The organism is Clostridium pascui (genome assembly GCF_016908015.1).
In the GTDB taxonomy this organism is placed as follows: domain Bacteria; phylum Bacillota; class Clostridia; order Clostridiales; family Clostridiaceae; genus Clostridium_AK; species Clostridium_AK pascui.
This window is the reverse complement of record NZ_JAFBDB010000004.1, coordinates 115344-230686: the sequence shown is the minus strand read 5'-3', so window position 1 is coordinate 230686 and position 115343 is coordinate 115344. Positions and strand designations below refer to the sequence as shown.

General features: G+C 31.7%; 101 protein-coding genes, 1 tRNA gene, 1 pseudogene, 2 riboswitches and 2 other annotated features (2 of these 107 cut by a window edge). Of the genes and pseudogenes, 81 read left to right on the top strand and 22 right to left on the bottom strand.

All coding sequences use genetic code 11. The annotated features are described in order from the left end of the window. The 7 genes from purC to JOC70_RS11700 form a co-directional block, all read left to right on the top strand. On the top strand, positions 1 to 388 hold the 3' portion of the coding sequence (gene purC / locus JOC70_RS11730) for a phosphoribosylaminoimidazolesuccinocarboxamide synthase (RefSeq protein WP_204599073.1). 323 nt of this gene lie to the left of the window's left edge; 388 of the gene's 711 nt are visible here — the last part of the coding sequence; the start codon falls outside the window, past its left edge; it ends in the stop codon at positions 386 to 388. 7 nt (positions 389 to 395) lie between these two features. Further along, entirely contained in the window at positions 396 to 1802 is a 1407-nt protein-coding gene (purF, locus tag JOC70_RS11725) for an amidophosphoribosyltransferase (protein ID WP_204599226.1), read from the top strand. A gap of 20 nt (positions 1803 to 1822) precedes the next feature. Continuing rightward, on the top strand, positions 1823 to 2821 hold the full coding sequence (gene purM, locus JOC70_RS11720; RefSeq protein WP_204599072.1) for a phosphoribosylformylglycinamidine cyclo-ligase: 999 nt from the start codon (positions 1823 to 1825) through the stop codon (positions 2819 to 2821). After that, positions 2809 to 3417, top strand: a complete 609-nt coding sequence (gene purN, locus JOC70_RS11715; protein WP_204599071.1) for a phosphoribosylglycinamide formyltransferase — start codon at positions 2809 to 2811, stop codon at positions 3415 to 3417. Before purM ends, purN begins: the two co-directional genes overlap by 13 nt. Positions 3418 to 3438: 21 nt before the next feature. Continuing rightward, the gene (purH, locus tag JOC70_RS11710; RefSeq protein WP_204599070.1) at positions 3439 to 4941 is read left to right on the top strand and encodes a bifunctional phosphoribosylaminoimidazolecarboxamide formyltransferase/IMP cyclohydrolase; all 1503 of its coding nucleotides are present in this window, start codon (positions 3439 to 3441) and stop codon (positions 4939 to 4941) included. A 127-nt stretch (positions 4942 to 5068) separates the two neighbouring features. Further along, positions 5069 to 6316, top strand: coding sequence for a phosphoribosylamine--glycine ligase (gene purD / locus JOC70_RS11705; RefSeq protein ID WP_204599069.1), 1248 nt, complete (start codon positions 5069 to 5071; stop codon positions 6314 to 6316). A gap of 167 nt (positions 6317 to 6483) precedes the next feature. Continuing rightward, positions 6484 to 7005 carry a hypothetical protein gene (locus JOC70_RS11700; RefSeq protein ID WP_204599068.1) on the top strand — a complete coding sequence of 174 codons (522 nt, stop codon included), beginning with the start codon at positions 6484 to 6486 and terminating at the stop codon, positions 7003 to 7005. A 111-nt stretch (positions 7006 to 7116) separates the two neighbouring features. On the opposite strand, the gene JOC70_RS11695 is transcribed toward JOC70_RS11700, so the two are convergent. Beyond that, on the bottom strand, positions 7117 to 7935 hold the full coding sequence (locus JOC70_RS11695; protein ID WP_204599067.1) for an EFR1 family ferrodoxin: 819 nt from the start codon (positions 7933 to 7935) through the stop codon (positions 7117 to 7119). Between the two features lie 278 nt (positions 7936 to 8213). Here JOC70_RS11695 and JOC70_RS11690 point away from each other — a divergent pair, with 278 nt between their 5' ends. The 9 genes from JOC70_RS11690 to mnmA all read left to right on the top strand — a co-directional run bounded on the left by JOC70_RS11690 (position 8214) and on the right by mnmA (position 17792). After that, positions 8214 to 9539: a DUF5667 domain-containing protein gene (locus JOC70_RS11690; RefSeq protein ID WP_204599066.1), complete on the top strand. Its 1326-nt coding sequence runs from the start codon at positions 8214 to 8216 to the stop codon at positions 9537 to 9539. Positions 9540 to 9674: 135 nt separating this feature from the next. Further along, positions 9675 to 10805, top strand: coding sequence for an NAD(P)/FAD-dependent oxidoreductase (locus JOC70_RS11685; RefSeq protein WP_204599065.1), 1131 nt, complete (start codon positions 9675 to 9677; stop codon positions 10803 to 10805). 138 nt (positions 10806 to 10943) lie between these two features. After that, positions 10944 to 11087 carry a hypothetical protein gene (locus JOC70_RS11680; protein WP_186429202.1) on the top strand — a complete coding sequence of 48 codons (144 nt, stop codon included), beginning with the start codon at positions 10944 to 10946 and terminating at the stop codon, positions 11085 to 11087. Between the two features lie 215 nt (positions 11088 to 11302). Then, on the top strand, positions 11303 to 12205 hold the full coding sequence (locus JOC70_RS11675) for a D-alanine--D-alanine ligase (RefSeq protein ID WP_204599064.1): 903 nt from the start codon (positions 11303 to 11305) through the stop codon (positions 12203 to 12205). A 38-nt stretch (positions 12206 to 12243) separates the two neighbouring features. After that, the gene (pdxR, locus tag JOC70_RS11670; RefSeq protein ID WP_204599063.1) at positions 12244 to 13710 is read left to right on the top strand and encodes a MocR-like pyridoxine biosynthesis transcription factor PdxR; all 1467 of its coding nucleotides are present in this window, start codon (positions 12244 to 12246) and stop codon (positions 13708 to 13710) included. A gap of 50 nt (positions 13711 to 13760) precedes the next feature. Beyond that, the gene (locus JOC70_RS11665; protein ID WP_204599062.1) at positions 13761 to 14198 is read left to right on the top strand and encodes an Rrf2 family transcriptional regulator; all 438 of its coding nucleotides are present in this window, start codon (positions 13761 to 13763) and stop codon (positions 14196 to 14198) included. Between the two features lie 183 nt (positions 14199 to 14381). Then, positions 14382 to 15311: a cysteine synthase A gene (cysK, locus tag JOC70_RS11660; RefSeq protein ID WP_204599061.1), complete on the top strand. Its 930-nt coding sequence runs from the start codon at positions 14382 to 14384 to the stop codon at positions 15309 to 15311. A 194-nt stretch (positions 15312 to 15505) separates the two neighbouring features. Beyond that, positions 15506 to 16648, top strand: a complete 1143-nt coding sequence (gene nifS, locus JOC70_RS11655) for a cysteine desulfurase NifS (protein WP_204599060.1) — start codon at positions 15506 to 15508, stop codon at positions 16646 to 16648. A 73-nt stretch (positions 16649 to 16721) separates the two neighbouring features. After that, complete coding sequence (mnmA, locus tag JOC70_RS11650) at positions 16722 to 17792, top strand: tRNA 2-thiouridine(34) synthase MnmA (protein WP_204599059.1); 1071 nt, start codon at positions 16722 to 16724, stop codon at positions 17790 to 17792. Positions 17793 to 17860: 68 nt separating this feature from the next. Here the strand turns inward: mnmA and JOC70_RS11645 are convergent, their stop codons facing one another. Continuing rightward, positions 17861 to 18112, bottom strand: coding sequence for a CPF_0552 family protein (locus tag JOC70_RS11645; protein ID WP_204599058.1), 252 nt, complete (start codon positions 18110 to 18112; stop codon positions 17861 to 17863). A gap of 474 nt (positions 18113 to 18586) precedes the next feature. Continuing rightward, positions 18587 to 18824, top strand: a binding site (T-box leader). 61 nt (positions 18825 to 18885) lie between these two features. Here JOC70_RS11645 and JOC70_RS11640 point away from each other — a divergent pair. Beyond that, the gene (locus tag JOC70_RS11640) at positions 18886 to 20082 is read left to right on the top strand and encodes a hypothetical protein (protein ID WP_204599057.1); all 1197 of its coding nucleotides are present in this window, start codon (positions 18886 to 18888) and stop codon (positions 20080 to 20082) included. A 113-nt stretch (positions 20083 to 20195) separates the two neighbouring features. Beyond that, positions 20196 to 21371, top strand: coding sequence for a M20 metallopeptidase family protein (locus tag JOC70_RS11635; protein ID WP_204599056.1), 1176 nt, complete (start codon positions 20196 to 20198; stop codon positions 21369 to 21371). A 124-nt stretch (positions 21372 to 21495) separates the two neighbouring features. On the opposite strand, the gene polC is transcribed toward JOC70_RS11635, so the two are convergent. The 6 genes from polC to JOC70_RS11605 form a co-directional block, all read right to left on the bottom strand. Continuing rightward, positions 21496 to 25845 (bottom strand): DNA polymerase III subunit alpha, encoded by a 4350-nt coding sequence (gene polC, locus JOC70_RS11630; protein ID WP_204599055.1) that lies wholly within the window; start codon positions 25843 to 25845, stop codon positions 21496 to 21498. Positions 25846 to 25961: 116 nt separating this feature from the next. Continuing rightward, complete coding sequence (locus JOC70_RS11625) at positions 25962 to 26702, bottom strand: MFS transporter (RefSeq protein WP_204599054.1); 741 nt, start codon at positions 26700 to 26702, stop codon at positions 25962 to 25964. A gap of 18 nt (positions 26703 to 26720) precedes the next feature. Next, complete coding sequence (locus JOC70_RS11620) at positions 26721 to 26915, bottom strand: hypothetical protein (protein ID WP_204599053.1); 195 nt, start codon at positions 26913 to 26915, stop codon at positions 26721 to 26723. 11 nt (positions 26916 to 26926) lie between these two features. Beyond that, entirely contained in the window at positions 26927 to 27619 is a 693-nt protein-coding gene (locus JOC70_RS11615) for an ABC transporter permease (RefSeq protein WP_204599052.1), read from the bottom strand. Continuing rightward, positions 27616 to 28362: an ABC transporter ATP-binding protein gene (locus JOC70_RS11610; protein WP_204599051.1), complete on the bottom strand. Its 747-nt coding sequence runs from the start codon at positions 28360 to 28362 to the stop codon at positions 27616 to 27618. The genes JOC70_RS11615 and JOC70_RS11610 overlap by 4 nt, the downstream gene beginning before the upstream one ends. 105 nt (positions 28363 to 28467) lie before the next feature. After that, positions 28468 to 29109, bottom strand: a complete 642-nt coding sequence (locus JOC70_RS11605) for a TetR/AcrR family transcriptional regulator (protein ID WP_204599050.1) — start codon at positions 29107 to 29109, stop codon at positions 28468 to 28470. A 280-nt stretch (positions 29110 to 29389) separates the two neighbouring features. Here JOC70_RS11605 and addA point away from each other — a divergent pair, with 280 nt between their 5' ends. Next, positions 29390 to 33160 (top strand): helicase-exonuclease AddAB subunit AddA, encoded by a 3771-nt coding sequence (gene addA, locus JOC70_RS11600; protein WP_204599049.1) that lies wholly within the window; start codon positions 29390 to 29392, stop codon positions 33158 to 33160. A gap of 80 nt (positions 33161 to 33240) precedes the next feature. Continuing rightward, positions 33241 to 34191: an L-lactate dehydrogenase gene (locus tag JOC70_RS11595; protein WP_204599048.1), complete on the top strand. Its 951-nt coding sequence runs from the start codon at positions 33241 to 33243 to the stop codon at positions 34189 to 34191. 201 nt (positions 34192 to 34392) lie between these two features. Here the strand turns inward: JOC70_RS11595 and JOC70_RS11590 are convergent, their stop codons facing one another. Beyond that, positions 34393 to 35283: a patatin-like phospholipase family protein gene (locus tag JOC70_RS11590; RefSeq protein ID WP_204599047.1), complete on the bottom strand. Its 891-nt coding sequence runs from the start codon at positions 35281 to 35283 to the stop codon at positions 34393 to 34395. 177 nt (positions 35284 to 35460) lie between these two features. Here JOC70_RS11590 and pepT point away from each other — a divergent pair, with 177 nt between their 5' ends. The 4 genes from pepT (at position 35461) to JOC70_RS11570 (ending at position 43459) form a co-directional block, all read left to right on the top strand. Then, entirely contained in the window at positions 35461 to 36687 is a 1227-nt protein-coding gene (gene pepT, locus JOC70_RS11585) for a peptidase T (RefSeq protein ID WP_204599046.1), read from the top strand. A gap of 192 nt (positions 36688 to 36879) precedes the next feature. Further along, positions 36880 to 37878, top strand: a complete 999-nt coding sequence (locus tag JOC70_RS11580) for a sensor histidine kinase (protein ID WP_204599045.1) — start codon at positions 36880 to 36882, stop codon at positions 37876 to 37878. A gap of 840 nt (positions 37879 to 38718) precedes the next feature. After that, positions 38719 to 39933: an exonuclease SbcCD subunit D gene (locus JOC70_RS11575; protein WP_204599044.1), complete on the top strand. Its 1215-nt coding sequence runs from the start codon at positions 38719 to 38721 to the stop codon at positions 39931 to 39933. Further along, positions 39923 to 43459 (top strand): AAA family ATPase, encoded by a 3537-nt coding sequence (locus JOC70_RS11570; RefSeq protein ID WP_204599043.1) that lies wholly within the window; start codon positions 39923 to 39925, stop codon positions 43457 to 43459. The genes JOC70_RS11575 and JOC70_RS11570 overlap by 11 nt, the downstream gene beginning before the upstream one ends. 155 nt (positions 43460 to 43614) lie before the next feature. Here the strand turns inward: JOC70_RS11570 and JOC70_RS11565 are convergent, their stop codons facing one another. Together JOC70_RS11565 and JOC70_RS11560 are read right to left on the bottom strand one after the other, a co-directional pair. Continuing rightward, positions 43615 to 44415, bottom strand: a complete 801-nt coding sequence (locus tag JOC70_RS11565; RefSeq protein WP_204599042.1) for a putative ABC transporter permease — start codon at positions 44413 to 44415, stop codon at positions 43615 to 43617. 18 nt (positions 44416 to 44433) lie between these two features. Beyond that, positions 44434 to 45774, bottom strand: coding sequence for a PAS domain-containing sensor histidine kinase (locus JOC70_RS11560; protein ID WP_204599041.1), 1341 nt, complete (start codon positions 45772 to 45774; stop codon positions 44434 to 44436). A gap of 211 nt (positions 45775 to 45985) precedes the next feature. On the opposite strand from JOC70_RS11560, the gene cobC reads away from it, so the two are divergent. The 3 genes from cobC to cobS are packed head-to-tail and all read left to right on the top strand — an operon-like array spanning position 45986 to position 47989. After that, a complete protein-coding gene (cobC, locus tag JOC70_RS11555; protein WP_204599040.1) occupies positions 45986 to 46579 on the top strand; it encodes an alpha-ribazole phosphatase in 594 nt (197 codons plus the stop codon). Positions 46580 to 46598: 19 nt separating this feature from the next. After that, a complete protein-coding gene (gene cobU, locus JOC70_RS11550) occupies positions 46599 to 47180 on the top strand; it encodes a bifunctional adenosylcobinamide kinase/adenosylcobinamide-phosphate guanylyltransferase (protein ID WP_204599039.1) in 582 nt (193 codons plus the stop codon). A gap of 50 nt (positions 47181 to 47230) precedes the next feature. Continuing rightward, complete coding sequence (cobS, locus tag JOC70_RS11545) at positions 47231 to 47989, top strand: adenosylcobinamide-GDP ribazoletransferase (RefSeq protein ID WP_204599038.1); 759 nt, start codon at positions 47231 to 47233, stop codon at positions 47987 to 47989. 49 nt (positions 47990 to 48038) lie between these two features. Here cobS and JOC70_RS11540 read toward each other — a convergent pair whose 3' ends face one another. Beyond that, complete coding sequence (locus JOC70_RS11540; RefSeq protein WP_204599037.1) at positions 48039 to 49004, bottom strand: polyprenyl synthetase family protein; 966 nt, start codon at positions 49002 to 49004, stop codon at positions 48039 to 48041. Between the two features lie 116 nt (positions 49005 to 49120). After that, complete coding sequence (locus JOC70_RS11535) at positions 49121 to 50986, bottom strand: FAD-dependent oxidoreductase (RefSeq protein WP_204599036.1); 1866 nt, start codon at positions 50984 to 50986, stop codon at positions 49121 to 49123. A 333-nt stretch (positions 50987 to 51319) separates the two neighbouring features. Here JOC70_RS11535 and JOC70_RS11530 point away from each other — a divergent pair, with 333 nt between their 5' ends. From JOC70_RS11530 to JOC70_RS11395, 28 genes and pseudogenes are all read left to right on the top strand, one after another. Next, on the top strand, positions 51320 to 52195 hold the full coding sequence (locus tag JOC70_RS11530) for an FMN-binding protein (protein ID WP_204599035.1): 876 nt from the start codon (positions 51320 to 51322) through the stop codon (positions 52193 to 52195). Between the two features lie 90 nt (positions 52196 to 52285). Further along, entirely contained in the window at positions 52286 to 53329 is a 1044-nt protein-coding gene (locus JOC70_RS11525) for an FAD:protein FMN transferase (protein WP_204599034.1), read from the top strand. Between the two features lie 15 nt (positions 53330 to 53344). Continuing rightward, complete coding sequence (gene menA, locus JOC70_RS11520; protein ID WP_204599033.1) at positions 53345 to 54298, top strand: 1,4-dihydroxy-2-naphthoate polyprenyltransferase; 954 nt, start codon at positions 53345 to 53347, stop codon at positions 54296 to 54298. Between the two features lie 50 nt (positions 54299 to 54348). Continuing rightward, positions 54349 to 54531: riboswitch (cobalamin riboswitch) on the top strand. 268 nt (positions 54532 to 54799) lie between these two features. Beyond that, entirely contained in the window at positions 54800 to 56272 is a 1473-nt protein-coding gene (locus JOC70_RS11515) for a cobyric acid synthase (protein WP_204599032.1), read from the top strand. Positions 56273 to 56282: 10 nt separating this feature from the next. Then, complete coding sequence (gene cbiB / locus JOC70_RS11510; RefSeq protein WP_204599031.1) at positions 56283 to 57233, top strand: adenosylcobinamide-phosphate synthase CbiB; 951 nt, start codon at positions 56283 to 56285, stop codon at positions 57231 to 57233. 5 nt (positions 57234 to 57238) lie between these two features. Continuing rightward, a complete protein-coding gene (locus tag JOC70_RS11505) occupies positions 57239 to 58342 on the top strand; it encodes a pyridoxal phosphate-dependent aminotransferase (protein WP_204599030.1) in 1104 nt (367 codons plus the stop codon). 31 nt (positions 58343 to 58373) lie between these two features. Then, positions 58374 to 59081 carry an energy-coupling factor ABC transporter permease gene (locus JOC70_RS11500; protein WP_243429125.1) on the top strand — a complete coding sequence of 236 codons (708 nt, stop codon included), beginning with the start codon at positions 58374 to 58376 and terminating at the stop codon, positions 59079 to 59081. Beyond that, complete coding sequence (locus JOC70_RS11495; RefSeq protein ID WP_204599029.1) at positions 59081 to 59380, top strand: energy-coupling factor ABC transporter substrate-binding protein; 300 nt, start codon at positions 59081 to 59083, stop codon at positions 59378 to 59380. The genes JOC70_RS11500 and JOC70_RS11495 overlap by 1 nt, the downstream gene beginning before the upstream one ends. After that, positions 59343 to 60044, top strand: coding sequence for a cobalt ECF transporter T component CbiQ (cbiQ, locus tag JOC70_RS11490; protein WP_243429114.1), 702 nt, complete (start codon positions 59343 to 59345; stop codon positions 60042 to 60044). The genes JOC70_RS11495 and cbiQ overlap by 38 nt, the downstream gene beginning before the upstream one ends. Positions 60045 to 60065: 21 nt before the next feature. After that, positions 60066 to 61262, top strand: coding sequence for a glutamyl-tRNA reductase (hemA, locus tag JOC70_RS11485; RefSeq protein WP_204599028.1), 1197 nt, complete (start codon positions 60066 to 60068; stop codon positions 61260 to 61262). Next, positions 61220 to 61888 carry an NAD(P)-dependent oxidoreductase gene (locus JOC70_RS11480; RefSeq protein WP_204599027.1) on the top strand — a complete coding sequence of 223 codons (669 nt, stop codon included), beginning with the start codon at positions 61220 to 61222 and terminating at the stop codon, positions 61886 to 61888. Before hemA ends, JOC70_RS11480 begins: the two co-directional genes overlap by 43 nt. Beyond that, entirely contained in the window at positions 61866 to 62735 is an 870-nt protein-coding gene (hemC, locus tag JOC70_RS11475; RefSeq protein WP_204599026.1) for a hydroxymethylbilane synthase, read from the top strand. The genes JOC70_RS11480 and hemC overlap by 23 nt, the downstream gene beginning before the upstream one ends. A gap of 15 nt (positions 62736 to 62750) precedes the next feature. Then, positions 62751 to 64211, top strand: coding sequence for a uroporphyrinogen-III C-methyltransferase (gene cobA / locus JOC70_RS11470; RefSeq protein ID WP_204599025.1), 1461 nt, complete (start codon positions 62751 to 62753; stop codon positions 64209 to 64211). A gap of 61 nt (positions 64212 to 64272) precedes the next feature. After that, positions 64273 to 65241: a porphobilinogen synthase gene (gene hemB / locus JOC70_RS11465; protein WP_204599024.1), complete on the top strand. Its 969-nt coding sequence runs from the start codon at positions 64273 to 64275 to the stop codon at positions 65239 to 65241. Between the two features lie 104 nt (positions 65242 to 65345). Then, the gene (hemL, locus tag JOC70_RS11460; RefSeq protein ID WP_204599023.1) at positions 65346 to 66614 is read left to right on the top strand and encodes a glutamate-1-semialdehyde 2,1-aminomutase; all 1269 of its coding nucleotides are present in this window, start codon (positions 65346 to 65348) and stop codon (positions 66612 to 66614) included. A gap of 12 nt (positions 66615 to 66626) precedes the next feature. Beyond that, on the top strand, positions 66627 to 67946 hold the full coding sequence (locus tag JOC70_RS11455; RefSeq protein WP_204599022.1) for a cobyrinic acid a,c-diamide synthase CobB: 1320 nt from the start codon (positions 66627 to 66629) through the stop codon (positions 67944 to 67946). An 18-nt stretch (positions 67947 to 67964) separates the two neighbouring features. Further along, on the top strand, positions 67965 to 68588 hold the full coding sequence (locus JOC70_RS11450; RefSeq protein ID WP_204599021.1) for a precorrin-8X methylmutase: 624 nt from the start codon (positions 67965 to 67967) through the stop codon (positions 68586 to 68588). A 16-nt stretch (positions 68589 to 68604) separates the two neighbouring features. After that, positions 68605 to 69699, top strand: coding sequence for a cobalt-precorrin-5B (C(1))-methyltransferase CbiD (cbiD, locus tag JOC70_RS11445; RefSeq protein ID WP_204599020.1), 1095 nt, complete (start codon positions 68605 to 68607; stop codon positions 69697 to 69699). A 30-nt stretch (positions 69700 to 69729) separates the two neighbouring features. Continuing rightward, a pseudogene (cbiE, locus tag JOC70_RS11440) lies at positions 69730 to 70326 on the top strand (precorrin-6y C5,15-methyltransferase (decarboxylating) subunit CbiE); the annotation flags it as partial. After that, positions 70312 to 70914, top strand: coding sequence for a precorrin-6Y C5,15-methyltransferase (decarboxylating) subunit CbiT (gene cbiT / locus JOC70_RS11435; protein ID WP_204599223.1), 603 nt, complete (start codon positions 70312 to 70314; stop codon positions 70912 to 70914). The pseudogene cbiE and the gene cbiT, both read left to right, overlap by 15 nt. Then, complete coding sequence (locus JOC70_RS11430; RefSeq protein WP_204599019.1) at positions 70914 to 71582, top strand: cobalt-factor II C(20)-methyltransferase; 669 nt, start codon at positions 70914 to 70916, stop codon at positions 71580 to 71582. The genes cbiT and JOC70_RS11430 overlap by 1 nt, the downstream gene beginning before the upstream one ends. 13 nt (positions 71583 to 71595) lie before the next feature. Continuing rightward, the gene (gene cobM / locus JOC70_RS11425; RefSeq protein ID WP_204599018.1) at positions 71596 to 72366 is read left to right on the top strand and encodes a precorrin-4 C(11)-methyltransferase; all 771 of its coding nucleotides are present in this window, start codon (positions 71596 to 71598) and stop codon (positions 72364 to 72366) included. Between the two features lie 40 nt (positions 72367 to 72406). Beyond that, the gene (gene cbiG / locus JOC70_RS11420; RefSeq protein WP_204599017.1) at positions 72407 to 73399 is read left to right on the top strand and encodes a cobalt-precorrin 5A hydrolase; all 993 of its coding nucleotides are present in this window, start codon (positions 72407 to 72409) and stop codon (positions 73397 to 73399) included. 2 nt (positions 73400 to 73401) lie between these two features. Continuing rightward, complete coding sequence (gene cobJ, locus JOC70_RS11415) at positions 73402 to 74121, top strand: precorrin-3B C(17)-methyltransferase (RefSeq protein WP_204599016.1); 720 nt, start codon at positions 73402 to 73404, stop codon at positions 74119 to 74121. A 188-nt stretch (positions 74122 to 74309) separates the two neighbouring features. Continuing rightward, the gene (locus JOC70_RS11410; protein ID WP_204599015.1) at positions 74310 to 75074 is read left to right on the top strand and encodes a cobalt-precorrin-6A reductase; all 765 of its coding nucleotides are present in this window, start codon (positions 74310 to 74312) and stop codon (positions 75072 to 75074) included. A gap of 53 nt (positions 75075 to 75127) precedes the next feature. Next, positions 75128 to 75634, top strand: a complete 507-nt coding sequence (locus JOC70_RS11405; RefSeq protein WP_204599014.1) for an ECF transporter S component — start codon at positions 75128 to 75130, stop codon at positions 75632 to 75634. Continuing rightward, positions 75621 to 76364, top strand: a complete 744-nt coding sequence (locus JOC70_RS11400; protein WP_204599013.1) for an AIR synthase related protein — start codon at positions 75621 to 75623, stop codon at positions 76362 to 76364. Before JOC70_RS11405 ends, JOC70_RS11400 begins: the two co-directional genes overlap by 14 nt. 26 nt (positions 76365 to 76390) lie before the next feature. Then, positions 76391 to 77170, top strand: coding sequence for a sirohydrochlorin cobaltochelatase (locus JOC70_RS11395; protein WP_204599012.1), 780 nt, complete (start codon positions 76391 to 76393; stop codon positions 77168 to 77170). A 148-nt stretch (positions 77171 to 77318) separates the two neighbouring features. Here the strand turns inward: JOC70_RS11395 and JOC70_RS11390 are convergent, their stop codons facing one another. From JOC70_RS11390 to JOC70_RS11380, 3 genes are all read right to left on the bottom strand, one after another. Then, the gene (locus JOC70_RS11390) at positions 77319 to 78725 is read right to left on the bottom strand and encodes an MATE family efflux transporter (RefSeq protein ID WP_204599011.1); all 1407 of its coding nucleotides are present in this window, start codon (positions 78723 to 78725) and stop codon (positions 77319 to 77321) included. Then, complete coding sequence (locus JOC70_RS11385; RefSeq protein ID WP_204599010.1) at positions 78709 to 79227, bottom strand: MarR family winged helix-turn-helix transcriptional regulator; 519 nt, start codon at positions 79225 to 79227, stop codon at positions 78709 to 78711. Before JOC70_RS11385 ends, JOC70_RS11390 begins: the two co-directional genes overlap by 17 nt. Before the next feature lie 129 nt (positions 79228 to 79356). Continuing rightward, entirely contained in the window at positions 79357 to 80535 is a 1179-nt protein-coding gene (locus JOC70_RS11380; RefSeq protein ID WP_204599009.1) for an AI-2E family transporter, read from the bottom strand. 233 nt (positions 80536 to 80768) lie between these two features. Here JOC70_RS11380 and cobO point away from each other — a divergent pair, with 233 nt between their 5' ends. The 6 genes from cobO to JOC70_RS11350 all read left to right on the top strand — a co-directional run bounded on the left by cobO (position 80769) and on the right by JOC70_RS11350 (position 89512). Next, a complete protein-coding gene (gene cobO / locus JOC70_RS11375; protein WP_341534894.1) occupies positions 80769 to 81335 on the top strand; it encodes a cob(I)yrinic acid a,c-diamide adenosyltransferase in 567 nt (188 codons plus the stop codon). Between the two features lie 219 nt (positions 81336 to 81554). After that, a complete protein-coding gene (locus JOC70_RS11370; RefSeq protein ID WP_204599008.1) occupies positions 81555 to 81833 on the top strand; it encodes a hypothetical protein in 279 nt (92 codons plus the stop codon). Positions 81834 to 81961: 128 nt separating this feature from the next. Next, positions 81962 to 83686, top strand: coding sequence for a phospho-sugar mutase (locus tag JOC70_RS11365; protein WP_204599007.1), 1725 nt, complete (start codon positions 81962 to 81964; stop codon positions 83684 to 83686). Positions 83687 to 84085: 399 nt separating this feature from the next. Further along, positions 84086 to 85432 carry an NADP-specific glutamate dehydrogenase gene (gdhA, locus tag JOC70_RS11360; protein ID WP_204599006.1) on the top strand — a complete coding sequence of 449 codons (1347 nt, stop codon included), beginning with the start codon at positions 84086 to 84088 and terminating at the stop codon, positions 85430 to 85432. A gap of 76 nt (positions 85433 to 85508) precedes the next feature. Further along, positions 85509 to 85763 (top strand) — a binding site (T-box leader). A gap of 133 nt (positions 85764 to 85896) precedes the next feature. After that, the gene (gene asnA / locus JOC70_RS11355) at positions 85897 to 86919 is read left to right on the top strand and encodes an aspartate--ammonia ligase (protein ID WP_204599005.1); all 1023 of its coding nucleotides are present in this window, start codon (positions 85897 to 85899) and stop codon (positions 86917 to 86919) included. Between the two features lie 868 nt (positions 86920 to 87787). Beyond that, entirely contained in the window at positions 87788 to 89512 is a 1725-nt protein-coding gene (locus JOC70_RS11350) for a flavin monoamine oxidase family protein (protein ID WP_204599004.1), read from the top strand. Between the two features lie 38 nt (positions 89513 to 89550). On the opposite strand, the gene JOC70_RS11345 is transcribed toward JOC70_RS11350, so the two are convergent. From JOC70_RS11345 to JOC70_RS11335, 3 genes are read right to left on the bottom strand one after another with little or no spacing between them, the layout of a single operon-like run. Continuing rightward, positions 89551 to 90372: an ABC transporter ATP-binding protein gene (locus JOC70_RS11345; protein WP_204599003.1), complete on the bottom strand. Its 822-nt coding sequence runs from the start codon at positions 90370 to 90372 to the stop codon at positions 89551 to 89553. Then, positions 90372 to 91424, bottom strand: coding sequence for a FecCD family ABC transporter permease (locus JOC70_RS11340; protein ID WP_204599002.1), 1053 nt, complete (start codon positions 91422 to 91424; stop codon positions 90372 to 90374). The genes JOC70_RS11345 and JOC70_RS11340 overlap by 1 nt, the downstream gene beginning before the upstream one ends. 28 nt (positions 91425 to 91452) lie before the next feature. Beyond that, positions 91453 to 92409 carry an ABC transporter substrate-binding protein gene (locus tag JOC70_RS11335; RefSeq protein ID WP_204599001.1) on the bottom strand — a complete coding sequence of 319 codons (957 nt, stop codon included), beginning with the start codon at positions 92407 to 92409 and terminating at the stop codon, positions 91453 to 91455. Between the two features lie 105 nt (positions 92410 to 92514). After that, positions 92515 to 92685: riboswitch (cobalamin riboswitch) on the bottom strand. A 313-nt stretch (positions 92686 to 92998) separates the two neighbouring features. Between JOC70_RS11335 and JOC70_RS11330 the strand changes: the two genes are divergently transcribed. From JOC70_RS11330 to trmB, 8 genes are all read left to right on the top strand, one after another. After that, entirely contained in the window at positions 92999 to 93826 is an 828-nt protein-coding gene (locus JOC70_RS11330) for a GHMP family kinase ATP-binding protein (RefSeq protein ID WP_204599000.1), read from the top strand. 310 nt (positions 93827 to 94136) lie between these two features. Then, entirely contained in the window at positions 94137 to 95459 is a 1323-nt protein-coding gene (gene brnQ, locus JOC70_RS11325) for a branched-chain amino acid transport system II carrier protein (RefSeq protein ID WP_207755293.1), read from the top strand. A gap of 43 nt (positions 95460 to 95502) precedes the next feature. Further along, positions 95503 to 95577, top strand: a tRNA-Glu gene (locus JOC70_RS11320). 109 nt (positions 95578 to 95686) lie between these two features. Beyond that, entirely contained in the window at positions 95687 to 97063 is a 1377-nt protein-coding gene (locus JOC70_RS11315; protein ID WP_204598999.1) for a PhoH family protein, read from the top strand. Positions 97064 to 97272: 209 nt separating this feature from the next. Next, positions 97273 to 98280 (top strand): phosphodiester glycosidase family protein, encoded by a 1008-nt coding sequence (locus JOC70_RS11310; protein WP_204598998.1) that lies wholly within the window; start codon positions 97273 to 97275, stop codon positions 98278 to 98280. Between the two features lie 13 nt (positions 98281 to 98293). After that, entirely contained in the window at positions 98294 to 99322 is a 1029-nt protein-coding gene (locus JOC70_RS11305; RefSeq protein ID WP_204598997.1) for a hypothetical protein, read from the top strand. 210 nt (positions 99323 to 99532) lie between these two features. Further along, the gene (locus tag JOC70_RS11300; protein ID WP_243429112.1) at positions 99533 to 100156 is read left to right on the top strand and encodes a site-2 protease family protein; all 624 of its coding nucleotides are present in this window, start codon (positions 99533 to 99535) and stop codon (positions 100154 to 100156) included. Positions 100157 to 100196: 40 nt separating this feature from the next. Continuing rightward, positions 100197 to 100829, top strand: coding sequence for a tRNA (guanosine(46)-N7)-methyltransferase TrmB (gene trmB / locus JOC70_RS11295; RefSeq protein ID WP_204598995.1), 633 nt, complete (start codon positions 100197 to 100199; stop codon positions 100827 to 100829). A gap of 57 nt (positions 100830 to 100886) precedes the next feature. Here the strand turns inward: trmB and JOC70_RS19530 are convergent, their stop codons facing one another. Next, positions 100887 to 101636, bottom strand: a complete 750-nt coding sequence (locus JOC70_RS19530) for a hypothetical protein (RefSeq protein ID WP_204598994.1) — start codon at positions 101634 to 101636, stop codon at positions 100887 to 100889. A gap of 301 nt (positions 101637 to 101937) precedes the next feature. Here JOC70_RS19530 and JOC70_RS11285 point away from each other — a divergent pair, with 301 nt between their 5' ends. Then, a complete protein-coding gene (locus tag JOC70_RS11285; protein ID WP_204598993.1) occupies positions 101938 to 102186 on the top strand; it encodes a DUF3892 domain-containing protein in 249 nt (82 codons plus the stop codon). Between the two features lie 395 nt (positions 102187 to 102581). Here the strand turns inward: JOC70_RS11285 and tpx are convergent, their stop codons facing one another. Then, positions 102582 to 103076 carry a thiol peroxidase gene (gene tpx / locus JOC70_RS11280; RefSeq protein ID WP_204598992.1) on the bottom strand — a complete coding sequence of 165 codons (495 nt, stop codon included), beginning with the start codon at positions 103074 to 103076 and terminating at the stop codon, positions 102582 to 102584. Between the two features lie 348 nt (positions 103077 to 103424). Between tpx and ymfI the strand changes: the two genes are divergently transcribed. The 11 genes from ymfI (at position 103425) to JOC70_RS11225 (ending at position 114480) form a co-directional block, all read left to right on the top strand. Further along, positions 103425 to 104171: an elongation factor P 5-aminopentanone reductase gene (gene ymfI, locus JOC70_RS11275; protein ID WP_341534888.1), complete on the top strand. Its 747-nt coding sequence runs from the start codon at positions 103425 to 103427 to the stop codon at positions 104169 to 104171. 364 nt (positions 104172 to 104535) lie between these two features. Beyond that, entirely contained in the window at positions 104536 to 104949 is a 414-nt protein-coding gene (locus JOC70_RS11270; RefSeq protein WP_204598990.1) for an RbsD/FucU family protein, read from the top strand. Between the two features lie 30 nt (positions 104950 to 104979). Beyond that, complete coding sequence (locus JOC70_RS11265; protein ID WP_341534887.1) at positions 104980 to 105993, top strand: LacI family DNA-binding transcriptional regulator; 1014 nt, start codon at positions 104980 to 104982, stop codon at positions 105991 to 105993. A gap of 84 nt (positions 105994 to 106077) precedes the next feature. Further along, positions 106078 to 107583: a sugar ABC transporter ATP-binding protein gene (locus JOC70_RS11260; RefSeq protein WP_204598988.1), complete on the top strand. Its 1506-nt coding sequence runs from the start codon at positions 106078 to 106080 to the stop codon at positions 107581 to 107583. A 15-nt stretch (positions 107584 to 107598) separates the two neighbouring features. Continuing rightward, positions 107599 to 108570, top strand: coding sequence for an ABC transporter permease (locus JOC70_RS11255; RefSeq protein WP_204598987.1), 972 nt, complete (start codon positions 107599 to 107601; stop codon positions 108568 to 108570). 49 nt (positions 108571 to 108619) lie between these two features. Beyond that, positions 108620 to 109600 (top strand): ABC transporter substrate-binding protein, encoded by a 981-nt coding sequence (locus JOC70_RS11250; RefSeq protein WP_204598986.1) that lies wholly within the window; start codon positions 108620 to 108622, stop codon positions 109598 to 109600. A 78-nt stretch (positions 109601 to 109678) separates the two neighbouring features. Beyond that, a complete protein-coding gene (locus JOC70_RS11245; RefSeq protein WP_204598985.1) occupies positions 109679 to 110302 on the top strand; it encodes a KpsF/GutQ family sugar-phosphate isomerase in 624 nt (207 codons plus the stop codon). Position 110303: 1 nt separating this feature from the next. After that, complete coding sequence (rbsK, locus tag JOC70_RS11240; protein ID WP_341534886.1) at positions 110304 to 111239, top strand: ribokinase; 936 nt, start codon at positions 110304 to 110306, stop codon at positions 111237 to 111239. Between the two features lie 131 nt (positions 111240 to 111370). After that, a complete protein-coding gene (locus tag JOC70_RS11235; RefSeq protein ID WP_204598984.1) occupies positions 111371 to 112876 on the top strand; it encodes a phosphohexomutase domain-containing protein in 1506 nt (501 codons plus the stop codon). 62 nt (positions 112877 to 112938) lie between these two features. Beyond that, the gene (locus JOC70_RS11230; protein ID WP_204598983.1) at positions 112939 to 113967 is read left to right on the top strand and encodes a Gfo/Idh/MocA family protein; all 1029 of its coding nucleotides are present in this window, start codon (positions 112939 to 112941) and stop codon (positions 113965 to 113967) included. Positions 113968 to 113997: 30 nt separating this feature from the next. After that, positions 113998 to 114480 (top strand): heme-degrading domain-containing protein, encoded by a 483-nt coding sequence (locus tag JOC70_RS11225; RefSeq protein WP_204598982.1) that lies wholly within the window; start codon positions 113998 to 114000, stop codon positions 114478 to 114480. A 98-nt stretch (positions 114481 to 114578) separates the two neighbouring features. On the opposite strand, the gene JOC70_RS11220 is transcribed toward JOC70_RS11225, so the two are convergent. Beyond that, positions 114579 to 115343, bottom strand: the 3' portion of a protein-coding gene (locus JOC70_RS11220; protein ID WP_204598981.1) for an iron-containing alcohol dehydrogenase. The gene runs 399 nt beyond the window's last position; 765 of the gene's 1164 nt are visible here — the last part of the coding sequence; the start codon falls outside the window, past its right edge — the gene reads right to left on this strand; the stop codon is at positions 114579 to 114581.

Below are 115343 nucleotides of genomic sequence, written 5' to 3'. Positions count from 1 at the left end.
AGAAGGATTTAAGTTAAATACTACAGTTTTTGAACTTAGCTATAAAAATGATGATTTAGGAGATCCATTAATAAATGATTATCATGCAGTGGCAATTGGGGCTACAACATTCGAAGAGCTTCAAGCTATATATGTAATGACCTCAAATATTAATAATATATTAAAAGATTTCTTTATAAAGCAAAATGTTAAGCTTATAGATTTTAAGCTTGAATTCGGGAAGACTAAAGATGGAGAAATAGTTCTTGCAGATGAAATCTCTCCAGATACTTGCAGATTCTGGGATGCAGAAACAAATGAAAAGCTTGATAAGGATAGATTTAGAAGAGATTTAGGAAATGTAAAAGAAGCTTATACTGAAATGTTAAAAAGAATATGTGGAGAGTAGGGATATGATGATATTCGAAGATGATGATAAGTTTAAAGAGGAATGTGGAGTATTTGGAATTTTTGCAAATGAAGACCTTGATGTATCCTCTATAACTTACTATGGACTTTACGCTCTTCAACATAGAGGACAAGAAAGTGCAGGTATAGCAGTATCAGACAATAAAAAAATAAAATGCCACAAGGACATGGGACTTGTGGCAGATATATTCAATCAAGATAATCTTAGAGATATGAAAGGTTCTATTGCAATAGGTCATGTTAGATATTCAACTACAGGATCAAGTAATGTAAATAATGCACAACCTATAGTAAGTAAATATAAGCTTGGAACAATTGCTATAGCTCATAACGGAAATCTAGTTAATGCAGATGTTATAAGAGAATTATTAGAAGATGGAGGATGTATATTCCAAACATCTATAGACTCTGAAGTTATTTTAAGTCTTATAGCAAGGGGAGCAAAAAGAGGAATAGAAAGAGCTGTAGTAGATGCAATTCAAGCAGTTAAGGGTTCCTATGCTATAGTTCTTTTAACAGAAGATAAACTAATCGGGGTAAGAGATCCCGCTGGTATAAGACCTCTTTGTATAGGGAAAATCAATGAAAGTTATATACTTTGCTCTGAGAGTTGTGCACTGGATGCGGTAGGAGCAGAATTTGTTAGAGATGTAGACCCTGGCGAAATAGTTATTATTGATAAGGAAGGCTTAAGATCTATAAGCTTTGGAGAAAGAATAAAGCCGGAGACCTGTGCTTTTGAGTATATATACTTTGCAAGACCTGACAGTGTTATAGATGGGATAAACGTGTATACTTCAAGAATAGAAGCAGGAAAGCAGCTTTTTAAAGAGCACCCTGTAGAAGCTGATATAGTTATAGGAGTTCCTGACTCAGGATTACAAGCTGCTATAGGCTACGCTAAAGCATCAGGAATACCTTATGATACAGGATTTATAAAAAATAAGTATGTAGGAAGAACTTTTATTTCTCCTTCTCAAGAACTTAGGGAAAGAGCTGTTGCTGTAAAATTAAATCCTTTAAAGGTTAATGTGGCAGGAAAGAGAGTAGTACTTATTGATGACTCTATAGTTAGAGGAACCACCAGTAGAAAACTTGTAGATTCACTAAGAAAAGCAGGAGCTACGGAGGTACATTTTATATCAGCTTCACCTGTAGTGAAGTATCCTTGCTATTTTGGAATAGATACACCATATAGAAATGGATTAATTGGTGCTTGTAAAGAAATTGATAGCATAAGGGAAGAAATTGGTGCAGATAGCCTAGGATATTTAAGTATAGAAGGACTGCTTAAAGCATTGGGAGGAAAAAATAAGTTCTGTTTAGGATGCTTTAATGGAGTTTATCCAGTTGCAGCTCCAATGGAATCAGCTAAAGATCGTTTAGAAAAATAAATAGTCTTGGAGGATAGTAAATGATAACTTACAAGGATTCAGGAGTAAATATTGAAGAAGGTTACAAATCAGTAAGTCTTATAAAGGAACATGCTAAAAAAACCTTTATTCCAGGAGTTATAAACAATATAGGAAGTTTTGCAGGAATGTTTGAAATAGGAAGTGGATACAAGAATCCTGTACTAGTTTCAGGAACAGATGGAGTTGGCACAAAGCTTGAGATAGCCTTTAAGACAAAAAAATATGATACTGTAGGTATAGATTGCGTTGCCATGTCTGTTAATGATATTTTATGTCATGGAGCAAAACCACTCTTCTTTTTAGATTATTTAGCTTGTGGAAAGCTTGAAGCAGAAGTTGCTGAGCAGTTTGTTAAAGGTGTTTCAGAAGGCTGCATAGAAGCAGGATGTGCATTGATTGGTGGAGAAACAGCAGAAATGCCTGGCTTCTATAGAGATGGAGAATATGATATTGCAGGCTTTGGAGTAGGAATAGTTGATAAAGATAAAATTGTTGATGGAAGCAATATTAAAGCAGGAGATGCTCTTATAGGTATAGCGTCCTCAGGAATACACAGTAATGGTTATTCTTTAGTTAGAAAACTAATAACAGATTTAAATGAGGACTTTAATGGAAAGAGTATGGGAGAAGTACTTTTAACTCCAACAAAAATATATGTAAAGCCAATTTTAAAACTCTTAGAAAGCTTTGAAATAAAAGGCATGGCTCATATTACTGGAGGAGGATTCTTTGAAAATATTCCTAGAATGTTTAAGGAAGATTTAACTGCAGTAATTGATAAAAATAGCTTTGAAGTTCCAGATATATTTAAACATTTAATGTCATTAGGGGTTAAAGAAGAGCATATGTTTAACACATTTAATATGGGACTTGGTCTAATTCTTTGTGTTAAGGAAGAAGATAAGGATAATATATTAAAGGCGTTAGAAGAACTAGGCGAAAGGGCATACCACATTGGACATGTGGAGGCTGGAGGTGCAGGAGTTTGCTTAAAATAGCAGTACTAGTATCAGGAAGCGGAAGCAATCTTCAATCCATAATTGACAGTATTGAAGCTCAAGAATTAAAATGTAGTATAGAAATGGTTATAAGTGATAAAGAGGGAGTTTTTGGAATTGAAAGAGCGAAACAAAAGGGAATAAAGACTTATGTTTTAGATAAGAAGATATATGGAAAAGAAATTTCAAAAGAAGTTCTTAGATTAACTGAAAATAAAGTAGATCTAATTGTTTTAGCAGGATTCTTATCAATTTTAGATAGCGAATTAATAACTAGCTTTAAAAATAAAATTATTAATATTCATCCTTCTCTTATCCCTTCCTTTTGTGGACCTAGTATGTATGGAATTAAAGTTCATGAAAAAGCAATAGATTATGGAGTTAAATTTTCAGGATGTACAGTACATTTTGTAGATGAAGGTACAGATACAGGTGCTATTATTTGCCAAAAGGTAGTGCCTGTTCATCCAGAAGATACTGCAGAGAGCCTTCAAAAGAGAGTTCTTGTGGAAGAACATAAAGCTCTTCCTGAGGTTATCAAGCTAATATCCGAAGGAAGAGTTAAGGTGGATGGCAGAAAGATAACCATAATTTAAATTTTTAGGAGGCATATATTTATGTTAAAAAGAGCATTAATAAGCGTTTACGATAAAACTAATTTATTGCCACTAGCAGAGTTTTTAATAAATAAGGATGTAGAGATATTATCTACTGGAGGAACTTATAAATTTTTGAAAGAAAATGGAATAGCAGTTACAGAGGTTTCAGAGGTAACAGGCTTTGAGGAAATCCTTGATGGAAGAGTTAAAACTCTTCATCCAATTATACATGGTGGAATACTGGCTATAAGAAATAACAGTGAACATATGGAAACTATAAATAGAAAGGGAATAACTCCTATTGATATGGTAGTAGTTAACCTGTATCCTTTCTTTGATAAAGTTGAAGAGAACATATCCTTTGATGAAAAGGTTGAATTTATAGATATTGGTGGTCCTACAATGATAAGGGCAGCAGCTAAAAACTTCAGAGATGTAATTGTTCTTACAAATACATCAGATTATGAAGCAGTTACAAGTGAGCTTCGAGAAAATAATGAAGTTAGCTTTGAAACTAGAAAAAAATTAGCTGGAAAAGTATTTAATCTCATGTCAGCTTACGATGCAGCTATTAGCAATTTCTTATTAGAAGAAGAGAATTACCCAGAATACTTAACTATTTCCTATAAGAAAGAAATAAATCTAAGATATGGAGAAAATCCACATCAAAGTGCATCCTACTATACTCAAACTACAGGTAAAGGTGCTATGAAAAACTTTGTACAGTTAAATGGAAAAGAACTTTCTTACAACAATTTAAAAGATATGGATGTTGCTTGGAAGATTGTATGTGACTTTGAAGAAACTGTATGTTGTGCATTGAAACACAATACTCCTTGTGGAGTAGCATTAGGTACTAATGTTAAGGAAGCTTATGTAAAAGCATATAATTGTGATGATATGTCCATATTTGGAGGTATAGTAGCTTTTAATAAAAAAGTAGATAAGTGTGCAGCAGAAGAACTTGTGAAGATATTCCTTGAAATAGTTATAGCACCAGAGTTTGATGAAGAAGCTTTAGAAATTCTTAAAACAAAGAAAAATTTAAGAGTTATAAAGGGCGAAAGTAAGCCGCAAAATAAATTTGAACTTGTTTCCGTTGATGGCGGAATGCTTGTACAAGAAAGAGATAATAAACTTATAGAAGATATAAACTATATAACAGAAAACAAACCAACAGAAGAGCAAATGACAGATTTAATATTTGCTATGAAGGTTTGTAAGTATGTTAAATCCAATGCTATTGTAGTAGTTAAAAATGGTATGGCAAAGGGAATTGCTGGAGGTCAAACTAATAGAATTTGGGCAGCTGTACAGGCACTGGACAGAGCAAAGGATGGAGTAGTGATGGCGTCAGATGCTTACTTCCCATTTGGTGATGTAGTAGAGGAAGCAGCAAAGTATAATATAAAAGCAATAATTCAACCAGGTGGTTCAATAAGAGATAATGAATCTATTGAGGCATGCAACAAATATGGAATTTCAATGATATTTACGGGAATAAGACATTTTAAGCACTAGAAAACGGTAGCCAGTAACCAGTAGATAGTAGCCAGTAATCAGTGAAAAATGGTTTTGCTTTGCAAAACCTCCATAACTGGTTACTGGTCACTGGTTACTGGTTACTAACAAATTGGAGGTTGATTAAATGAAGGTATTAGTAATAGGAAATGGTGGACGTGAGCATGCTATAGCTTGGAAGATTGCTCAAAGTCCTTTGGTACATAAAATATATTGTGCTCCAGGAAATGGAGGAACTGCTTTAGAAAAGAAATGTATAAATTTAAATATAAATAAAAATGAAGAAATCTTAAAATTTGCTAAAGAAAATGATATAAATATTACTATAGTAGGTCCAGAAGTGCCATTAGTTGATGGAATAGTAGATATGTTTAAAGAAGCTTCACTTAAGATTTTTGGACCTTCAAAAGAAGCTGCAGCTCTTGAAGGAAGCAAGGCTTATGCAAAGAATTTTATGAAAAAGTATGGAATCAAAACAGCAGCATATGAAGTTTTTGAAAATGCTTCTGGTTCCATTGAGTACTTAAAAAGTTGTTCCTATCCAATAGTTATAAAAGCAGATGGACTTGCAGCAGGAAAAGGGGTTGCCATTTGCCAAAGCTTTGAGGAAGCAAAGACGTGTATTGAAAGCTTTATGATTGAAGATGTATTTGAGGGAGCAGGAAGCAAAGTTGTTATAGAAGAGTTTTTAGAAGGGGTTGAAGCTTCTATACTTGCAATAACAGATGGAGAGACCATGATTCCGTTTTTATCAGCAAAAGATCATAAGACTATTTATGAAGATAACAAAGGTCCTAATACAGGTGGTATGGGAGTAATCAGCCCTAATCCTTATTGTACAAATGAAGTTTTAGAAAGCTTTATAGAGAATATAATGAATCCAACTTTAAAAGGGTTCTCAGAGGAAAACATGGATTACATTGGGATTGTGTTCTTTGGTATTATGATAACTAAAAAGGGAGTATATCTTCTAGAATACAATGTGAGAATGGGAGATCCAGAAACAGAAGCTGTACTTCCATTAATGGAAAGTGATTTTATGGAATTGATTATGTGCGCTTTAAATAAAAGCCTTAACAATTATAAAATAACATGGAAAGATAAACATTCTTGCTGCGTAGTTGCAGCTTCAGGAGGATATCCAGCTAAATATGAAACAGGTTTTGAAATAAATGGAGTTAACGATACAGAAGGTAAGGTATTTATTGCTGGAGCAAAATTTGAAGAAAATGCTCTTTTAACCTCTGGGGGCAGAGTATTATGTGTCACTGCTTCGGGGGATACCTTAGAAGAAGCTAGAAGCAATGCCTATAATGAAATTAAAAAAGTTAATTTTGAAGGAATGTACTATAGAAAAGATATAGGAAAAGTTTAGAGTGCCACCCACATGGCAAGTGGCAAGTTTAAATGAATGATATATTATATAAAGCCCAACTAGATAACATCTAGTTGGGCTTTATTTTCGATTATTTTAAAATAAATGGAATTAATATGAAACTTTTTCCATAAATAAATCGTAATAATAATCAGGAGGGAGATAGTATGAAAAAAATAACGGCTATATGTACTGCTTTACTATTAAGCTTATCTATGATAGGATGCACAGCTAAGCAGCAGGTTGGATTGAGTTCAGACGTATCTAAAGAGACATCAGACATATCTCAAAAAACAAAATTAGCTGAAAAGGAAGAAAAAAACACTGTTAATGAGTATACAAAATTAATTGGTTTAACTAGGGATGAAATTATTAAGAAACTGGATGAAAAGCCAAAGCTTGTTGATGAAGGTGGATTAGAGTTTCCAAGTGTCGGCATCAGAGTTTGGTTTGGAGAAGATGCAAAAATCGTAAATCAAGTTTTTATGAACAGCAAGGATATTGATTTTAACGGAACAAGGGTTGGAGAAAATGTAGAGAAGTTTAAAAGTATCTTTGGGAAACCAGTATTAGAGGATAAGGAATCGGCATACATTAACTTTGATTATAAAGGGCTAGTTTTACATGTACCATATGATTCTAAAACACAGAAAGTTATTGCTGTATATTTAATGAAAGAATGGAAGTAGATGTATAAATTTAATTAAGAAAAAGGTGCTAATCTTTAAAGGATGAAGCACTTTTTCTTTTAAAGGTATAAACCTGGAGCTATAACTACGGACTTATACTCACATTAATGCTTATAAGAATAACTCGGGTTCCTTTCTGTAAGCATAATCAATTTCTAATTCCTCTTTGTGTCTTAGATAATCTTTATCATCATAGTATTTTGCATTAGTAGGACACTTTTTAATACAAGCACCACATTTAATGCAAATTCCATTTAATTTAGATACATCGTTATTATCAATAGAACCCATAGGGCATATGCTAACACAAAGTTTACAATTAATACAATTACTATTTGTTTTTGGAGTAACCTTCCTAATATCCACAGGTATGCCTTCTTTATTTTCAGGCATGTAATATTTTTTATAGGGGTTATTTCCATTAACATCTACAGATTCGAATTTATCTTCAGTTATTATTTTTGTATATATTTTATTGGCGAAGTCTTTTAATATGTTTATATCTTTTTCATCCGGTCTATCCTTGGCAAGGATTTTAGAAAATGAATGCTCTCCTATGAATGCAGCAGCACCAATAATCTTAAAATCATTCAACTCAAGGATATCTCTTAACTCTATCAAAGCATCATCGTAATTTCTATTTCCATAAACAACCACAGCAACTGCTAACGCGCCATTGCCTTTAGCAGAATTTAAATATTTTAGCAATACATTAGGAACTCTTCCGGCATATACTGGAACCCCTACAATTATAACATCATCCTCTGTAAAAGCTACTGATTTGTCTCTAGCTGACGGTAATGTAAAGTCGATAGTATTTACAGTCAATGTCTCATTAGTATTATCTAAAAGTTTACTTGCTATTCCGCATACTATTTTCTTAGTTGTACCAGTAGCACTAAAATACATTGTATTAATTTTTTTATTCATAATGCATCCCCCCATAATATCCTCATTAGGCTAATTATAGCATAAAAGTGCCACCCACATGACAAGTGGCAAGTTTGATAATATAAAAAATATCAGAGAAAATTTAGGTAGAATTTACCTAGTAAAGAAATAAATATGTTTAACGATTATATAAAACAAGGTGAGTTTAATTATATATATAATAACATTAAAAAAATACCAATATTTTCAAAGCACCCCCTTAAATAAAAAGGAAAATACGTATAAATATGTATAATATGGATTAGGAGGTACAATTTATGAAAACAAAAATTATTGCAATGACATTGGCGGCGTATTTAACAGGGATATCAGGTACTGTATATGCAAGCGGAGATGGGGTTATAGGTACAAAACAGGTAACAACTGAAACAGCAAGTGAAACTATGAATGAAGGAACAGTTAAAACAACAACAGAAGTAATATCTGCAACTCCTACAACAGGAGAGGAAAATGAAGAGAAAACCCAAGATGAAGTAAAAATAGATGAAGAGGAAGTTGAGGATTCAGCAGGTGTTTTACCTAATTCACTTTTTTATAGCATTGAACGAGGAATAGAACAGCTTCAAATTGCAATTACACAAAGCGAAGAGAAGTTAGCTGAACTTAAGGCGAAATTTGCTGAGGAAAGAGTTGCAGAAGCAGCTATCATGACAAGCAAAGGAGAAGAAGCGCTTGCTAGTAAGGTAACAGATGAATATATTAATATGCTAGCTTCAGCTACAGAACATATAAATAAGGCAATTGAAGCCAAGGATGAAGCGGTGGAAAATCTTGCAGTTCTTAATGAATATTATCAGAAGAGCCAAGAAATATTAAAGACTATGCTTGAAAAGCTTCCAGAGGATACTAGATTAGCTATTGAAAATGAGTTAAATGAACAGGATAAGACAATAATTGCGGTTAATAGTTTCTATGCAGCAAAAAAAGCGTTTTTTACAGCTAAGGAAGAATTTAAAAAGGCAAAGGCAGAACTTGAAGTTGCAAAGCAGAGCGGTGACGCAGAGGCAATCAAAATTGCTGAAGAAAAGGTAAAGGCAGCAGAAGCTTTAAAGGATGAACTTGAAGGATTAAAAGATGCTGCTGAGGCATCAAAGGAAGAAATAAAAGAGCTTGCTGAACAAACAGAAAATGCAATAAACGCAGGAATTAAAAAAACAGAAAAAGCAAATGAGAAGATGACAAGGGTGGAAGAAAAAGCCTTAGATGCTGAAAAAACAGTTCAGGAGAAAGCAGATAAAACAGAACAGAAAGCTATAGAAAAAGCTAAAAAGCAAGAAGCAAAGATACAGGTATCAGAGAATAAGATTCAAGAGAAAACTGAAGAAAAAGCTAAGAAGGCAGAAGAAAAACTAAGTGAATCACAAAAGAAAGCGGCTGAAAAAGCTAAAGAAGAAGCTAAAAAGGCAGAAGAAAAGCTAAAAGAAGCAGAAGAGAGAGCTAAGGAAGCTGCTAAAAAAGCAGAACAGAAATTAAAAGAATCACAAGAGAAAGAAGCTGAAAAAGCAGAAAAAAAATTAAAAGAAGAAACTAAAAAATCAGTAGAAAAAGTAAAGGAAACAGAGAATATTCAAAAAAATAAATAATAAAAATAGGATGCTACTAGGCATCCTATTTTTATTAGAATATAGAATATATAAGTTCAATAATAAATTACTATTTTAATTTTAAATAATGTATAAAAAAATTGTTAAGATATACATTATATAGGAGGTGATTAAATGAAAGTAGCTATTATGGGAGCTGGAATAGCTGGGCTTTCTTGTGCTATAACTTTAGAGAAGCAAGGAATTACGCCAACTATTTTTGAAAAAAGAAATAAAGTGGGGGATAGATTTATTAATGCAGAATCTATGTTTAGTATTCTCGACAGACCTATTAAAGACAATTTATCTTACATATCAGAGAACTATAATATAAATTTAAAACCTATAGATGAAATTAATAAGTTATCAATACACTCTAAAAATGAGATTGGAAATATTGAAGAGAAAATTGGATATACAAATATAAGAGGCAGACATGAGAATTCCTATGAAAATCAATTAGCAAAGCAGATAAAATGTAATATTAATTTTAACTCAAACTACGAATATGAAGAACTATGTAAAAATTTCGATTATGTAGTATTAGCTACCGGAGATGGAGAATATGCATCTCATTTAGGTAATTATAGGTGTGATCTAACTTGTACTATAAGAGGAGTAACTGTCGAAGGGGAGTTTATAACAAGTAACCCTCATATATGGTTTAATTATGATATAATACCAAAGGGGTATGCGTGGTTGATACCTTTTTCTGAAAAAGAAGCAAACTTATCTATTGCTTATCCTGATTATCCTGACAATATAAAGTTAAATATAAATGATATGTGGGACAGATTTTATAGTTTAGCTTGCAAGGATTCTGACCAAAATTTTAAAATAACTGATAAATTTGAGATTACAAGATATATGATGGGAATATGCGATAAGCCAAAATTTGATAATACATATTTCGTTGGAAATTGTTTTGGTACCATTTCCCCAGGTCTTGGATTTGGGCAATTTTCATCAATTTTAACAGGAGTATATGCAGCATATGATATTTGCAAAATGGGATGTTATCAAGAACTTACTAAACCTTTATTTGAAAACTATAATAACTCTCTTGTGTTAAGGAAATTTTTAGAAAACTTAACAAATGATCAGCTAGATTTTCATATTAAAAATTTAGATAGAAAAGTTATAAGTAAATTAGTTGATAAATTATGTGAAACTAATAATAGCAGTATTGATATACTTAAGTTATCAACTCCTGTTATGAAGCTTTGGAATGAATACAAGGAATTTAAAGGACAAAAAATACAATGAGATTTTTCTTAATAACATGTTTTCGCAATATAATATAAAAATAGAAGTTTATTAGCATTTTAGAAATTAAGTAACTTTTATCATAGAATAAATTACTCTTACCCTGGGGAAAATTTTAGTGAAGGGAGAGTGATTTAAATGGGAAAAAGCAAAAATATTAAAGCACAAAATCAGAGTATGATAGATAATAGTAATGACAGTAGAAATGCAAATAATGGATATATGCAAAATGGGAATGCTAGCAAGTATGCTGCACAACAGGGAACAAGAAACAAGAACTAGATAAAAAAAGAGGATGGAACTAAATGGAACCTATTTCAAGGACATTTTTAAGTTTCATCCTCTTTCTTATTATCGTAGTACCACTAATAATAAAAAATACTTATTAAGTGGAGCTTTCTATAAAAATTAAATTATATATAATATAAGTAAGGATGTTTAAATATATAGATAATAATTACCAAATGGTGTTATTAATTCTTCGGAGGAGAAAAATTATGCATGTAGGCGTTATAATGGGTGGAGTTTCTGATGAAAGAGAAATATCAATACTCACAGGAAATGAAATAATAGAAAATCTTGATAAAGAAAAGTATGAGGTGCTTCCTGTACCTATAAATACAGAATACGAACTTATAGACAGAGCAAAATCTTTAGAGTTTGCATTTATTGCTCTCCATGGGAAGTTTGGGGAGGATGGTAAAATTCAAGCAATTCTTGAAAGTCTTAAAGTACCATATTCAGGATGTGGAGTTCTAGAAAGTGCATTGTGCATGGATAAAAATATATGTAAAAAAATATTTTTAGGAGAAAATATACCTACACCTAAGTGGATTATGGTAAAACATGAAGATGATATAAATTATGAGAAAGTAGATGAAATGAAATATCCCATAGTGGTTAAACCAAACAGTGGTGGATCAAGTATAGGAATATTTATAGTTAAAAATAAAGAAAACTTAAAAGAAGCTGTAAAAGAAGCCCTAAAGCATGATAAAGAAGTAATGATTGAAGAATATATAAAGGGCGAAGAGATAACTTGTTGTATGCTTGATGGACAAATATTACCTATACTATCTATAAAGCCTAAGAGAGATGAGTTTTTCGATTACAAATCGAAATATGAGGACGAGGGTGCAGAAGAAATTGTGGTAAATTTACCTGATCATATTGATAAGAAAGTTAAAGATATTTGTAAAAAATGCTGGAAAGGTTTAAACTTAAGAGTATATGCACGTATCGATATAATGATAAAAGGGGAAGAAGTATATGTACTTGAGGTAAACACTCTATCTGGTATGACTAAAAATAGCTTATTTCCTAAAAGTGCTAAGGCAGCAGGTATGAGCTTTAAAAGCCTTTTGGATAAAATAATAGAGTTATCAGGAAAACAATTTTAGCGGATTCATATAATTAAGTTGGTATATAAGGAGCTAATATGTTTAGAAATATAAATTTTAATAAAAAAGAGCCTATATATGAACAGCTTTATAATTATATAAAAAATATGTTAGAGGATGGAATGCTTTCATCCTCTAGTAAACTTCCTTCTACAAGAGAAATAAGCGAAAACCTAAATATAAGTAGAAATACAGTGGTAAGAGCATATGAAATTTTAGAGGCTGAAGGATACATATATACTATAAAAGGTAAGGGAAGTTTTGTAAGTGAAATAAAAAAGATAACGATTAACGATTGGAATGTAGACTGGGAAGAAACTGTGAATTCTTTTGCTAAAAGGGCAGAGAAGTTAGATGTTATGAAAAATGAGGCTGTTTTTAAAAAAGGTATGATATCTTTTAAAAGTATTGCTCCAGATGAAAGTTTGTTTGACATAGAAGAATTTAAAAAAGCTTTTTTAGATAGAATGGCGATAGAGGGAGAAAAACTTTTAAATTACGGATATGCTCAGGGATACAAGCCTTTAATAAACTATCTTATGGACTATATGAATAAAAAAGGAGTTAGTACAAGAGATAATGATATACTTATAACTAATGGCTTTACCGAGGGATTTGATATAATCTTAAGCACATTAACTAACAAGGGAGACAGTATACTTTGTGAAGATCCTACTCATAATACAGCTATAAAAATAATGAAACTTCAAGGAATTGATATTCACGGAATAGCTGTAAACAAGGAAGGGATTGACGAAGATAAGCTTAGAGAAGAACTTAATACCCATAAGTTTAAGTTTGCTTTTTTCATACCATCATATCATAATCCTACAGGTATGGTTATGTCTTATAAAAAAAGAGAAAATGTATATAATATACTTAGGCAATATAACGTTCCTATAATAGAGGATGGATTTAATGAAGAATTACAGCATTCAGGATCTCATATTGCACCTATAGCTAGTATAGGCGGCGATGGAAATGGAGTAATTTATATAGGAAGTCTATCAAAAATACTTTTTCCAGGTCTCAGAATTGGATGGATATTTGGAGATAGAAGACTTATAGATATACTTCAAAGTGTTAAAAGAAGCAGAAATATACACACTTCATTTTTAGATCAAGCACTTTTGTATCAATATATGAACAATGGAAGCTTTGAAAAATATTTAAAAAAGGCTAGGAATATATATAAATCAAAATATAATTTTACAAAAGAACTTATTAAGAAATACATCCCTCATGAATATATATTAGGGGATGGAGGCTTATATGTATATATAAAGCTTAAAGGTATAAGTTCAAGAGAACTCTTAAAAAACTGCTCTAATAGAGGCGTAATATTCACTCCAGGAGATATGTTTTATGTAAACAAAGGAGGATATAATGAATTACGACTTAGTTTTTCCAGGATTTCATTTGACAATATAGAAAAAGGCATAAAAATAATTGGAGAAGAGGTCAAAAAACTTAAAAATAATGTTGACAAATTAAGTGGAAATTAATATAATTAATATAACATATAAAACTTATTTGTTTAGTAGGAGTTGTTGAAGTGAAGATATCTACAAAAGGAATATATGGATTAAAAGCAATACTAGATTTAGCTACAAATTCATTTAATGATGTGGTTACGTTAAAAAGTATATCGGAAAGACAAAATATATCTGAAGGGTACTTAGAACAAATTTTTTCTCTCTTAAGAAAAAGAGAACTGGTAAAGGGAAGAAAAGGCTCTCAAGGAGGATATACTTTAGTAAAGGAACCTAAAGATATTACAGTAGGAGAAATACTAAGGGCCTTAGAAGGAGAACTTTTTCAAGTAGATGTTCCTGAAGAAGAAAAAAACTCTAAGATAGAAAGATGTATAGAAGATAGAGTTTGGGGGAATTTAAGAGAAAATATAAACCAAGTTGTAGATTCTATAACTTTAGAACAACTTGTAGAAGATTATAAGAAATATAATAATGATGTAACTATGTATTATATATAAAAATTAGAAATTATTTATAAAGTGCAATTTATATTTCAGTTACAGATAATTGATAAAACAAATATTATTTAGTTGGGATGCGCGGTTTATAGGAATATTAAGAGTTCTGTAAAAATATATCCCAACTAAAATTTTAAATAAAATCATAGTAAACAAATATGTATAATAGAGGAGAGATGTTATATGAAAAAGGTATATAATAATTTAACAGAATTAATAGGAAACACACCACTTGTAAAAGTTGATAAATTTAAGGAAAGATACAATTTAAAGGGGAATATAATTGCAAAGGTAGAATATTTTAACCCAGCAGGAAGTGTAAAGGATAGAATTGCATTTGCAATGCTTGAAGAAGCTGAAAAACAGGGACTTTTAAATAAGGATTCTATAATTATAGAGCCAACTAGTGGAAATACTGGCGTGGGACTTGCTTTTGCAGCTACAGTAAAAGGATATAAATTAATACTAACTATGCCTGATACCATGAGTGTTGAAAGAAGAAATTTACTAAAGGCTTATGGAGCAGAGCTTGTATTAACACCTGGAGCAGAAGGTATGAAAGGTGCAATTAAAAAAGCAGAAGAAATAGCAGCTGAAAATAATAATTCTTTTATACCTCAGCAGTTTGAGAATAAAGCAAATCCTAAAATTCATAAACTAACTACAGCAAAAGAAATATGGGAAGATACTGAAGGCCAGGTAGATATATTTATAGCAGGGGTAGGAACTGGAGGAACTATAACTGGAGTTTCCGAATACCTAAAAGAAAAAAATCCAAATGTTAAAATAGTGGCAGTGGAACCAGAAGCTTCAGCTGTACTTTCAGGGGAAAAACCAGGCCCTCATAAAATTCAGGGGATAGGTGCAGGATTTATTCCAAGTATATTAAACACAGAAGTAATTGATGAAATAGTAAGAGTTACAAATGAAGATGCACTTAAAACTACAAAAGAAGCAGCTCATCTAGAAGGAATGCTTGTTGGAATATCTTCTGGAGCGGCACTATATGCAGCAAAGATAATAGCGGAAAGAGAAGAAAACAAAGATAAAAATATAGTTGTACTTCTTCCTGATACAGGATCAAGATATTTATCTATGGGAATATTTGATTAGTAACCAGTAGTCAGTAACCAGTAGCCAGTAAAATGTGGTTTTGCTTTGCAAAACATCCATAACTGGTTACTGGTTACTTTTTTACTGCTTACTAGTCTTGGATAGTTCACAAAAAAGGTGTAAAATTTAATAAATCCTTATACTAGAACTTAGTGCTTTGTGTTATACTATATTGTTGTACGGAGGTGAATAATTTGGATAAAATATATATGGATTATAGCGCTACTACTTATGTAAAACCAGAAGTAGTAGAAGCAATGGAACCTTACATAAAAGAATATTTTGCAAATCCTTCTTCTGCATATTCTCTTTCCAATAGGGCAAAAATGATTATAGATGAAAGCAGAGAAGCGTTAGCAAATTTAATAAATGCTAAGAGTAGTGAAATATATTTTACTTCAGGGGGAACTGAAAGTGACAACTGGGCAATAAAAGGAGTGGCCTTTGCAAATATGAATAAGGGACGCCATATAATCACTTCTTCCATTGAACATCATGCAGTTCTAAATGCCTGTGAGTATTTAAAGAAGTTTGATTTTGAAATAACTTATCTTCCTGTGGATGAATATGGGCTTATACATCTACAAGAATTAAAAAATAGCATAAGAAAAGATACTATTTTAGTTTCAATAATGATTGCAAATAATGAAATAGGAACTATAGAGCCTATAAGTGAAATAGGAAAGGTTTGTAAGGAAAGAAATATAGTTTTTCACACAGATGCAGTGCAGGCAGTGGGGAATATACATTTAGATGTAGAAAATATGAATATAGATTTATTAAGCTTTGCTTCTCATAAAATATATGGACCAAAGGGAATTGGTGCACTATATATAAGAAAAGGTACTAAAATAGATAATTTAATTCATGGAGGAGAGCAGGAAAAAGGAAAACGAGGAGGTACAGAAAACTTAGCCTCTATTGTTGGATTTGGAAAGGCTTCTGAAATTGCTTTAAATAATCTAAATGAGCATAGAGAAAGATTAATCTATTTGAGAGATATACTTATAAATGAACTTTTACAAATACCTGGGACTAAGCTAAATGGTGCTAAAGGTGAGAAAAGACTTCCTGGAAGTGTAAACATAACATTTAATGATGCCCAAGCAGAATTAATGCTTATGATGATGGATAGGGAAGGTATTTTTGTATCCTCAGGTAGTGCATGTCAAGCTGGGGCTGTAGAGCCTTCGCATGTACTTAAAGCTATAGGGCTTTCAAATAAAGAAGCCAAGGAAGCTATAAGATTTAGTTTAGGAGATAAAACTACAAAGGAACATGTAGATAAGGTTATTAATGTGGTTAGGGATTGTGTACAAAAGTTAAGAGGTTATTAGTCATTAATATCGAGCTCATAAAAATGCATGAAGCTATTAGGTGTTAGGATTAAGTTTAATAGGAGGTATTAAGTTGAAGAAGAAAGTTTTACTTGGTATGAGCGGAGGAGTGGATAGCTCTGTTGCAGCTTATCTTTTAAAAGAGCAGGGGTATGATGTAATTGGAGTCACAATGCAAATATGGCAGGATGATGATAATTTTGAGGAAAGGGATGGAGGATGCTGCTCACTAAGTGCTGTAGCAGATGCTAGAAGAGTTGCACAAGCACTAGATATTCCTTTTCATGTAATGAATTTTAAAGAAGACTTTAAAGAAAAGGTAATAGATTATTTTGTGGATGAATATCTTGTAGGTCGAACTCCAAACCCATGTATAGCATGTAATAAGCACATAAAGTTTGACTTGTTTCTAAAAAAAGCAATGGCAATGGGCATAGATTATGTAGCTACAGGTCATTATGCAATAATAGGTCAAAATGGCTATAGATATACACTTAGAAAATCTGATGACTCAAGAAAAGATCAAACTTATGCACTTTATAATCTTACTCAATTTCAATTAAGCAGAACCCTTATGCCTTGCGGAGAATATACAAAGGATCAAATAAGGGAAATAGCAAAAAAAATAGGTCTTAGAGTACACAATAAAAAGGATAGTGAGGAAATATGTTTTGTATATGATAATGATCATGGCGGATATATAAATAGAAACTATCCTGGAAAAGTAAAAGAAGGAAATTTTATAGATAAAAATGGAAATATACTTGGAAAGCATAAGGGAATTGTATACTATACAATAGGACAAAGAAAAGGACTTGGAATAGCTTTGGGTAAACCTGTATATGTTACAGACATAAGACCAAAGACTAATGAGGTTGTACTTGGAGATGAAGAAGATATATTTACAAGAGTACTTGTAGCAAAGGATATAAACTTAATTTCCATGGATATTTTAGAGGCACCAATGGAAGTTGAAGCTAAAATAAGATATTCGGCACACCCCCAAAAAGCATTAATAGAGCCAATTGATGGTGGACATAAAATAAAGGTTACTTTTAAGGAAAAACAAAGAGCTATAACTAAGGGTCAATCCGTAGTATTTTATGATGGAGACATGGTTCTTGGTGGAGGAGTTATTGAATAATTAATGTTTGATGTTAAATGATTAATAATTAATTTAAAATAAAAAAGCTTGCAATAATGCAAGCTTTTTTAAATATCCATTTTGTTTACATGAACTCCTTCAACAGAGATTAGTTCATTTTCGAGTGCTTCTACATCAGGCTTTTCAGCAAATATTTGAAGAAGTATAAGTCCCTTTGGAGAACAAGAATCTTCTTCAGTTTCATGTAAGCCTATTCGTGTTTTTATTATACAGCCATGCTCAGTTAAAATTTGTTGTACCCTTGGAGCATGTTCATCTCTTCCGTCGATGGTAACAGCCATTATGATAGTTTTTTTCATAAGTGGAAAACTCCTTCCTTGTAAATTTAGATTTAGTTTGTGATTTTTCATTACACATACAATAGCATACAAATATTATCTTATCCAAATTTAGGGAAATTATATACTAAACTATAATATTTTTCTAAATAAATTAAAAACAATACAAAATAAGAAATTATAGTCGAATAAAATATGAGAATTTTATCTTGCATAGTATTAAAATTATGAAGCGATAATGTAGCTGTTAATAAAATAAGTAGTAGGAAATAGTACTTTGAGTTTTTATAATTTTATAGTGTTTAGTATAAGTGAATTAATATATTTCAGTAGTCGTTTTCAAAAAAGGTGCTTGTTTTGCAAGTAATTATTCATAGAAAAGTAATTGTAAAACATTCAAACTTTTTACAAAAATGCCGTTGACACCCCTTTTTATAGATGATAAGATAAATAACAATAATCCCAAATAACATTTGGGTAAAAAGTAAATACATGGAAATAGTTATGATGGGAAAAAGCTATATAAATTTAGTTACAGAGAGCCAATGGCTGCTGAGAATTGGTGCTAATGATATAGGCAATACTCAACCCTGAACATAAAAACTGAAACCTAAGTAAGTTTTTACGGTAGCATCCGTTATAATGTAAGAGTTTTATAGAAACTGTCAAAGGCCATAAATACATTTAGTTTGTGGTGAAGTAGAGTGGTACAGCGTTAGTATACGCCTCTATATATCTGAAGGATATATAGAGGTTTTTTATATACTAATATAAATTAAAGGGGGAAAAAAATTATGGATGGACTTCTTGCATTTTCGGTTTTACTTCTAATCTTTGGTGTTGGTGACTTTGTATCATCAAAGACAAAGGCTATTTGTTCTACTATGTTTGTATCTTCAGTAATTCTAATGGTTGGTTTTTGGGTGGGGCTTCCCAAAACTATATTCAAGGATTCATCCTTACTTGCTATGGGAAGTATATTAATAGCAGTACTAATTACCCATATGGGAACACTCATGAGTATAAAGGATTTAGTACAACAGTGGAAAACTGTTGTAATAGCACTAGCTGCTATTATAGGAATCGGTGTTTTTGTATATTTTGCAGGTACTCCAATTTTAGGAAAAGATTACGCTGTAGCTGCAGCACCACCAATAGCTGGAGGAGTTGTAGCAGGTATTATGATGGGTGAGGTTGCCAAGGCAAAAGGACTCGAAACAATTATGGTTTTTGCAACATTACTTGTAGTAGTTCAAGGCTTTTTTGGATATCCAATAGCTTCAATTTGTCTTAGAAAAGAAGCAAAAAGATTATCAAAGGAATTAAAAGAAGGCAAGTTAAATATAAATGATAAGAGGGATGCTACAGAAATGGCTGCCACATCAGAAAATATAGATAAACCAAAAAAATATTTAATACCAGCTCTTCCAAAAGAACTTCAAACATCTTCAATACTTTTAGCAAAGCTTGGACTCGCAGCAGTGCTAAGCTATAAAATATCTGCACTTACAGGAAATGTAGTAAATAAGTATGTTGTATGTTTAATTATCGGAGTAGCGTTAAAGGAACTAGGATTTTTGGAAACTGATAGCATGACTAAAGCAAATTCTTTTGGATTAGCAATGGGTGCACTTATGGTTGTAATATTCTCAAATCTAGTAAGCGCAACTCCTCAAATGGTATTAACATTATTATGGCCTTTAGTTGTAAGTTTAACATTAGGGGTTATAGGTATTGTCATTACCAGCATACCCGTAGGTAAGGTTTTGGGCTATAGTTGGCAGATGTCTTTATCAATAGGTATTACTGCGTTATTTGGTTTTCCAGGAACATTTATAATTTCTCAAGAAGTTGCAAATGCAGAAGGAAAAACTGAGGAGGAGAAGAAGGCAATATTAGATGAAGTTCTTCCTAAGATGCTTATATCAGGATTTGTAACTGTAACCATAGCTTCTGTAGTACTTGCAGGGTTTATGGTAAAAATGATGTAAGTTAGGAGTTAGGCCAAGGATTCTAAGATCAAGAAAATGAATCAATAATTACAAGCTGGTACTAGTTACTGATTACTAGCAACTGGGCACTAAATATACGGGGAGGTTTGGATATGAAAACTTTAGATTTTGCGAAAGAAAATTATGAATGGATGGTAAATTTAAGAAGGGATTTTCACAGGCATCCAGAGGCATCCTTCGAGGAATTTAGAACTACAGATAAAATCGAAGAAGAATTAAAGAAAATGGGAATAGAAACTCTAAGGGTAACAAAAACAGGTGTTGTAGGGCTATTAAAAGGAGGGAAAGAAGGAAAGGTTATAGCTTTACGTGCTGACATAGATGCACTATCTGTAAATGAGCAAACTGGGCTTTCATTCAGCTCAGAAACACCTGGATTAATGCACGCTTGTGGACATGACTGCCATGCTGCAACATTACTTGGAGCAGCAAAAATTTTATCAGGAATGAAAGAAGAACTACAAGGAACAGTAAAATTTATATTTCAGCCTGCAGAAGAAGTAGCGGGTGGGGCAAAGGCTATGATAGAAGGTGGAGTACTAGAGAATCCTAAAGTAGATATGATATTTGGAATGCATATTTGGTCAGATGTGCCTACAGGACAAGTAGGCCTCCAGCCGGGACCTGTAATGGCATCAGCAGATTGTTTTGATTTAACTATAATAGGAAAGTCCGCACATGGTTCTTCACCATGGCAAGGGGTTGATGCATTAACTTGTGCAACAGCAGTAGTTCAAGGACTTCATACTATTGCAACAAAAGTAAATGATGCAAGACAACCTATAGTTATAAATGTAGGGACCTTTCATTCTGGAGAAAGATTTAACGTAGTACCTGGAAAAGCAACCATACAAGGGATGAATAGAGCATTTACTGAATACTCTAGAAAAATGCTTCCTGAATGGATTGAAAAAATGGTTAAAAATACTTGTGAAGCTCATGGTTGCCAGTATGAATATAAGTATGAATTTATGTGCAGCCCTACTATAAATGAAGAAAAATCCACAAAGTTTGCTCGGGAATCTGTAGCAAAAGTAGTAGGACAGGAAAATATAATTGCTATAGATAAGGCGATGGGATCAGAGGATTTCTCAGAATACGCACAAAGGGTACCAGGAGCATTTATGTTCCTAGGGGGAAGAAATGAAGAAAAGGGATGTAAGTATTCCCATCATTCAAATTTCTTCAATGTAGATGAAGATGCACTTCCACTTGGGGCTGCAAGCTATGCACAAGTGGCAATAGATTTCTTAAATAAAAATAAATAATAACAAAAAACCTCAAGAATAAAGAAGTATTCTTGAGGCTTTTTTTCTATAAATAAAGATGGTGGTAGTGTATATAGATAAATCTTTATAACTTTTAGTTCGTATTAGTAATGATTTTTACTGGCTAAATCACATCAAAAAAGCTAAGCTGATCACTTTCTGGAAGACCTATTAAGCAGCCAAATTTTCTGAGTGAATCTATAGCAGAATTTCCAATCTTAGCACGTTTCTTTAGATCTTCTACAGAGCTAATGGGCTGTTCTTCTTGGATTGCATTATATATTCCTTCTGCAGCTACCGTTCCCATACCGGATATGCTGTTTATAGGAGGTCTTAAACCATCCTCTTCGACTAGAAATTTAGAGGCATGGGATTTATATAAATCAATAGGAAGGAATTTAATGTCCCTTTCATACATTTCTAAAACTATTTCTAAGTCATCATACATATCCTTATCCTTAGGAGCTGCTTGATTACCCATCATATCAATTTCCTTCATCTTTTCTTTAACTTTTTCTTTTCCAAATATCATAAATTCTGCATCAAAGGCCTTTGCTCTAATGCTGAAGTATGCTGCATAATAGGCCTTGGGTATATGAACTTTAAACCAAGCTATTCTGAAGGCCATCATAACATAAGCTGCAGCATGGGCCTTAGGGAACATATATTTTATTTTCCTGCAGGAATCTATATACCATTCTGGTACATCATGTTCTCTCATCATTGCTTCATATTCAGCCCATTTTTCAGGGTCCTTTAATGCCTTTCCTTTACGAACTAGCTCCATTATTTTAAAGGCAGTGTTAGGTGGTAAACCTTTTTTGATTAGATAAACCATGATATCATCTCTGGTACACACAGCTTCACTTATGCTGGTAACTATTTTTGAATCAATTAAATCCTTAGCATTTCCTAGCCACACATCAGTACCATGAGAAAGTCCTGATATACATATTAAGTCCATAAAGGTTTTTGGCATTGTATCTAAAAGCATTCCTCTTACGAATTTAGTACCAAACTCAGGAACTCCAAATGTTCCTACCTTAGAATTTATCTGCTGGGGAGTTACTCCCAGAGCTTGTGTGGATGAGAATATAGACATGGTCTCCTTATCATCCATAGGTATCGTCTTAGGGTCTACTCCTGTAATATCCTGCAGCATTCTTATAACTGTTGGATCATCATGGCCTAGTATATCAAGCTTCAATAAATTCTGATCAATGGAGTGATAATCAAAATGTGTTGTAATAATATCTGAGCTGGAATCATCTGCAGGATGCTGTACTGGGCAAAATTCAAATATTTCTCTTCCCTTGGGAACAACTATTATACCCCCAGGATGCTGTCCTGAGGTTCTTTTTATACCTGTACATCCTCTTGAGATCCTAAGAATTTCTGCCTTATTTACTGATATACCTTTTTCATCAAAATACTTTTTTACATATCCAAAAGCTGTTTTTTCTGCTATGGTACCTATAGTTCCTGCTTTAAAGGTTGTTCCTTTCCCAAAGATAACCTCTGTATATCTGTGAGCCTTTCCCTGATACTCTCCTGAAAAGTTTAAGTCTATATCCGGTTCTTTATCTCCATTGAAACCTAAGAAGGTTTCAAAAGGGATATCTATGCCATCCTTAACTAAAGCTTCTCCGCAAACAGGGCAAATCTTATCTGGTAAGTCAAAACCGATTTTATAGCCATAGTCAGTAAAGTCCGAATGCTTACAGCTAGGGCATCTGTAATGAGGCGGCAGGGCATTTACTTCAGTTATACCAGTCATATATGCTACAACAGAGGAACCAACAGATCCTCTAGAACCTACCAAATAGCCATCTTCATTTGATTTCCATACAAGCTTTTGAGCAATTATATACATTACGGAGAATCCGTTTTTTATAATTGAATCCAGCTCTCTATCGAGCCTTTGTTGAATAATTTCAGGAAGAGGGTCTCCATAAAGTTCATGAGCCTTACCATAGGTAATATCTTTAATGGTTTGCTCACATCCATCTATATGTGGTGTAGCTTTTTGTGGCGAAATAGGGCTAATCTGTTCACACATATCAGATATCGTATTGGTGTTTGCCACTACCACCTCATAGGCCTTTTTGCTTCCTAGATAGGAAAACTCTTCAAGCATTTCCTCAGTTGTTTTTAAATATAAAGGAGCCTGATTATCTGCGTCTTTAAATCCCTGTCCTGCTTCTAATATACGCCTGTATATCTCATCCTCAGGGTCCATAAAGTGAACATCTCCTGTTGCCACTACAGGTTTATTTAATTTTTCACCCAGAGCAACAATTCTTCGATTGATTTCTTTTAGATATTCTCTATTAGGTACCTGCTCTGTTCTTACTAAATAATCATTATTCCTTAGGGGTTGAATTTCTAAATAATCATATTCCTCTGCAATGGTTTCAATTTCCTCATCTGATTTTCCAAGCAAAATCGACTGGTAAAGTTCTCCTTCACTACAGGCACTACCAAGGATTAAACCTTCAGAGTATTTTTTATAAAGGCTTTTTAATATACGAGGTTTCTTATAAAAATAATCCAAATGGGAATAGGATACCAGCTTATATAAATTCTTTAATCCTACATAATCCTTTGCTAGTATTATTGCATGATAGGTTTTAAGCTTTTTATATTCCTCCCTCTTAGCTTCTTCATCGGAGCCGTATATATCTATATCCTGAAGAGTTTCTGCGCCTCTCTTCTTTAGCTTTTCAAGCATTATATTAAAGACCTTAACGGTGGTAGCCACGTCATCTAAGGCTCTATGAGCAACCTCAACCTTTATGCCAAGATTCTTAGCGATTCTTCCTAATTTATAGGTTTTAAAATCAGGAAAGAGCTCTTTTGCTAAGGATAAGGTATCCAAGTATGTAAAATCGAAGTCATACCCTAAGACTTTAGCGTTATGCTTTAAGAAGCCTACATCGAATTCAGCATTATGGGCAACCAAAACGCTTCCCTGTATAAACTGTAACATTTTAGGGAGCACATTTTCTATGGTTTCTGCATCTTTTACCATATCATCGGTTATATTGGTAACTTCAATAACCCTTGCAGGAATAGGTTTTTCGGGATTTACAAAGCAGCTAAATTCCTCTATTACCTTTCCGTCTTTAAGTTTCATAATTCCTATCTCAGTAATTTTTTCTGTTACTGGTGAAAAGCCTGTGGTTTCCAAATCCAGTACACAATAGGTGGTATCAATGCTCTGGCCCTTAAGATTTGTTACAGAAGGTTTTTTATCCGGTGCTAAATAGGCCTCTACTCCATATATGACCTTCATATCAGGATTATCTCTTCCCAAAAGCTTATGGGCCTCAGGAAAGGATTGAACAACTCCATGATCGGTTATAGCAATAGATTTCATGCCCCAGCTCATGGCTCTTTTAATCAAATCAGTAGCGCTGCTCATAGCATCCATCTGACTCATTTGTGTATGCATATGCAGTTCTACTCTTTTTACCTGCGATCTATCCTGTCTCTTAACTTTTCTCATACCTTCTATTTCTATTATAGTATTGGCAATAAGTTCAACTTCTCCGGAAAACTTACTATAGCCCGCATTTCCAGAAAGCCTAACTCCTTTAGCCTTTTTAAGTCTAGATAATATCTCACCGTCTTCACCAGGCTTAATAAAGGATTTACAAGTCATAGAGCTTGAGCCATCATATAAGTCAAAAGAAATTAATGTTTTTCCACTTTTTAATTCCTTTGCTTCTATATTGGATATTTCCCCCTGTATAGCTATCTTTCCCTCATCTGGTGTAATATCAGTAATTTTTATTATAGTATCCTTAATTTTAGAGCTTCTGCCTAGTATCAAGAAAGGATCACCTTTTTTTACATCAGTTTCGGATTTTAATTCTTGTTTTTTTTCTGAAGATTCCTTAGGTAAGTTAGGGATAACATTATTTAAAGTTGCCTCAACTTGCTTTTGAATAAACAGCATTTCCTTTTCACGTATATCCTCTTGCTCCCTTATCAAATCTTCGCTGCTTACTTTATCGATAAAATTTATTTTATATGCTGTGCCATATAGGTTTTTGATGGCATTATGGATTTTTTTATCATAATCCATGGATTTTAGAAAGCCTGACACTGCAATTTTAAAATTAAAGTTTATTGTATCATTATCCACTTCATAGTCACTATTATTTATCACTGCCTTTAATGCAGGGTATTTATCTGCCAGTGAAAGTACGATACTTTCCAATTCATCTTTTATAGGCTTTTTTTCTGTTCCATCAACATATGTTACAGTGATTTTAGAATCGTTCAATGTAAATCTTTCTCTTATAAACTTATTTAGGAATTCAAATTCTCTTATCTCAATATATTTATCTGAGCTGATTTTCATCTCTAAGGTTTTAGTATTTTTCTTTAGGACTACTGCTTCTACAAGTGCAGTATTTATGTTACCCCCTGATTCATAATCACTAAAAATTTCATTTATTCTTCTCATGTTAATTCCTAACCTTCTCCCACAAATTTTTAGTATGTTACTATTATATAGGATAGACTTATGATTTGTCATGTAGGAAAGATAGGTATAGGGATACTCCTCTGTAAAAAGTATATCTATACCTGTTTTATATTCATTTTATGTAGATGAAGATACTTTTCCACTTGGAGTTTAGAACTATGCACAAGTAGCATTGGATTTTTTAATAAGTTGAAAATAAACTGCATACTAACAAGAAAGTCGTATTTTATGATATGTAGAATACTTTCTTTATTGTTTCTTCTGGTAAAGTTCAAACTAATAAAGCATTCAAATAATGCAGTGAGAAAGAAACTTACAATACTCACAAACATGATAGGCTTCAATCCGAACAGGGGATACAGGATGCTGCTAAGGATTGGAGAAATCAAATTTGCAATAGCCGCAATTTGATTCACAACAGCGTTGGCCCGGATGATATTATCGCCCGTGTGTATCTGAGGAACGCAGGCTTGAACGGTAGGTGATTCAAATGCTCCAAGAATAGAAAGGGCAATCAGTATAAATGTAGTCGTTAGAATGGAATTTTGTTCAGAGAAGAAAAACGCTGCAACAAGTATGATTGCCCCCGAAATGAAGTCCAGGGCAATCATAATATTTCTACGATTTGCCCGGTCAGCAAGAATCCCACCAAATGGGGAGAGTAAAATTGTTGGTATCATCGCAATTGCCAAAATCGAAGCAAAAATTGTTGCGGAACCTGTAAGCTCCAAGATAAACATTGATAAAGCAAACTTCAAGATATAATTTCCAAATAATGATGAGTTTTGTCCTAAAACTAAGAGAATAAAATTCTTTGTAAATAAATTTTGGCTCATTATAGCAATCCTTTGGCATTATAGTAATTGTATTATTTTTGATATAATTGTGACTGCTCCAAGGAATACCAAGAAAATCCACCATGATTTTTCTTTCTTCTTAAAATAAAAGCCTAATACAATTAATATGATACTTAAGAAAATGCTCATAATTGTGCCTACAAATATAACCTGAGGTAGAATATTATTTATTTGATTTATAATGTTTTTCATATTAGTTCCTCCTAAAGTACGATATCTTCTTTTAATATCTTTTTAATTGATATATACGCAGTTAAAATACCCGAAAGACCAAGTAGAATTGAAATCGGTAATATGTTAATCATTCTCGTCCCATCACTTAAACCAGAGCTTACAGTTATGCTTACAATTGCAATAGAACTAACTACGGTAGCAACCGTTGATTTATTTAACATTCCAATATACAAAGGTGCCATTCCCATTGCGATGGCAGTAATTGTAGTCATGCTAATTTGTAAAATCTCTAAAGCAGAAATTTGGTATTTGATAAATGGAATCAGTTGGCTTAACCACCAAAACAAACCATTTTGCAGTATTTGAGAAAAAATCATAGCACTCGAGATAAGTGCAAAAATCAAAAGCAATTTACTTAATAGAATCATTTGGCGCTTTATAGGATAGCTAAATAAAACAAGCACCGTTTTACTTCTAAATTCTTCTACAATCAAAATTGCAATAAGTACAGATTGCCATACTGTAAAGACTGATTTTACTAAAGTATCAATAACAGAAACTGTCATGATTTGAGGTATCATTTGCCCATCTGAAAAGGAAACAGTAAGTGTCGTCATAAGTACCACGAGTACAATTCCAAAGTTTGCAAGCAGTACTCGCTTAAAGAAATTTCTTGGCCCTATTTTTTTAATTTCGATTTGTATCAGTTGTTTATAATTCATTTTTTAGGTCTCCTTTCAAAACTATTTTTCAGCAAAACTTCAACAAAGTAGTTTTCTAAGTTAAAGTCCGTGTGCTGGAATTCTTCTTTTGATATTTCAGCAATAAATTGTCCTTCTTGCATAATTCCAACCACATCTGCGATTTTTTCAATTTCGTTTATGATATGACTACTAATCAAAATCGTGATATTCCTTTCTTGATTTAGTTTAAACAAAAGGTTTCTGATTTCAATGATCCCCTTAGGATCAACCCCATTGATTGGTTCATCTAATATCAGTAATTCTGGTTCACATAATAATGACCTGCCGATTGCCAAACGCTGCTTCATGCCTAATGAAAGTTCTTTGATGTTTCTTTTTTCAATGCCAGGGACGCCAACTAAATCCAAGGTTTCAGAAATCTTTTCTTTATAATTTTTATTTAAATAACTGCAATGCACAGATAAATTTTCTTCTACAGTTAAATTAGAATAGAATACGGGAGTCTCAATAAGACTACCTATTTTCGATAAGTATTCTTTGTTCTCACTAGATATATCAACTCCTAATACTTGTATTTCTCCAGCAGTAGGCTTTAATAATCCAATCAAGACTTTCATTAAAGTTGTTTTACCTGCTCCATTAGCCCCTAATAATCCGTAAATTTTTCCATAGGGAATAGTCATAGAACAATTTTTAATTACTTCTTGGTGATTAAATGTTTTTACTAAGTTTTTTACAAGAACTGCATTTGCACAATTCATACAAAATACCTCCTTTTATACATTGAATCTTATTTTGATGCAATTTAAATACATTCCAAAGGTATGTATATGTTTAAAAATAAAATTGCCACTTATAAGGCAATTTTATTTTATGAAGTCTACTGCTGCTGTTTTGCAGAGCGACAATAACTCGTCATCAAAAACCGGTATACCAATTCCGTCAAAAACGGTTCTGACAATGTTTATTTTTTCTAAGATTTCTTCTTGTGTGGCGGGAAAAATCGAGGGTGTTAACCAAAAATTTGTCAGTAAAACAAACATCTCGGATAGAGACTTTGAATACTTTGCCTTTATAGAACCATCTTGTATTCCCTCGTCAAATAACTCTTTTAAAAGAGGCGCTACAATATTGATTTGGTTATCTAACAAATTGGCTAAAAACCTTGGATTCTTTACTAATGGAATTGTAGCAGTATCAACCATATGTTTTTCTGTATCTGTAACTGATAGCTTTAATACTGTGCGAAGTTTCTCTAATCCATTCATTGTTTGGTGATTTCTTACTTTTTCAAACGGATTATTGTTGTTAAAGATATTTTTTCCTAACGCAGTAATAATATCTTCTTTGGATTTAAAATGATGATATATAGCACCTTTTGTTAGTCCTCCCAATTCATCCACAATATCTTGAATTGTTGTTTGCTCATAGCCTTTTTCTAAAAATAGCTTTAACGCAACATCCAATATCTTGCTTACGGTTACTTCTGGATACTTGTTACGAGCCATTTTATTTCATCCTTTCTGTTAACATTCTCTTGGTATGTATTCATATTAACATGGGGAGAGATTTAAGTCAATATACATTCTTAAAGTATGAATTATGTTTTTATGGAAATTGCAATTAATGACTAATGTATTGTATTTGGATAAAACTATTGATATGTACAAAGTTATATATATCCCATTTTGTGTTAAAATATAAACATAACAAAATACAATAATCACTAACCATTAAGTGGTAAGTTTTAAATATTAAATATTAGCTATAAAACGAGGAGGATACAAAGTGGGGGAAACTAAGTGGACGAAAGAACAGGAAAGTGCCATATACACTAAGGGTTGTAATCTTTTGGTTGCAGCAGCGGCGGGTTCTGGTAAAACCGCGGTGCTAGTAGAAAGAATAATAAAAAAAATAACGGATAAAGAAAATCCCATGGATATAGATAAACTTTTAGTTGTTACATTTACAAATGCAGCAGCGGCGGAAATGAAGGAAAGAATAGGGGAGGCCATTACAAAGGAACTGGATAAAGATCCAGATTCTAAGGTGCTTCAAAGACAGTTAACGCTTTTAAGTAAGGCTAATATAACTACAATACATTCCTTTTGTTTAAATGTAATAAGAAATAACTTTCATATTTTAGATATAGACCCATCCTTTAGAGTTGCAGATGAAACAGAAACAATTTTACTAAAACAGGAAGCATTAGATGAAATATTTGATGAAAGTTACGAAGAAGATAAGGTAACTTCTGAATTTTTAAGTCTTGTGGAATCTTATGGTGGAAGAGACGATAAAAAGGTTATGGAAATGGTAGAGAATCTTTATCATTTTTCTCAAAGTATGCCTTGGCCTGAAAGCTGGCTTGAAGAGGCAGTTGAAGTTTTTAATGTAGAAGAAGATTTCAAGCTTGAAAACACTACTTGGGCAGATATCTTAGTAGAAAATATAAAAATAGAGCTTGAGGGACTTAAAAACAGGTTAAAAAAGGCAGTTAATATGCTAGAAGAAGATAAATCCTTAAATCCTTACAAAGAAATTATTAACGAAGATTTAAATTTTGTAGAAGATCTTATAAAGGAAGAAAGTTTTGGAGGTATGTCCGAAAAGATATTTTTATATTCACATTCAATGCTGCCTCGTAAAAAGCTAGATGAATATTTAAAAGAAATAAAAGAAAAGGCTGTTAAAGTAAGAAATGATGTAAAAGACAAGCTAAAGGGTATAAGAGAGAGTTATTTCCTGGGACATGAGGATATAAAAAGTCAACTTCAAGGTTTGTACCCAAGAATGAAGGTTTTGAAAAAATTAGTAATAAACTTTAGTATGAGATATGCTGAAAAAAAGATAGAAAAAAATATAATAGATTTTAATGATATAGAACATTTTTGCCTTTATATACTTACACAATTTACGGGAAATAATGGGATTATTCCCTCATCTATAGCCGTTGAGTATAGAAGGAAATTTGAAGAAGTACTAGTTGATGAATACCAAGATAGTAACTTGGTTCAAGAGGTTATATTAAATTCAGTATCACGGCAGCCTAATATGGAATTACAAGAGTCTAAATTAACTGTGCCAAATTTATTTATGGTAGGCGATGTAAAACAAAGTATCTACCGTTTTAGACAAGCAAAACCAGAGCTTTTTCTAGAAAAGTATAATACCTATAACGAAGGTGAAGGAGAAAATAGAAAGATAAAGTTATTTAAAAACTTTAGAAGTAGGGAAAATGTCATATATGGAGTAAATTTCATATTTAAGCAAATAATGTCCGAAAATCTAGGGGAGCTTGACTATACTGATGAGGAAGCTTTAAATCCAGGAGCATATTATCCAGAGCCTGAGGAAGATATGAATTACGCAGGAGCGGTAGAACTTCATCTTATGGAAAAAAACTCTCCTAAAAATCAAAGTACACTAGAAGGAGAAGATGTAGAAGAAGAAACAGAAGAGGATGCTCCAGATAATATTAAGCTTGAAGCAAATATGGTATGCAAAATAATAAAAAATCTTATGAGCTCAAGTGAAAATCCGTATATGGTATGGGATAAAAATATAAATAGTTATAGAAGACTTCAATATAGAGATATAGTAATACTTATGAGAGCTACTAAAAGCTATGCTCCAACATTTACAGAAGAAATGAATAATACAGGGATACCAGTGTTTGCAGATTCGACTTCAGGTTATTTTGAAACATCAGAGGTAAAAACAATACTTGCTCTTCTCCAAGTTATAGATAACCCAAGGCAGGATATTCCTTTACTAGCAGTTTTGAGAAGTCCTATATTTTCTTTTTCAGCAGAAGAGATAATAGACGTAAGGCTTATAAATAAGGAATTAAGTTTTTATGAAATAATAAACAACATAGTTAGCGTTGATGATATAGAGGCAATAGAGGAAAAAGATAACATTAGAGCTTTAAACAAAGAACTTATTAAAAAGATAGAATATTTTCATAAAAAACTTGAAAAATGGAGAGATAGAGTTGTAAATTATCCTTTAGATCAATTTATATGGTCCCTATACACAGAAACTGGTTACTATGGTTATGTCGGAGCAATGCCTGGAGGAATTCAAAGACAAGCAAATTTAAGAGTATTATTTGAAAGAGCAAAGCAATATGAGAGCACAAGTTACAGAGGATTATTTAATTTTATAAGTTTCATGAATAAACTTCGCTACAGCAGTGGGGATATGGGAAGTGCAAAAATAATTGGAGAAAATGAAGATGTAGTAAGGATTATGAGTATTCATAAGAGTAAGGGATTGGAATTTCCTGTGGTAATACTGGCGGGTTCTGGTAAGCAATTTAATCTCCAAGATACTAAAAAAAGTATGCTTTTTCATCATCAGCTTGGATTTGGACCAGAATATGTGGATTTAGAAAAAAGAGTATCCTATGATACTATAATGAAGGAAGTCATAAAAAAGAAAATTAATTTAGAAACACTTTCTGAAGAATTAAGAATTTTATATGTTGCATTTACAAGGGCTAAGGAGAAATTAATCATCACTGGAATGGTTAAGGACTTAGATAAAACTCTTGTGAAATGGTTTGATAAAGCCCAAGATGAAGGAGAAAAAATACCTACTTATGCAGTAATGGAGGGCAAAAGTTATTTGGATTGGATAGTGCCACCATTAACTCGTCATGGTGATTGCAGGTGTTTATTAGAAAGAATAGGACTTGATATTTCTTCAAGTCATTGGTTTACGGATAATTCTCATTGGAAAATAAATATATGGAGCAAGGAAGATTTTAAAGAAGAAATAATAGAAAGAGAAGAAAGAGACATATTAAAAGAACTTGAGATTTTTTCAGGAACTGAAGAAATAAGTAAGTTCAAAGCTGAAATAGAACGAAGACTCCAGTTTTTGTATCCTTATAAAGAGGCTTCCATTATACCTGCAAAATTTTCAGTATCAGAAATTAAAAGAAGATTTTCGCCTTTAGATGAGGAAAATTCTCAGGATATGTTTAAATCAGTTATACTTAAAAAGCCACTATTTCTAGAAAAGATAAAAAAATTTACAGGAGCAGAAAAAGGAACTTTTATGCACCTTGTAATGCAACATCTAGATATAGCTAATACTGAAGGTATAGAAGATATAAGAAGGCAAATAAATTTAATGTTAATGGAGGAGTTTTTAACCGAGGAGCAGGCAGAATCCATAAATATTTATAAAATACTTGAATTTTTAAAAAGTGATTTAGGACAGAGAATGAAGAAGTCTACTAAAGTAAAAAGAGAACTTCCTTTTTATATAGAAATACCAAGCAGTGAGCTTTATAAAGAACTTCCTTCTGATATATATAAGGATGAGAAGATACTTATACAAGGAGTGATAGATGCATTCTTTGAGGAAGAAGATGAATTAGTACTTTTGGATTATAAGACGGATTATGTAGAAGAAGTAGAAGAATTTAAGAAAAAATATTCCCTTCAGTTAAAATATTATAAAAGAGCTTTGGAAAAAATAACAGAAAAGAAAGTTAAAGAAGTTTATATTTATTCATTTCACAGGGAAGAAAATTATAAAATGTAACAAATGTTACTGGATAATAATTATTAACATGTTATAATATACCTAATTTAGAGAGAAAATATAAACTAGAGGTGAATATTATGAAAAAAAATACTATAAAAGTTTCTATAATAGGTGCAGGTTTCGTTGGTTCTACTACTGCATATGCATTGATGATGGAAGGATTAGCTTCAGAAATAGTAATTGTTGATATAAATAAAGAAAAGGCCGTAGGGGAAGTTATGGACTTAGCTCACGGAATTCCCTTTGTAAAACCTGTGGATATACTTGCAGGAGACTATAAGGATACAAAGGACTCAGATATTGTAATTATAACAGCAGGAGCAGGACCAAAGCCAGGAGAAACAAGACTTGATTTAATAGATAAGAATTATAAAATATTTAAATCAATGGTACCTGAAATAGTAAAATATAGTCCTAACTCAATATTACTTGTGGTTTCAAACCCTGTGGATATTTTAACATATGTAACCTATAAGCTTTCAGGATTTCCACCTGAAAGAGTAATTGGTTCAGGCACTGTACTTGATAGTTCAAGATTTAGATATCTCTTAAGTAAGCATTTCAATGTAGATGTAAGAAATGTTCATTCTTATATATTAGGAGAACATGGTGATTCTGAAATAGCTGCTTGGAGTTTGACTAACATAGCAGGGATAGATGTAGATAACTATTGCAAATGCATATGCAAAAATTGTGACGGAAACTTTAAGATGGGTATTCTTGATCAAGTAAGAAATGCAGCATATGAAATACTAGATAGAAAAGGATATACTTCTTATGCAGTAGCGTTAGCGGTTGTAAGAATAGTGGAAGCAATACTTAGAGATGAAAACTCAATACTTACAGTATCCACCTTGCTAAAGGGGCAATATGGTATTGAAGATGTATATATGGGAGTGCCTACAGTAGTGGGAGATACTGGTGCAAAAAGGATACTTGAAGTAAACTTAAATGAAGAAGAAAAAGGAAACTTAAAAGAATCTTCAGCAGTATTAAAGGAAAGTCTTAGCGAAATAAAATTTCAGTAAAGTAAAGGTGCTAGGTACTAGGGCTGACTGGACAGTAAGCTAGTAACCAGTTACCAGCAGTTATAAGGTAGGTGCTAGGTACTAGGAGAGGTTGAAATTTTACTGCAGTAAAATTCTATTAAACATATTGATATTGAAATATCAATAAAATATAATCCCCTAGTCCCTAGTCCCTAGTCCCTAGTCCCTAGTCCCTAGTCCCTAAGAATTTCTCATTTCGAGAAATTCTTGAGCACTTCTATAGCCTGACCGATAAAGGTTTAGGCTTTTTTCTTTGGTAATATCAAATTCTTTAGAGTCTACATCCTCTATAGGAATTAAAATGGAACGTTTAAGATTTTCCTCCTTTACCCAGTCATCTTCTATGTTTTGACTTCTGATGGTGTCAGCCATATCGAATAAAAGAGAAAGAGGGTCAGTTTTACCTAGAGCCGTATAACTTACCTTAGATATTTTGAATTTAAATCCTAATGTGGAAATGGAAGTATTCATACTATCGAATATAGTTATTGGGTAATTACAGCAAAGTGAGCCATCTACTATGAAACTTACTCCATCTTTATGGTTCAGTTCAACAGGTTTAAAATAAAAAGGTATGCTGCAGCTCATTCTAACAGCCTTAGCAATAGGAAAACTGTCGGGATCTATGCCGTATTGAGGCAAATCATCAGGTAAAATTATCAGCCTTTTTTTAGTTATATCAGAAGCTATTATTTTTAAGATACATCCATTCTTACTTTTTAAATCCCCAAATGTAGTTATACCTTTTTCTTTAAGTAACTTATCCATCCATTCTTCTAAATAATCTCCTGAATATATACCCTTATCTTTAAAAAAGCTTATAGCTTTAGTGACCATAGTTTTTTTTATAAGCGTGTCACTATCTATAAATTTAAGAAAGTTTACATTTATAAGTAAATCTTTTAATTCTTTAGAAGTATAACCTGAGCAAACTAAAGAGGCTATTAAAGAACCTGCAGAGGTACCAGCAGCATTTTCCCATATATGTCCCTGTTTTTCTAAACATGACAGAGCACCGACAAAGGCAATAGCTCGAAGTCCTCCTCCTTCAAAAACAGCGTTAAACTTCATTTCATCACTTCCTCTTAAATATGCTATCAATATATTTATATGCTTATTAAATTGTTAAGTTTCAATTATAAATTATTAATCTGTAAATTTATTTTAGGATTCTTTGATTTTATTTGGCTAAATTGGTAAAATAGGTTTATGTTAACTAGAAATTATAAATAAGGAGCGTGAATATAAATGAAAGAAGTAGTAGAAAGATTTTTAAAATATGTGAAGTTTGATACAAAATCAGATGAAGAATCGGGAGTTACTCCAAGTTCAGAAGGCCAAAAGATTTTTGCAAAGGAACTTGGCAGAGAGCTTGAAAGTTTAGGATTTACAAATGTAACAGTGGATGAAAATTTTTATGTAATGGCTGAAATTCCTTCAAATATAGATAAACAGGTTCCAGTAGTAGGATTTATAGCGCACATGGATACAAGTCCGGATATGAGTGGAAAAGATGTAAACCCTAAGTTTGTAGAAAACTATGATGGGGGGGATATAGTTTTAAATAAGGAAAACAATATAGTGCTAATGCCAAGTGAATTTCCAGATCTTAAAAACTATATAGGTAAAACATTAATTACAACTGATGGAACAACACTTTTAGGCGCAGATGATAAGGCAGGAATTGCGGAAATAGTTACTGCCATGAGGTATTTAATAGATAATCCTCAGATTCCACATGGTACTATAAAAGTGGCTTTTACTCCAGATGAGGAAATTGGAGAGGGTGCAAATCATTTTGATGTGGAAAAATTCAATGCACATTTTGCATACACTGTGGATGGAGGAGCTATAGGGGAGTTAGAGTATGAAAACTTTAACGCTGCTTCAGCAAAGGTAACTATCAAAGGAAGAAATGTTCATCCAGGCACTGCTAAAAATGCTATGGTAAATTCTGCCCTTATAGCTGCAGAATTTATGAGAGGTCTTCCTCAAAATGAAGTTCCAGAAAACACAGAAGGATATGAAGGATTTTATCACTTAACTTCTATAAAGGGAGATGTAGAATCTACTGAACTTAGCTATATAATAAGAGATTTTGATAAAGAAAGTTTTGAAAAAAGAAAAAATTTCATACAACAAATAGCAAATAAGATAAATGAAAAGTATGGAAAAGAGCTTGTATCTTTAAAAGTAAGAGATCAGTATTATAATATGAAGGAAAAAGTTGAGCCTTCTAAATATATAGTAGACATTGCTCATGAAGCCATGATAGAGGCAGGAGTAATTCCAAAGGTAACTCCTATAAGGGGAGGAACAGATGGCGCTAGATTATCCTTTATGGGATTACCTACGCCAAACTTTTTTACAGGCGGACATAACTTTCATGGAAAATATGAATTTATACCTGTAGAATCTATGGAAAAGGCAGTAGAAGTAATACTTAAGGTAGTAGAAAAAACAACTAAACTCTAGCCTATAATATTTTAATAAAATTATATTTCTAGAAAAACATTAATCATAGAAGGGTTAATGTTTTTCTTTTTTTTATTATTTGTATTAAGTGTAAAAAATAACAATTATTTTGAAAAAATATGTTGTAATTTGTTGAAAAAGTAAAAAAACAATGTTAATATTAAACTATGAAAGCAAAAGGGAGTTGAAATCATGGAAACTTTAGAAGGTTGGCTTGCCAAGCAGGATATTTATACGGTTTTAATGTTTATAATTTTTATTTTTGCAATAATTATGCTTATAATTAATATATATAAAAGAAAAAAAGCTGAAAAAATGCTTATAAAAACTCAACAGCTTTTAGATGAAGTTAGAGTACAGGATGAGATTACAACGGAGTTTTTCACCAATGTATCACATGAACTTAGAACTCCCTTAAATGTAATGCTTAGCAGTGTACAACTCATAGAACTTTACATACAAAAGGGAATGATAAAAGAAGAAGGCGTAAGTTTGCATAAAAAAATAGATGTAATTAAGCAAAATTCATTAAGACTTTTAAAACTTATAAATAACTTAATAGATATGACGAAAATGAATTCGGGTTTTTATGAATTACAACTTAAAAATTGTAATATAGTATCTGTAGTAGAAGAAAGTGTATTGTCCATGATAGAATATGTGGAAAGTAGAAATATAGAGTGCATTTTCGATACAGAAGTAGAGGAAATGTATATGAATTGTGACCCTGAAAAAATTGAGAGGGTAATGCTTAATTTATTGTCTAATGCAGCTAAGTTTACTCCTAAGCATGGAAAAATATATGTAAATGTTTATCAAGGAAAAGATAAAGTTGAAATTAGTGTTAAAGATACGGGGATAGGTATCGCAAAGGATAAACAAAAAATAATATTTGATAGATTTAAGCAAATAGAAGGAGCGGCAAGAGATAGTAAAGATAAAGGCAGCGGTTTAGGACTTTATTTAGTGAAATCAATGGTAGAACTTCATAATGGAAATATTAAACTAAAAAGTGAACTAGGAAAAGGAAGCGAATTTATAATAACGTTTCCTATAGAGAATATTAATGAAATTCATAATGAAATTGATAGAGAACCTGGTAAAGACGTGGAGCCCGAGTGGGCAAATTATGAAAAAAATGAATTATCAGGGCTCGAACTTTCAGATTTACTTAGTGGAAATGTCAAATAAGAAAGAACAGGTAACCCCTGTTCTTTCTTATTTGACAATATTTTTAGATATTCTTAATATTTACAAAATGTTTTGTAATGAACTGTAATACGAAATATCTTGCAATATAATATAAACGTGATATACTAATACATATACTAAAACAGGTTAACATAATATTAGAGAGAGGTGACATTGAATGAAAGACGAAAAGATATTTAACTTAACACAAGACGTTATAGACGAATGTTTAGAAGAAAGCATGGAAAAGCCAGAAGAAGAAAACTCTGCTTATAAAAGAAGCGCCTAATAAAATTTTTAGGAAGGGGTAAAAGCCATAGGAGGTTAATCTCCCATGGTTAAATATATGATAAAATATAGTTTATCAAAAAATAAATAAAAAACTTCCAAGCTTAATTACTGTATGGAAGTTTTTTATTTATTTTTTGAGGTTAAAAAAGGGATGCCGTGAAGGGCATCCCTGAAAAATCTATGCAAGTATTTATTATCATATTAAATATATTAAGTTAACACCATGAAAAACAACTAAATAGGCATCTTAATATTGCAAAAATTATCGCAATAATTATAATCCACCATATAAAGCACCATATCCACCAGCAGCACCACATAAATTTCACCTCCTCTTTAAAAGACCGAGGCTATTATCCAAGGTTATTATATTATATGAAGATACATGCAGCTTTGATACTACAATAGTTCGCTAGAAAAAGAAATATAAGTTTAGTATAATTAGGATAAATAATAGTTTGAGAATTCAATGTGAATATAGATATGAATTAGAATCATAAAAGTAGAAATAAAGAGATGTTCAAATACTTAAGATTGGAAGGGATAAGATTGCGAATACTTCATACATCAGATTGGCATCTGGGAAAAAGTTTAGAAGGATATAGCCGTTTAGAAGAGCAGGAGTTGTTTTTAGAGGACTTTATAGAAGTTGTAGAAAAAAATGAAGTAGATTTGGTAATAATTGCAGGAGATATATATGATAATTCAAATCCTCCCGCTAGGGCAGAAAATTTATTTTATAGAGCACTTAATAGAATTTCTCAAGGGGGGAAAAGAGGAATACTTGTAATTTCAGGTAATCATGATAATCCGGAAAGGCTTGTTGCTGCAAATCCTTTAGCTAAGGAACAGGGAATTATAATGGTTGGACTTCCTAAAAGTGTAGTACCTGTGGGAACTTACGGTGAAATGGAAGTGATAGACTCCTGCGAGGGATGTATAGAGATTAAGATAAAGGATGAAAAAGCAGTTATTATAACTCTTCCTTACCCTAGTGAAAAAAGATTAAATGAGATTATCTCTGATAATCAAGAAGATGAACTTAGAAGAAGGGATTACTCAGAAAAGGTAGGGCAAATCTTAGAAGACTTATCCTGTAAGTTCAGAGACGATACTATAAATATAATAGTTTCTCATCTATTTATAAGGGGAGGAGAAGGAAGTGACTCTGAAAGGCCTATTGAGCTTGGTGGAACTTTAGCAGTAGATATAAATAAGTTTCCTAAAAATGCTCAATATGCAGCATTAGGACATCTTCATAAGCCTCAAAGAGTTAAAGGAGTAGATTATCCTGTATATTACTCAGGTTCTCCTCTTCAATATAGCAAAAGTGAGATAAACTATGCTAAATGTCTTTATATAGTGGATGTAAAGCCTAAAAAAGAAGCAAAGATAGAAACTATTATGATAAATACATACAAGCCAATTGAAATATGGAAGTGCAGCGGAATAGAAGAAGCTATAAAGAAATGTGAGGAAAATTCATTAAGAGAAGTCTGGGTATACTTGGAAATAACTATGGATACTTTTTTATCCCAAGAAGATATAAAAACTCTTAGAGAGTTAAAAAGGGATATTGTAGAAATAAAACCTAAAATAAAAAGTGAAGTTGAAGATGAAATTGCATTTGAAAGCTTAAAGGAAAAATCCATGGATGAAATATTTAAGGAGTTTTATATAAACCAAAGAGGGGTAGAGCCTGATAGTGAAGTTATGGATTTGTTTTTAAGTATAATACAGGGAGATGAAGAAGATGAAGCCTAAAAGACTTAAGATAAAGGGATTAAATAGCTTTATAGAAGAGCAGGATATCTATTTTGATCAGCTTGTGGAAAGAGGGCTTTTTGGAATATTTGGACCCACAGGAAGTGGTAAATCCACAATATTAGATGCTATAACCTTATCTTTGTATGGTTCGATTGCTAGAGGAAGCAATGAGTATATAAACAGCTTTTCAGAAGATATGTATGTATATTATGAGTTTCAGGTGCTGAATGAAGGCGAAAGAAAAACCTACAGCGTGGAGAGAATTATAAAAAGAGAGAAAAAGGATAGAAATAAATATAAAACTTCATCCTCAAGATTGGTATATATTAAAGATGATGAAAGGGAGATAGTAGCAGAAGGGGTTAGGAGTGTAGAAGAAAGTATAAAATCCATAATAGGCCTTACATTAGATGATTTTACTCGTTCTGTGGTTCTTCCCCAGGGTAAGTTTAGTGAATTTTTAAAGCTTACTGGAAGAGAAAGACGTGATATGCTTGAGAGAATATTCCTTCTTGAAAGTTACGGGAAAAATCTTTCTGAAAAGATAAAAAAGGTTAGGGTAAAGACATATACAAAGCTTCAACAGCTTGAGGGTCAACTTAAAAGTTTTGAAGGAATATCAAAGGAAAGATATCATTATTTAAAAGAAAAAATGGATTTGCTTCATGTGGAAGAAAAAAGGTTAAGCTTGGATAAATCAGCTGCTGAAAATCATTATGAAAAATATAAGAAAATTTGGGAGCTTCAAAAGGAGCTTAATGGGTATTTAGAAAAGCTTCAAATTGTTAAAGAAAAAGAGAAAGAAATAAATTTAAAAAAATATAAATGGGATAGGGGCATAAGGGCTTCTAAAGTAAAGCCATTTCTTGAAAGTGTAATAGATACAGAAGAAAAGCTGGAAAAGAATAAAGTTAATATAGAAGGCTTAAGTACACAACTTAATTTAAAGGAAGTAATGCTAAGGAAATTAGAAGATAAATATAATTATGCACTAGATGAAAAAAATTGTAAACTTCCGATTTTAATTAAAAAGGAATCAGATCTTTTAATAGCTAAAGATAGGCGGGAGAAGTTAAATATTATAATAAAAGATAGGGATGCGCTGCAAATAGAATGGAAAAAACGAGGAGCTGAGAAAAGTTTAAATGAAGATGAACTAAAAAAGACAAATAAAGATACAGAGCTTATAAAATTAAACATTGAAAGTTTGGAAAAGGATATAAGCAGCTTAAAAGTTCAAGGTGAGTTTAAGGAAAATGTACAAGAAGGAGCTTTAAAGGAGAGAGAACTAAAGGAATTATCTAAAAGATTCCAAGATGTAAAGGATAAGTTAAATTTAAAAAAAGATGAGCTTAAAAAGCTTACTAAGCATTATGATGTTTCAAAGAAGAAGGAAGAAGAATTATTTCAAGCATTAAGGTTATTTCAAAAGGAAATGCAGGAACTTGAAAATTTAAATCCTGGAGATGAAAGTGCTTTATTATCTTTAAAGGAAAAAAGATATTTAAAAAACCAAAAACTTGAGGAAACGCTAAAACAACAAGGAAAGAAATGTGAGCTGGAAGGTAGATTGAAGCCTTTTATAGAACAGAGAGCTTTACTAGAAAGTAAATTGGAAAAGCTTATGGCAAGTCTTAATATAAAGGAGAATGAACTTAAAAAAAATAAAAATGATATAGAAAAATATAAAAAGAAAAACATGGCGTCTATTTTAGCTGAAGAAATTGAAGAGGGAGAGGCCTGCCCAGTATGCGGCTCTATTCACCATCCATCTTTAGCAGGAAGCACTTCCTTGGATAAATTAGAATATTTAGCTAATACTGAGGAGGAGCTTAAAGAAATAGTTAGTCTTTTGCAAAATGACAAAATAAAGCTTGAAGGAGAATTGTTTCAGGTTAAGCTTAATGAAGACAATATAAATGAGCAGTTAAGAGAATGTATAAGTAATTTAAAGGATATAAAAATTGAAGAAATTCAGCAGGAATTAAATAAGCTTAATGATGAAGCTCAAGGTTTAGATAAATCTATTAAGGAATATAAAACTAAAAAGGAAATAATAGAAAATAAAATAAATGGACTAAAAGAAGAAAAGTTAACTAGTGAAAAATCCATAATCACATTGGAGGAAAAGATTAACTCATCAAAACTTTCTATAGATGAAATTAACTCTGAAATTATTGGATTGCAGGAAAAGCATATAAAGCTAAAAGAGCAGTGGAGCAATATTATAAAGGAATTAAATGTAGAAAGCTTAATAAAGGAATTAGAACACATAAATAAAAAAGATAAAGAAAGAGAAAGTAAAGAAGTTTTACTTAAAGAAGAAAGAAATAAATTAGAAAATTTTCAAGCTAAAAGGACTGAGTTAGAAGTTAAGTTAAATGAAATTAAAAATGCAATGGGAGTTATAACCCAAAGTGGAGTGGAAAAAACAAACTTTATAAAGGCTGAAGAGACAGAAATAAATAGGTTTTCTGAGGGAAGAAATATTGAGGAATATATAAAAGAAGTAAAAAGCAAAATAGAGCTTATAAATAAAGCTGAAAAGGAGCTTAGGAAGTCCCTTGAAAAAGAAAAGACTGAAAAACAGTTTATTCAAGAAAGAAAATGGGGAGAAGAGCAGTTAGGAGAAAGCCTTAATGGATCTTTAAAAAGCTATCAGTTAAAATTAAATGAATCTCTTATAGAAAATGAATTTGTAACCATAGGAGATGCTAGAGATTCTTTGGTGGAAGTTAAGGAAATGGAAAGGCTAAAGAATGCTGTTGAATCATTTGAGGAGGAGTTTAAAAATACCATAAATAACATAGAGAGAGTTAATGAAAGGCTAAATGGAGAAAGTATTGAAGAAGAAAAATGGCTTCAAATTATACAGAATAAAGAGGAAAAATCGAAACTTTTAACCTCAAAGATAAAGGAAATAGCTGCTTTGGAAAAAGAACTTCAAGACATGGAAAAAGCGCTAAAAAGTGTTGATGATTTATTAGAAGTTCAAAAGAAAATAAAGCATAAATTAAGTATTATTCAGGACATAGAAAAGCTAGTGGAAGGGAATAAATTTGTGGAGTTTGCAGCAACGCATCATCTAAAGTATATAGCCTTGGAATCCTCTAAGAGACTTAAGGAAATAACAGGAGATAGATATGCACTTCAGCTTGACCCGAATAGCAATTTTGTTATAAGGGATGATAATAATGGTGGGAGCATAAGAAGCACAGCTACACTTTCAGGGGGAGAAACATTCGTTACCTCGCTTGCCCTTGCGCTTGCATTATCTTCTCAGATTCAGTTAAAGGGAAGTACGCCGCTTGAGTTTTTCTTCTTAGATGAAGGATTTGGAACTTTGGATAATACACTTTTAGAAGTGGTTATGACATCTCTTGAAAGATTAAGAAGCAGTAGATTAAGTGTAGGAATAATAAGCCATGTGGAAGAGCTTAAAAATAGAGTGCCTGTAAAACTTATAGTAGAGCCTCCAGTATCGGGAACCGGTGGAAGTAAGGTAAGAATTGAGTACAGCTAAATTCTTAATGTAGAATTTGGAGTATGGGATTTACATATAGGAAGACAGTTTACTGTTTTTTACGATGTAAATTCCATACTATATCCAACATTAAAAAATGTGCAACTTTTATAGAGATTAGTGATTCGAACGTAGAGGCTAGGATTTAGAAGGAATTATTTTTTTCCATGAATTTTCTCCACTATATCCTTCAGCACTCCATTAAATCTCTTAGATTTAAATTCAGGGAAGGCATTGCGGATTCTTGAAGATCTCTTAATGGCTTTAGATATTATATATTCATATCGAGTTTTTAATTCAGCTATTAAATCCTCTGAGTCAGTATCAATTTGTTTGTTCCTTCTTAGTGATTTTATATGAAAGTTTAAGTTTTCTAGCCTCTCTTTTATTTCTAAGTTTATATTATGAAGCTCTTTAAATAATGAATGCATATGAATTACTTCTATTAAACTAGCTGTAAAATCTGAAATAAAATATGCAAGTAATGCAGAAAAAATCCAAGTTCCAATTGGGAAAGGAATCCACTTTATAATGAAGTCTACAGTTGGATGAATTATTTTTAATATAAAAACTGAAAGTAATCCCCAATATATTGAGAATTCCAAGCAAATTCTACCTTTTATATTATATTTTCTATTGTTATAATCCCACCAACTACTATGAAATAAGGTTTCTAAAATATACCCGGTAAAGTATTCTAAAAGTGAAGTAAGTATAATAGAGAATATAAATAGCGCAAATACATTATTAATAAAAGGTTTTAGAAATATTATCAAAAATATAGTTCCAAAGCCATAAATAGGACAAAAGGGCCCCTTTAAGAACCCCCTGTTTATAAAACAGTCATTTTTAATAGTAGCATATATGGTTTCTAGAACCCAACCTAAAAAAGCATATACAGTGAAGTATAAAAATAGATAATAAATATTGTGGTTTATTAAATTTAGCTCACTCATAAATAGCTCCTTGTAGGATTATTTATATATATCTGAAAATTCTATGCTTATTCTTTCAACTAAGTTATCACTTAAATTATTTTCATACATGTTAACTTTTTCACTTGTTAGTATTGCAGGAAGTGTGATTATAAATTCGCAACCTTCACCAAATGTGCTTTTAACATCTATCTCCCCACCATGAAGCTCGACTAAAGATTTTACTAGGGAAAGACCTATGCCACTGCCGTCTTTATTTCTTTCTAAAGTTCTATCAACTTGAGAAAATCTTTCAAATATGAGCTCTAATTTATCTTCGGGAATTCCAACTCCAGTATCTTTAACATATAACTTAACTTTATCTCCTAAATCCTTTAAGGTTACCATAATGCAGCCACCAGGATTAGTAAATTTTAATGCATTGGATATTAAGTTTAATACTATTCTCTCAATTTTTTCAGGATCACAAGATATTATCTTTTCTTCTACATCAGTATCGAATATAAGGTTAATGGATTTATCCTCCACATAACTAGCTATGGATAGTGTTATATTTTCAACTACACTTACGATATTATAATTGGAGCAAGATAGCTTATAATAACCAGCTTCCAATTTAGTTATATCTATTAAATTATTTATTATTTTAATAAGCCTAAATGAATTTTGTTTTATGCTATTATAATAAGTTTCTTTTTTATCATGATGCATTGAAAGTTGTCCGTACAAATCCATAGTTAAAAGTTGTGTAGCACTTAATATTACATTAATAGGAGTTCTAAGTTCGTGAGATATATTTGCAAAAAATTCCGTTTCCATTTTATCTATTTCTTGAAGCTTTTTAAGGAGTTTATCTTCTTTCTCTATTTTTTCAGATAGTTCCTTTAAAAGTTCTTTATCTGTTACATCTTTCACAAGTATCAAAGTCCAATGTTCATTTTTTTTCTGAGATGGACAAAATTCTATTTCAACCTTTCTAAGGCTACCTTGATTATTTATAAATTTATGGCAAAAAGAGCATAGAGGAGTGGAATCATAAGATTCAGAAGGTAAATATTTATTGATAGTTTTATCTTGAATAAAGCATTCAATATCTGGAATTTTCTCCAAAAAAGGAAAAACATTAAAAAGGGATGAGTTTACTACATCTCTTCTATGCATTCCTGTAATTTTACTCATGGTATTGTTCCAAATAACTATATTAAAATTTTCATCTATGACAGTAATGCCCACATTTGTATGTGTTAAAAGTGATTCTAAAAGAGATGCATTAAATTTATCCATTAAAAAGTTGGATGATACTACTTCTATAATATCATCATTGGAAGGCATACTTGAATTTAAATGTGTCTTATTTTTAGAAATTTGTACCTTCAACATGAATAATTGACTCCCTTCATAAATCGAAATCCGCTAAATATACTTAAGTATTCTATAAAAGTGCAAAAAATCCTTCATCTAAACATATATAATATTAAAAAACTATGTATTTTTATAAGACATTATTTGCAATGCACTACAATAAGTGCTATATTTTTATTAGTTTCATAATATTAAATTGTATTTATAAGTAATATTAGAGGTGAAAGTGTTGAATATATATCTTTTAAGGCATGGAGAAACAGAACAAAATTCAAAAAGATTTTACTATGGTAACTTAGATGTTGATATTACGGATAAGGGAATAAAACAAATAGAGTATATAAATAATGAAATTAGAAATATAGACTTTGATAAAATATATGTAAGTAATATGAAAAGAGCAATATCTACTGCAAGTATTGTATCAAAAGATAAGAACATACTGTGTATAAAAGATAAAAGATTAAATGAAATGAATCTAGGAGTATTTGAAGGAAAGAGCTATGAGCATATACAAAAGGAATATCCGATAGAATTTCAAAAGTGGTCAGACGATTGGAAGTATTATGCACCTCCAGATGGCGAAACCTATGTAGAGTTTTATGAAAGAGTAAAAGAATTTTTTCAAGAAATACTGAAACTTGAAGATAAAAATATACTTCTAGTAACCCATGGCGGGGTAATCAGATCTATACTTACTTATGTTATGGGAGAAAATTTAGATGTATTTTGGAAATTTGGTTCAAAAAATGGTGATCTAACATTAGTGAAATATGAGTATGAAAATTTATACATAGATTCTATTATTCATGCAGATATATAAAGTTTAGGAGGAAGTTAGTATGGAACAGGGAAAAATAATATTAGTTACAGGTGGAGCAAGAAGTGGAAAAAGCACCTTTGCAGAAAACTTATTAAAAGATAAGGATGACGTGTTATACATTGCAACATCAGTTATAACGGATGAAGAAATGCAGGATAGAGTTATAAAGCATAAGGAAAGAAGAAATCCTAAGTGGGGCACTTTAGAGGGATATAAAAATCTTGCAGAGAAAATTGAAGATTTTGATAATAAATACATGCTTTTAGATTGTGTGACAGTAATGACTACAAATACATTATTTGATCAGGAACAGGGGCTGCTTTCCATAGGACTTGATAATAACTTTGATTTTATATCTATGGAGGATGTGGATAAAATAACCGCACGTTTAAAGGAAGAATTTAAAAAATTAATAGAAAAATCACGAGAGTTGAATAGAACTTTAGTGTTAGTTACAAATGAAGTTGGATGGAGCTTAGTTCCAGAATATAAGCTTGGGAGAATATTTAGAGATACTGCAGGTTTTATAAATCAATACATAGGAAGCTTAAGTGATGAGGTTTATCTTGTATGCTGTGGGCAGCCATTAAAAATTAAGTAATAGATAATAGTGAATAAATATTAATTAAATTTATATTGCAGGTGAATAGGATGAAAGAGTATATATATGATTTTTTATTGATGGTTCAGTTTTTAACAAGGCTTCCTGTAAAAAGAAGTCTTCCTTGTGAGGCTAAAAATTTTAGAGATGGAGCAGCTATGTTGCCTTTAGTAGGATTATTAGTTGGAGGAATACAGTGGATAGTATACTATGGATGTATAAGGCTATTTACTGTAGAGGTAACTACTGTTTTAACTTTAGCAGTAGGGGTGCTTATAATGGGATGCCTTCATCAGGATGGGTTTGGAGACATATTTGATGGTTTCTTTTCATTTAAAGGTGATAAAGATAAAATAATAGAAATAATGAAGGATAGCCGTATAGGAACCTTTGCCTCCGTAGCACTTATGTTTGACATTTTATCAAGATATGCAGCACTAAATTTTATAATACTTAAGGGGTGGCATTTTGTAATAATAATTGCGCCAGTTATCAGTAGATGTACATTAGTATTTTTATTTTTAATAGGTAAAAATGCTAAGAAAAATGGGACAGGTAATTTGTTTATAGGTAATGTAAGTATATGGCATTTTATAATAAGCTTCATTGTTACTATAGCACTTTCAATAGTATTTATAGGAGTTAAAAGTACTATTATAGTAATACCTGTAGCCTTTATAGTCACCTTGCTATTTTTAAAACTTTGTAATAATAAAATAGGAGGAATTACTGGAGATTGCTTAGGGGCAAATAATGAATTTGTGGAGATTGCAATTTTAATAGCCTTTACCGCTATTTTAAAAGTATAAAAAAAGGACAATATTCAATAAGGATATTGTCCTTTTGGTTAAGTGCTTATTAATATTCTCTTGTAAGAAGTTTTTCGGCAAGTTCTTTTAAAACTATCTTATAAGGATTTTCTGGAAGGCTATTTATTAATTTAAAGGCCTTTTTTGTATATTTATCAGCAAGTTCTATTGATTTATTTACGCCGTCATATTTATTTACCAACATAAATATATCCCTTATATCTTGATCTGAAAAGAAATCTTTTTTAAAATAGGGATCAAAGTCCTCTTTATTATTTAATGCAGCATAAATAAGTGGTAATGTAAATATTCCTTGTTTTATATCATTTGCTGCAGATTTTTTTATTGATTCATCTGTTCCGACATAGTCTAAAGTATCATCTATAATTTGGAATGACATTCCAATATTATGTCCTATCTTCCACAATTTCCTAGAAAGAGCATCGCTACAACCACTTTCAGCAGCTCCGATATATAATGATAGTGAAAATAGTTCAGCGGTTTTACCAGAAACTCTGCTTAAGTAGCTTTTTACGGAAAGCTCAGTATCAAATCTTGAACTCAATTGATCTATTTCGCCCAAGCAAATTCTTGACATGGAATTACTATCTACTTTTATATTTTTAAGAGATGACATTGAGGCTAAAATCTTAAAGCAAACGCAAAATAAAAAGTCACCTATATAAACTGCATAATCCTTACCATACTTTGATTGAATTGTTGGTTGACCTCGTCTGATTTTAGAATCATCTACAATATCATCATGAACTAAAGTAGCCATGTGCATCATTTCCATTACAGCAGCTAAGGATGTAGCTTTATTAGAATCATAGTTACCAAAATGTGAAGAAATAAGCACAAATGCTGGACGCAGCATTTTTCCACCAGAGTGAATTAAATCTCTTATGGAAGTTTCTATTTTTTTATTTTTGCATTTAGTGTTTTTCTCCATAATTGAAATTACAGAAGCTAATTCGGTTTTTATCTCTTCATATTCATTCCAGATTTTATCCATATAATCAGTCCTCTACATTAAATATCAACTTATAACTTATAAATAGTTAGAAGGTAGAGTGAAACTCACTCTACCTATTGTTAGCTTTAATTATTTATTTTATATATTATTTCACATTATTTTTGTTTGTAAACAGGTACTCTTTTTCCAAGCCACCAGTTACCCACTACTTTATTTATCCATGGAATTACCCAGTAATCTAAGCCGAAAGTCCTACCAGCTCCACCCATTAGTGCAATAGCACCAAAGAAGTACCAAAGTATATCCCAGCCAGCCATTGCTGAAAGGATAAAATTAACAACCATGAATGCTGATGCAGCACTTGCTAAGAATGTAAATAATCCAGCAAGTAAAGCAAGTCCAACACCTACTTCAATAAGAACAACCATTCTCTGAAACCAAACAGCCATCTCAGGATTTGGGATCATAACCTTCATAACTGCAGCATAAAAGCTTGGCATACTGCTTAATATTGGTGTTGGCATAGCGGCAGCACTACCTTCGGCAGTTGCTGAAGCTCCAGAATTAGCTGATGTGTATAACCATTCAAAAGGCATTTTTATATTCCCTGACATAATCCAGCTGTCTGTATTTGGTCCATACATTAATGATTTAAATCCTTCTTTTGCCCAAGTATCTTCACCGATGAATTTCTTTAAGCCCTCAAGTAACCAAATACAACCCATAAACAATCTTAGTGGAACAAGCCATAATCTATTTGCCTTTGAGGATAAATGTCCTCTCATTATACTTCTCTTATCTTCCATGGAGAAGAATTCATGAATTAAATAATGATAGCAAGCATTAATATTATTTACCCCCCATAGATAGTGAAGGTTAACTAGATGTTTCATTACCATTGCAAAGAATCCGGCTAATTTCATACCTGAAAGATTGGCAACGCAGTATCTTCCACCAATTGAAACCATAAAACCATGATATTTTCCATTGTATTTTGTCATTTCTTTCTTTTCTATTGATGCTACTATATTATTAACTACTGTACCACCAGTTTGAAGTGCTGCTTCAACTATTTGAGGGTTTACACCACAGGAACCCCCTTCATTATAAGCAATATCACCAACTACAAATACATTTTCTTTGTTAGCTGCTTGCAAATATTCGTTGGAAACTAGTCTGCCAGCACGGCCACTTTCTAATCCATATTCTTTTGATTCTTGATTAGCTTGTATACCGCAAGTCCAAATAAGAGTTTGAGTTGGAATTTCCTTTCCATTTTTTAGTCTTATACTATTTGAACCTACTTCAACTATTGGAGAGTTCTTTAAAAGTTCGATTCCATGTTTAGTCATATACTTTTCAGCTTTATCTGCTTGCTGTCTATCAAGCATGTTTAAAATAGTAGACATTGCTTCTACAACTAAGAGTTTAACTTCCTTTTCATCAACATTATATTCTTCAGCTAGTTTAGTTTTCCATTCAAGAAGTTCTCCAGCCATTTCAATTCCAGTAAATCCAGAACCAGCTACTACAAAAGTAAGCATTTCATGCCTTTTCTTTTCATTTCTTTCTTTTGAAGCTTTTTCAAACATTGATTGGATATGGCTTCTTATTTTTATCGCGTCTTCAAATGACCAAAGTGTAAATCCATTTTCCTTTACTCCTGGTACTCCAAAGAATGCAGGTTCTGAACCAGTACCTATTACAAGATAATCATACTCATATTTGCTATAAGTAGTAGTTACAACTTTTTTATCAGTATTTACATTTTCTATATAATCTGTAACCACATTAACCTTTGTCCTACTAAAAATCTTACTAAGTTCAATTTGGACTGATTCAGGATGAACTCTTCCTCCTGCAACTTCATGAAGTTCTGTCATTAAAGTATGAAAAGGATTTTTATCAATTAATGTTATTTCTACAGAATTATCTTTTTTATACTTTTTAGCTAGTTTTTTTGCTACATGTACGCCACTATATCCAGCGCCTAAAATTAGTATTTTTGTATTGGTCGACATTTAATCACCTCTTTAATATATTCATAATTAATTACCCTTATAAATAAATTTTATATCTAAATTAAGAATATGTCTACATCCTTAACTACATATATATGATACAATAATGTGTTATGTAATATCAAGAGTAAATATATGTTCATATGTGAATTTATGGATGTGTAAATTAGGTTTAACAGTAAATATAAATAGAAATAGCCATAATATTGAAAATTATACTAGCAAAAACTTATATATTTGTGTATAATTTCATTGTAAAGGTTTTAATGGTAGGTTTGTTATTTGACAAACTTCATGAAGGTATTAACTTAATTATTAAGGGGGAAGAATTGAATGAAGAGAAGATGGTTATCAGGAGTACTTGCTTTAAGTATCGTATGTACAAGTTTATTTGTAGGATGTCAAAAGAGAGAGGAAACAAAACCTGCTTCATCAAATGAAAAAACTCAAGCGGCTTTAAAGGATGGAAAATATAAGGCAGAAGCTTCAGATTTTGATGAAAGAGGGTGGAAGCCATTTGTTGAAGTAGAAGTAAAGGATGGAAAAATTTCTGTAGCTAAATTTGACTATGCTAATAAAGATGGAAAATTAAAGAGTGAAGATGCAGAATATAACAAGAACATGGAAGCTAAGGTTAAAACAGGTCCAGCTAAATACACTAAAGAGTTAGCTGCTGCATTAATTGAGAAACAAGATCCTGCTAAAGTTGATACTATAGCTGGTGCAACTCATTCCGTAGAAAACTTTAAGAAACTTTCTACAGGATTACTTGAAAACGCTAAAAAAGGTGATACTTCAGTATTAAAGGTTACTTTCGAGGCTGAACAAAAAGCAGTTACTTTAAAGGATGGAAAATATAAGGCAGAAGCTTCAGATTTTGATGATAAGGGATGGAAGCCATTTGTTGAAATGGAAGTAAAAGACGGAAAGATTTCTGTAGCAAAATTTGACTATACTAACAAAGATGGAAAGCTAAAGAGTGAAGATGCAGAATATAACAAGAATATGGAAGCAAAAGTTAAAATAGGTCCAGCTAAGTATACTAAAGATTTAGCTGCTGCGCTAGTTGAAAAACAAGACCCTGCTAAAGTTGACACTGTGGCTGGTGCAACTCACTCTGTAGAAAATTTTAAAAAGCTTTCTACAGAATTACTTGAAAATGCAAAAAAAGGTGATACAGCAGTATTAAAAGTTAATTTTGCTAAATAATAAAATGTATGAAATAATTATATATAAAGACCTTAGGTTAATAAACCTAGGGTCTTTTATTTAGAAAATATATAAGGAGGATATTATAAAATGTTTAATATAAAAAAGTTATATTTGACATTAATATCGATTATAGTTACTATATCTACCGCGGCATGCAGTAGCGGAAGCTTCACTAAATACAGTTCACCTATAAGTAAAACTGATTTTTTCATGGGTACAGTAGTAAAAATTTCGTTATACGATAAAAAAGATGAAAGTATAATTACTAGGGCATTTGACAGAATAAAAGAAATTGAGAATGAGGTAAGTATAAATAAACAAGGTACAGAACTTGAAAGGTTAAATAGTTTTGCTGGAAAATCTCCTCTAAAAGTCAAAGATGATACATATTTAATAATAAAAAAGGGGTTGGAATACTCTAAGTTGTCACAGGGAAGCTTTGACATAACCATAGGCCCAATTGTAAAACTTTGGAGTATTGGGCTCCCAGAAGCTAAGGTGCCAACTGAATCAGAAATAAGTGATAAATTAAAACTTGTAGGGTATAAAGATGTTAAAATAAATGAAGATAAGTCTATTTTTTTAGAAAAGCCAGGAATGAATATCGATTTAGGTGGCATTGCAAAGGGATATACTGCAGACGAAGTTGTAGAGATACTCAAACAAAATGAAGTAAAGAGCGCGGTTATAGATTTGGGAGGAAATGTATTTGCGTTGGGCAGTAAGATCGACGGACAGCCATGGAAAATAGGAATTCAAAATCCATTTGAAGTAAGAGGGAAAATTATTGGTACCATTGATGTTCAAAATAAATCTATTGTTACATCGGGTATATATGAAAGATTTATAGAAAAAGATGGGAGAAGGTATCATCATATTTTGAGCCCATTTAATGGGTATCCATATAATAATGAAATTGCAGGGGTAACCATAGTAAGTGATAAATCCATAGATGGAGATGCACTTTCCACTACTGTATTTTCAAAAGGATTAAATGGCGGAATGAAGTTTGTTAGGGAAACTAAAGGAATAGAAGCTATTTTTGTAACTAAAAACAAAGAGGTATATATAACTGATGGATTAAAGAATAACTTTAAACTTACAAATACTGAATTTAAGATGATGAACTAGCTAGGAGGAAGAGAAATGTCACTAAGTGGGTTTTTAAAATTTGTTGAAATTCAAACAAAGGTTGCAAGTGTTATACCATTTATACTTGGAACACTTTATTCATTATATAGATATGAAACTTTTAATTTTGAAAATTTTATAACTATGTTTATATCATTAATAACATTTGATATGGCTACCACAGCCATTAATAATTACTGTGACTATAAAAAAGCACATACAAATGAGGGATATGATTATAAAGTAAAAAATGCAATTGAAAAATACAATATAAGACAATCTACAGCAGTATTTATAATATTTACTTTATTAATAATTGCAACTGCAGCTGGAATAACATTGACCCTTAACACAAATGTTGTTGTTTTATTTATAGGTATTGTTTCCTTTATAGCAGGCATTTTATATACATTTGGTCCTATTCCGATTTCTCGAATGCCTTTAGGAGAAGTTTTTTCAGGAATATTTATGGGATTTTTAATTACATTTTTGTCTATATATATTCATATATATAATGAAAATATTGTAACGATAATGTATCAAAGCAATATATTAAAGATTAACACAAATATATTCGAAGTGTTTTATATATTTTTAGTTTGTATACCATCTATAAATGGAATTGCAAACATAATGCTTGCTAATAATATTTGTGACGTTGAAGAAGATGTTATAAACAAAAGATTTACACTTCCATATTATATAGGGAAAAAATCTGCATTGAAATTATTCAAAGTTTTATATTATATCAGCTATTTAGATATAATAATATTAGTAATACTAAGTATTTTGCCAGTAACGTCTTTATTGACCCTCTTTACTTTAATTCCAATAAATAAAAATATAAAATTATTTTATAGCCAGCCAGTTAAAAGCAAGACATTTGTTTTAGCAGTTAAAAATTTTGCATTAATAAACTTAACTTATATTACTTCAATATTAATAATGACTGTAGTTAATTATTTATAGGTTTATTATCTTGACATATAGTATGTATAGTAGTAAGATTATATTGTCAATTGAATATTATGTATTCAGGTGCCTATTTAAAAGTAGGTGAAAAGGGAATGCGGTTAAATTCCGCGGCAGCCCCCGCTACTGTAAGTGATGACGAGCCTTTCATATCCACTCTTTAATAAAGGGGAAGGGAAAGGTAAGAGTGATTCATAAGCCAGGAAACCTGCCTGTGATATTTTTTAAGAGCTTTCGGCGGGAAAGATCACAAATGTGTTTGATAAAATCCGGCTTTGTCCGGTTTTTTTATTTGTTGATAACAGTAGGCGAAAGTCTGCTGTTTTTTACTATTTATAAGGACTCCTAGAAATTTAAAATAAATCTCCTATCAAACTATCAATGGTTAGTTTGTCCATAAATCTAACCATTGATAATTTTAAATTAATAATTGAAATTTTAATATACATAATAGATAATATATAATGGATAATACATATATAGAAAGGAAGTGGCTTTATGCCAAAGATAATGTTACAGGGGACAGGCTCTACTGTCGGAAAAAGTATACTAGTAACAGCATTATGTAGAATATTTAAGCAAGATGGATATAGTGTATGTCCTTACAAATCACAAAATATGGCGTTGAATTCATATATAACTCATGATGGTAAGGAAATGGGAAGAGCTCAGGTACTTCAGGCTTATGCAGCGGGATTGGAACCAGAAGTGTACATGAATCCTATACTTTTAAAACCATCCAGCGATAAAAAGTGTCAAATTGTATTCAATGGTAAGGTATATGGAAATAGCACTGCTATGGAATACCATAATATGAAACTTCAATTTGCAGAAAAGTTAAAGGAAGAATTTGAAAAAATAGAAAAACAATTTGATATAATAGTAATTGAAGGAGCAGGAAGCCCAGCTGAAATAAATTTAAGAGAAAGAGATATAGTAAACATGGGTCTTGCAGAGATGGTAGATGCACCAGTGCTTCTGGTAGGAGATATAGATAAGGGTGGTGTGTTTGCATCACTGGCAGGAACACTTCTTTTACTAAGTGATGATGAGAAGAATAGAGTCAAGGGAACTATAATAAACAAGTTCCGCGGAGACATAGATATATTAAAACCAGGTATCAATATGCTTGAAGATATAATACATAAACCTTGTATTGGAACTGTACCATACTTTACATTAGATTTAGAGGATGAAGATGGTGCAACAACATTTAACAAGGAAAAAACTAATGACATAGATATAGCAATTATAAAACTTCCTCATATTTCAAATTTTACAGATTTTGATGCGTTAAAGCTTGAAGAAGATGTTTCAGTGAGATACATAACTTCCAAAGAAGAGTTTGGAAATCCGGACCTCTTAATAATTCCAGGAACAAAAAACACTATAGAAGATTTGCTTAAATTAAGAAAAACAGGTCTTGAAGAAATGATAAAAAACTATTCTAAACAAGGAATGGTTATGGGTATCTGTGGAGGATACCAAATGCTTGGAAATATATTAAAAGATCCTTATGGAGTAGAATCTAATTGTGAAGAAACAAAGGGTATGGGACTTTTAGATGTAGATACAGTATTTGAAAAGGAAAAGGTCACTACAAGAGTTAAGGCTAAAGGACATGAATGTGACATATATGGTTATGAAATTCACATGGGAATTTGTACTTATGGGGAAAATGCAAAGCCAATGTTTAGTATATATGATTGCAATGGGGAAGCTCAGGAAAGATTAGATGGAGCAGTAAGTAAAGAAGAAAATGTACTTGGAACTTATATACATGGCATATTTGATGGGGTGGAGTTTAGAGAAAAGCTTATAAATAAATTAAGAGCTAAAAAAGGAATTGAACTTAAAAAATCTAAGGACTATGAAAATATAAGAGAAAAGAACTTAGATATGCTGGCAGACATAGTAAGAAGAAGTCTTGATATGGATAAGATATATGAAATAATGGGACTTAAGAAGTAGGAGTTTCTAAATGATACATTTAATAGATTTAACTTTGGCAGTAATAATTGATTGGATAATAGGAGACCCATATTGGTTTCCTCATCCAGTTATATATATAGGGAAACTTATAAGGGCTTTGGAGAGCAAAGGAAGAAAGATATGCAAGACCGATAAAGCGTTGAAGACCTTTGGAGGAATTATCGTTTTAATTGTAGTTTGCACTAGTTTTATAATTCCATTTTTGATGCTTTACATAGTTAGAGATAATTTTTGGATTTATCACATTTTAAATATATTTATATTATGGACTACACTTGCTTGTAAGTCCTTAGGTAATGAAGCAAAAAAGGTGTATGATTCATTGAAGATGGATGATATAAAGGATGCTAGGCTAAAACTCTCCTACATAGTTGGCAGAGATACCAATGATTTAAGTGAAGAAGAAATAATCAGAGCAGATGTAGAAACTGTGGCGGAAAATGCCTCTGATGGAATAATTGCCCCTCTTTTTTATGCAATGATAGGCGGCGCACCATTAGCTATGATGTATAAGGGAATAAATACTATGGATTCAATGCTTGGATATATGAATGAAAAGTTTTTACATATAGGATTTTTTCCAGCTAAGGTAGATGATTTATTTAACTTGATACCTGCAAGAATTTCAGGAATACTAATGTGTCTTGCAGCACCAGTGGTTAATGGAAATATAATAAATAGCTTTAAAATAATGATTAGAGATAGAAGAAACCATAAAAGTCCTAATTGTGCCTATCCTGAAGCAGCTACAGCAGGAGCTTTAAGAATACAAATCGGGGGAATTAATAGGTATTTTGGCGAGATAGTATATAAGCCTACTATTGGAGATAAGATAAATGAGTTAAGTTATACTCATATATTTGGAAGTATAAAGCTTATGTATGCATCAGAAATTTTAATGATTATATTATATGCATTTATAATGCTTAATTTGAGGTGATGGAATTGCAGCATGGCGGAGATATATATACAGAAGGGCTTCTTAAAGGAAGGGAGCTTATAGATTTTAGTTCTAATATAAACCCTTTGGGAATACCAGAAAGTTTTACAAACCGTATTGATGAAGCGGTAAAAAATTTGGGCAGATATCCAGATGCTAAATATAGAGAGCTTAGATATAACTTAAAGGAATATATAAATAAAAGTCCCATTCTCTTTAATGATAAAAAAGAGCAGGATTTTGTAAATGAAGAGTACATAGTAGTTGGGAATGGAGCAGCGGAAGTAATTGATTTAGTAATAAGCCAATTTAAGAGTATATTAATTATGGCTCCATCTTTTGGGGAATATGAAGAAGATGCCCTGAAATGGGGACTTAATATAAGATATTCCAAGCTTACAGAAGATATGGAGTACAATTATGAAGATATAATGATAAAACTTCCTAGTATAGATGCTTTAATAATAGGTAATCCCAATAATCCTAACGGTTCCATAATAAATAGAGAAAAGTTTAAATCTATACTTGAGTTTTGTGAGGAAAATAATAAAAAGGTAGTAATAGATGAAGCTTTTATAGAATTTGTAGGAGATACAAATCAAAGTTTTGTAGATCAAATTAAAAACTTTAAATGTTTATTTATAGTAAGAGCTTTAACTAAGTTTTATGCAATGCCCGGAATAAGATTAGGTTTTGGATTATGTAGAGATGTTGAATTTCTAAAAGAAATAAAAGCAAGGCAAAATCCATGGAATATAAATTCTTTTGCAGAAGTAGCTGCAAAATATGTGCTTAAAGATAAAGAGTATATACAAAGGTCATTAAATTGGATAAAGGAAGAACGAGATTACTTAAGCAAAGAATTAAAAACTATTTCTTTTATAGATAAAGTTTATAAAACTCATGGTAATTTTATATTATGCAAATTAAAAAGCATAAGCTGCCATAAATTTTACGATATGTGCCTAGAGAAAAATGTAGTTATAAGAAAATGTGATAATTATAAAGGACTTGGCAAGGAATATGTAAGACTTGCAATAAAAGATAGAAGCACCAATTATATTCTCATAGAAGCTATTAAAAATTTAAATATAGATGAGGTGTATTAAAATGAAATTTCTCAAAAATAACTTTAAAACTATGCTATTTCTAGCGCTTGGCATAATAGTTACAATTGCTCCTAATGCATATGCTATGCACATAGCAGAAGGATTTTTGCCTCCAGTTTGGGCGGGAATTTATTTCGTAATTTCAATACCTTTTATAGTTATTGGACTTAAACACATAAGAAAGCAAACTGAAAAGAATGGAGATTTAAAAATGCTTTTAGGGCTTGTTGCAGCCTATGCATTTATACTTTCAGCTATGAAAATTCCATCCGTTACAGGAAGCTGTTCCCATCCAACAGGAACAGGTCTTTCAGCTATAATATTTGGACCATTTATATCATCAGTGGTAGGACTTGTAGTACTTGTTTTTCAAGCACTTTTCCTAGCTCATGGAGGAATTACTACATTAGGTGCTAATACTTTTTCAATGGGAATTGTGGGCCCGATAGTTGCTTATCTTTTATATACTGCTTTGAAAAATAAAAATAAGAAAGTAGCAGTTTTTACTGCAGCATGTTTTGGAGATTTAGCAACTTATTTAGTAACTTCTGTGCAGCTTGCATTAGCTTTTCCATCTCAAACAGAAGGATTAATGCACTCTTTTATAAAATTTGTATCTATATTTTCAATAACTCAAATACCTTTAGCTATAATAGAAGGAATTGTTACAGTTATATTGTTTGAATTCATTACTAAATATTCTTCTAAGGAATTAGAGATATTAGGAGGGGCAAGATAATGAAAAGAGGAACTTTAGGTTTAATTACATTATGTATTGCAATAATGGGATTATCTCTTCTTATTGGAACTGCCAGAGGAGGAGAATTTGGTGGAGCAGATGGACAAATAGAGGAAGTTATAAGTGAAGTAAATCCAAATTATACTCCATGGTTTGAAAGTGTATGGACACCACCCTCAGGAGAAATAGAGAGTCTTTTATTTGCAGCACAGGCATCCATAGGAGCGGGATTTATGGGATATTACATAGGAAAGAAGAAAAATGCTAAAGCTTATAATGGCTCTTGCCAGAAGGAGTAAGCTTGCATATATACATCCTTTGGAAAAGGCATGTCTTGCAATAATTCCTATAATAATAATGGGATTTGTTAAAAATCCCATTATTGTAATTATAAATATTTTGGTATTTATAATATTACATATAAAAACTAATAATAATTTGGAAGTAGTAAGGAAATTTTCTTTAGAAATTGCCTTATTTTCTGCGTTTTCATCCATTACTTTTGTACTTGATTATGGATGGAGTTTTGTATTAGTAATAATTTTGAGAAGTATTTCTGCAGGATTATGTCTTTCTTTTTTTTCATTGACAACTCCCATAGATCAAATATTTTATGTTTTATCTAAAAGAAAAAGCCTAAGGGATATATGTGATATAGCTAAGTCCATGGAAAGATTTCTTGTAGTAATAAATGAGGAGTACAACATAATGTACAACTCCATGAAATCTAGGGGAGGATTTGATAGTTTTAGCTTAAAAATAAAGAGTACGGGAAAACTAGCAGCGCTTTTATTTGTGAATACAATGGAGAGATGGAAAAATATAAAAGAGGGAATATATAGCAGAGGATATAGAGGATATATGCCGTATATTTATAAGGAATTTCATTTTTCAATGCCGAGATTTATGTTTGTAATGATTTACGACTTAATTTTAATTACATTAGCATTTTATTTTAAATAATTTATGGAGATGGTAGCTTAAATGTTAGGAGTCATAGGTTTAAAGTCCAATGTGAAATTGGAGATAAGAGAAAAACTTTCTATAATACCAAAGCACTATGGAAGAGCCCTAGAAGGCTTAATGGAAGTCTGTGAAGAAGTGCTAATACTCAGCACCTGCAATAGAACGGAAATATATTATAACTCAACTAAAAGTTATGAAGAAGTAATTTTTAAGATATTTGAAAAGCTTAACTGGCATGAAGATTATTTTAAGTACATATTTCATTATGAAGAAGAAAATGCAATAAACCATATAATGCAGGTTGTATGTGGATTTGATTCTTTAATACTTGGAGAAGATCAAATACTTGCACAAGTTAAAGAATCATATAAAATTGCACTAGAACATAAAAGCATAAAAAAAGATCTTCAAAAGCTTTTTCAAATGGCAATCACCTGTGGGAAGGAATTTAGGTGTAAAACTGAACTCTATAAAGTGCCTGTATCTTCAGCATCTATTTCTGTAAGTCAAGCAAGAAGAGATGGAGCTAAGAGTTTTATGGTGCTTGGCTATGGTGAAGTAGGAAGTTTAGCATGTAAATACATTATGGCAGGCAGCTTTGAAAAGCTATATATTGCAGTAAGAAATACTTCAGTTGTAAATATAGATGATTCAAGGGTGAAGGTGATAAATTTTAATGAGAGAGCAGATTACTATAAGTATGTAGATTCTATAATAAGTTGCACTTCTGCACCTCATACAGTGGTATATAGCTCAGAATTGCCACTAAAGTCTCTTAGTATATATGATTTAGCAGTGCCAAGAGATGTGGATGAAGAAGTGAATTATATGGAAAATATTAAGCTTTATGATATAGATAAAATAAGTTCTATGAACGATGAGAATTGCAAAAGAAGAGAAGAGATAATGAAATCTAATATGGATATAATCCATAAATATAAACAGGAATTCTATGAGTGGAGAAGCATTAAAGAAGTTTCAGGAGACATTTTAAAGCTTAAATCTCAAGGTGAAAAAGTATATAGAAGTAGATTCGAAACTTTTATAAATAAAAAGGATACCAAAGACAGTGAAAAGTTAGCTGAAGTCCTTTTAAAAAGCACTTCAGATGCTTATATAAACAGAGCTATTGAAGTATTAAAAGAAGAGAAGCTGAAAGGCAGGTATGAGGAATGCTTGAAGCTAATAGAGAGGATATTTTACCAGGCGGAATAAATGATGTATTTTTATCTATTGTTTCTTGTAAGATAAATGTTTTAATAGTAGGAGGAGGAAGAGCGGGATTTATAAAAGCTAAAACTCTTACTGAAAGAGGCTGCAATGTTACAGTAGTATCTCCAGAGCTTTCCTCTGACTTTAAAACTTTAAAAGAATATAACAATATTAAATTTATTAAAGATACATACAAAAGAGAATATATACGAGATAAACATTTAATAGTTATTGCAGTTCCAGAAGAATTTGCAATTGAAGTAAAGAAACATTGTGAAGAAGAGTTTAAAGTGTACATAGCTTCTTATAACTTTAGAGAAGGAATAGCAGTGCTCCCTTATCAAAGAAGTACTAAGAATATGACTTTTGCTCTGAAATCCATAAAGGCTAGCCCTAAAACCACTAGATTTATTGGACAAAAGCTTGAAAAAACCTTAAAGGAATATGATGATTTTATGGAATATTCTTGTAGGTTGAGAGAAAAATTAAAAATATATGAAAATAGAGAAGAAATACTGAGCTTTATATCAAGTGATGATTTTTATTTCTCTTATACTAAAAATAAACAAGATTTAATACTTAAAATGTTTTTTGGAGATGATTTTAATGAATATAATAGTAGCTACTAGAAAGAGTGCTTTGGCACAAACTCAAACAAATTTGGTTATAAATGACATAGAACAAAAGCATAATGTGAAATGTGAAAAGCTTTTAATAGAAACTACTGGAGATAAGATACTTGATAGAACGTTAGACAAGATAGGGGGAAAAGGGCTTTTTATAAAGGAAATTGAAATGGCACTTTTAAAAGACAGGGCTCACATTGCGGTTCATAGTATGAAAGATATGCCATACGAGCTTCCTTTAGATTTTGTAATAGGAGCAATTCCTGAAAGGGAAGATGTACGAGATGTTTTAGTATCCAGGGATAATATGAGGTTTAAAGACTTGCCTAAGGGAGCAAAGATAGGAACAAGCAGCCGTAGAAGAGCTTCAGAACTTAAGCTTTTAAGGCCAGATTTAGAAATAGTTCCTATAAGAGGAAATGTTCAAACTAGAATAGATAAAATAGAAAAGTTAGGACTTCATGGAACTATACTTGCAGCAGCAGGGCTTAAAAGACTTCAAATGGAGCATGTAATAGCAGAATATTTCAATCCACATGATTTAGTTCCTGCAGTGGGACAGGGAGCTTTAGGGATAGAAATAAAAAGTGGAAGCCCCTATATAAAATACATAGAGAATATAGACGATAAGCATACAAGAATATGCGTAGAAGCGGAAAGAAGCTTTATGAGAGCTTTAAAGGGTGATTGTCATTCAACAATTGGTGCTTATGCACAAATCGCTGGAAGTGACATGAATATAGTTGGAATATTTGAAGTCAATGGTAAAGTTGTGAAAAAGGATATAACAGGAAACGTAGAGGATTATATAAATTTAGGTAAAAAATTAGCTGAAAAAATAATGGAATAACTTAAGGAGGAAATTATGGCAAAGGTTTATCTTATAGGAGCAGGTCCAGGAGATGAGGAGCTTATAACTCTTAAGGCAATAAGAGTTTTGAAAAAATGTACGGCTGTAATGTACGATAGATTAGCAGGCCCAGGAATATTAAAATATTTAAATGGGGATTGTGAGATATATTATTGTGGTAAGGAACCGGGATGCCACTATAAAACTCAAGAAGAAATAAATGAAATGCTAGTAGGACTCGCTAAAAAGGGCCATGTAGTTGGAAGAATAAAAGGGGGAGATCCTTATGTATTTGGAAGAGGTGGAGAAGAAGCCTTAGCATTAATTGAAGAAGGCATAGAATTTGAAACTGTTCCAGGCATAACTTCTGCTATATCTGTATTAAGTTATGCAGGTATCCCTGTAACTCATAGAGCTATTGCTCAAAGCTTTCATATATTTACGGGAATGACAGCTGAAAAGGCAAATATAAACTGGAGTGGGGCAGCAAAATCAAACGGTACTCTTGTATTTTTAATGGGATTTAGAAACTTTGACATAATAAAGGCTAGGCTCATGGAAAATGGAGTTAGTGAAGATACCCCTGCAGCAATTGTTATGAGAGGTACTACTTCAAAGCAAAAGAAGGTTATAGGTACTTTAAAGGATGTAAAAGAAAAGGCAATAGAGGCGGGTATAACTTCTCCTTGTATCATAGTTGTAGGGGAAGTAGTGCAATTTCATGATCAATTTAATTGGTATGAAAAGAAACCTTTATTTGGGCAAAATATATGTATAACTCGTTCTAAGGAGCAGTCACAGGAAATAAAGGAAAAGTTAATAGATTTAGGAGCTCAAGTTACAGAAATAAATACTATTAAAATAGTAAATACAAATTCTAGCTTAAATACATATAAGGATAAGATAGAAAGTTATGATTACATCGCACTAACAAGCGTGAATGGAGTAAATGTATTCTTTGATTATCTAATAAAAAATGAAATTGATTTAAGAAATATAAAAGCTAAGTTCTGCGCTATAGGACCTGCAACAGCTAGAGCGCTAAAATCAAAAGGAATACTTCCTTTTATAGTAGCAGAAGAATTTGTAGCAGAAGACTTATTTGAGAAAATGAAAGAATATGTAAAACCAAATGATAAGGTACTTCTTCCACGTTCTGCAAAGTCTAGAGCATTCTTAAAAGAAGCCTTAGTAGAAAAAGGATGTAGTGTAGATGAAGCACATACTTATGATATAGAAAAGGGAGCCTCACCAGAAGAAGGAGTTTTTGAGGAAGTGGATACAGTACTTTTCACAAGTCCTACAACTGTGAGAAACTTAATAGATATGGTTGGAAAAGAGCAAGTATCTCAAAAGAGATGCATAGCTATAGGGCCAATAACAGCAAAAGAACTAGATGCAAATGGAATAAATCACGAAGTTTGTGAAGAATATACTACTGAAGGAATGGTGAAGCACTTAAGTGTTAGAAATTAGAAATAAGTACTAGGAACTATTTAGTGACTAGTGATAATTAAAATGAAAGAAGGGTTTTGTTTTGTTTAGAAGACATAGAAGACTTAGAAAAAATGAAGCTATAAGAAGTATGGTTAGAGAAACTGTTTTAATGCCAGAAGATTTTATATATCCATTATTTGTTATAGAGGGAGAAAATATAAAAAGAGAAATAAGTTCCCTTCCAGGAAATTATCATTATTCTTTAGATAGATTGGCAGAAGCTATAAAAGAAGTTGAAGAAGCCGGAGTAAGGGGTGTAATACTCTTTGGAATACCTTCTCATAAGGATGAAATAGGATCAGGAGCTTTTGATAGTGAAGGAATAATTCAAAAAGCGGTAAGAAAAATAAAAGAAATATCTAAAGACATTTATGTTATAACAGATGTATGCATGTGTGAATACACAAGTCATGGACACTGTGGAATAATTCATGATCACGATGTGGATAATGATGAAACTTTAGAATACATAGGAAAAGTTGCATTATCTCATGCTAAAGCAGGTGCTGATATGGTAGCACCATCTGATATGATGGATGGAAGAATTCAAATTATTAGAGATGTATTAGATGACGCTGGATATAAAAATGTGCCAATAATGGCTTATAGTGCAAAGTACTCATCAGCCTTTTATGGTCCTTTTAGGGAAGCAGCAGGATCGGCACCAGAATTTGGTGATAGAAAGAGTTATCAAATGGATCCAGCAAATCTAAGAGAAGCAATGCTTGAAATAGAAGATGATATAAATGAAGGAGCAGACATAATAATGGTTAAACCAGCTCTTTCATATTTAGATGTTATAAGATGGGCAAGAGATAGATATGATCATCCAATAGCAGCGTATAGTGTAAGCGGCGAATATGCTATGGTGAAGGCAGGAGCAAAGCTTGGATATATAGATGAAAAGAAAATAGCATTAGAAATGCTAACTTCTATAAAAAGAGCTGGAGCAGACATGATTATAACTTACTACGCAGTAGAAGCAAGCCGTTGGATTAAGAATAGTTAGCCAGTATTCAGTAACCAGTGGCTAGAAAATGTAGAAATTTTGCTATGCAAAGTTTCATCCGAGATTGGCAACTGGTTACTAAAAAGAAAGAGGTGTAACGTAGAGTGAGAAATCTTGAGATATTTAGAGAATCAGAAAAATACATGCCTGGTGGAGTTAATAGCCCTGTTAGAGCTTTTAAAAGTGTAGGTATGAATCCTCCAATACTTAAAAGTGGCAATGGTTCAAGAGTTGTTGATGAGGAAGGTAATGAATACATAGATTTTGTAGCTTCTTGGGGACCTATGATACTTGGACACAATGATGAGGATGTAATGAAGGCAATAGAAGATATGCTTAAAAACGCAATAAGCTTTGGAGCGCCTACAGAAATTGAACTTAAACTTGCAAAACATATGTGTGAAACCTTAGATAATATAGATATGATAAGAATGGTAAACTCAGGAACAGAAGCTACTATGAGTGCTATAAAGCTTGCTCGTGGATATACTAAAAGAGATAAAATAATAAAATTTGCAGGATGTTATCATGGACATTTTGATGGATTTTTAGTAGAAGCAGGTTCAGGAGTTTTAACAGAGGGAATACCAGGTTCCCCTGGGGTGCCAGAAGCAAGTGTAAAAAACACTTTAATTGCACAGTATAATGATTTAGAAAGTGTTAAAATGCTATTTGAAAAAGAGGGAAATGAAATTGCAGCAATAATTGTAGAGCCTGTAGCTGGCAATATGGGAGTAATACCTGCAAAGCTAGAATTTTTAAAAGGCATGAGACAGATCTGTGATCAGTATGGAAGCCTTTTAATATTTGATGAGGTAATGTCAGGATTTAGGGTAGCTTATAAGGGAGCTCAAAGCTTATATGGTGTAAAACCTGATTTAACTACATTTGCAAAGATAATGGGAGGTGGACTTCCAACTGGTGCTTATGGTGGAAAAAGAGAAATTATGAGTCAGCTTTCCCCTATGGGACCTGTTTATCAAGCAGGAACCATGTCAGGAAATCCAGTGGTTATGGCAGCCGGGCTTGCGGCACTTACAAAGCTTTATCAAAATCCTAAGTATTATGAACACATTGAAGAAATAGGAACACTTCTTAAAGAAGGTGTAGAAGAAATAGCAAAGGAAAAGAATCTGCCTATAGTAGTAAATAGATGCGGTGGAATGATTACTTTATTCTTTACAAAGAAGGATAAAGTTCAATCCTATGAAGATGTTAAAACATGTGATACAGACCTTTTCACAAGATACTTTAAGCATATGCTTGAAAATGGAATATATCTTCCACCTTCACAATTTGAAGCTATGTTTATTGGAGTTAAACATAGTAGAGAAGATATAAAAAAATTCTTAGATGTTTTAAGAAAGTTTTAACGGGTGTCTAATATGAAAGCTATAATGATATCTTCAAATAGCAGCGGTGGTGGAAAGACCACCGCTACATTAGGACTTATGAGAGCCTTTATGAAAAGGGGAAATGAAGTTCAAGGTTATAAAGTTGGGCCTGACTATATAGATCCTGCTTTTCATAGTCGCATAACAGGTAAAATCTCAAGAAATTTGGATTTATATCTTATGGGTGAGGAAGGAACTAAAGCTTCCTTTAGCAGAGGAAAAGGAAATTTGGGAATAGTAGAAGGAGTTATGGGACTTTACGATGGCAAGGGAATAGACTCTAAATATTCCACAGCTCACGTGGCAAAAGTACTAGACCTTCCTATAGTTCTTATAATTTCTCCTAAAGCACAAAGTGCTACTTTATGTGCAGAAATAAATGGACTTATAAATTTTGAAAATGCAAATATAAAAGGTGTTATATTAAATAATATTTCCGAAAGTTACTTTAAGCTTTTAAAGGCTGCTATAGAATATAACTGTAATATTAAGGTATTTGGATACATTCCAAAAGAAGAAAAATTGAAGCTTGGAAGCAGACACTTAGGACTTATACAAAGCAGTGAAATAGATGATTTAGAAGAAAAGATTGAGTTATGTAGTGAGCTCATAGAAAGATATGTAAATCTTGATGAGCTTTTACAAGAATTTAGTGAAGTGAAAAGCTATGAAGATAAGTTTCATATAGAAAATAAAAACTTGAATATAGCTGTAGCATATGATAAAGCATTTAGTTTTTATTATAAGGAAAACCTAGAGCTTCTAGAAGAAGCGGGAAAGATAGCTTATTTTAGTCCTCTAAAGGATAAGAAACTCCCTGAAAATGTAGATTTTGTTTACATAGGTGGAGGATATCCTGAAGTATTTATAGATGAATTAAGTAAAAATAAGGAGTTGCTTGGAGATATTAAAAACAAGCTTCAAAATGGCATAAGATGCTATGCAGAATGTGGTGGGCTTATGTATCTTACAGAAGGAATAGATACTAAAGAACATAATTTAAATACTGTGGGATTTTTTAGTGGGAGAACACTTATGACAACCAAACTTCAAAACTTTGGTTATGCAGAAATAACTATAGATAAAGAAAACAGTATTTTACCTAAGAAAACAAAAATAAACTGCCATGAATTTCATAAGTCCTATGTCGACAGCAGTGAAGAAAAGATATATAAACTGACGAAAACTATGTATGATGGTACTGAAAAGAATTGGACATGCGGCTACATGAAAAATAATACATTAGGTGGGTATGCACATGTGCACTTCTTTGGAAACTTAGAGTTTTTAGAATACCTGTTAAAAAAATAAAGGGTGGTGTTTTTATCAATGGATTACATAAAAAAACCAATGGACATTGAAGTAAAGAGTTTTGAAATAATTGGCGAGGAAATGGGACCTCACAATTTTGATGATAGAGAGCTTAAAATAATAAAAAGGCTTATACATACTACAGCAGATTTTGAATTTAAAAATATTACATATATTAGGGATGGAGCCATAGATGCTGCACTTAGCATTTTAAAAAAGGGAGTAACTATATATACTGATACCAATATGGCAAAGTCAGGTATAAATAAGGCTGCATTAAAGAAGTTAAATTGTAAAGTTGAGTGCTTTGTAGATAGAGAAGATGTAGCAGAAGTTGCAAAGGAAAGAGGCATAACTCGTTCTATGGCAGCAGTTGAAAAGGCTGTAGAAGAAGGAGTGGAATTTTTTGTATTTGGCAATGCTCCAACGGCTCTATTTAAATTAAAAGAGCTTACACTAGAAGGAAAAGCTAATCCAAAGTTTATAATAGGAAGTCCAGTTGGATTTGTAGGAGCTAGTGAATCTAAAGAGGAATTAGAAAAAATGGACGTGCCTATGATAACTATAAGAGGAAGAAAGGGAGGCAGTAATGTTGCTGCAGCCGTAGTAAATGCTCTTATGTACATGATTGTAGAAAGATAAATTTTAGGTGATTAAAATGCTTGATATGTATGTAAATTGCGATGGAAAGAGACTGAGATGTGGGTATACTACAGGCTCTTGTGCAGCAGCAGCGGCGAAAGCAGCTACATTATGCCTTTATGAGAATAAGGATATTAATGAAATAAGTATAGATACTCCTAAGGGAATTAGGCTTACAATTCCAGTAGAAAAGCTCATAAGAGGAGAAAACTATGTGGAATGCTGCGTCATAAAGGATGGCGGAGATGATATTGATGCAACTCATGGAGCAGAAATATGGGCAAGAGCAGAGAAAAAGCCCTCGGGATATAGTTTAAAAGGCGGAAAAGGTGTAGGAGTGGTTATGGGGGAAGGGCTTTATGTAAAAAAAGGAGAACCTGCCATAAACCCTGTACCACGACAAATGATAAATAAAGAAGTTACAGAAGTACTTCCTAAAGAATCAGGGGTAGAAATAACTATATTTGTACCTAAGGGAGAAGAAATTGCAAAAAAGACTTTTAATCCTAGACTTAACATAATAGGAGGTATATCAATACTCGGTACATCAGGAATTGTTATGCCTATGTCAGAAGATGCACTAATAGCATCAGTTGAGTTAGAAATAAATCAAAAGGTTGCAAAAGGAGCCAAAGAACTTATATTAGTATTTGGCAACATGGGAGAAACTAGAGGAAAGTCATTGGGGCTTGATGAAAACAAGATGGTTGTAATTTCAAATTATGTAGGAAAAGCTTTAAACTCATGTATTGAGAATGAAATATATGATATTACAATAATAGGCCATATAGGAAAGCTCTGCAAAATTGCAGCAGGATGCTTTAACACTCATAGCAGAGTATGTGATGTAAGAATGGAAGTAATAGCGTTAGAACTAGCTTTAATGGGATATCCTAAAGAAGTTATTGAAAAGGTATATAATGAAAAGACTACAGAAGGAGCAATCAAATTAATAGAAGAAACTCCTCTAATTACAAAAGAAGATGAATATAAGCTTTATAAAATTATAGCTGAAAAAGTAAAAAACAGAATTGAAATATTTACCTATGGCAAGGTTAAGCCAAAAGTAGTTATGTATAGTATGGAAAAAGAACTTAGTATTATAGATTAATATATAAAACAGTAAAAAGGAAGTGTTTGTGTGGTTTACATAGTAGGCATAGGGCCAGGAAGCAAAGAATACATACTTCCTCAAGCTATAAAAGTTTTAGAAAGCTCAGAAGAAATAATAGGTTTTGGAAGAGCAATAAATTCTCTAGATTTTATAGATAGTAAAAAGGTTAAGGTAAATAAAATAAGCGAAGTTAGCGAATATTTGGAGTTGAATAAACATAAAAATATTGCAGTGGCAGCCTCAGGAGATCCGTTATTTTATGGAATAACTAATTACCTAAAATCTAATTATGATGGGGAAATAAACATAGTACCAGGAATTACTTCCTTTCAGTATTTAGCCGCTAAACTTAATAAGCCTTGGCAAAATGCTTTTTTAGGAAGCCTTCATGGTAGAGAGCAGAGTTTTATAAAGGGAGTTTTAGAAAATAATTTAAGTATTTGGCTTACAGATAATAAAAACTCTCCAGAAGTTTTAGCAAAAACACTTTTAGAAAATGGATTAAACCCATATATCTATGTAGGAGAAAACTTATCCTATGAAGATGAAAGAATAGAAAGTGGAACAGCTGAAGATATTAAGAGTAAAGAATTTAACGGACTTTCTATAATGATAGTAGAAAGAGAAGAAATTGACATAAAAGATAAAGAGCTTCATTTTATAAAGGATGAGGAACTCATAAGAGGAAATTGTCCAATGACTAAGGAAGAAATAAGAATACTTAGCATAGCAAAACTAAATTTAAGAGAAGACTCCTATGTACTAGATGTAGGAGCAGGTACAGGCTCTATAAGCGTTCAAGCTGCAAAGTTTTGCCCGCTTGGAAAAGTTGTTGCTATAGAAAAAGATGAAGATGCAATAGATACTATAAAGAAAAATGTAACCAAATTTAAGCTTAATAACTTAGAGCTTATCGAAGGAGAAGCAATGGAAGTAATAAATAGTATAAATTACTCCTTTGATAGTATATTTATAGGTGGCAGCGGTGGAAATATTGAAGACATCATAAAAGAATATGGCAAGAAACTAATGCCTGGTGGCAAGATGATTTTAAACTTTATAACTATAAATAATTTATATAAAGCAATGGATGCATTAAAGAAATTAGGATATAAAGTTAGTTGCACTCAAGTTTCTATAAGTAAAACTAAAGGCGAAAGTTATATGTTATTTGGAAATAATCCAATATTTATAATAGAAGGAGAAAAATAATGGCTAAGTTATATGGAGTTGGCGTAGGCCCAGGAAGTGAAGAATTAATTACACTTAAAGCGTTAAAAGTTATACAAAATGCAAAAGTTATAGTAGCACCATCCCCTAAAGAAAACGGACAAAGTGCTGCTTTAAATATAGTAAAAAGCTTTGTAAAAGAAGATACAGAGGTAATAGTAAAGCAATTCCCTATGGGTGGAGAAGATCAAGAAGATAAGATTTACGAAGCTTTCAAAACAATAGAAGAAAGACTTCATGATGGATTAGATGTAGTATTTATAACTATAGGAGACCCATTCGTATACAGCACTTACATATATCTTTTAAAGTATATAAATGAAAAGGGATACGAAACAGAAACAGTACCTGGAATAACATCCTTTTGTGCATCTGCAAGCCTTGCAGGGGAAGCTTTAGTTATAGGAGATGAGCCGCTTCTTATATTACCATCTACAAGACTAGATACAGTAAAAGAAGATCATAAGTATTTAGTAATAATGAAGGTATATAATAATGAAGAAAGCGTAATTAACTTCTTAGAAGACAAAGGCTATGAGTATGTATATGTAAAAAGAGCTTACAGAGAAGGACAGGAAGTAATAAAAGATAGAGAAGAAATACTTAAAAATAAAGACTATATGTCACTTATAATTGCACACAAGAATTAGGGGGTAAATAAAATTGGATAATAACATAAATGTTTATTTTATAGGAGCAGGTCCTGGAGATGTAGATCTTATAACTGTTAAGGGAAGAAAGATACTTGAAAAAGCTGATGTTGTAATATATGCAGGATCACTAGTTAGCAAAGAACACTTAGATTTTTGTAAGGAATCAGTAGAAATGCACAACTCAGCATCCATGACACTAGAAGATGTTATAGATGTTATGAAAAAGGCTGCTGGCGAAAATAAAATGGTAGTGAGACTTCATACAGGAGATCCTTCCATGTACGGTGCTATAAAAGAGCAAATGGATGAGCTTAATAAATTTGATATTAAATATGAAGTTGTACCAGGAGTTAGCTCTTGTTTTGCAGCAGCTGCAGCTATAAAAAGAGAATTTACACTTCCAGGGGTTACTCAAACACTAATACTTACAAGAGTAGAGGGTAGAACACCAGTGCCAGCAGGAGAAGATTTAGAAAAGCTAGCGTCAACTGGGGCTTCTATGGCAATATTCTTATCCATAAGCATGATAGAAAAAGTAGTAGAAAAGTTAAGACGCGGATATGGAAAAAATGTTCCTATAGCTATAGTTGAAAGAGCTACTTGGGAAGATCAAAGAGTTATACTAGGAACTTTAGATGATATAGCAGAAAAGGTTAAAGAAGCTAATATAACAAAATGTGCACAAATACTTGTAGGTGATTTTATAGATACTGAGTATGATAAGAGTCTTTTATATGATAAAACTTTTACTCATATGTTTAGAGAAGGTGTATCTAAGTAACCTAGGGCCGTCTTAATAACTTGAGAGGTGCTGATTTACTATGAATATAGCAGTGATTTCCATAACTAAAAATGGGGATAACTTAGCAAAAAAAATAGGAGAAAAATTTAACATACATTTATTCTCTAAAAATCTTTCTAAAGACTTTAATTTTAAAGAAGTAGTAAGAAATTCTTTTGAAAACTATGAAGCAGTGGTATTTATAACTTCAACTGGCATAGCAGTAAGATCTATAGCTCCTTATATAACTACTAAGGATAAAGATCCTGCAGTAATTGTTATAGATAATTTGGGTAAGTTTGTAATAAGTCTTCTAAGTGGGCACTTAGGAGGAGCTAACAAAATTACTAAAGACATAGCTTTAATACTTAGAGCGGAGCCTATAATAACTACTGCTACAGATAATTTAGGGATTATAGCTCCAGATATGATAGCTAAGGAAAATAATCTTATCATAGATAGCTTAAAAAATGCTAAGGATATAGCAGCTCTTTTAGTTGATGAAAAGGAAGTTGGATTTCTTGATGAAGAGGAACTAATTTCTTGCCCATCAGGTTATGTTTCTAAATTAAGACAGTGCGATGGAGTGGTTTATGTAACAAATAAAAATGTATTGGAATGCATAGAACAAAAGAAAATTCCTAAGAGATTAAAGCTTATAAGAAGAAATATAATACTTGGTATTGGATGCAGGAAAGATTATCCTATGGACTCTATGAAAGAAAAAGTTTTAGAAGTTTTAAAGGAGCAAAACATAGATGCAAGAGCAATAAAATGTATTGCTACAGTAGAAGTTAAAAAGGATGAAAGAGCTATAATAGAGCTTTCAAAATACTTAGATTGCGATATTAAAATATTCACTATAGAAGAAATAAAAAAGGTACAACATAAATATGAAGGAAGTGCCTTTGTAGAAAAAACATTAGGAATTACATCAGTGTGTGAGCCATCAATTGAGCTTGCAGGAGGAACTGTTGAAATTTCAAAGATGAAACTTGATGGAATGACACTAGCAATAGGAAAGGAAGTGTAGTTTTGGGAAAACTATATGTAATAGGAATTGGTCCTGGAGGCTTAGAACACATGACATTAAAAGCTAAGCAGGCCATTGAAGAAAGTAATATGATTGTAGGATATACAAAATACATAGAATTTATAAAGCCATTATTAGAAGGAAAAGAATTAGTATCAACTGGTATGAAGGGTGAAGTGGAAAGATGCAAAAAGGCTTTAGAGCTTGCAGCAGATAACACAGTAGCTATTATAAGTACTGGAGATGCAGGAATATATGGAATGGCAGGACTTATATTAGAGCTTAGAGAAAATGAGGACGTAGAAATAATACCAGGGGTTACAGCTTCTTCTTCAGCAGCTTCTGTAGTAGGATCTCCACTTATGCATGATAACTGTAACATAAGCTTAAGTGATCTTATGACACCTTATGAACTTATAAAAAAGAGAGTAAAGCTAGCAGCAGAAGCAGATTTTATAATATCACTTTATAATCCAAGAAGTAATGGGAGACCTCATTACTTAAGAGAAGCTATTGATATAATAAGTGAGTTTAGAGAAGGTACTACTCCTATAGCAGTAGTTAAAAATGCATTAAGAGATGGACAAGAAATACACTTATTTACACTAGAAAACTTCAATGAAGAAGTAGTAGACATGTTTTCTATAGTAATAATAGGAAATAGTCAAAGTTATATAAAAGATGGAAAATTTATAACTCCAAGAGGATACAATGTTAAGTAGTAAACAGTAGGCCAGTAACAAATGACCAGGAGCCAGTAGTCCAGTATACTAGTGGATTAATCTCAAATCGCTAATTGCCAGAGATATTAATCACTAATCTCTAGATAAAAGTAAAAATGCAAAGCATTTTACTACGGACTGACTACTGCTCACTGGAAACTGGTTACTAAAAAAAGGGTGGTGTTTTTGTGATTTGTGTTATAGCTGGAACCACTGAAGGTAGGGAAATGATTAAAGAATTGAATAAATACACCGATGATATTTTGGTGTCTACAGCAACATCTTATGGTGGAGAGCTTTTAAAGGAATATAGATATAGGTTATTAAATGATAAACCTCTTAATAGTCAGGATATGCAGAAGATGTTTGAGGAAAATAAAGTTAATGTTGTTATTGATACATCACATCCCTATGCAGTAGAAGTTAGTGAAAATTTGATGAATGTGTGTAAATTAGCTTCTATAAAATACATAAGATTAGAAAGAAAAGGTGTAGCTTATAAATTTATAAATGAGGATAAGGTTATAATATTAGAAAGTTATGGAGAACTTTATTCTCATTTGAAAAATATTGAAGGCAATATATTAAACACTACAGGAAGTAGAAATTTAAATAAAATTTTGGAGTTGGGATTATCTAATAGAATAATACATAGAGTGCTCCCTTCATTAAAAGTACTTCAAGAGTGTTTAGATTTAGGGGTTAGTGTAGAAAATATAATTGCTATAAAGGGACCTATAAGCTATGATTTAAATAGAGCTTTTATAAAGGAATATAATGCAAAGGCAATACTTCTTAAAGATAGTGGGCCTGAAGGTGGAACGGAAGAAAAAATAAGAGCAGCAGTAGATGAAGATATATATACTTTTATTATAGGAAGAAAAACTTTAAAGTATGATAAAATATTTTATGATGTTAAGGATGTAGTGAAGGAATTGGAAGTTATAGCTTAAACAGAAGAACTTATTATATTAGAATTTGAGCTATAATATCGGAGGTATTATTAATGAAGACAAAAAAATTAGTATTAACAGCACTATTTGTAGCGCTTTGTTTTATAGGAGCCAATATTAAGGTCATGGGATCAATAGCCTTTGATTCAATGCCAGCATTTTTAGCTGCAATTATGTTAGGTCCAGTATATGGAGCAATAGCAGGAGCATTAGGTCACTTTTTAACTGCATTAACTAGTGGATTTCCTCTTACGCTACCAGTACATTTAATAACTATGGCAGCAATGGCTTTAACTATGGCAGCATTTGCTGTAGTGTATAAGACTTTTTTAAATAAGAATAAGGTTTTTGCAATTATACTTTCTGTAATAATTGCAGTTATTATAAATGGACCTTTAGCACTTTTAGCTTTGACACCACTCTTACTCCCTATGATGGGTAAGGCTGGAATTATGAGCCTTGTACCTATACTATCCGGAGTGGCAGCGATAAATGCACTTATAGCTATACTTGTGTATAATTTTTTTCCAAGGAGTTTAAAGGAATATGAAAATAGCTAAGGTAAGGGATCTAACGTTAATAACTCTAGATGAAAATAAAACTATGGTAGTAGCATGTGATAGCTGTGGAAGTATAGGAATGAAAGAGGGAGATATCTTAAAGGTACCTTCTTTTTATGTAGGAAAATTAATTGCAAGAGGTCCAATAATGGAAGTAATGTGCGCTGGAGCAGAAGTTGTTACTATTACAGATGCAGTATGTAATGAGATGGAACCTACAGGAAGTGAAATAATAAAGGGAATAAAGGAAGAATTAAAATTAGCAGGTATAGCTGATATAGTTTTAACAGGAAGTACAGAAGAGAACTTTAAATCTATATCTACAGGCCTTGGAATTACCGTTATAGGAATAGCTGAAAATAAAAATTTAAAGGTCAATGCTATAAGAGAAAATTGTAAAATTATTTCCCTGGGAATCCCTAAGGTAGGAGCAGAAATAGGGTTAGATAAAGACTTAGATATAGTAAACTATGATGATTTAAGAAGGCTTTTTAACTCAGATGGAGTGTATGAAATAGTACCAGTAGGTTCTAAAGGGATACTTTATGAAGCATTGCAGCTTGCAAAAAATAATAATATGAAACTTGCGTTAAATGAAGAAATAAAAGTAGATATACATAAAACTGCAGGACCTTCTAGTGTTGTAATAGCTGCAGTAAATGATGAAGTATTAAATGAAATACAAAATGATAAAAAAATAAGTATAATAGGTAAATTAAATAAAGTTTAACTTTGTTTAATATATAGGAGGATAAAATGAAAAAGGGAATATTAGTAGTAAGTTTTGGAACAAGTTATATGGAGACTTTAAAGCTTAATATAGAAGCTTGTGAAAATAAAATAAAAGAGTCTTTTGAAGGCTATGAAATAAGAAGAGCATTTACATCAGGAATGATTATGAGAAAGCTTAAGCAAAGAGATAATATACATATTGATACTGTAGAAGAAGCACTAACTAAAATGGTTAATGACGGATTCGAAGAAATCGTTGTACAGCCTCTTCATATAATGCCAGGAGAAGAATACGATGATATAAAAAGAGATGTGCATAAATTTAGTCGTATAAATAAATTTGAAAACATAGTTTTAGGAAGACCAGTGCTTTATAGTGAAGAAGATTATAGAATTGCAGTAGAAGCATTAAAAGGGCAGCTTCCTGAATATGATGATAAAAAAGCAGTTGTTTTCATGGGACACGGCTCTACACATTATGCTAATGCATGCTATTCCATGCTTCAATACATACTTGATGATATGGGAGTTAAAAATGTATATATTGCAACAGTAGAGGGATTCCCAGAGCTTAGCCACGTAATGCCAAAGCTGAAAGAAAAGAAAATAGAAGAAGTAACTTTAATGCCATATATGCTTGTGGCAGGAGATCATGCTCAAAATGACATGGCAGGGGATGAGGAAGATTCATGGAAGGTTATATTAGAAAATGAAGGATTTAAGGTTAACATATATCTTCATGGCTTAGGAGAAAATTCTGCTTATAAAGATATTTATGTGCAGCATGTAAGAGATTGTATTTAGTGCCACCCACGTGACAAGTGGCAAGTGAGAAGTAAACAATGATTAATGATTAATTAGTATTTATAAAAGGGGATATTTCAAAAGAAATTTTCAATTTCTTTGAGATATCCCCCTTTTGATGGAGTTTTTATGAATTTATAATGGTTTTTTAGGTAAGTTCTTGTATAGGAGAAGCTTCATCAGACTCTTGGGAGGTTAAAGAACTTTCTTTTTTCTTAGAATTCAACCGTTTTAATTCCATCCAAAGCCATATTCCAGTTATAACTGAAGACAGTAAATCAGATAGTGGAGCAGCATATAGTACGCCATTTAGTCCAAAAGTTTTAGGTAAAATCATTACAGCTGGTATAAGAATAATCAATTGTCTCATTAAAGTAAGGAATGTAGATGCTTTTGCTTTGCCTACTGCTTGAAAATAGCTGGCACCTACTACTTGAAATCCAACTACTGGTAAGCAAAGGAACCATATTTTAAGAGCATTAGTACCAAATAAAATTAATTCATTATCACTATTAAACATCTTGATTAAAGCTTCAGGAAAAATTCTTGTAATAAGCCAGCCTATTAAGGTAATAGCAGTTGCCGCAGTAATAGCCCATTTTAAGGTTTCTTTTACTCTATGTGTTTTTTTAGCTCCAAAGTTATATCCGATGATTGGCTGAGCACCTTGATTGATACCAAAGATAGGCATAAGCATAAATGTTTGTATGCTATTGATTATTCCCATACCTGAAATTGCTATATCTCCACCGTATAAAATAAGACTTTTATTTAATGTTACATTTAATATACCATTACAAAACTGTCTTAAAAAGGAAGGGATACCCGTTTGTACAATTCTTTTCATAACATGAAATTCAGGCTTCATATTATCTAATTTTAATTTAATGGAACATCTTTTTCCTGTAAAATATAAAAGAATCCATATAGTTGTTAAAAGCTGCCCTCCTATAGTTGCTAGTGCTGCTCCAGTCATTCCCCACTTGAAGCCATATATAAAAATAGGGTCAAATATAATATTAAATCCAGCTCCAAAAAACATTGTTATCATTGCAATTTTAGGATTTCCATCAGCACGTATAAAATTATTAAGTCCCATACTTAGACACTGAAGAATTGCTCCCCAAAGTACAATCATCATATATTCTTTAGCGTAAGGCATTACCTCAGGACTAGAACCAAGTAATTTTAATATAGGTTCTAAAAATATAAGACTTATAATTGTATATATAATTGAAGAAGTAATTATAAGTGTTACAGCATTACCTAAATATTTCTCGGACTCTTCAGGCTGTGCTTCACCTAGCTTAATTGAGAACATTGTTGATCCGCCTATACCAAAAAGTGACGCAAGTGCCATTATAATCAATGTTATAGGAAAGCTTATAGTAATAGCTGCTAGACCTAAGGAACCTAGGTCAGAGGCATTTCCAATATACATTCTATCAATAATATTATAAAGAGAATTTACAACCATACCCACCATGGCTGGAACAGAAAATGATACAAGTAAATTAGTTATTTTCTCTTCTCCAAGCCTATTTGTTTTTTTCACAAACTTCACCCCCATTTGAAAATAATTCTGCATAGTTTGTACTTCCTGCTTTTTCGGACATGGACTTAAGAGAATCGAGTACAATATCGATAGTATTTTCATCCATATCATTAGTAATAAGCTTAGTCCATCCTCGTAGGGCTGAATAAATAGTTTCTTTATAAGACTTTCCCTTATCAGTTGTAAATACCTTATTAGCTCTTTTATCAGCTAAGTTTTTTTGGCGCATTAGTAAACCTTTTGCCTCAAGAGATTTTAATGCTCTTGCAGTAGCAGCTTTGTCAATTAAAAGTAATGATGATAATTCCTCCTGACTAATACCTTCATTATTATATAGCTTTACCATAAAAATATATTCCGAAGAGCTTATATTTAAATCTTTTAGAGTATAGTTTATATATACATGAGATTGTCTATATAGTATAGAGACCAATTTTCCAACACTTTCTCTTTCATGCTTTCCCCCACTAATTTTCTTATTAATTAAATTATAGATAAGCATAGTTGACAGGTCAACTATATTTATAAGCTGAAATTTGATAATTAACTTTTGATGTAATACTTTGAAATAAGTGGGTTTCAAAAATTTTAAGATGTAGTTAAAACAAAAGGAAATTGCCAAGCAATTTCCTTAATTTTTGGGATTTTTATTGTCGCTAATTTTCTTTATATCCTCTGATTTTTGATCTTTATTATCTATGTATTTTTTCACAAGATTTGCATTTTGAGATTTAAATACAGCGACTTTCTGATCAAAGTATATCTTTATAGTAGCTATTGTAGGTGATGCTAGAAGCATTCCAATTATACCAAAATATCCCCCGCCTATAGTTAATGAAAGAATAATAAAGAAAGGTTTTACTCCAACGCTTTCTCCAATTAATTTTGGATCTAAATACCAAGCATCGAACTGTTGAAGAACAAATAGAAATAAAAACATTGTAATTGCCATCATAGGGGATACAAATAAGCCTATAAACAGTCCTATAATTTCTCCTACTAAAGGACCAAGATAAGGAACCATATTTGTCACTCCTACAATTAGTGACAATAATCCAGCGTAAGGAGCTTTCATTATTAATAGGCCTACTAAGGCAATAGTCCCAATAATTGCGGAATCTATAGCTTTAGTTCCTATATAAAGTCCTATCATTTTATTATAAATTTTTACCCAGCTTATAAGACAGTTACCCCTTTCTTCCTTAAGTAGCATATAAATTAAAATTTTAGCACCTCTTTTAAGTCTTTCTTTATCAAGAAGGACGTATATTGCAATCAAAAATCCTAAAACAACCTTTACTAAACTAGCAGTAGCCGAAAATATAGAGGATACAGATCCTTCTAAAATCGTCATAAGTGTTGATCCGAATTTTGATGATAATACAGATAAATAATCCAATAATCCTACATCTTTTATTAAATCATATAGATTTTCATTTTGTAATGCAGTATTAATCCATCTTTGTACTATTTGCATATATTTAGGCACTTCCGAAGTCATGGAAATTATACTATTTATAATATTAGGCAAAATATAAATAAATGCTAAAATTACTAAGCTAAGCACAGTTATATAGGTTAATGTAATAGATGATCCTCTGTTGAATTTAAGTCTTTTTTCAAAAATATTCATTAATGGATTTAAGCAATATGCAATTATTAAAGCATACACAAAAGGTGATATTATAGATGAAAATTTTGTGATAAATGTAAAAAAAACATTATAATTTTTTATAATAATATATCCTACTACTACTGTTATCACAAAGATTAATATGTCCTTAAATTTTATATTTTTATTAAAAAACAATTTAAATACTCTCCTTCTTTAATAGTTACTATAGTATAGTATATCATATCACATTTTCTGTATTAAATTTATTAATATTAAATTAAAAATGGGGTATTATGATATTATCATTATCAATAGTGTAAACCTAATTTAAAAGTGTCGCATTTTCTTTACAATTGTGCTATTATGATAATAGTAAAACATGTTAAATTAGTTGAAATGTGCTGGTTTATTTTAAATTAAAAGTTTTTATAAATCATGTAGAAAACGTTTCAAATGAAGGAAAGGGGAATATACATATGGAAACAAAAGGTTACGTTCAAGTGTACACAGGAAATGGTAAAGGAAAGACTACAGCAGCCCTTGGACTTTCATTAAGAGCTGTATGTGCAGGAAAAAAAGTATTTTTTGGTCAATTTACAAAAGGAATGAAATATAGCGAATTAGAAGCAGTAAACATACTTCCTAACTTCGAAATGGAACAATTTGGAAGAAACGCATTTATAATGGGCAATCCTACTAAAGCTGATATTGAGGAAGCTAAAAAGGGATTTAAGAGAGCAGAAGAAGTTTTAACTTCTGGAGAGTATGATGTAGTAGTTTTTGATGAAATAAATATAGCATTATTTTATGAGTTATTTACAGTAGAAGAAGTTTTAGCTTTAATAGATAAGAAGCCTGAAAAAACTGAGCTTATACTTACTGGAAGATATGCAAAAGATGAAATAATAGAAAGAGCAGACTTAGTAACTGAAATGAAACAAATAAAGCACTATTATACTCAGGGAGTACCTGCACGTAAGGGTATTGAAAGTTAAATAAAATAATAAGCGATGCTTTTACTGTGTAATTGTAAGGCATCGCTTATTTAATATATAATGCTTTTTTTATTTATATAAATATGATAGAATTAGCTGTACAAATTTATCATTTTGAATATTTTAATAATAGATATTTTTATGAAAAATGGGAATAAATATTTTTAGAATACACTAAAGAATAAACAGGTAAAAGAACAATAAATAAGGAGAGATTGTATGAATAATAGAGAAAGATTAGAAATGCTAAATAGAAATCAAAAATTATTGAACGTATTATTTACTCTTGTAACACTTGCATCCATTTTTGCAAGAAATTACAGGGGCAATGCAACTATGGTTGCAGTTATTGTAGGATTTATGGTTGCAGCATTTGGAACTTATGTATATATAACATTTAAGACAGGGTTATTAAAAAGAGTAAAATTTAATATCGCTGCATTTTTAATATTAGTATTTTTAGTAGGAAATACTATATATGAATTATTCATACACTAAAGTTTATAGGAAACATTTCAATGAATTGAGGTATAATAAAATGGTATGGCTAAAAGTCATACCATTTTACTTTTAGGGAAAGTTTGGTAAAATATAAATATATTATTTTTTTGAAAGGAGCTTAGGATATGGAATATATGAAGAACTATGAAAACTGGCTAAGGGATGAATATATTGATGAAGAAACTAAACAAGAACTTAGAGGAATAAAAGAAAACTTAGAAGAGATAAAGGATAGATTTTATACAGATTTGGAATTTGGTACTGCAGGGCTTAGGGGAAAAATTGCAGCAGGTACAAATAGGATGAATATACATATAATAAGCAGGGCAACTCAAGGTCTTGCAAATTTTATAATAGAACAGGGCAGTCAAGCAATGAAAAGAGGAGTTGCCATCGCATATGATAGCAGACATTTTTCTGATAAATTTGCTAAAACTGCAGCTTTAGTACTGGCTGGAAATGGCATAAAAGCTTATCTTTTTGAGGGATTGAGGCCAACTCCGGAGTTATCATTTACGGTTAGAAGATTAAATGCAATATCAGGCATAGTTGTAACGGCAAGTCATAATCCAAGAGAATATAATGGATATAAGGTTTATTGGGAAGATGGTGCTCAAATAATTTCTGAAGTTGCAGATCCTATAACGAAGCATATAAGTAATATAAAAAGTTTTGGTGAAATAAAAAAGATTACTGAAGAAGAAGCTCTAGAAAATGGATTGTTGGAGATGTTAGGAAAGGAAATAGATGATGAATATACTGCTAATGTCAAGGCTTTGAGTCTTAGGGATGAAATAGATAAGGATATAAAAATAGTATATACTCCACTGAATGGAACTGGGAATATACCAGTCAGAAGAGTGCTAAAGGAAAGAGGATTTACAAATATAATTGTAGTTCCTGAACAGGAAAATCCAGATCCAGATTTTACAACTGTAGGGTATCCAAATCCTGAAGATGTAAAAGCATTTAAGTATTCGGAGAAGCTAGGAAAAGAAATAGGAGCAGAGCTTTTAATAGCTACGGATCCAGATTGTGATAGACTTGCAATAATGGTGAAAGATAAAAATGATGAGTATGTGGACTTTAATGGAAATCAAACAGGCGCTATTTTAATAAATTATATATTATCAAGTATGAAGGAAAAAAATAAAATACCAAAGGATGGCTGTATAATTAAGTCAGTAGTTACAGGAGATTTAGGAAAAGCTATAGCAAATAAATATAACGTAGGAACTTTTGAAACTTTAACAGGGTTCAAAAATATCTGTGGCAAGGAAAGAGAGCTAGAGGAAGAAGGAATATATAAATTTATATTTGGATATGAAGAAAGTATAGGGTACGTTACAGGAACTTTTGTAAGAGATAAGGATGGAGTAAGCTCTGCCATGCTTTTATGTGAAGCAGCAGCCTACTATAAAAGCATAGGGAAATCTCTTATAGACGTATTAAATGAAATATATGAGGAATTTGGATACTATAGAGAAAAGCAGATATCTCTTGTATTAGAAGGAATAGAAGGTCAAGAACGTATAAGTAGAATGATGAAAGTTTATAGAAGTGAATTTCCAAAGGTTATAGGAGAATCAAAACTTGCATTTTATACTGATTTAGATGAAGGTAAGGATTATGATTTATTTACTGGAAAAGAAACTGAAAATATTATTGGGAAATCAAATGTACTTAAGTTTATGCTTGAAGATGGCTCATGGTATGCTGTAAGACCTTCAGGAACTGAACCTAAGATAAAAATATACATTTATACCAAATCAAACACTTTAGAAAAAGCAGAAGAAAAGATAAAGGTTATAGAAGAGATTGTAATGGGGAAACTTAATTCTGTAGAATAAAATTATGATATTTTAAGATGATGTTGAATCCGTCGTATGGGATTTGTATTTAGGAAAGTGCTTACTTTGCTTTCCGTAATGCAGATCCCATACTATATATTCAGCATTAAGAATATTATCTAAACTAATGAAGGAAGAAATTCAGATATCTAAATTTCAAGTGAAATTATAATCTATTATTTGTAGAAATTTTGATGCTTAAAAATCTCGTTTTAATAGTAACAACTTAACATGTTAAAGTGAAGTTGAAACTTACAAAATAAAAAGTTTCATAAAATAGTTTATATATCTATACAAACCATTGATAATTTGATAAAATAAAAAAGTGAAAAAACAAATATGCAATTTGTGTAAAAAAATATTTCAAAAAAATGTTGTTGAATTGGGGGCATTTATAAAATGAACATGCAGAGTTATGTAAATGAAATCTTTGAAACAGTTAAAAAAAGAAATCCTGGTGAGTCAGAATTTCATCAAGCAGTAAAAGAAGTATTAGATTCGTTAGTACCAGTTTTAGAAAAACATCCTGAATATGTTACAGAAGGCGTAGTTGATAGAATTGTTGAGCCTGAAAGAATGATAATGTTTAGGGTTCCATGGGTAGATGACAACGGTAAGGTTCAAGTAAATAGGGGATTTAGAGTTCAATTCAATAGTGCTATAGGACCATATAAAGGAGGACTTAGATTACATCCTTCAGTTAATGGAAGTATTATCAAATTTTTGGGATTTGAGCAGATATTTAAAAATTCCCTTACAGGCTTACCAATAGGAGGAGGTAAAGGTGGCTCTGACTTCGATCCTAAAGGAAAATCAGATAGAGAAGTTATGAGATTTTGCCAAAGCTTTATGTCAGAACTTTATAGACATATAGGACAATTCACTGACGTACCTGCTGGGGACATAGGTGTTGGTGGAAGAGAAATAGGATACTTATTTGGACAGTATAAAAAGTTGAAAAACAGCTATGATGCTGGAGTTCTTACTGGAAAAGGACTTAACTATGGTGGAAGTTTAACAAGAACGGAAGCTACTGGTTATGGATTAATTTATTTTGTAGAAAGAATGCTGAATGAAAAAGGAAATTCTATAAAGGATAAAACTGTAGTTGTTTCAGGTTCTGGAAATGTAGCTATATATGCAATTCAAAAGGCTCAGGAACTAGGAGCTAAAGTTGTAGCTTGCAGCGATTCAGCTGGATATATTTATGATAAAAATGGTATAGATGTTGAGATTGTAAAACGCTTAAAAGAAGTTGAGAGAAAGAGAATAAAAGAGTACTTAAATTATCATAAAGATGCAGAATATCATGAAGGATCTACTGATGTATGGACAATAAAGTGTGATGTAGCTCTTCCATGTGCAACTCAAAATGAAATAGATGAAAGTTCAGCAAAGACACTTATAGATAATGGTGTTATAGCAGTAGCTGAAGGAGCTAATATGCCTTCTACACTTGAAGCTACAGAACTTTTCTTAGAAAATAATGTGTTATTTGGACCAGCAAAGGCTGCTAATGCAGGCGGAGTTGCAGTTTCAGCATTAGAAATGTCTCAAAATAGTATTAGACTTTCTTGGACATTTGAAGAAGTAGATGAAAAGTTAAAACAAATAATGATAAACATATATGAAAATGCAAGCGCTGCAGCTAAGGAGTATGGAAAAGAGGATAACCTAGTTGTAGGAGCAAATATAGCAGGATTTAAAAAGGTTGCAGATGCAATGATGGCTCACGGGGTAATATAATAATTTTTATAAAAATTATTAAAACCCCCTTGACATTATAAAATAGAATATTTATAATTGACTCATTAATAAAAATTCACAGACTATGAAGAGAAGAGTAAGTATAAAATGTAGTTTAAGCGAGCTGGTGAAGGTGAAAGACCAGTACGAAGTTTATACCGAAGAACATCTCTGAGTTTCTAACCAAAATCTAAATTTTAGAAAGTAGGCTTAGACGGAGAACCGGACTGTTAAAACCGGAAAGTATTAATTATGATACTTTTATCAAAGTTGAGCTTATTATAAAGCTAACTAGGGTGGTACCGCGGAATTATAACCTTTCGTCCCTTATTTTTAGGGATGAAAGGTTTTTTGTTTTATACAAATACATATAAAACTGGCCAGTTTTATAAAGATAATAATGTGGATCTTAAGATCAAGAACAGTTCTATAAATTTTAAATAATTAAATTGGAGGAAATAACTATGAGTAAATATGAAGAAAGATTAATTATACCAGAAGGATATAAATCAACTTTAAATTTAAAAGAAACAGAAATAGCTATAAAGAAAATAAAGGATTTCTTTGAGCGATCATTGTCAGAAAGACTTAATTTAATAAGAGTATCAGCACCACTATTTGTAAGAAATGATAGAGGATTAAATGATAATCTAAGTGGAGTAGAAAGACCTGTAAGCTTTACAGTAAGAGATGATAATGAAGCGGGTGCTGAAATAGTTCATTCTTTAGCCAAGTGGAAGAGGATGGCGCTATATAGATATGGTTTTAAGGTTGGAGAAGGACTTTATACAGATATGAATGCTATTCGTAGAGACGAAGATTTAGATAATATTCATTCTATATATGTAGATCAATGGGATTGGGAAAAGGTTATAAATAAAGAACAGAGAAATGAAGGGTTCTTACAAGAAATCGTAACAGAAATATATAAAGCATTTATCGAGACAGAGAACTATGTTAATAGAGAGTATCCATTTATAGAAAAAATACTTCCAGAAAAAATAACCTTTATAACTTCTCAGGAGTTAGAGGATAAATTTCCAGGGTTTACTCCAAAGGAAAGAGAAGATGCTATTGCAAAGGAACACGGCGCAGTATTTATAATGAAAATAGGAAAAGTACTTGAATCTGGAGAAAAGCATGATGGAAGAGCTCCAGACTATGATGATTGGGAATTAAATGGAGATATATTATTATGGAATCCAGTGCTTGGTAGAGCATTAGAGCTTTCTTCTATGGGGATAAGAGTAGATGAAGAATCACTTTTAGAGCAGCTTAAACTTGCAGGATGTGAAGAGAGAAAGAACTTAGAGTTCCATCAGATGCTTTTAAATAAGAAACTTCCATATACCATAGGTGGAGGTCTTGGTCAATCAAGAATATGTATGTTCTTTTTAAGAAAGGCTCATATAGGAGAGGTTCAATCTTCCATATGGCCAGAAGAAATGGTAACTAAATGTGCTGAATACGGCATTGATATACTATAGAAATATTACGACGTTTTTAATGCTCTGGGTCGTATAGAATTTTCATCTAGGAAGGCGTTCATTTTGCCGAGAACGGCTAATATTTGTAAATTTAAAATCCCTAAGCCGCCTAAACTCGCTATCGCTCAAACAGTAGGCGGCTCTTAACGGTATTTTAAATTTATAAATAAAGCTGTTCTAAGGCTCATTCAATGCCTTCTACGATGAAAATTCTATGCTTCCAGAGCATTAAAAAGTTATTCGTGTGAACTGCTGAAGGAGGAAATTCAGCTAACTGAATTTCTAAGATGTTTTAGGAATTAGCGCATAAAGATTTTTAGGGCGGCAGCCTTTAAGGTTAGAAGAATTTATACAAAATAAATGAAAAATTTAATTTATAAGTTGAAGAAAAATAGTATTATAAAAGATTCTTAATAAAGAAATAGGATTATTAATATCTTACAACCCATCAGTTTGCGGGCTTATCAGCCCTTTGATAAGTGTCAATTTAAGGGGATTTGGTCAAAACGAAATTCCCTCCTTCAGTTAGTAAGCCTGAACGATATTTTTAATGTTGAACACAAGTATGGGATTTGCATTGTAGAAAGCATTGAGCACGCAATTAAAAGCTCTTTATTTCTGATTTTAAGGCGCCGTATAGAGCCTTCTACTGTTTGAGCTGTAGGCGAGTTTAGAAGGCTTAGGCGCCTTAAAAGGAAGAAATGTTAGAGCTTTTTTTGTGTAGCGAACGCTTTCCTAAATGGAAATTCCATACGACTCGTTCAACATTAAAAACGTCGTAATATCCTTTTAATTTGAAACAATTTTAACACCTTTTATAGATTCTTTGAATATATTAGTTGTAGTAATAATTTTTTAAGGAAGAATTATGAGAAAGAGTAATATTTCAGAAGTTCCATATCAAAGACCTAATCCTACCGATGAAGAAAGGCATATCCAATTGAAATATACCCTTAATGCTGGGGGGAGACCAGAAGATTATGAAAATATAATTGAACTCTTAAGTCCACCAAAGGATATAACAACTATAACTCCTAAAAATAGTGGTAAAAATGTTAAGGTTGCAGTTATAGGTGCTGGAGAAGCCGGTCTTGCAGCTGCATTTGAACTAAAAAAAATAGGATGTGATATTACTATTTTTGAAGCTTCCAACCGTATTGGAGGCAGAGTATATACTCATTACTTCGATTGTGAAGGAAAATATCCAGCTGAACTTGGTGCCATGAGAATTCCAGCTTCTCATGAAACTGTATGGCATTATATTAACTTATTTAAACTTAATACAGATGTATTTGTTACTAGAAATGTAAATGGATTGTTTTATATTAGGAAGAGATGGGCTAGAAATGACTCAGAGGGACTTAGCGTTATGGAAAATATATATCCTGCCTTTAATTTAACTCCTGAAGAAAGAAGAACTCCTTGGCAACAGCTTGTAGGAAGAATATTTAATAAATATGTATTGTCATTGCCTCCTGAAATTAGAAGAGAGATTATTGAAGTGAAACCAAAGTATTCAGAAGCTATAGAAGCAATGGATTGGCTGAACTATGAAATGGCATATGAAAGATCAGGACTAAGTGAAGATGCTATTACTATGTTAAGTTACTTATCAACTTTTGATGTAGCATTCTTTAATGTTGGATTAACAGAGGTAATGCAAGAAGCGTATACCGCTGATTTTTCGTTTACTTATAGAATCCCTCAAGGTAATGATAGATTAACTTCAGCCTTTTGTGAAGCATTGATGAATAAGAGGAATAGCGTTTTTGCAGGAATTAGTTCAGCTGAACTTGGAAATGTTAATTTTCAAATGAATACTGCAATTGATGGAATATATAAAGATCCTGATAAGGAAGGAATAATTTTAGAATGTAGAAAAACTCAGGATAATAGCATAAAATATGAAGATTTTGATTATATAGTGTGTGCTATACCATTTACAAGTCTTAGAAGAATGAATATCACTCCTTTATTCAGTGTAGATAAAATGCATGCTATTGCTTCGCTAAACTATGAAGCTGGACAAAAGACATATTTTTTACTTAAAGATAGGTTTTGGGAGAAAGGAAATAAAAATCAAAGAATTGTTGGTGGAAGTACTGGTAGTGATTTGCAAACAATAGCTACTTTTTATCCATCTGATCACTCTATACCTGTTCCAGGACAACTTAATGCATGGGATTTGAAACCTGGAGCATCCCCAAATCAGCCAGGAGCATTACAGGTATCTTATAACTGGGGAGAAGATGCTGAAAGGGTTGGTAATAAAAAGATAGATCTTCGTATTATGGATTTTATAAAACAAACTGAAATGATTCATGGTCTTCCTAGTGGATATATAGAAGAAAATATGATAGATTATGCCTCAATATACTGGCCTGATGTTCAATATATATGGTCTGGAACTTGCCTTACAAAGCCTAAGGATAAGATTTTGTTTTCTTATGCTGTTACTCAGCCTGAAATGAATAATAGGGTCTTCTTTGCAGGAGAACACATATCCCAAAAGCACGCTTGGATTCAAGGAGCTCTTCAAACGGGAATGCTTGCAGCTAATGGAATCGCGGAACAAATAAAGGCAAAAAAATAGCAAGAAAAAAGCTCCCTTCACTAGGGAGTTTTCTATTGCTAGCTGTTTGCTGCTTTATGTTGTTTAGCGATACTTTTACTTACAGGCAGCACATGAGGCTTTCCTGTGACTGGATTTTTTATAAGGCACATATCCATATTATATACTTCCTGTAAGTTCCTTTCTGTAAATACATCTTCAACAGAGCCACAAGCTTTGATAGTTCCATCTTTCAATAATATTAAGGAATCACTGTATTCTGCTGCTAAGTTAAGGTCATGAAGTATGGCTATAACTGTTATATTTTTACTTAAAAACTTTACAGTATCAAGTATTTCAATTTGATGTTGAATATCAAGATTTGATATCGGCTCGTCTAAAAGAAGGATATCCGTATCTTGAGCTAATGCTCTAGCTATTATAACTCGTTGTCTTTCTCCTCCACTTAGCTCATTTATATTTTTATCTTTAAGATCCCAAGTATTTGTCATTTTCATAGAATCTTCAACTATTTTAAAATCTCTTTCTTGTTCATTTTGAAATCTCTTAAGGTAAGGAGCACGTCCCATCATAACTATATCTAATGCTGTAAATTCAAAATCTATATTTGTATTTTGTGGAACAGAAGCTAAGTTTTGAGCTAATTCCTTACTTGAAAGTGAGTTAATATCATTGTTATCTATATATACTTTTTTATCATCTAACGGAATGGCCCTAGATATATTTTTTAAAAGTGTTGTCTTACCAGACCCATTAGGTCCTAAAATAGTATAAAATTTTCCTTTAGTAAATTCTAAATTTATATTATGAAGTATATTCTTATCTCCATATCCATAATTTAAATCTTTTACAATAAGAGAAAAACAATCTTCAGTAGGCATTAAATCACCTTCTTTTTATTTTTTATTAATAAATATATAAAGTAAGGAGCTCCAAATATAGAAGTTATGGCTCCCACAGGAATTTCGGCAGGTGGTACCAAAATTCTAGCTAAAGTATCAGCCATTATCATAAAAATAGCACCACCTATAGTTGAAAAGGGAAGAAGGGTTCTATGATCTGGACCTACAAGTAATCTTATCATATGAGGAATAATAAGACCTACAAAGCCTATTATTCCACTTACAGAAACACAAGCAGCTACAATTATAGATGATATTACAAGTAATATTTTTTTAACTTTATCCACATCTATGCCAAGGCTTGAAGCTGTCTCATCACCTGTAAGCATTATATTTAAATCACGTGCATATATAATCATTAAAATACATCCAAGTATTATAAAAGGCAGTAATGATAATACCTGTTTCCAGTTGGCTGAAGCAATGCTCCCCATAGTCCAAAATACTATTTGTTCTACCTGCTCTCTATTAAATATCATTATGAGTGAAATTAAAGAGGACAATAAAAAGCTCACAGATACTCCAGCCAGCAGTAGTACATTTGTTGGAATCTTTGTGCCTGTTTTAGCTATACTGTAGACTATTATAGTGGTAAGTATAGCGCCGAAAAAGGCAAATACAGTTACAAGGTTCATTCCTAAAAAAATAACCTGAAGCCCCATAACTATTGCAACAGCCGCTCCAAATGCTGCACCTGAGGAAATCCCAAGGACATAGGGATCCGCCATAGAATTCTTAAATATAGCTTGAAATGAAGCTCCTACCACAGATAGTCCTGCGCCTATAAGTGCAGCCATAAATATCCTTGGAAGCCTTATATTTGTTATAATAAGAACCTGAGTGTTTGATACATTACTTAAATCTATAAAGGCGCCAATAAAAGGGATTTTAGATAACAGTATTTTCATAGTTTGAATAAAAGTTATATTAGCGACACCTAAAGTGCTAGATAGTATTATTAGTACAAGTAAAATAGCTATAGTCACTAAAAGTAATGTTCTATAGTAAATTCTTTTTTTGTCTAAAGACATTAAAATCCCCCCATTAGGTAATTAAAGACTATTTAAACGCTTCAGGGTGAACAATTTTTGCCATGGCTTCAAGTCCATCAGCTAGTCTTGGTCCCTGTCTATCAAGCAAGTTATTATCTATTTCAAATAAATTTCCTTTTTTAATAGCATCTAAATCTTTATAGCCTTTAGCTTCTTGAAGTCTTTTCTTGTAATCAAAATATACAGGGCATATAACCACATCTGGATTTTTTTCTAATACTTTTTCTACACTATATTTCCAGTTAACAGCATCCTTAGCTATATTGTTACCACCGGCCATAGTTATGATTTTATCTATGAAGGTATCTGATCCAGCAGTAAAATCTCCATATGGACCAAAATCTATAACGTAGTAAACTGATGGAGTTTCTTTTCCTGCAACCTTGGCTTTAACATCTTCAACTTTTTTCTTCATATTGTTTATTACTTCAAAGGCTTTATGATTGGCATTTAAAACTTCACCTAATTTTTCAATAGTGTTATAAGCGCCTTCGAAATCTTCTTTCCCATAAAGAACTACTACTTTTACTCCTAAAGCTTCAAGTTTTTCTAATGTTTCCTTTGGGAAATGAGTTGATCCTATAACTAAATCGGGTTTTAAGTCCACAATTTTTTCTATATTAGGTTGTTGGAGTGTACCTATGGATTGAACATCTTTTACTTCTTTAGGAAAGTCACAGAAATCTGTTCTTCCTATTAATTTATTCATTTTTCCTAGATAATATATTGTTTCAGTAATATTTGGACCTACAGATATTATCTTTTGTGGTTCTTTATCTATAGTTATGTCTCTGCCAGATGAATCTTTAATAGTTAAAGGATATTTAGTATTCTCTTTTTTTTCTATAGTAGTGTTTTCTTGATTATCTTTTGTGGCATTTTTATTATTTCCACAGCCAACAAAGGAAAATGCTAAAACAAAAGTTAAAATTATTATGGATAATTTTCTGAACTTAATGTACATTTAAAAGTTCCTCCTTGAATAATGTGTATAAATAAAAAACCATTATCTTAATTAAGATAATGGAGTTCTTTTACAGGACTACCATTAGCTTATCCGCGTAAGCTAAATGAGCTGCGTTTATAGGCAGGTATCCTGGCTTAGATTCATTGCATATTAACGCCTTCCCCGATTGAGTGGCCTAATGTTAATATACTCATCTTCACAGTGGCGGGACCGCAGAAGGATTTAACTTCTTTCCCATTTAATCCATTTGGAACCTATAAATTTTATGTATTAAATTATATCATAATATATGACTAAAAGTTATATAAAACTCAGAATTTTGACTGTGTTTTATGTAGTATTTCCATATAAATTTAATTTTATTATAACCCGAATTGAGTTTAACATTTATAATATTATATGTCAAGATAACACAATTAAATTCATGAATATGTTTTCATAAGGAGTTTTTTGATAATTATTAATTTAAATTGGAATGTGTACTTGCATTTATTTTTTCACGTTGATAAAATTAACATTAATTAAAAACTCGCATTTTGAAGTTTTGGTAACTTAAAATTGATGACTAGTAAAAGGAGTATATATTATGGAAGCAACAACCATTTATCCAGGTAGTATTGGAGAAATAGTTCAAGGAAAATATAATGGAATGGATGTACTGTGTTCATGTCCCATAAATCTTTTCACTGAAGTAAAGGTATGGGAAAGTGAATCACCACATGTTAAAAATAGATATAGTAAATCCTGTAAGTTTTTAAATAATATACTTGCAGAATGGGGACAGGAGCAATATATAAATACTCTAGACATACTTATTAAATCCTCTATAACAAGAGGGAAAGGTTTTGCTAGTAGTACAGCAGATTTATGTGCACTTTATCACTCCTTAATTAAATTATTTAAAAAGCCTTTTAATCAGGAAGAGCTTGTTAGAAATTGTATAGCCATAGAACCTACAGATAGCATAATATTTAAGGATCTTTGTATATTTGACTATAAAAACGGAATGTATACTGAAGAACTAGGAAAATATTTGGAGTTTGATATATTGGTATTTGAAGGAAATAGAACAATAAATACCATTGAATTTAATAATAAAAAATTACCTCCTCTTAGCAATATAGATGATTTAATCCCAATTTTGAAGGATGGAATTAAGTCTCGAGATATAAAAAAAATTGCTTATTGTTCTACTCAAAGTATTATAAGAAATGAAAAAAGATTATCCTATGATATACTTCCTGCTATACTTAATATATGTGAAGAATTAGATGGATATGGAATAATCGGAGCTCATAGTGGAGACGCTCTAGGAATAATATATGAAAAAGACGTAAATTTAAGTATTTTATCAAAATATAAGGATGAGTTTAAAAATTATAAAACATATTCACTTAAAACCATTAAATTATAAATAAATTTGTTTTTAAGTATTTAAGTACATATAAAATTAAAAGGTGTAAAAGATTACATAGATAGCTAAGAATGATGTAGAAAAGAGAAGAAAAAAGTAGTAAATTTCACGTAAGTGATAATAAGCCTTTCTTAAGTAAAGTTTTATATTTGCTTAATAAGTGTTTTTTCTATAAAATAATATAAATTTGGATAATATAAATTTAATACAAAAGAGTATTAATGGAAATGAGTACAATATAACGGAAATATGCCTTTCGTACCTTGTTTGGATGAGAGGTATTTTTATTTTAAAATAGGGGGAGCTATTTATGAGTATTAAAAAAGATAATAAAAATATAATTATCACAGGATTTGCGCTTTTTTCCATGTTTTTTGGGGCGGGTAATTTAATATTTCCACCAACACTTGGCTTTATATCAGGAGATAAGTGGATATTTACTATGATAGGCTTTTTACTTACCTGTATAAGTTTACCGTTATTAGGGATAATAGCAGTGGCTTTATGTGGGGGAAGCACAGAAAAATTTACAAATAAAGTAGGAAATAAATTTGGCAAGTTTCTTTGTTCAATAATAATGCTGTCTATTGGACCATTATTTTGTATTCCAAGAACAGGAGCATCCACTTTTGAATTAGGAGTTCAACCTATGTTTGCGAATGCGAATCCTATAGTAGTATCCATAATTTTCTTTGCAATCACACTTTTTTTAACATTAAATGAAAGTAATGTAGTGGACAAAGTAGGAGCAATACTTACACCAGTTTTACTTATAGCACTTTTAATTATAATAGTAAAAGGTATTTTCTTTCCTATGGGTGAAGCAGTGAGTAATGATATAGTAATGCCTTTTTCAAGAGGATTTACTGAAGGATATCAAACTATGGATGCCTTAGGATCTATAATAATGGCTCAGATGGTAGTAGGAGATTTAATAGTTAAAGGATATAAAAATAGAAAAGAGCAAGTTTCTATAACAATAAAGTCGGGTATAGTTTCAGCAGTATGTTTAGCTATTGTATATGGTGGACTTTTATATATTGGAGCTACTGCGAGTGGGATGTTTGATAAGGATATTTCACGAACAGCTCTTCTTATAGGAGTAACATCTAATATACTTGGACCTTCAAGTAAAATAATTTTTGGAGCGGCAATTTCCATAGCGTGCTTAACTACTGCAATAGGACTTACTGCAACAGCTGGAAATTATTTTAGTAATCTTACTAACGGTAAATTAAGCTATAAACTAGTAGTTACTTTAATATGCATATTTAGCGCATTTATTTCAAATTATGGAGTGGAAACTATAATTAATTTTGCTGTACCAGTGTTAGTTACTGCATATCCAGTGGTAATAGTTTTAATACTTATGAATTTATTTAATAATTACATTGAAGATGCATACATTTATAAAGGTGCAGTTTATGCAACTTTAGTTGTAAGTCTTGTAAATTCTCTTAGTAGTTTAAAAATAAATATACCTTATATTACTTATTATGTAAACGAATTGCCAATGTCTGCTCAAGGATTTGGATGGATAATACCATGTGCGTTAGGCGCTATACTAGGAAGCTTATATGGTAGAAGTAAAAAAGCACCATCTTTCTTAAAAGAAATTAATCAAGAATCTTGATTTTAGACTTGGTTGCTACTATAATGAAATTGTGAAAAGATTTGGCTCCTTGGTCAAGTGGTCAAGACATCACCCTCTCAAGGTGGAGTCAGGGGTTCAATTCCCCTAGGAGCTGCCATTAAAAACCCACGGAATATTCCGTGGGTTTTTAATTTTAATAATGTTTAAGGAAATTATTACATTCCACTTGCATATTATGTATTAATAAGTAATGGGAGGAATGCTTTTTGAAAAAAACCTATGTGTTGGACACCAATGTAATATTGTATTCTCCTGGAGCAATATTTTCCTTTGGCGAGAATGATGTAGTTATACCAGAAGTGGTTCTTGAAGAGTTAGATGCATTTAAAAAAGATAAAAATGACTTAGGTGCAAATGCTCGTCATGCTTCGAGAATTTTAGATAAACTTAGAATAGAGGGAAATTTAAATAAGGGAGTAGTACTTCCCGGAGGAGGAACCCTTAGGGTGGAAATGAATCACCAGGATGCTATAATTCCTCCAACCTGGGATAAAACTAAACCAGATAATAGAATATTACAGGTGTGTAAGGGATTGCAGGAAGCTGGAGAGGATGTATGTTTAATTACAAAAGATATATTTGAAAGAATAAAGGCAGATTCTGCAAATATAGATGTAGAAGATTTTCACGAAAAAGTAGTTCCAGAAAATGACAACCAATACACAGGAAGAATAGAATTATATGCATCCTCATTGAAAATAGATGATTTTTATGCAAAAAAAATCCTAGATGTGAAGGATGTTTTTTATTATAGAAAGGAAGCAAATGAATATGTTGAACCTTGTCTTTATAATAATCAGTTTATACTAATACATTCACTAGAAAATCCAAGACAATCTGCTGTAGGAAGATTTAACGGAAAATCTATAGTTCCATTATATTATAAAGATAAAACCCCTCTTGGAATAGTACCAAGAAATTTAGGCCAAAGATTTATGTTAGAAGCACTATACACTGATGCAGATAAGGCTCCACTAGTTATAGTGAAAGGACCTGCAGGTACAGCAAAGACACTATTTTCCTTAGCTGTAGGACTTGATAAGGTGATTGAGGAACAAACAAAGCAATACAGGAGAGTATTAGTTTGTAGACCTAATGTTACCATGGATGAAGAGATTGGATTCTTACCAGGGACAGAACAAGAAAAAATATCACCTTTCATGAGACCTATATTTGACAATCTAGAGATATTAGTGGATTCAAATGAAAAAGAAAGATATAAAAATGAAAGTGAGCTTACTGATAAAATAAGAGAGCTATTTGATAGAAGAATAATTACAACAGAAGCTGTTGCATATTTAAGAGGCAGATCTATAGTTAAGAATTGGATGATCATTGATGAGGCGCAAAACCTGACCCCTAAACAGGTGAAATCTATTATAACTCGTGTTGGAGAAGGCACGAAGCTTATATTGATAGGAGATCCTGAACAAATAGACCAACCATTCTTAGACTCAAGATCTAATGGATTATGCTATGCTTCAGAAAATATGAAAGGAAGCGAACTTTGTTATCAAGTTACTTTAAAGCATGATGAATGTGAAAGGTCACCACTCGCATATGAGGCGGCTAAGAGACTTTAGTTATAACTAACATCCTATTTAGGTTGGTTAAAAAGGCTGTAATTTACAGCCTTTTTAAAATTACATAATTTAAATGTCTTATTTAAGCAGCTTAAAGATTACTTTTACCATTAAATAATAAATAAATGCATTAATTTCTATTTAAAAATATCAAAATTTATTGTACAATAAAAAATGTATGTATTTATTAAGAAAGGAACGATAAGCGTATGGGAAAAAAGAAAAAGGTGAGGAAGAAAAAAAAGCTTTCATTTAAGATATTTTTCTTGTTCCTACTTTTTGAATTTGCATTTTCAGCAGCAACAGGACCTTTTATAGTGTTTTACGGACCGTTTAATAATGTAAGAAAGACTATAGTAGGGGCAGCTATGAGCACTCTAAGTCATCAATATATAGCTACCACTTTTCTATCAAATCAAAAGATTAAGGATATTTTAAAAGATGATGTAATAGAAGAAATAAATCAAAATGAAGATGTACAAGACTTAGAATTTGAAAATAACCATGACTCAAATATAGAAAGATATGATATAGAAGGTAAGAAATTTAATGGATCTATGCTTGTGATTCATGATCCTACTAGGGTAAAGGTTGGATATAGCAGCAAAATTGGTAAGTCAGGAGAACTAACAAGTCAGATAGCAAAGGCTAACAATGCAGTTGCAGCTGTAAATGGCGGGGGCTTTGTGGATCAAAGTAATGATGGAAATTGGACAGGAACTGGTGGACAGCCTGTAGGACTTTTAATGAGTAATGGAAAAATGATTCATAATGATATTAGTAATCGTGACGCGAAAAATGACACAGTAGCTATTACTTCTAAGGGAGTACTATTAGTTGGAAAATATACTTTAAATGAATTAGAACAATTAAAAGTAACAGAGGCAATGACCTTTGGACCGGCGCTAGTAGTAAATGGACAACCTACTATTAAAAATGGTGATGGAGGATGGGGAATTGCTCCAAGAACAGCAATTGGACAAAGAAAAGAAGATGGAGCAATACTGCTATTAGTAATTGATGGAAGGCAAGTTTCTAGTATAGGAGCTACTTTAAGAGATGTACAAGATATTATGTTAGAATATGGAGCTTATAATGCTACTAATTTAGATGGAGGTTCTTCTTCTACTATGTATTATGATGAAGAAGTAATAAATAATCCTTGTGATCCATTAGGAGAAAGATCAGTTCCTTCTATCATATATGTTACACCTTAGAAAGGAAGATGTTATGAGCGCTTTAAAGAGAATAATAGGGTGGATAATGATTTCACTCATAGTTCAATTTGCAGGATTGTTTTATATAGATAATATTTATTTAGCTAACAATGCACCTGTAAAGGTAAAAAAGATAGAGGATAAATCAAATAATAAGAAGAAGGATGCAGAGGTAGCTATACCAGAAAATGCTGAAAATATTAATATGTCTTTTGATGGTAAGTACGTAGCTTACTATGATGAAGAGATTTTAAAAGTTGTAAGTACTAAAACAGGTGAAAAAAAGGATATATATTTTGAAGAAGGAGTTAAGGTATCCTATTATAAGTGGCTTTCTGATAGAAACAGAATGCTTATAGCAGAAAAACATTCTACTCAAAATGGAATGGCACTTAGACTTTCATATTATGATATAGACAAAGATACTAAAGAAGAGATAAAAGATCTTACTTGGGCGGATACAGAGTCGGAGGTAGAATCTATTGAAGCATCTACTCTTACTAATGTTATACACATTAAAGTATCTAGAGGAAGCGGAAGAAGTAGTCTTTATTGGATAAATATAATGAAAGATATGAAGAAATTATATACTAATGATTATTTCATAGGAGAAATACGTACATTAAATCACGAAGATAAGCTTTTGTATGAGGGAAAAACATACAATACAGTACATGCTACAAATGTAAATAATTCTATTAAAATTGATCGAGTACAGGTACCTAAGCTTTTAGGAGTGGATGAAGAAGATAACATATATATAGGCTCAGAAGAAAATGAAAATATAGTTAAAGTGTATTATGGAAATATAGAAAAACCTACATCTGAGTGGAAAACTCTTGAGCTTAGTGAACCAATGGACAAAGATGATATATATATATCTAAAAAAGGACAAGTGTTTTTAAATGATAATTTAAAAGGTATAATAAAAGAAGCATCAACTGGAAAACAAACAGCCTATAAAGGTACATTTCTTCAAATATATGATGACGGAGTTGCATCAATTAGTGAAGGAAAGCTTGAAAAAACTGAGCTAAAATAAAATTTTTTCTAGTCATTAATGAACACTAATTATCTAATAAATAAATTCCGGATCTTTCCGGAATTTATTTATTTATTCAGATAGGTTTCTTTATGATATAATATAAAATTAAGACAATAAATATATAAATTGAGGCGTGGTAATTTATAAGGAGATCATAGATTTTTATAAATTATAAAGGAAAGGATGACGACTTTGGGCATAGATTTAATGAGTAAAATATTAATGATACCAGCGATACTTATAGCATTTACATTTCATGAATACGCTCATGCATATGTAGCAGATAAATTAGGGGACAAAACTCCTAAGTTTCAAGGAAGACTTACTTTAAACCCAATAGCGCATATAGATCCTATAGGATTTATAGCCATACTTATAGCAGGTATTGGATGGGCAAAACCTGTAGAAGTAAACCCAAGGGCTTTTAAGAATTATTATAAGGATGATTTAAAAGTTTCTATAGCAGGACCTTTAGCAAATATTTTAGCAGCAGTTATATCAGCAGCTGCAATGTTTTTAATTTACAAGATTGGGGACGTATTTCCCATAAGCAGTAGGGATGTGTTATATATATTAATTAGAATATTTAATACATCTGTATATATAAATTGCATATTGGCAATATTTAATTTAATGCCAATTCCGGGACTGGATGGTTTTCATGTTGTAAGGGATATTTGGCCATCAGTATTTTATAAATATTCAGATGTATTATATAGATATCAGTTTATAATATTCTTATTATTTATAATGACTCCTATTTCAAGAATATTGGTTTCAGGGCCAGCAGGTATGATATATGGCCTTATAATGAGTATATTTAATTTGTAGGATATGAATGTATTATGATTTATAGTTTGGAGGTAACAGTATGAGACTTAGAAAAAAGTGGTGGGCACGTCCGGAAATGGAAGCATCACCTTTAGTAATAACAAATCCACGTGAGTATAAGGGAAAGTGGAAAGAAGAATTTAAAAATGATAATCCTGTGCATTTAGAATTGGGCTGTGGTAGAGGGGGATTTATTGCTCAAAAGGCAGTACAAAACCCAGGTATAAATTATGTTGCTGTAGATTTAAAGGATGAAGTACTTATATATGTTTTAAAGAAAATTGAAGAACTGGAGATTACAAACGTAAGAATAGTTCCCTTAAATATAATGTTTATAAGTGAAATATTTGATAAGGATGAAATTCAAAAGATATATATAAACTTTTGTAATCCATGGCCTAAAGAAAGACATAATAAAAGAAGACTTACTCATACTAGGTTTTTGGCGGAATATAAAAAGTTTCTTAAAGCAGGAAGCGAGGTTTGGTTTAAAACTGATGACACAGATCTATTTAATGCTTCACAGGAGTACTTTAAGGAAAGTGGGTTTGCAATTAATTATTTAACTTATGATTTACATCAATCTGACTTTGATAAAAATATAATGACTGAATATGAAAAGAAATTCACTCAGCTTGGCATGAAGACTATGTTTTTAATTGGAAGACTATAGATCTATGTGAAAATTCATAGAATGATAACCCCAGAGCATTTGTTCTGGGGTTTATCTTTATGTTGTATATATTAAAAGTTCCTTAAATAAAGCACTAACCACTTTAGACCAATTTTGACTTTGAGCATATTTTTTATTTACCCAATAAAAAGCATCTGTGTTTGCTGGTTTGTTTTCACACAAATTCAAAACTGTTCTAGCAGCAATTCTTGAAGTATCTTTTATGTTGGTATTATAATGTTGCCAGCTATAAAATACATTATATGGGTTGTTAGCTATTGTGTATGCTTGCTTATTAGTTTTTGGTACAAAGGACTGCTCTACACCTGTTATAGCAAACAGTATCAACGGATTTAAATTAAACTCTTCTGCAGTAGATAATATAGTAGAGAAATAAGGTTCCTCTGCAAGTAATGAGTTTCTACCTATTAAGTACTTACGTAATCTAGCTGTGTTTACATCATGATAAGCAAAGTACGTAGGAATTCCTGAAGCTTGATTTTGTTCATTGAGATATGAACTTACTGATTGATTTCCCCTTGATAGTGGTTTTGATGAGGTTTTCTTTACATCATCTTTTGATGGGGTCACTACATAATTATAGCTATCAGAAACTCTTTTGTAGGCACCTAATGATAGACGTATCGCATTTTCATTTTTAATATTTAATGATAATTTACTTTTAATAAAAAGTTCATTTAGATTTTCTAAGTTAAAGCCTGATGCAAAGAAAATAGATACAATAAGCGCTGAAATAATATAAGTCTTTAAAATGCTCTTAATGTACTTACTCGGTTTACATTTCATATAATCACCTATACCTTATAATAATTTATTTGTATGATTTAAGGAAATTTATAAATTTAACAATTTGTAAAAATCTTCATTTTGATACAAATCATTTACCTCAAATTCTTTGAGGTACTTCCTTAAAAATCAATACGGACTAATTTACTTTAGATGGATACATGTGAAATTATATCCACTTTTTATTTTTATAAACATAAAACTTAAAAAAATAATAAACTTTGGAATCACTAGCTTGTAGAAAGGATTCTTAAATAATTTTAGTAAGGAAGGAAATACTATAAAAAGGAGGTGGTAATTTATGAATAAAGATAGTAGTTCAGCTAATAACATAGTAGCAGTAGGAAAAGATAGTGATAATGAAATAGTAAGTTATAAATTAGACAATGGAGAAATTCTTTCAAGAGATCAAGCTATATCAATGGCAAAGGAAGGTGGACTGAAAGGCGTATCTGTTGCAAAATCAAGAAAGGGAGAAGAGTATTTAAGAAGTCTTCCAGATGATGATGAAAGCAATAACCTTAAGAATTTACCTAATATAGAAGAATAAAGTACAACGTTTTTAATGTTGAACGTACCGTATGAAATTTGCATCTAAGAAAGCGTTCGCTACGCAAAGAAGCTCTAATATTTCTGCTTTTTAAAACACCTAAACTTTCTAAACTCGCTATCGCTCAAACAATAGAAAGTTCTTGACGGTGTTTTAAAGTCAGAAATAAAGAGCTTCTAATGCTTACTCAATCTTTCTACGATGGAAATCCCATACTATTGTTCAATATTAAAAATATCATCCATAAATACCTGCTAAAGGAGGAGATTCACCAAACTAAATTTCTACAACTCTATAAGTTTGAGGGAATTCTCCCTACGAAAAATTCCTTCCTTCAGCAGTTTACATGAAGAACTTTTCTATGTGCCACTGAGCATTAAAAATGTCGTAATATTTTACTTTGCATTCTTAGCAGCTTCTAATATCTTATCGTGGTTTGGCTGTTCAGTGATTTCTTCAACATATTCAACATAAACTACTTTATTATTGCTATCTATAACAAAAGCAGCTCTTGTAAGAAGTCCTAATTCTGAAACATAAGTACCATAGTTCTCGCCAACCATTCTATCTTTATAATCGGATAATGTAATTACATTTTCAATTCCATGAGCTGCACACCATCTAGCCTGAGCAAAAGGTAAATCCATAGAAATTGTGTATATAGTTACATTAGGAATAGAGGTTGCCTTGTTATTGAAGGTTCTTGTTTCAAGGTCACAAGTAGGAGTATCTATAGATGGTACTGTAAGGATTATTCTAACTCCTTTTGTATCCTTTAATGATACAGGAGTTAAGTTATTATCAATAGCTGTAAAATCAGGGGCAGAATCACCAACTTTTACTTCCGTTCCTTTAAGAGTAACAGACTTATTTTGAAATTTAATATTCATTTAAATACCTCCTAGTTTAATTGGTTTTAGGTAATAATTACTATTAATAAATATATAATAGCACTAAGATGGGGAAAGTTCAAATGTTTATTGATAAATGTTTTAATAAATTTATAAGTATAGCGTTAATAGTTTATTACTTTTTTATGAAAGTATTCCCTTTAAAAAAATAACTTATGTTAGTTTAACTTTAAAACTGAACTTTCATACTTTATAATAAAAATAGGTAATGGATTTTTAGATAATAGATAATAGTATACAGATAATAATTTAACTTATAGTATTTCTTGATCTAAGAAAATCGTATTAAATGACATGATTATTATTTCAAAAGGATTGGTGAACAGGGTGGATTTAAATTTAAATGGGAAAGTAGTTTTAATTACTGGAGGAACAAGAGGAATTGGGAAAGGAATAGCTGTAGAATTTGCTAAAGCAGGAGCGATTCTTGCTTTGAATTATAGAAGTAATCATAAGGAAGCTAAAGCCACATTAGAAGAAATAAAGGCTTTAGGATGCTATGCAAGGATATTTAATTGGAATGTTGGATCCTATAAAGATAGTGAGGAAAATATAAATAAAATAATAAAGGAATATGGAAAAATTGATGTGCTTATAAACAATGCGGGTATTTCAAAAGTTAACTTATTTATGGATAGCAGTGAAGATGATTGGGATGATATAATGAACACTAATTTAAAAGGGATATTTAATTGTTGTCGCCAAGTAGTGCCGCATATGGTTAGTAATCAAATAGGTTCTATTATAAACATATCTTCTATGTGGGGAAATGTAGGGGCATCTTGTGAGGTTATATATTCTGCATCAAAGGGTGGGATTAATGCATTTACAAAAGCACTTGCAAAGGAACTAGGACCAAGTGGTATCAGAGTAAATGCCATATCTCCTGGTGTGATAAATACCTGTATGAATAATTGGCTTTCAGATGAGGAAAAGGAAAGTCTTGTAGAAGAAATACCGTTATGTAAATTCGGAGAATGTAAAGATATAGGGAATACTGCGGTGTTTTTAGCAAGTGATGTTTCAAAATATATAACAGGACAGATAATTACTGTAGATGGAGGAATACTATAAATTCACATAAGGAAAACTTTAATGGAAGATAAATCAAATATACTTAACATTTATAGTATATGTCATATGCATTGTAGCATATCTTATATATCATATAGTATAGATTATATGATATATAAGATATGTTTTTAACAAAGAATAATAATATCTCATATTGACATTAAAAAAAAAGTTGTTATAATAATGTTATGGCAATCGTTTACTATAAGAATATATATTTATATATATATGATATTAATTAAGACTATTATCTTAAAAACACTTTGGAAATTTAGTAAAAAATCATGAAATTCTATGAAATAATAGAAATTTTTTTATAGAAATATAGTAATCGATTACTACACATGATCCAGGAGGTATGAATATGTTAAAGACTAAATGCCTAAATCCACAATTAATAAATGCTTTAGCTCATTGTGGACATGGTGATAAAATTTTGATATGTGATGGTAATTATCCAATGGATTCTTGTACAAATGAAATAACAGAAAAGGTTTATTTACAATTGACACATGGAATTCCAACCGTTACTGATGTATTAAAAGTATTAACTGATAGTATAAATATTGAAAAGGCACAAGTGATGACACCAGGTGAAGGAGAAGAACCTGCTATATTTAATGAATTTAGAGAAATTCTAAATAATGAAATTGAGTTAGATAAATTAGGAAGATTTGAATTTTATGATGAATCGAAAAAGCCTAATATAAGGCTTGCAATAGCAACTGGAGAAAAAAGAGTATTTGCGAATATATTACTTACAGTTGGAGTTGCATAGTTAGAGCTTTTAGATTATATGGAGGATATTGTGAGTAAAGTAACTATAAAAGAAGTAGCGGAAAAGGCAAAAGTTTCTACAGCAACTGTGTCTAGAGTTCTTAATAATAATTACCCTGTGAGCGATGAAGTAAGAAATGAAGTTTTAAAAGTAGTTTCAGAATTAAACTATCAGCCAAATGGGATAGCAAGAAGTCTAAAAATAAATAAGACAAATTTGATTGGTATTATTGTTGCTGATATCTCAAATCCATTTTTTATGGGTGTAGGGAAGGGAATAGAAAGCGTAGTTTCTAAAGAAGGGTATAATCTCATTTTCTGCAGTACAGACGAGTCTCCAGATAAAGAAGTAAAACTATTAAATATGATAGCTGAAAAAAAAGTAGATGGAATAGTAATATCACCATCTAATACTGATTCATCAGCGATCAAAAATATAATGGGATATGGGATTAAAGTAGTGCTAGTTGACAGAAAAGTTGATGATATTAATGTGGATTATATAGCAACTGACGATTTTAATGGCTCATTTTTACTTACAGAGAGTTTAATTAAAAAAGGTCATAAAGATATTGCAATAATAAATGGAAATTTAGATGTAAGCACTGCAAAGGAAAGATTTAATGGATATAAATCGGCTATGGAGAGGTATGGTATTGAAATAGACAAGGACTTCATATTATCAGGAAATTACAGTACTGACATTGCTTTTATTGAAACTATGAAGTTAATAAAGAAAGGAAAGCTTCCAACTGCTTTATTATCAACTAATAATAGTATGGCAGAGGGGGTAATGAAGGCCTTTAAAAGTGAGAAGATAAGAATACCAGAGGATATATCTCTAGCATCATTTGGGGATATAACTAATCAAGAATTTATAGAACCTAAAATTACATGTATAAAGCAAAAGCCTTTTTTAATCGGGCAAAAGGCTGGAGAGCTGATTTTAGATAAACTAAATGGCAAAAGTAAAGAAGATAATTTTAAAGGGGTAGTATTAATTAATGAATTTTGTGAAGGAAATTCTATTAAGTCTTTAATATAACTACTAAGATATTATTTTATCCTGTTTAACAGGATAAGTATTTACTTATAGTAATGGTTTACTATACTTTAAAGAGGTGAGTTTATGGATTCAAATGTAGTACTTTTGATGAAAAATATAGATAAAAGTTTTCCAGGAGTAAAAGCTTTAAAAAATGCAAGTTTGGAATTGAGAAAAGGTGAAGTTCATGTTCTCCTAGGTGAAAACGGTGCTGGTAAATCTACACTAATGAAAATCTTAGGCGGAGTTTATACAAAGGATTCAGGAAAGATATATCTAGAAGGCACAGAAACTGAAATAAATGGTGTTAAAGAAGCTAAGGGAAAAGGAATATCAATAATATTTCAAGAGCTGAACCTAATAGATCACTTAACAGTAGCTGAAAACATTTTTATTGGAAACGAATACTTACAAAGTAAGCAGCTTAAAGTTGTAGATTATAAGACAATGAATAAGAAAACTCAAGAAATATTAAAAGAACTTGATATAGATGTAAAGGCAAATGAACTGGTGAAGAACCTAAGTATTGGACAAAAACAGATGATTGAAATTGCAAAATCAGTTTCTTTTGATGCAAAGATAATAGTTATGGATGAACCTACTTCATCTTTAACTGATAAAGAGTGTGAAAAGCTATTTGAAATTGTAAATAAGTTAAAAAAACAAGGAGTTGCAATAGTTTATATATCCCATAAGCTTGAAGAGTTTAAGTATATTGTTGATAGAATTACAATAATGAGGGATGGAGAATATGTAAAAACTGTAGATTTTAAAACTACAACAGAAGATGAATTAGTAAAACTTATGATAGGAAGAGACCTTGGAGATAGATTCAGTGATGAATATGTTGAAAAGGGAGAAGTTGCATTTAAAGTTCAAAACATAACCTCTGATAAGATTAAAGATGTTTCATTTGAAGTTAGAGCAGGAGAAATAGTTGGGTTATATGGTCTTATGGGCAGCGGAAGAACTGAAACTGCAATGGCTGTAGTTGGATATGACAAGATAAAATCCGGTAAGGTATACATTGAAAACAAAGAAGTGAAAATTAAGCAGCCAAAGGATGCAGTTAATGCAGGCATAGCTTATGTAAGTGAAGATAGAAGAAACCTTGGAGTGGTAGTTGGATTTAGTGTAGCTCAAAATATTAATTTATCAAGCATGGACAAGGTTTCTAGCAGTGGAATAATTAAAGAAAATGAAGAAAAAGAAGCAGCTAATAGATTTGTAAAAAGCTTATCAATAAAGACTCCAAATGTTTTCCAAAAGGTAAAGAATTTAAGTGGTGGAAATCAACAGAAGGTTGCAATAGCTAAATGGCTTCAAAGAGATAGTAAAGTTTATATATTTGATGAACCAACGAGAGGTATAGACATTGGTTCTAAAGCTGAAATATATAAATTAATAAAGGATTTAGCAAAGAATGGACATGCCATAATTGTTATATCTTCGGAGATGCCTGAAATCATAGGACTTTCAGATAGAATAGTTGTTATGAATAATGGAAGGGTTACAGGTACAGTTCAAAAAGATATTCAAGACAAAAAAGGCGTAGAAGAAAAAATAATGAAATATGCAATAACAAAGTAGCAGGAGGGGAAGAAAATGGCAGAATTAACCGCGCAAAAAAATAAGAAGTCTAAAAAAAGCGACTTTATACAAAAATTTAGTACAATTTTAATTTTAGTAGTACTTATGATTGCTATATCAATAATGAAACCTGTATTTATGACAACGAATAATCTTATGACAATACTTTTGCAGACAGCTGTTATTGCAGTTATAGCTATAGGTGAAACTTTAGTAATAATAACATCTGGTATAGACCTTTCAGTAGGATCCTTAGTTGCAATAGCAGGGGTTGCTGCTGCCACATTTATGACGGGTGGTATGAGCGTAATTTTAGCTTGTATACTTGGAGTATTAATAAGTACAGCTTGTGGTGTTGTAAGTGGATTTGTAATTACTAAAGGACATATTCCAGAGTTTATAGTAACACTTGGTATGATGAGTATCGTTAGAGGTGCAGCGCTAGTTATTACAGAAGGACTTCCTGTTTCAGGACTACCAAATTCATTTCAGACTATAGGTGCTGGAAAGGTTTTTGGAGTTATTCCAGTTCCAGCAATAATAATGATTGTTCTTGCAGTGATTTTTGCTTTCATATTAAGAAAAACACTTTTAGGAAGATATACCTATGCTATAGGAAGCAACGAAGAAGCTACAAAACTTTCAGGTATAAACACAGATAGAATTAAGATAACAATTTATGGACTTAGCGGATTACTTTCAGGAATTGCAGGTATATTGCTTACATCAAGACTTATATCAGCTCAGCCAACAGCAGGAACTGGCTATGAACTAGATGCTATAGCTGCAACGGTTATCGGGGGAGCAAGTCTTGCAGGTGGAGAAGGAAGTATATCTGGTGCTATAATAGGTGCTTTAATAATGGGAGTACTTAGAAATGGACTTAATCTTTTAAATGTTTCAGCATTTTGGCAGCAAATAATCATAGGAGCTATAATTATAGCTGCAGTTTATGGAGATAAGTTAAAAAATAAAAAATTAAGTTAAACCTTAAAATTTAAAAATATAAAAACAATGAACTTTAGGAGGATATTTTATGTTAAAGAAAAGATTAGCATTATTATCAATGTCAGTTGTACTAGCATTAGGGGCTTTTGCTGGATGTGGACAAAAATCAGAAACAGGCAGCAAGTCAGGAAAGAAAACTATTGCATTAATAGTTAAATCAACAGATTCAGAATACTGGCTTACTGTAAAAGCTGGAGCAGAAAAAGCTGCTAAAGAAGCAGGAGTAGATATAATATTCAAGGGACCTGCTACAGAACAGGATATCCAAGGACAAATAAATATAGTTGAAGATGCTATAAATCAAAAGGTTGATGGAATAGTGCTTGCAGCAAGTGATACAAAAGCACTTATTCAGCCAGCTGAAAAAGCAATAGATGCAAAAATTCCACTAGTAACTGTTGACTCAGGAGCAGATTCTTCTAAAATAGCAAGCTTTATAGCAACAGATAACGAAGCTGCAGCAGCTCAAGGTGCTGATGTTCTTGCAAAACTTATTGGAGAATCAGGTAAAGTTGGAATAGTAAACTTTGTACCAGGAGTTTCAACAGCTGTTCAAAGAGAAAAAGGATTTAGAGATGGAATGGCTAAACATAAAGGAATACAATTATTACAAACACAGTATTCACAAAGTGACAAGGCAAAAGCAATGGCTATAACCGAAGATATTTTAACTGCTAACCCAGATGTAAAAGCAATTTTTGCAGCTAATAACCGTTCAGCACTAGGTGTTGCACAAGCTCTTAAAGGAAAAGGCGTTGCTGATAAGGTAAAAGTTGTAGCTTTCGATGCTGATCCAGATGAAATCAAAGGTCTTGAAGATGGTTCAATAACAGCTCTTATAGTACAAAATCCTTTCAAAATGGGAGAAGAAGGAGTTAAAAATGTTTTAGCTCTTATGGAAGGGAAAACAGTTGAAAAGAGAATAGATACAGGTGTTACAATAGTTACAAAAGAAAACATGAATGATCCAGAAGTTAAAAAAGTTTTATACCCAGAAACAAATAAATAATAATCTAATAAGATAATAAGGACTCAATAAGTCCTTATTATCCTTATTAATTGTAAGGTAGGGAGGGGATTGGTTTTTATGAATAAAGATATATTAACTACAATAAAAAAAGTAATGGAAGAAGAAATAGAAGCCATAAAAAAGGTTTATGAAAATTTAGATGAGACTCATGTGAAAGCAGTGGAATTAATTCAAAATTGTACTGGTAAAATTATTTTTACTGGAGTGGGTAAATCAGGACATATAGGTAAAAAACTTGCAGCAACCTTTGCAAGCACAGGAACTCCAACTTTCTTTGTACATTCAACAGAAGCTCTTCATGGAGATCTTGGAATGATAGAAGAAAGAGATGTAGTTATTGCTATATCAAATAGTGGAGAAACAAAAGAAGTGCTTTCTATACTTTCATCTATAAAGTATATAGGCGCTAAATTAATATCTATTACAGGAAACAGAGAATCTACTCTTGCAAAGGAAAGTGATGTGGCATTAGAAGCAAAGGTTTCCCATGAAGCCGATCCATTAAATCTTGCACCAACAAGCAGCTCTACAGTAGCTTTAGTACTTGGAGATGCTCTTGCAATAACACTTTCTCAGGTTAAAGGATTTAAGAGAGAAAACTTTGCGGTATATCATCCAGGTGGAAGCCTTGGGAAACAATTATTTGAAGAAATGAAAAACCTTCAAAAAGGGGAGAAGTAGTGTGAAAAAGATATTAGTAATAGGAAGCTTTACTATGGATTTGGTAGCTCTAACTCCAAGAGCACCAATGGAAGGTGAAACTATTATAGGAACTTCATTTCAGCAGTTTACAGGAGGAAAGGGAGCTAACCAAGCAGTAGCTGCAGCAAGGCTTGGTGCAGATGTTACAATGTTTGGAAAGCTAGGACGTGATAGCTTTGGAGAAGCTCATATAGAAACCTTAAAAAGAGAAGGTGTAAATTATGAGTATATATTATTTGCTGAAAATGAAAGTTCTGGAGTTGGCCATATAACTTTAGAGGCAAACGGGAACAATAGAATAATAGTTATTCCAGGCACAAATCATAAAGTAACTCCTGAAGATGTTGAAAATATTGAAGTGCAGATAAAGAATTCAGATATAATAATGCTTCAGCTTGAAATTCCTTTTGATACTGTATATAAATCCATTGAACTTGCACATAAACATAATAAAACAATAATTTTAAATCCAGCACCAGCTGTAAAGTTAAAAGAAGAGTATGTAAAGTTAGTTGACTATATAGTTCCTAATGAAACTGAAGCAGCAATACTAACTGGCATTGAAGTAAATACCATTGAAACTGCTAGAAAAGCAGGTAGAAAACTTTTAGATTTAGGTTGTAAAAATGTTATAATCACTCTAGGATCTAAGGGAGTATTACTTATAAATGATAATGAAGAAATATTTAAGGAATCCTTTAAAGTTAAGCCAGTTGATACAACAGCTGCTGGAGATTCATTTATAGGTGCATTTGCATATTCCTTATCTCATGGAGTAGAACATGCTAAGGCTTTAGAATATGCATGTGCAGTAGGGGCAATAACAGTTACTAAAATGGGTGCCCAGCCATCACTTCCTAATTTCTCAGAAGTTGAGAAATTTATAAAAGAAAGACAAATAGTAAAAGTTAATTAAGCCAAATAAAAACTCACATTGGTAAATGTGAGTTTTTATTTCACATAATATGTAGTAAAATAAAGGAAAACCAGTGCCACCCACGTGGCAAGTGGCAAGTTGCATATTTAAAGTATAGGAGTGATTATTATATGGATAATATATGGCTTAATGTGAAAAACGGCACAGATATTAGAGGGGTAGCAGTTGAAAATGAAGATAGACCTGTAAATCTTACAGAAGAAATGGTTAAGGGAATTGGAAAAGCATTTGCAGTTTTAATATCTAGAAAGAAAAATAAGGATTTAAACGAATTAAAGCTATCCATAGGAATGGACTCTAGAATAACTAGTGAAAAATTAAAGACAATATTAATGACAGAAATTAAGGCATTAGGATGTACTGTATATGACTGCGGCATGTGTTCAACCCCTGCAATGTTCATGAGCACAGTGCTTGAAGGATATAAATTTGATGGAGCTATAGAAATTACAGCAAGTCATCTGCCATATTACTATAATGGATTTAAATTCTTTACAGATAAAGGTGGGTTTGAAAGTAGCGACATTACTGAATTGCTTGAAATAGCAGATAAAGGAGAATTTCCACAAGTTAGCTTAGGCTGTGAAGTTAAAACTGTTGATTTTATGGAAGTTTACAGTGAGTTTTTGAGAAATAAAATAATTGATGGTATAGATGATAATAAAAACAAATTAAAACCACTTGAAGGTTTTAAAATAGTAGTTGATGCAGGTAATGGAGTGGGAGGATTTTTTGCAGAAAGAATTTTAAGCAAACTGGGAGCAGATATTTCAGGAAGTCAATTTCTTGAGCCTGATGGAACTTTTCCAAATCATATACCAAATCCTGAGAACAAGAAGGCAATGGAGGCTATTAGAGAAGCTACATTAAATAATGGTGCTGATCTCGGAATTATTTTTGATACAGATGTGGATAGAGCAGCTATAGTTGATAATAAAGGCAGCGAAATAAACAGAAATTTAATCATTGCATTATCCTCTGCAATTGTTCTTGAAGAGCATCCAGGCTCTATAGTAGTTACAGATTCTGTTACAAGCAATGGTCTTAAAAAGTTCATAGAAGCTAAAGGCGGAGTTCATCATAGATTTAAAAGAGGATATAAAAATGTTATCAATGAAGCTATAAGATTCAATAAAGAAGGCAAAGAGTCTCATCTTGCCATTGAAACTTCTGGGCACGCTGCTTTAAAAGAAAATTATTTCTTAGATGATGGAGCATATTTAGTAGCTAAAATACTTATAAAAATGGCGAGACTTAGAAACGAAGGTGGAAAAACATTGTCAGATTTAATTGTAGACCTTGAAGTGCCTTATGAAAGCGTAGAACAGAGAATTAAGATTAACTCTGAAGACTTTAAAAATTATGGATTATCTGTTTTAGAAGATTTAAAGGAATACGTTGAAGGCGTTTCTGGATGGAATATGGAGCCTAATAACTTTGAAGGCGTAAGAGTAAATTGTGATAAGGAAAATGGGAATGGATGGTTTTTATTAAGATTATCCCTTCATGAGCCTGTTATGCCTTTAAATATAGAGTCAGATGAAGAAGGCGGCATTAAAAAAATAATGGCTGAGCTTACTGAGTTCTTAAAGAAATATGATAAGTTAACTGCATAGTTTTTAGTAGAAATTATTTGAAAAACAAAACTTAAATACTTACGTACAAAGGAGAAATTTAAATGAAATTAAGATGGGGTATCATTGGTGCCAGTGGTATATCTGATGAATGTACCATACCTGGGATATTAAAGTCAAATAACTCTGAAGTTGTAGCTGTAATGAGCAGAACTATGGAGAAAGCTGAGAAGATTAGAGAAAAATATAATGTAAAAAAGGCTTATTCAAATATAGATGATTTATTACAGGACGAGGAAGTGGATGTAGTATATATAGCAACTCCTGTGTTTGATCATAAAGATAGCGTTATTAAATCTGCAAAAGCTAAGAAACATATTTTTCTTGAAAAACCTATGGGACTAAATCCAGAAGAATGTGAAGAAATGGTTCAGGTTTGCAAAGAAAATGATGTTAAATTAGGTCTTGCATTTATGATGAGATTTGGAGATTATCATTTAAAAGTTAAGAACTTATTAAAAGAAAAGATAATTGGCGATGTTATTAATACAAGAATACAATACAGCTGGTGGTATCCAGATGATAATGTTTGGAGACTTAATCCAAAACTTAGCGGTGGTGGAACGGTAGTAGATTTAGGAAGTCATTGTATTGATTTAATACAGTATTTACTTGGAACTAAAATTAAAACTGTAGCTGCTATGATTGGAACAAAGACTTTTAGCTATGAAGTTGAAGATTCTGCCCAGATAATGTGTGAAATGGAAAATGGAGTGTTTGGAGCATTTAATTTTCACTTTAATATTCCAAACAGTATATCAAACAATACTATGGAAATTTATGGAACTAAGGGTTCTATAGTTTGTTATGATACTATAGGAAGAGAAGATGTGGGAAGAGTTGTTATAAAACTTGCAGGAGAAAATGGACTAACAGACTTTGAAGATTACTCTTCAGAAGAATTAGCAGTGGAGCCTGTTGATAGATATACAAAGGAAGTTGAAGCTTTTTCAGATGCAATTATAAATAATAAAGAAATTCCAGTTTCAGGTGAAGATGGATTAAATGTAGTGAAGATAGCATCAGCAATTTATAAATCTGCTAAAGATAAGACCTTTGAAGAAATTAAGTAGCGTATTAAATTAACTTAGGAGTTTTGAATTATGAAAGATTATAAAAAAATGCTAGAGGTTATAGATGAGCAGGAAAGCAGATTAGTGTTTTCTGAGTTTACCAGTGAAACTGCTCTTAAAATAGGTTTAATTATCATAGAAAATGCAAAGAAAGAAAATAAAATAATCACTATAGATATAACAAAAAATGGCCATCAGTTATTTCATTATTCCTTTGATGGTACTTCCCCAGATAATGATCAGTGGGTAGCAAGAAAAAATAGAGTAGTAAATAGATTTTTTAAAAGCTCATTGTATATACAAGCGCTTTTAAAGCAGGAAGGAAAATCTATAGAGGAAAAGTATCATATAAGTTCCTTTGACTACTGTCCATATGGAGGAGCATTTCCTATAATAATAAAAAATGCAGGAGTGGTTGGAACCATAACTGTGTCAGGACTAACTGAAGAAGAAGATCACGATATGGTGGCAAGAGCAATAGAAAGTGCCACCCAAGTGGCAAGTGGCAAGTAAGATTTTAGGCGTTAATGTATTAAAAAATACCTACCTCAGAATAAAGTTTGAGGTAGGTATTTTTGGAACTTGCCACTTGCCATGTGGGTGGCACTTTTCTATAACGCTAAGTTAAATATGTTTACTATGTCTTCTTTATGAAGCTTTACAAAGTTTCCAAGTGGTCCATTTTCTGTTCCTTTTGAGGCCATTTCTTCAAATCTATCTGAAGGAACATTAGCCTCAGTTAAGGAAACAGGCATTCCTATTTTCTTAAAGTATGCTTTAGTTCTTTCAATTCCTTCTAGGGCAGTAGCTTCAAGATTATTTATATCAATTTCCACATCCCATACTCTGTTTGCAAATTGAGCAAATCTATTTACATCCTGCTTATATACATATTTCATCCAAGCAGGGAATAGTATTGAAAGACCAGCACCATGAGTTACATCGTAAATTCCGCTTATCTCATGCTCCATATCATGGGTTCCCCAGTCCTCAACTCTTCCAGTTCCAAGTATTCCATTGTGTGCGATAGTTCCTGCCCACATGATTTCAGCACGAGCTTCATAGCTTTCAGGATCATGTAAAACTATAGGTACATTTTTAATTATAGTCCTAAGAGTACCTTCACTTAATCTATCTGTTAAATCTACATGGGTTTCATTTGTAAAATATCTTTCAAATATATGCGCCATCATATCTGCAGCACCAGCAGCAGTTTGATATATTGGAAGAGTATATGTAAGCTCGGGATTCATTATTGCAAATACCGGTCTCATAAGATTACTCCCAACAGCTCTTTTGTACCAGCCATCTTCGTTTGTTATAACAGAACCAGTACTAGATTCACTTCCGGCTGCAGGTATAGTTAAAATTACTCC

What these genes read in the sequence shown, in the direction of transcription:
- JOC70_RS11565 (WP_204599042.1), bottom strand. Translation starts at nt 44,415, where the DNA reads ATGAGTGAGCTAAATTTAATAAACCACAATATTTATTATCTATTTTTA.
- JOC70_RS11335 (WP_204599001.1), bottom strand. Translation starts at nt 92,409, where the DNA reads ATGTACATTAAGTTCAGAAAATTATCCATAATAATTTTAACTTTTGTT.
- JOC70_RS11245 (WP_204598985.1), top strand. Translation starts at nt 109,679, where the DNA reads ATGAATAAAGATATATTAACTACAATAAAAAAAGTAATGGAAGAAGAA.
- JOC70_RS11580 (WP_204599045.1), top strand. Translation starts at nt 36,880, where the DNA reads ATGGAAACTTTAGAAGGTTGGCTTGCCAAGCAGGATATTTATACGGTT.
- JOC70_RS11330 (WP_204599000.1), top strand. Translation starts at nt 92,999, where the DNA reads ATGGAAGCAACAACCATTTATCCAGGTAGTATTGGAGAAATAGTTCAA.
- JOC70_RS11620 (WP_204599053.1), bottom strand. Translation starts at nt 26,915, where the DNA reads ATGAAAAACATTATAAATCAAATAAATAATATTCTACCTCAGGTTATA.
- JOC70_RS11700 (WP_204599068.1), top strand. Translation starts at nt 6,484, where the DNA reads ATGAAAAAAATAACGGCTATATGTACTGCTTTACTATTAAGCTTATCT.
- cbiD (WP_204599020.1), top strand. Translation starts at nt 68,605, where the DNA reads ATGCTTGATATGTATGTAAATTGCGATGGAAAGAGACTGAGATGTGGG.
- pdxR (WP_204599063.1), top strand. Translation starts at nt 12,244, where the DNA reads ATGTTTAGAAATATAAATTTTAATAAAAAAGAGCCTATATATGAACAG.
- JOC70_RS11515 (WP_204599032.1), top strand. Translation starts at nt 54,800, where the DNA reads ATGCCAAAGATAATGTTACAGGGGACAGGCTCTACTGTCGGAAAAAGT.
- JOC70_RS11535 (WP_204599036.1), bottom strand. Translation starts at nt 50,986, where the DNA reads ATGTCGACCAATACAAAAATACTAATTTTAGGCGCTGGATATAGTGGC.
- JOC70_RS11635 (WP_204599056.1), top strand. Translation starts at nt 20,196, where the DNA reads ATGAAAACTTTAGATTTTGCGAAAGAAAATTATGAATGGATGGTAAAT.
- JOC70_RS11250 (WP_204598986.1), top strand. Translation starts at nt 108,620, where the DNA reads ATGTTAAAGAAAAGATTAGCATTATTATCAATGTCAGTTGTACTAGCA.
- JOC70_RS11500 (WP_243429125.1), top strand. Translation starts at nt 58,374, where the DNA reads ATGCTATTTCTAGCGCTTGGCATAATAGTTACAATTGCTCCTAATGCA.
- tpx (WP_204598992.1), bottom strand. Translation starts at nt 103,076, where the DNA reads ATGAATATTAAATTTCAAAATAAGTCTGTTACTCTTAAAGGAACGGAA.
- JOC70_RS11690 (WP_204599066.1), top strand. Translation starts at nt 8,214, where the DNA reads ATGAAAACAAAAATTATTGCAATGACATTGGCGGCGTATTTAACAGGG.
- cbiB (WP_204599031.1), top strand. Translation starts at nt 56,283, where the DNA reads ATGATACATTTAATAGATTTAACTTTGGCAGTAATAATTGATTGGATA.
- JOC70_RS19530 (WP_204598994.1), bottom strand. Translation starts at nt 101,636, where the DNA reads ATGAAATGTAAACCGAGTAAGTACATTAAGAGCATTTTAAAGACTTAT.
- purM (WP_204599072.1), top strand. Translation starts at nt 1,823, where the DNA reads ATGATAACTTACAAGGATTCAGGAGTAAATATTGAAGAAGGTTACAAA.
- JOC70_RS11270 (WP_204598990.1), top strand. Translation starts at nt 104,536, where the DNA reads ATGTTAAAGACTAAATGCCTAAATCCACAATTAATAAATGCTTTAGCT.
- JOC70_RS11260 (WP_204598988.1), top strand. Translation starts at nt 106,078, where the DNA reads ATGGATTCAAATGTAGTACTTTTGATGAAAAATATAGATAAAAGTTTT.
- cbiT (WP_204599223.1), top strand. Translation starts at nt 70,312, where the DNA reads ATGATAGTAGAAAGAGAAGAAATTGACATAAAAGATAAAGAGCTTCAT.
- JOC70_RS11365 (WP_204599007.1), top strand. Translation starts at nt 81,962, where the DNA reads ATGGAATATATGAAGAACTATGAAAACTGGCTAAGGGATGAATATATT.
- JOC70_RS11340 (WP_204599002.1), bottom strand. Translation starts at nt 91,424, where the DNA reads ATGTCTTTAGACAAAAAAAGAATTTACTATAGAACATTACTTTTAGTG.
- JOC70_RS11300 (WP_243429112.1), top strand. Translation starts at nt 99,533, where the DNA reads ATGAGTAAAATATTAATGATACCAGCGATACTTATAGCATTTACATTT.
- JOC70_RS11685 (WP_204599065.1), top strand. Translation starts at nt 9,675, where the DNA reads ATGAAAGTAGCTATTATGGGAGCTGGAATAGCTGGGCTTTCTTGTGCT.
- JOC70_RS11480 (WP_204599027.1), top strand. Translation starts at nt 61,220, where the DNA reads ATGCTTGAAGCTAATAGAGAGGATATTTTACCAGGCGGAATAAATGAT.
- JOC70_RS11590 (WP_204599047.1), bottom strand. Translation starts at nt 35,283, where the DNA reads ATGAAGTTTAACGCTGTTTTTGAAGGAGGAGGACTTCGAGCTATTGCC.
- JOC70_RS11645 (WP_204599058.1), bottom strand. Translation starts at nt 18,112, where the DNA reads ATGAAAAAAACTATCATAATGGCTGTTACCATCGACGGAAGAGATGAA.
- pepT (WP_204599046.1), top strand. Translation starts at nt 35,461, where the DNA reads ATGAAAGAAGTAGTAGAAAGATTTTTAAAATATGTGAAGTTTGATACA.
- JOC70_RS11370 (WP_204599008.1), top strand. Translation starts at nt 81,555, where the DNA reads ATGAATAATAGAGAAAGATTAGAAATGCTAAATAGAAATCAAAAATTA.
- JOC70_RS11230 (WP_204598983.1), top strand. Translation starts at nt 112,939, where the DNA reads ATGAAATTAAGATGGGGTATCATTGGTGCCAGTGGTATATCTGATGAA.
- JOC70_RS11345 (WP_204599003.1), bottom strand. Translation starts at nt 90,372, where the DNA reads ATGCCTACTGAAGATTGTTTTTCTCTTATTGTAAAAGATTTAAATTAT.
- hemA (WP_204599028.1), top strand. Translation starts at nt 60,066, where the DNA reads ATGTTAGGAGTCATAGGTTTAAAGTCCAATGTGAAATTGGAGATAAGA.
- JOC70_RS11675 (WP_204599064.1), top strand. Translation starts at nt 11,303, where the DNA reads ATGCATGTAGGCGTTATAATGGGTGGAGTTTCTGATGAAAGAGAAATA.
- JOC70_RS11255 (WP_204598987.1), top strand. Translation starts at nt 107,599, where the DNA reads ATGGCAGAATTAACCGCGCAAAAAAATAAGAAGTCTAAAAAAAGCGAC.
- JOC70_RS11350 (WP_204599004.1), top strand. Translation starts at nt 87,788, where the DNA reads ATGAGAAAGAGTAATATTTCAGAAGTTCCATATCAAAGACCTAATCCT.
- JOC70_RS11495 (WP_204599029.1), top strand. Translation starts at nt 59,081, where the DNA reads ATGAAAAGAGGAACTTTAGGTTTAATTACATTATGTATTGCAATAATG.
- cbiG (WP_204599017.1), top strand. Translation starts at nt 72,407, where the DNA reads ATGAATATAGCAGTGATTTCCATAACTAAAAATGGGGATAACTTAGCA.
- JOC70_RS11525 (WP_204599034.1), top strand. Translation starts at nt 52,286, where the DNA reads ATGTTTAATATAAAAAAGTTATATTTGACATTAATATCGATTATAGTT.
- JOC70_RS11570 (WP_204599043.1), top strand. Translation starts at nt 39,923, where the DNA reads ATGAAGCCTAAAAGACTTAAGATAAAGGGATTAAATAGCTTTATAGAA.
- hemC (WP_204599026.1), top strand. Translation starts at nt 61,866, where the DNA reads ATGAATATAATAGTAGCTACTAGAAAGAGTGCTTTGGCACAAACTCAA.
- JOC70_RS11610 (WP_204599051.1), bottom strand. Translation starts at nt 28,362, where the DNA reads ATGAATTGTGCAAATGCAGTTCTTGTAAAAAACTTAGTAAAAACATTT.
- JOC70_RS11530 (WP_204599035.1), top strand. Translation starts at nt 51,320, where the DNA reads ATGAAGAGAAGATGGTTATCAGGAGTACTTGCTTTAAGTATCGTATGT.
- JOC70_RS11560 (WP_204599041.1), bottom strand. Translation starts at nt 45,774, where the DNA reads ATGTTGAAGGTACAAATTTCTAAAAATAAGACACATTTAAATTCAAGT.
- JOC70_RS11625 (WP_204599054.1), bottom strand. Translation starts at nt 26,702, where the DNA reads ATGAGCCAAAATTTATTTACAAAGAATTTTATTCTCTTAGTTTTAGGA.
- JOC70_RS11605 (WP_204599050.1), bottom strand. Translation starts at nt 29,109, where the DNA reads ATGGCTCGTAACAAGTATCCAGAAGTAACCGTAAGCAAGATATTGGAT.
- JOC70_RS11310 (WP_204598998.1), top strand. Translation starts at nt 97,273, where the DNA reads ATGGGAAAAAAGAAAAAGGTGAGGAAGAAAAAAAAGCTTTCATTTAAG.
- menA (WP_204599033.1), top strand. Translation starts at nt 53,345, where the DNA reads ATGTCACTAAGTGGGTTTTTAAAATTTGTTGAAATTCAAACAAAGGTT.
- gdhA (WP_204599006.1), top strand. Translation starts at nt 84,086, where the DNA reads ATGAACATGCAGAGTTATGTAAATGAAATCTTTGAAACAGTTAAAAAA.
- cysK (WP_204599061.1), top strand. Translation starts at nt 14,382, where the DNA reads ATGAAAAAGGTATATAATAATTTAACAGAATTAATAGGAAACACACCA.
- JOC70_RS11385 (WP_204599010.1), bottom strand. Translation starts at nt 79,227, where the DNA reads ATGCTTATCTATAATTTAATTAATAAGAAAATTAGTGGGGGAAAGCAT.
- JOC70_RS11450 (WP_204599021.1), top strand. Translation starts at nt 67,965, where the DNA reads ATGGATTACATAAAAAAACCAATGGACATTGAAGTAAAGAGTTTTGAA.
- cobS (WP_204599038.1), top strand. Translation starts at nt 47,231, where the DNA reads ATGAAAGAGTATATATATGATTTTTTATTGATGGTTCAGTTTTTAACA.
- JOC70_RS11540 (WP_204599037.1), bottom strand. Translation starts at nt 49,004, where the DNA reads ATGGATAAAATCTGGAATGAATATGAAGAGATAAAAACCGAATTAGCT.
- JOC70_RS11615 (WP_204599052.1), bottom strand. Translation starts at nt 27,619, where the DNA reads ATGAATTATAAACAACTGATACAAATCGAAATTAAAAAAATAGGGCCA.
- JOC70_RS11695 (WP_204599067.1), bottom strand. Translation starts at nt 7,935, where the DNA reads ATGAATAAAAAAATTAATACAATGTATTTTAGTGCTACTGGTACAACT.
- asnA (WP_204599005.1), top strand. Translation starts at nt 85,897, where the DNA reads ATGAGTAAATATGAAGAAAGATTAATTATACCAGAAGGATATAAATCA.
- JOC70_RS11680 (WP_186429202.1), top strand. Translation starts at nt 10,944, where the DNA reads ATGGGAAAAAGCAAAAATATTAAAGCACAAAATCAGAGTATGATAGAT.
- purD (WP_204599069.1), top strand. Translation starts at nt 5,069, where the DNA reads ATGAAGGTATTAGTAATAGGAAATGGTGGACGTGAGCATGCTATAGCT.
- JOC70_RS11305 (WP_204598997.1), top strand. Translation starts at nt 98,294, where the DNA reads ATGAGCGCTTTAAAGAGAATAATAGGGTGGATAATGATTTCACTCATA.
- cbiQ (WP_243429114.1), top strand. Translation starts at nt 59,343, where the DNA reads ATGCTAAAGCTTATAATGGCTCTTGCCAGAAGGAGTAAGCTTGCATAT.
- JOC70_RS11430 (WP_204599019.1), top strand. Translation starts at nt 70,914, where the DNA reads ATGGCTAAGTTATATGGAGTTGGCGTAGGCCCAGGAAGTGAAGAATTA.
- JOC70_RS11225 (WP_204598982.1), top strand. Translation starts at nt 113,998, where the DNA reads ATGAAAGATTATAAAAAAATGCTAGAGGTTATAGATGAGCAGGAAAGC.
- polC (WP_204599055.1), bottom strand. Translation starts at nt 25,845, where the DNA reads ATGAGAAGAATAAATGAAATTTTTAGTGATTATGAATCAGGGGGTAAC.
- JOC70_RS11640 (WP_204599057.1), top strand. Translation starts at nt 18,886, where the DNA reads ATGGATGGACTTCTTGCATTTTCGGTTTTACTTCTAATCTTTGGTGTT.
- JOC70_RS11405 (WP_204599014.1), top strand. Translation starts at nt 75,128, where the DNA reads ATGAAGACAAAAAAATTAGTATTAACAGCACTATTTGTAGCGCTTTGT.
- JOC70_RS11455 (WP_204599022.1), top strand. Translation starts at nt 66,627, where the DNA reads ATGAAAGCTATAATGATATCTTCAAATAGCAGCGGTGGTGGAAAGACC.
- brnQ (WP_207755293.1), top strand. Translation starts at nt 94,137, where the DNA reads ATGAGTATTAAAAAAGATAATAAAAATATAATTATCACAGGATTTGCG.
- JOC70_RS11595 (WP_204599048.1), top strand. Translation starts at nt 33,241, where the DNA reads ATGAAAAAAAATACTATAAAAGTTTCTATAATAGGTGCAGGTTTCGTT.
- purH (WP_204599070.1), top strand. Translation starts at nt 3,439, where the DNA reads ATGTTAAAAAGAGCATTAATAAGCGTTTACGATAAAACTAATTTATTG.
- trmB (WP_204598995.1), top strand. Translation starts at nt 100,197, where the DNA reads ATGAGACTTAGAAAAAAGTGGTGGGCACGTCCGGAAATGGAAGCATCA.
- JOC70_RS11235 (WP_204598984.1), top strand. Translation starts at nt 111,371, where the DNA reads ATGGATAATATATGGCTTAATGTGAAAAACGGCACAGATATTAGAGGG.
- JOC70_RS11285 (WP_204598993.1), top strand. Translation starts at nt 101,938, where the DNA reads ATGAATAAAGATAGTAGTTCAGCTAATAACATAGTAGCAGTAGGAAAA.
- JOC70_RS11395 (WP_204599012.1), top strand. Translation starts at nt 76,391, where the DNA reads ATGAAAAAGGGAATATTAGTAGTAAGTTTTGGAACAAGTTATATGGAG.
- JOC70_RS11400 (WP_204599013.1), top strand. Translation starts at nt 75,621, where the DNA reads ATGAAAATAGCTAAGGTAAGGGATCTAACGTTAATAACTCTAGATGAA.
- cobA (WP_204599025.1), top strand. Translation starts at nt 62,751, where the DNA reads ATGGCAAAGGTTTATCTTATAGGAGCAGGTCCAGGAGATGAGGAGCTT.
- purF (WP_204599226.1), top strand. Translation starts at nt 396, where the DNA reads ATGATATTCGAAGATGATGATAAGTTTAAAGAGGAATGTGGAGTATTT.
- cobU (WP_204599039.1), top strand. Translation starts at nt 46,599, where the DNA reads ATGGAACAGGGAAAAATAATATTAGTTACAGGTGGAGCAAGAAGTGGA.